Here is a 115,343-nt window from a genome sequence, read left to right as displayed (position 1 = left end):
AAATCCAGCGGACGACTGTCACGCGCATCAAAGAACGGCACCGGGAAATGCGCCAGATCGTTGCTCAGCGGCAGTTTTTGGTATTGCAGACTCAGCGAACTGCCCTTACCGATCTCCAGCCACAGCGTGGTATTGGCCGGGTTTTCACACACATTCTGGTAATGGCCGATAAATTCCAGACGGATGCGGTTGAAGTCTGTGACATAGCGCGGATCAATCGCCATCTGTAAGTGGTTTTTCTTGCCGAGCTGGTCTTTGTTGATCACTTCAACGCCCATCAGCTGGTCATTGAGATACACCTTAAGATGTGACTGTACGGGGATCAGCGACGGTGACGGTGTGAATTCCAGATTCAGCATCGCCTGTGTTACCACTTCATCACTGCGCACACCGAATTCAATCTGACCGTTAGGCTGAATGCCGCGCAGGGTAATCGCACCCGGCGTCGGCGCCACATCCGCAAACGGCAGCGTGACACTGCGCACTGGCGCGCCCGGAATTATCATCGGATCCACCGCCGGTGCGACCACCGGTAACGTCACCTGCGTCGGAGCCGACGACGTCATAATGTTCGCAGAAACTGCGGTAACGGGCTGATTGCCTGCACTGGCTGGTGCTGGCGCACCGAAGGCCGGAGCCACTGAACCCACCGCCAATGATATCAGGGCGGATGCCATCAAAATTGTTAGAGGAAGTCTTTTCATTATTTGGTCATCATCAGGTTGGGTTCATCAGGCTGAACGGACAGCGGCGGATTTCGCGGCGCGAAAGACAGCAGCCAGCCGCCAAACGACCGGGTGCGGGAGGCCAGCGGACGGAAGCGTTGCGGTGCAATATCCAGCATCCGCAGGTAGCCGCGGATACCGAGCCCCAGCACTTCACGCAGGCTTTCCATCGGTTTGTCTTCAGGGAAACTGTCTTCGCGCAATACCCAGCTGTCAGCACGGGCAAAAGTACATTGAATGAAATCGATATGTTGTTGCGTGGTGAGCGGCAGAAGCTGCATTCCCATGCTGGTACCAAACACACGACTGATTTGCATCGGGAAAGTGTATTCCTGCTGACCGCGGTGCAACAGTAACGTGACGTTGTCACCAGCTTTAAACTGGCTGGCACTTTCAGTTTCCAGCCCGACGCCGTTGTCCGAATAATCCTGCACGGTACACACATAAATGTGGCCGTCCGGTTTTATCAGCGAGGCTGGCATTCTGGCTTCGACACGATGCGCCTGACGCACCTGTTTCGATTCAAACGCCACCGCAATCGCCCCGCCGAGAATAATCATGTTGTAAATCACCCACGCCATACTCACCAGCACGGTCAGGATTTCATCGGGGCGACCATAAATAATGCGGTAAATGCCGAAGAATAATCCGGCCAGGTTAAGCAGCATCAGAATCTGATACGGGCGGCTGATTTTCCAGTCAACGTAGGCGTGTTTGTTCAGGCCACCTTTGGCGGTGACGTTAAATTTACCGGCGTGCGGATTAAACAGCGCCACGGTAGTGGGTCGTGCGATATACCACGCCAGCACGGTTTCGTAGATTTCATTCCAGAAAGAATGGCGGTATTTCCCCTGCACGCGGGAGTTAGTCAGGCTGGCGTGGATCATGTGCGGCAGAACATACAGTGCTATCGCAATCGCCGGGGCATAAATGATGTAGGCGTGTAATAACAGAAATGCCAGCGGCGCGGTCAGGAAGATAAGCCGCGGGATCCCCGCCAGGAAGTGCATCATGGCGTTGGCATAACACAGCCGTTGTGCCAGTTTCAGCCCTTTGCCGAACAGCGGATTATCAAGGCGGAAAATCTGCACCATCCCGCGCGCCCAGCGGATACGCTGACTGACGTGGGCGGAAAGGCTTTCAGTCGCCAGCCCCGCCGCCTGCGGAATACGGATATAGGCTGAACTGTAGCCGTGTCGGTGCATACGCAGTGAGGTATGGGCATCTTCGGTGACGGTTTCCACCGCGATACCACCGATTTCATCGAGCACATCACGGCGTAACACCGCGCAGGAACCGCAGAAAAAGCTGGCATCCCACAGGTCGTTGCCGTCCTGCACAAGACCGTAGAACAACTCGCCTTCGTTCGGCGTGCGGCGCATACGTCCCAGATTTCGTTCAAACGGATCCGGCGAGAAAAAATGATGCGGCGTCTGCATCATGCTGAGTTTTTTATCTTTGAAGAACCAGCCGACGGTCAGTTGCAGGAAAGAACGGGTCGGCACGTGGTCGCAGTCAAAAATCGCCACAAGTTCACTTTTTGCCTGTTTCAGCGCGTTATTGATGTTACCGGCTTTGGCATGTTCATGCGTTTCACGCGCAATATACTTGATGCCAATTTCGTGGGCAAAATCGGCGAACTCCTGCCGGTTGCCGTCATCAAGCAGGTAAATAGTCAGTTTTTCACGGGGCCAGTCCAGTCCGAGCGCCGCATACAACGTCGGTTTTACTACGCTGAGGTCTTCGTTATAGGTGGGGATCATCAGATCAACCGTCGGCCAGGTCGAGACATCCTCAGGCATCGGCACCGGTTTACGGTTAAGCGGCCAGATGGTCTGGATATAACCGAGCACCAGCACGGTCCAGGAGTAGGTTTCCGCGCCCAGCAGCAGTAAACCGCAAATCAGGCTCAGCGGATCTTCCCAGTTCAGGGTTGAGGTGTAGCGCCACCATAAATAGCGGCAGGAAATGGTCAGCGACAGAACAATCATCATAAGCGCCGGGAAACGCCCCGGAATGCGACGGATAATCATCGCAATGCTCCACAGCAGCACCACGAAAATAAACTGGGCGAGATAACCAAATGGCTGGGAAATGCAGAACATGGCCAGCGTAAAGGCCACCAGCCCGGCCATCATCATCAGAACGCGCCTGCCGGCGCGGTTCATTTTTCCGATACGACGTGTGATACGGGTTTCCAGCGGGCTTTGTGTCACCCGTTTTGGCAACGATTCCAGCCAGAAATGGATCCTTTCCCGCAGCCGTTGCGGCCACCGGCTATAAACGATGCCGCCACGGGTTTTTCCTGCCGGGATGATGATCAGCAACCACAGGCTCTGAACGAGATAACGCAGCGGATCGGCAATACGCACCCGCGAAGGCGAAATTTGCGGATACCAGCGGGTTCTCTGCGCGCCCACACGCTGCCAGGCAGGTGATTCAAAACGCAGAAACAGCCAGCACAGCGCCACACAAAAAATCATCATGCCGGAAGCAATGCGTGAAGATTTTGCCTGCCGGTAACGGCGGTAACGGTGCTGCAGTTCCTGCATGACGGGCGGCACAAAAAACAGGTTCAACAGGCCGTTCATTTTGCCGGACTCCGCACCGCTTGCGGCTGACGAAGATTGAGCAGGAACCAGTTCGCCAGCGTATTCATTTCACGGGCGATCTTGCTGTTATCTTTCCATTCCCCGACCGGTTGTTTCACCGCCAGCGATTCCGCCATGGCTTCATCACGATGTAAAATCACCGGGATCAATGCTGGCAAGGTTTCTTGCCATAACAGCAAAATATCTTGCTGTAACTGGCTGGAGGGAACGAACTGATTGAGCAGATAGCGCCCGTTTGGCGCTAAGGCGTGCTGGTGTAAACGAAGATGCGACTGGGTATCGGCATGCAGAAGTACCACCGTGCTGTCGGCCAGCGACTGCGCAGGCAGAGGATCAGCCGCCGGAGAATCAATCAGGATCCAGTCATAGACGCCGGTATTTTTAAGCTGCGTGAGTGCTTTTTGCCAGTCGAAATCAGCCTCGCTGACATCTTCACCTGAAACATGACCGTAAGGCAGAAAGTCGAGGCGGGCGTGGTAACGCATCGCTGATTGTTGCCAGGCTTCTCCGGCTTGGTGCGCGGAACACCAGCCACGCGACTGAGCGAAAGGCATACCAAAATGTAACCGCAGCACGTTTTCCGGTGAAAAGTCGATCACCAGCACTTTTTCATTCAGTTGTGCGAGCCCCCAGGCCAACGCTGCGGTCACCGAAGTGGTCCCGGTACCGCCACGAAAACCCTGTAACGCGATGACAGCCATATTATTTTTTCTCCGCGCCGTGTTCAGCGAATTGCGCCAACTCTGCCAATAATGGCCAGCGGGACATTAGTTGCGGAATTTTTTCTTTACGGGCTATATCTACGTAATGTAATTCTGACAAAGAAAAAAAGTGACTCAGCGCATAAAAATCATCATCGCTGGACGGTTCGGATTCTTCTGAGTCTGCAATATTGGCCGCCACCGTTTCTCTCCCTGCTTCAATCCAAATGCTGATACTTCAGCACAGCCAAAAATTGCCCGGCATGATTAGGCATTTTAGTATCAAACATTATTGTGAAGAATTATGATTATTTAATGTAGCAATGATAGAATTTATTATACTCACATTTATCAGTGTGTCCCAGCAGACTTTTAATCAAAACCGGACAGAAGCAGATTAACAATATGGCACTCTCCTTTTCATTGGGTATGAAGCAATTCTGGAATGGTTTAGGCCAGATGCAGGCTCAGGGGCTTTACTGGGTCAACACCGACAGTCAGGAAGCGGCATATCGTTTGAGTGGTCAGGTACTTGAAGCTCAGCGGGGAGAAATCCCTGTCAGCCTGTTTTTTCCACAGCACAATTTAATTTGCTCTGGTGATAAAAATAGACTAGCTGATGACAATATCCTTCTTACCCATTTGCATAAATACCCCAGGCAAACGTTTTATTATCAGCACGCGGAAGGAAAAAAAGCGTTTCTGGGATTGCCCGCCGATATTAATCGCCTGCCTGCTCCCCCTGCTTCTTTAATGATTTTATTACTTCCTGCCGTGCGCTGTCAGGAAGTAAAAGATAAACAACTTTCCCGCTGGCTGGGTGAAATTCAGTCAGGCGCTAATAGTAAAGGGGCGACGCTGCTTATTATCTGCTTCGGCGATGGCATTAATGCGGTTAAATCCCGCTTACATTTATTCCACCACAATATATATGGCCTTGCTGATTTAAAAACCGATGTGAACCCAAACCAGTGGGGCATCTCCTGGTGGCATGACAGTCTGGGTGCCGAAGCGAATACGCTTTATCCTCTCATCCCGCGCACGAACGGTTGGGAGATCCAGAAAGACGGTGCTCCTTCAGCTTCAGCCCAAACCGGTGATGATCAGTGGATGTTGCTGGCAGAGCGTTCGGTGCTGGAAGGTGCGCCTGCACTTTCCGGGCGCTGGTTCCTGTTCGATGGCAACGACGCGCTGACCGAAAGAGCCACGCACGCCCGTTCTGCCACCGTTATTTTTGCGCTGGCGGGTAACGATGAAGTGGAAGTGCTCGCACGGCAGATCCACCTTTTGCGCATTCAGCGCGGCAATGGTTTGAAAATTGTGGTGCGCGAGATGAACTCTTCCCTGCGCTATGTCGACCAGCGTCTGTTGCAGGCCTGCGGTGCCAATCTGGTGGTGCCGCACGCTGCACGCCTTTCCAACTTTCTGACCTTACTGGATGATCTGCAAAATCTGACGTTTACCCGTCACGTCCCGCAGGACATTGACGTGCTGCTGGACAGCCGTTTACCAACGCATCATAAGGGATATCTGCCGCTGCCGGTGTTCTGCGACGTGATGCGCGATATCTGGGATCACGCCGCGCTGGCGACCGAATCACGCGGGATTTTAATTTCACTGCGCCCTGCCGCCGGGATCAGCCCGCAGCAGGCGATGTCGCTTTGTTCGCTGCGCCGCGACGGCGATATTCTGACCGTGACTGAACGTCATCTGTATTTGTTCCTGTCGAACTGTCAGGTCAGTGATGTCGAAAACGTTCTGGCCTTCCTGTTTAATCTGCCGGTGAAAGAAGTCTTTAGCAGTCAGACTTTCTGGAGTCACGAGCTGGATATTCAGACAGAAGTTCGCCGTCTGGCCGCCAAACCGCCGATGGCAAATCCGGTGTCAGAAGCACAGCCTTTTGTGGCGCATAAATCTGAACCTTTGAAACGTGCGCCCGTTCATCAGCCCGTTCCCATCACGCTGGCCGTGAGCGATACACCCGTTATTAACACGCCGGAGTAAGAGAAATGGACATTCAGGACATTATCGAAATTTTCATTCTGGCGGCGGTGATTTTTCTCCCGCTGGGATATGCCCTGCGCAGCCGGTTGCCGCGCTGGAAAAACCGCTTTGCGACGCGATTTCTTTCGCCGCGTTATTTAACCCCCATGACCATCAGCAGCATCAATAAGAACCGCAAACGCTCCGCGACTTTGCCTGAAAATTCTGCGGCTACAGGGAAATCCAAAACTTCATCATGAACGAATCGCACTCTTCTTCTCCGCGCTTGCGGATCTGGCAATCCTGGCGCGGTCTTGGTGCCTGGAACTACTATTTCTTATTGAAATTTGTTCTGCTTTCACAGGGTTATCTGAATTTTGACGCGCTGAGTAATCTGGTTTTTGCGGCGGTATTATTATTCCCGCTTCGCTCCCTGCGCCTCCATCGCTGGCGACAATGGGTTGCCCTGCCGTTCGGTCTTGCGCTGCTTTATCATGATACGTGGCTGCCGGGCTGGCGTTCCATTGTCAATCAGGGAGCTGACGTCGCAGGTTTCAGCGTCAGTTATCTGCTTGAACTGGCTGACCGTTTCATCAACTGGCAGTGGATTGCCGTCGGTTTCGCCCTGCTGGTCGGTTATCTGTTTATTTCACAGTGGTTACGCCTGACGACATTCACGGTGATAGCCCTGTTATGGGTGAATCTCAGCGGTGTGATCACGCCGTTGTTTACGCATACACCGGCACCGGTTGTGGCACAAAATACCGCGGCGGCTCCGGCACAAGTCGCGCCATCCGCTACCGATAATACCGTCACGGGTCCGCCGACCAATGCCAACCTGAATGCGTATCTGGATCAGTTCTATCAAAACGAACGCCGCAAGGCGACGAAGTTTCCTGATGCCCTGCCAGCCGATGCGCAGCCTTTCGATCTGCTGGTGATCAATATCTGTTCGCTGGCCTGGGCTGATCTGGACGCAGTAAATCTTTCGAATTCGCCGCTGTGGTCGCGCTTTGATTTTGTCTTCAGCAATTTCAACTCCGCCACCGCATACAGTGGTCCGGCGTCGATTCGCCTGCTGCGGGCGAGCTGCGGTCAGCCATCCCACCACGATTTGTACCAACCAGCCGGTCAGCAATGTTACCTGTTTGACGAGCTGGCGCGTCTGGGCTTTACCTCGCAACTGGCGATGGATCACACCGGCGTGTTCGGTAATTACATCGGCAATCTGCGTGATGACGCGGATATGAAAGCCCCGCTGATGTCGCAGGCGGGTCTGGGTTATGAACTGACCTCTTTCGACGGTTCACCCATTTTCAACGACGGGCAACTGTTCTCCCGCTGGCTTGAGAATCAGGAAAAAGCCGGCACCGCACGGACAGCAACCTTCTTCAACCTGATCCCGCTGCATGACGGCAACCGTTACGTCGGCAGCAATAAAGGTGCGGACTACCATAACCGCGCACAGACACTGCTGAACCAGCTGAACACTTTTATGGATCAGCTGGATAAATCGGGTCGTAAAGTGATGCTGGTGGTGGTGCCTGAACATGGCGCGGCGCTGGTGGGCGATAAGATGCAGATTTCCGGCCTGCGTGATATCCCGAGTCCGGGTATCACTCACATCCCGGTCGGTGTGAAGTTCTTTGGTATGCAGGCACCACATGCGCCGTCGCCGATGAAAATTGAAGGCCAGAGCAGCTATCAGGCGATTTCAGAAATGGTCGCCCGCGCAGTCGATGGCAAAGTCTTTACCACGCCGACCATGGACTGGAAAACCTTCGCGTCGAACCTGCCGCAAACCCCGCTGGTGTCTGAAAATGAAAACTCGGTGGTAATGGAATATCAGGGGAAAATCTATATTCGCCTGAATGGCGGTGGATGGGTGCCGTATCCGAGCTGATGCTATTTTGTGGGCTTGCCGCCCACCCGGGCAAAACCTTGGGTTGCCACCCAAACTGGCCTCTAGGTCAAGGTCGTGGGCGTCGGCCCACACCGACCAGAGACCCGGTAACGCGCGGGCCTCTGGACTCCGCGCTTTTTTCACTTCGCGCTATCGCTGGACACTATGTTTCAGGTGCCACTGCGACAGGCTGGAAATCTTGCCGCTGCGCGGTGCCTTCTCTCGGTCTTCGAGCCAAAGGTCTCGAAGCCGCTCCGTTCAGCAATATTTCTGAACCGCCCTTGGCTTTTAAAAACAAAACAGAACAAGTAAGGTTGTGAAGTAAAGGCCTGAGGCCGGTTCCAAAATACCGCCGGACGAGAGGTGGAAAACCGCGTGTCTTTTTACGCGGGTTGTAACCCGAAGGGAGGGAACCGCGCAGCGGCGGGATTTTGCGGCTATCACTGTGATACCTGAAACATAGCCAGCGAGCAGAGCGCGCAGTTAAAAAAACGCAGGATTCCAAAGGGTTTCGTTTAAAACCCTTTGGGCCAGTGTGGGCGGCGAGCCCACGGTCTTGACCTTGAGGCCAGTTTGGGTGGCAACCCAAGGTTTTGATTTAAAAGCCGCCTGTGTCCTGCATTGACACTATCACTCCGCAAATAACTGGTCATACACATGCTGTAAATGCCTTGCCATCCGGGCTTTCGCCCCCGCGCCATCTTTCGCCAGAATCGCATCCAGGATCCCCTGATGGTCGGCATTCATTTCACGGGCAAAATCGACTTCGGTGTAATGGCTTTCCAGACGCATAAACCGGCGTGAGCGGCGTTTATCCCACAGGTAGCCCATCATATCGTGCAGCACTTCATTGCCGGTCATCTCACTGATCATCAGATGGAACCGACGGTCGGCTTCAAGAAATGCGTCATTATTGGCATTCAGCTTGTTCAGCTCATCGGCAATTTCTTTTAATTTCACACGCTGCTCGTCGGTACCGTTAATCGCCGCCAGTTCCGCCGTCATCGCTTCATACACCTGTCGCGCTTTCACCAGCGACTGCAGGCTGAATTCTTCTTCATGACTGACCGTTTGCTGTGCGGCTGGCGTTGCCTGTGGCAGCGGGTCGCTGACGTAGACACCATTGCCGGTGCGGATTTCCACCCAGCCGGTGATCTCCAGTGCAATCAGCGCCTCGCGGATGGAAGAACGGCTGACGCCCAGCTGTTTGGACAGGTCACGTTCGGACGGGATCATCGCCCCCGGCGCGAACTGACCGGTGTTGATGCAGTTAATCAGTACGTTTGAAATCTGGCGATACAGCCGTTCCACTTTCAGGGTTGGTAATTCCATTATTGTCTCCGTGTTCTTGCTGAATCGCAGATCTGTTATCCCGGTCACATTAATCATCGGTTTGATACTGAATCATATGTCGGTCTGATGGCCTGACCAGCAGACCACCTGACCAGACCGCGCATTAAGATTGAACTTATCACCGGCCATGCGTCAACTACATTCAGAGAATCAGTTAACAATTTTAAGGAAAACACATGGAACAGACATGGCGTTGGTACGGCCCGAACGATCCGGTTTCGCTTGATGATGTGCGTCAGGCTGGCGCCACTGGCGTGGTCACCGCCCTGCACCATATTCCTAACGGTGAAGTCTGGCCGGTAGAAGAAATTAAAAAGCGTAAGGCGATCATTGAAGCCAAGGGTCTGGTGTGGTCGGTTGTCGAAAGCATTCCGGTACATGAGGAAATCAAAACCCGCAGCGGAGATGTTGAGAAGCACATTGCTAACTATCAGCAATCTATTCGTAATCTGGCGGAATGTGGCATTTATACGGTCTGCTATAACTTCATGCCGGTTCTGGACTGGACGCGTACCGATCTGGGTTATCTGCTGCCGGACGGTTCACGCGCCCTGCGCTTCGACCATATCGCTTTCGCGGCCTTTGAATTGCATTTGCTCAAACGTGAAGGCGCAACGTCTTATTACAGCGCGGAAGAGCAGAAACAGGCGGCAGAATATTTTGCGGCGATGACGCAGGCAGAGAAAGACCAGCTGGTGTCTAACATCATCGCCGGTCTGCCGGGTGCAGAAGAAGGTTATACGCTGGATCAGTTCCGTGCCCGTCTGGCGACGTACGACGGTATCGATAAGGCCAAACTGCGTGAAAACATGGCGCACTTCCTGCGCAGTATTGTGCCAGTGGCGGAGCAATGCGGATTAAGTCTGGCGGTTCATCCGGATGATCCACCGCGCCCTATTCTCGGCCTGCCGCGCATTATCTCCACCATTGAAGATATGCAGTGGCTGAAAGAAACCGTCGACAGTATTCATAACGGTTTCTGCTTCTGCACCGGTTCTTACGGCGTGCGTGAAGATAATGACCTGGTGAAAATGATGACCGATTACGCTGACCGCGTTCACTTCATCCACCTGCGCGCCACGCTGCGCGAAGAAGTTCCGGGCAGCTTCCATGAAGCCGACCATCTGGACGGTGATGTGGATATGGTCGCAGTCATCAAAGCCATTCTGACCGAAGAGCAAACCCGCCGCCGCGCAGGTAATTTGCGCGCTATCCCGATGCGTCCGGATCACGGCCATCAGATGCTGGATGACTTGCACAAGAAAACCAATCCGGGGTATTCGGCGATTGGACGTCTGCGGGGACTGGCGGAACTGCGGGGTGTGGAGCGGGCGTTGAAACAGAGCTTCTTTGCCGAGTAAACTCGCGGGATAAATTAACTTCCGACTGAGATAATTTCGGTTTCTTAATAACGGTTATCACTCGGCCTTTCGCGCTGAAACCGACCAAGAGGGAAAAATGCTTTTTCCCTCTTGGATCTCCCTTCGCTTTTTCAACACGTGCTAACGCTCGCTGGCTATGTTTCAGTTACTGCAGTGACAGGCTGGAAAGCTTGCCGCTCTGCGATCCCCTCACTCGGTCCTGGAGCCTCTGGTCTCCAGCCCGCTCCGTTCAGCAAGCTTTCTGAATCGCCCGCACGATCTTAAATTCAAAAATGGAATGGATTTATCTTTTAGATAAGTTTATTGGCGCGATCAAAAATGGCACCGAATGAACGGTTCGAGACCTATGGCTCGAAACCTGAAATTCGGGAATCGCGCAGCGATGACATTTTGCGCCACGCACGATTGCGTCAGAACATGTCCGTCATACCCGCGATAGCGCGCAGTGAAAAAAGCGCGGAGTCCAGAGGCCCGCGCGTTACCGGGTCTCTGGTCGGTGTGGGCCGACGCCCACGACCTTAACCTTAAGGCCGGTTTGGGTGGCAACCCAAGGTGTTGTTGACCTTAAACGGCCGCCCCTTTTGCAGCGGCCCACTCTGCAAAAACTCAAAAATGATATGCCACCGCGTTTTCCTGCTCCGGCCACGGATGTGACTTGTACGGTTTAGCCGGATAGTTAATCTCAACACTTCTGCGGCGGAAATCACTTGGGCTCACCCCTACCCGTTTGCGGAATACCCGCGAGAAATACAACTGATCGTCATATCCCACCACACGCCCAATCGTCGCAATGGATTCCTGTGTGGTTTGTAGCAGCAGTTTGGCGCGGATCACCCGCTGATCTTCACGCCAGCGCAGGATGTTGATCCCCACCTGCTCGCGGAACAGATGCGCCAGCCGTGATGGCGACAGGCAAACATGACGCGCCACTTCGTCGATACGCAACTCTCCGGCCAGATTTCCGGTGATGAACTGGCAGGCTTCGATAACCCGCGGATCCATGATTTTTTGCGGACTTTGCGGATCTTCTTCCATTGCGCGCAGCAACAGACGCTCCAGCAGATTCATCCCTAACTCTTCGCAGAAACGACGGCCAGATTTTTGAGTTTGCTCGATATTGGCAAACAGGCGGTCGAATTCCAGTAATAAGGTGTTATTCGGTAAGGAGAGACGCCCGACGTCGCGGGTTTTAGTGTGCCACTCCAGCCAGTCGGCCCAGTAGGCACGCGGACGGAAATACACCCAGCGGTGGTACCAGGAATCGGCGTTAGCGGAACGGCTGTAGAGATGACGGGCTTTCGGCGGGAATAACAGCAGATCGCCGGGATTGCAGTAGAACGTATCTTCGCCGTCAAAGACTTTGCCCTGCCCTTTTACGGTCAGGTTGAGAATGTAACCTTTCATGCCACCCGGACGATCAATGGCGAAATCCAGTGGCCCGTCAGCAAGGATCGGTGTCATACCGGCGACCAGATAGGCGTTGAAACTGTACCCCGGTAACAGCGGGTTTTGCTGCTGATCCTGAATCATACGGTGATACATCGAACCTCCCGAAACTTCACGTGGCTATGGACTTTTTATCTATTCTAATCGGCGATGAAAACGCTGCCAATAAATGTTACTTTTTTGTGAACAACCACGCGTTTTTGCGGCATTTAACCGGTCTGAGCGTTAAATGCCGCGAGTAACAAGCTGTGAAAGCGTTATCACAAAACCCCGTTAAACGGTCTTTTTCGCTTTCTGTTTGTAGCGGTCGAAGATAACCGCCGCCAGCAGGATCAGACCACGTACCACATACTGCGAGAACGGAGATATATTCAGCAGGTTCATGGCATTTTCCACGGTACCCAGGATCAGGATCCCCGATACCACGTAGGAAATTTTACCGATGCCGCCTTTCAGCGAAACGCCACCCAGCACGCAGGCGGAGATGACGATCAGCTCAAAGCCCAGCGACGTCATTGGCTGGCCGCTGGTCATACGCGAAGCCAGAATGATCCCCGCCGCCGCCGATACCAGACCGGACAGAACGAAGATAATGATTTTAGTGCGCACCACCGGCACACCGGCCAGACGCGCGGCGTCTTCATTACCCCCAATCGCCAGCGTGTTTCGGCCAAACGTGGTTTTGTTAAGCAGCAGACCAAAGATAATCAGACAACCGACCGTCAGCCAGATTGGTGCGGGCAGTCCCAGCCAGTTGGCGTAGCCGAGTGCGAAGAAACGTTCGTCTTCGATGCCCACCGCTTTACCGTCAGAAATGATGTACGCCAGACCGCGCACAATCTGCATGGTGGCAAGCGTGGTGATCAGCGCGTTAATTTTCAGGCGGGCGATAACAAATCCGTTGAGTAAACCGGTCAGCATCCCAAGCAGTAAACCGGCAGCGACGCCAATCCACAGGCTTTCAGTCATATTAATGACCACCGCGGTTGTCACGCCCGCACAGGCGATAACGGAGGCGACAGACAAGTCAAAGTCACCGGAAGCCAGACAGAACAGCATCCCGCAGGCCACCATGCCAGACATCGAAATGGCCAGCCCCAGCCCTTTCATGTTGATGAAAGAACTGAAGTTCGGCACGAAAATCGAACAGGCGAGAAACAGTACGGCGAACACCACTAACATGCCGTAGCTGTCCCAGATACGCATCAGGCCTTGTCCGCTGCGCGATGCCGCTGAAGGTTGATCCGGTTTGGCTGAATTGGTTGTCATACTCGACATAATATTTTTGCTCCTCAGTCAGGCAGCGTCAGGGGCAGAATCAAGGTCTGGTGTCCGCAACATGGCGAGCCCCAGCGCTTTTTCTTCGGTGGCTTCATCGTGGGACAGTTCGCCGGAGACAGCGCCTTCGCGCATCACCACAATTCTGTCCGCCAGACCCAGCACTTCCGGTAAATCACTGGACGCAAACAGCACCGCAATGCCTTGTTTGGCCAGTGAATAAATCACGTTGTAAATTTCATGCTTGGCGCCGACGTCAATCCCGCGCGTCGGTTCGTCGAGCAAAATGACTTTCATGTCTTCCGACAACCAGCGCCCTAAAATGGCCTTTTGCTGATTACCGCCGGAAAGGTTCATGATGAGCTGCTGATCGCTCGGCGTTTTAATATTCAGCGCCTCGATGTGCTTGCGCGCATTTTTCGCTTCCCAGGCGTTGTTGATCAGGCAACCCGCTTTCACCGTTTTCCGGCGGGCGCTGATGTTGATATTGTCACGTACCGAGTGAACAGGAATGATGCCGTCGGCTTTGCGGTCTTCAGGGCACAGCATGATGCCCTGGCGGATCGCGTCTGCCGGTTTGCGAATGTTCATCACTTTGCCATCGAGGCGCAGTGTGCCGCCGGTGACGCGCGTGCCGCCAAATAATCCCTTCATCAGCTCACTGCGACCGGCGCCGACCAGCCCGAACAGGCCGACGATTTCGCCCTGACGCACGCTCAGGCTGATCGGTGTTTTCACGCCCGGTGCTTTAACCTGATCCAGCTGCAAACGTATTTCGCCGTGCGGACGCGGCGCGTAGCCGTAAATGTCGTCCAGATTACGGCCGACCATCGCCTGCACCAGCTTGCTGTTATCCACCTGTGTCATGTCGTCAAAGGTACGCACATAGCGGCCGTCTTTGAAAACGGTGACAGCGTCACTTAATGCAAAAATTTCTTCCATACGGTGTGACACATACAAAATCACACGCCCTTCTGCCCGCAACTCACGGATAACACGGAACAGTTGTTCGATTTCACGTGCTGAAAGTGAACTGGTCGGCTCATCGAAGGCAATGATTTTGGCGTTACGCGCCAGCGCTTTAGCGATTTCCACCATCTGCCACTGGCCGATGGAGAGATATTTCAGCGGGGTATCGGGATCGATATCCAGCCCGAGGTGTTCGAGCTGAATTTTGGTTTCATAGCGCAGCAATTTGCGGTTCACAAAACCGTGTTTGCTGGGCAACTGTCCGAGATAAATGTTCTCAGCCACCGTCATTTCCGGTACCAGATGCAATTCCTGATAAATTATCGCTACACCGGCATCGAGCGCATCGGTGGTGTTATTGAAAGCGACCTGCTGCCCTCTGATATGAATATTGCCCTGTGAAGGCTGATAGTTGCCGCTGAGGATTTTAAGCAGCGTCGATTTACCCGCGCCGTTTTCGCCCATCAGCGCATGGATCTGCCCGGCATAACAATTGAAAGAAATCCCGTCCAGCGCTTTCACGCCTGGAAAAGTTTTGCCAATGTCATGGAATTCCAGATACGGCGTGGCCGCATCAAACTCCGTCAGTGACGGTGTCAGCAAAGGCGTCTTGTTTGAAGATTGCTGAGTCATAGTGGCTACCTGGAAATTAAGTAAAGTTGAATGCACGCCACTGCACAACAGAAAACAGTTCGTAAAACTTCCTGTCGTCCGCCATGCAGCAGCGTCTCTCCCCTTCATACTTCAAGTCGCAGATGCGTTGGCTACGCTTACTCACCCGAATCACTTACTTATGTAAGCTCATCGGGACTCGCTCACTTGCCGCCTTCCTGCAACTCGAATTATTTAGGGGTATTGCTTGTTTCAACCACATCTGAAGATCACATAAGACCTTTCTTCTTCAGCTCTTCTTTGAAATTGTCGCGGGTGATCAGGACAACATCAGTGACTTCGGTGAATTTCGGTGGTTCAACGCCTTTGGTGACCCATTCGTTCAGCATCTGGATACTTTTATAACCGTGGATATCCGGGCTAGGTAACAGGGAACCGTAGAAGCCGGTTTGCGCGCTTTTTGACAGCTCATTCACGGCGTCCACACCGTTGATACCAATGCCAATCACGTTAGCGGCTTTGAAGCCCTGACCTTCTGTTGCCCGCACGCCACCGAGAACGGTGTTGTCGTTCATACCGATGATCAGCCAGTTCTTCACTTCAGGATGTTGGACTAACAGGGAGTTACCGGCATCCAGTGCGCCAGGGATATCGTTGGATTTGGTCGGAACTTTATAGATTTGTTTTTCCGGGAAACCGGCAGCTTTCAGTGCATCCATAGAACCGGAGGTACGGCGGCGTGCAGTGTCCAGCTCATCAGCGGTAATCGCCATCACGCCGGTATCTGCGACTTTCCAGCCACGTTTTTGCATTTCTTTATACAGTTCCTGTCCCTGACGTTCGCCAATTTTGGTGGCGGCCATCATCACCAATGGCACTTCTTCCATTGGTTTGCCTTTGGCATTCACGAACTGGTCATCCACCTGGATAACTTTCATGTCATAGCTGCGAGCTTTCGCCATGATGGCAGGCCCCAGACGCGGATCCGGCGTACAGATAACAAAACCTTTTGCACCGTTTGCCGCCAGACTGTCGATGGCATTCAGCGTTTTTTCACCGTCCGGTACAGCAATTTTGATGACCTCAAAGTTCAGATCCTTACCGGCTTTATCTGCAAAGCGCCATTCAGTCTGGAACCACGGCTCTTCAGGCTGTTTAACCAGGAAACCCAGCTTTGGATTTTCGGCTGCCATAGCTGAATGTGACATAACGGCTGCTAACCCTACCGCCGCTAATGCCTTAGTGAATTTATGCATGATGTTCTCCGACTTTTATTGTTGTTTTTCACAATCGCAGTCTCAAATCTGTTGGTTTGCCGCAATCATGAAAACGTTATCAGTAGCGTAAGGAAACAAAGTGAAAGTGCGGCGAAGTCCTGTGTTTAGCGGATTTACGTCACACTCTCTTGTAAGACGGGTTAAGTTTTAGCGGTAATTTTGCAGCGGAATGTAGAGCGCTATCACACGGCGGGAAAACAGCAGGTTTGTACATAGATATAGCGATTTTAGCCAAACGCTAACATTTGACCAACCTCACAGAAACATCATTGGGAGCAGATTTGTGCATACTTCCAGCTAACGCCTCCTCACTCACTTTTTTGCATCCTCCTACTGTTAGAGCAATTCGATTCGCCGCCGTAATGACTACGGCAAACCTGAAGGAGTGAGAAAGAATGACGCAAGGTGCGATTGCTCTTGGTCTTGATTTTGGCAGCGATTCTGTCCGGGCACTGGCTGTGGATTGTCAGACCGGTGCGGAGATGGAAACTGACGTGGTTTATTATCCGCGCTGGACTGAAGGCCGTTACTGTGACGCGGCAATAAACCAGTTCCGCCACCATCCGCTCGACTATATAGAAGCGATGGAGCAGGCAATCAAAAACGTCGTGCAACGTCTGGGCAGTGAACGGGCGGCGCGCGTGGTGGGGATCGGTGTGGATTCCACCGGTTCTACACCGGCTCCTGTAGATAATGAAGGCAACATTCTGGCGCTGAAGCCGGAGTTCGCCGAAAACCCGAACGCCATGTTCGTGTTATGGAAAGATCACACCGCCATCGAAGAAGCCGAAGAAATTAACCGCCTGTGCCGCAGCGGTGAATTCCCCGACTATTCCCGCTATATCGGCGGCGTTTATTCCTCAGAATGGTTCTGGGCGAAAATCCTGCATGTTTCCCGTGCGGACGCTGCCGTTAAAACAGCCGCGGCTTCCTGGGTTGAACTGTGCGACTGGGTGCCTGCCCTGCTTTCCGGTACCACGGCGCCGGACAAAGTGGTGCGTGGTCGTTGCAGCGCCGGACACAAAATGCTCTGGCATCCGTCATGGGGCGGTTTGCCACCAAAAGATTTCTTTGCCGCTCTCGATCCTTTGCTGGTCGAAAACCTGCCCTATCCGCTGTTTACTGACACCGTTACCGCCGAAAAGGCTGTTGGCACGCTGACCACTGAATGGGCAGAACGCCTTGGCCTGCCTGCTTCCGTGGTGCTTTCCGGCGGTGCATTCGACTGCCATATGGGCGCAGTCGGCGCGGGCGCACAGCCTTATACGCTGGTGAAAGTGATCGGGACTTCCACCTGCGACATTCTGATCGCCGACAAAGAGCGTGTAAACGACCGCGCGATTGCCGGGATCTGCGGTCAGGTCGAAGGCAGCGTGGTGCCGGACATGATCGGCATGGAAGCCGGACAATCCGCTTTCGGTGATATGTATGCCTGGTTCAGTCGTCTGCTGAGCTGGCCACTGATTCAGGCCGCTAAAGTGCATCCTGAAATGGCACCGCAACTGACCAGCCTGCAAAAAAATCTGCTGTCCGATCTCACCGCAGCGTGGGCGGCCAGTCCGAAACTCGATCATCTGCCGCTGGTGCTCGACTGGTTCAACGGTCGCCGTACACCGTTTGCCAATCAGCGTCTGAAAGGCGTCATCACCGATATCAATCTGGGTACGCAAGCACCGGAACTGTTCGGGGGCTTTATCGCTGCCACCGCCTTTGGCGCACGCGCCATCATGGAATGTTTCGAACAGCAGGATATTCCGGTGGAGAACGTCCTCACGCTCGGCGGTATCGCACGTAAATCACCGGTCATCATGCAGGTTTGCGCCGACGCGATGAACCGTCCGCTGCAAATCGTCGCCTCCGATCAGTGTTGTGCGCTGGGTGCGGCAATTTTCGCTGCCGTCGCCGCCGGGGAATTCAGCGACGTTCCGGCCGCACAGGAAAAAATGGCCTGCAGCATCGAGCGTACGCTGCTGCCAGATCCGCAGCGCGTCGAGCAATATCAGCGCCTGTACGAACGTTATCAGCAATGGTGTGCCACCACTGAACCGCTGTTTGCAGCGAAACCGGCACATTAATGTCTGTCACATAAATTGCTATTTCACACCTACGATATTCAGGAGTAATAAATGGACGCGTTTAAACATCTCGAAGTGTGGTTCGCCATTGGCAGTCAGCATCTGTACGGACCGGAAGCGTTGCGTCAGGTAAAAGAGAACGCCGAGAAGGTGGTCAGTAGCCTGAACAGCGAAGCCGGTTTGCCGGTTAAACTGGTGCTCAAACCACTGGTGACCACGCCGGATGAAATCACGGCGCTGTGCCGCGACGCCAACTACGACAATGCCTGCGTGGGGATCATCACCTGGCTGCACACCTTCTCTCCGGCCAAAATGTGGATCGCGGGCTTAAGCATTCTGCATAAGCCGTTGTTGCAGTTCCATACGCAGTTCAACGCTGAAATTCCGTGGGACACCATGGACATGGACTTCATGAACCTGAACCAGACCGCACACGGCGGTCGCGAATTTGGCTTCATCGGTGCCCGTATGCGTCAGCAACACACTGTGGTCGCGGGACACTGGCAGGATGGCGAATCACATCGCCGCATCGCCCAATGGATGCGCGTCGCTGCGGCGAAAAACGAAAGTCAGCATCTGAAAGTGGCGCGCTTTGGCGACAACATGCGTGAAGTTGCCGTGACAGAAGGTGACAAAGTGGCCGCACAAATCCAGTTCGGCTACAGCATCAATGCTTACGGCATTGGCGATTTGGTCAGCGTCATCAACGAAGTCAGCAAAGGCGATATCGACACGCTGGTGGAAGAATACGAAGCCACTTATCGCCTGACCGATGCGGTTAAACTTAACGGCGAACGTCGTGAAAACCTGCTGGATGCAGCGAAAATCGAACTGGGGATGACGCGTTTCCTGGAGCAAGGTAAATTCGGCGCATTCACCACTAACTTTGAAGATCTGCACGGTATGAAACAGCTGCCGGGGCTGGCGGTACAGCGTCTGATGCAAAAAGGCTACGGCTTTGGCGGCGAAGGCGACTGGAAAACTGCGGCGCTGCTGCGCATCATGAAAGTGATGGCCAGCGGCCTGAAAGGCGGCACGTCGTTCATGGAAGATTACACCTACCACTTCAAGCCGGGTAATGACCTGGTGGTCGGTTCGCACATGCTGGAAGTGTGTCCGTCGATTGCCAAAGAAGAAAAACCGTTACTCGATGCGCAATATCTCGGCATAGGTGGCAAAGCGGATCCGGCGCGTCTGATCTTCTCCACGCCGGCAGGCCCTGCGGTTAACGCCAGCGTCATCGACATGGGCGACCGTTTCCGTCTGCTGGTCAATCTGGTAGATACCGTAGAGCAGCCTCATCCGTTGCCAAAACTGCCCGTCGCCCGCGCTATCTGGAAAGCCCAGCCGTCACTGGCGACAGCGGCAGAAGCCTGGATCCTCGGCGGCGGCGCGCACCATACCGTGTTCTCGCAGGCGCTGGATATTGACGCGTTGCGGTTATATGCGGAGCTGAGCAATATTGAATTGCTGGTGATTGATAACGAGACGACGCTGCCGGACTTTAAGAATCAGATCCGGTGGAATGAGGTGTATTACAAACTTTGCAGTCGCTGATTTGCTTGCAGAAGGCCGCTGCAATGGCGGCTTACACTGCTAAAGCGAGTTAGCGTAAATTTCGGTTTTTCAATAACAGTTATCACTGTAGCTTTCGCGGCGAAACCGACCAAAGAGGGCTAAGACGAGCCCTCTTTGGAATCTCCACGTCTTAAACTCCCCGCTCCGCTCGCTGGCTATGTTTCAGAAACAACAGCGACAGGCTGGAAATCTTGCCGCTGCGCGGTACCTTCATTTCGGGATTGCAGCCTTGGGTCTGCAACCTCTCATTCAGCAAGCTTTCTGAAACGCCCGCATGATCTTAAATTCAAAACCGATGATTTTAGTCTTTTAGATAAGTTTATTGGCGTGCTCAAAATTCAGCTGAACGGAGCGGCTTCAAGACCTATGGCTTGAAGACCGAGAGAAGGCAGTGCGAAGCACCTGGATTTGCGCCACTCACCATTGCGCCGGAACATGTCCGTCATACCCGCGACAGCGCGCAGTAAAAAAAGCGCGGAGTCCAGAGGCCCGCGCGTTACCGGGTCTCTGGTCGGTGTGGGCCGACGCCCACGGTTTTGAAATTGAAGTTGAATTGGCGGCCGCCCGCCAGGGCAATTTCCACACCTTTCCAAAAGGTGTCATCCGTCCGTCACATTCCCCCTTTACGCTCACCCCCACAAATAAATCCCAAAGAGGATAGTACCAACCATGATCATTCCAGCTCATACCGGCGGGAATGCGCCTGCGCGCATGTCTTCTCCCCCTGCCATCGCTATTCATCAGGTGTCCCATTTCTTTGGGAGCAACCCGGTACTCAATCACGTCAATTTATCCGTGCCGGAAGGGACGATCCTCGCCCTGCTTGGCCCTTCGGGCTGCGGGAAAAGCACGCTGCTGAAAATGCTGGCGGGGCTACTCCATCCCGCGTCGGGGCAGATCAGTTTCGATGGCGAAATCGTCGCTAGCGGGAAACTCAGCGTGCCGCCGGAAAAACGCAATCTCGGGATGGCGTTTCAGGATTACGCCCTGTGGCCACACATGAACGTGCGCCAGAACGTCGCGTTTCCGTTGCAAATGCGCGGGATCCGTGGCGCGGCTCAACACCAGAAAGTGATGGCCGCGCTGGAACGCGTCGGGCTGGCGGATTTTGTCTCGCGCCGCCCTTCTGAACTTTCCGGTGGTCAGCAGCAGCGCGTGGCGCTGGCACGGGCGATTGTCGCCGAGCCGCGTATTTTGCTGTTCGATGAACCGCTGTCGAATCTTGACCGCGACCTGCGCGAAAGCCTGTGCGAAGAAATGGCGACATTGTTGCGCCAGCTCAGCACCACGGCGGTGTATGTCACCCACGATCAGCACGAGGCTCATGCACTCGCTCACCGCATTGCGCGCATGGACAAAGGCGCCATCGCCAGCATTGACCAGATTGACCCTTCCGTTGTTTCACCTTTTGTTGCTTAACCTTTGATGGAATGAAAATGATGAACCGCACACACAACACACAGACAAAAACGTTTTCCCGTACCAAAACAGGCGTAATGACAGCAATGACTCTTTCTCTCGCAATGGCAGCCGGCAGTGCTCAGGCACTGACGCTCTACACCGCCGGGCCGGGTTCACTGGCAAAAAAACTGGCAGCTGGCTATGAAAAACAAACCGGCGTAAAAGTCGATGTGTTCCAGGCAACAACCGGCAAAGTCATGGCGCGGCTGGAAGCCGAACAGGCGAATCCGCGCGCGGACGTCTTAATTTCGGCGTCCTGGGATACCGCAACCGACCTCGAGCAACGTGGCTGGTTGCTGGAATATCAAAGCCCGAATGCAGAACTGGTTCCGGCACAATTCAAAACGCCGTATTACGTCGCGCAGGGTATTTCCGCGCTGGGTATCGTGTGGAACACCAAAAGCGGTACTACCGAACCGAAAGACTGGGGCGATTTAGCCAAACCAGAATTCAAAGACAAAGTCACCACGCCGGACCCGTCGCTTTCTGGTGCCTCGTTAGATTTGCTGATCGGGTTACAAAATGCGCATGCACAGCAGGCCTGGAAGCTGTTTGAAGATTTGAAAGCCAACGGCATGATTATCGCTGGTCCGAATGCGCAGGCGCTGACGCCGGTATTGCAGGGGGCGAAAGCCGCGGTATTCGGCGCAGTGGATTATGTGTCTTATGGCAGCGTGCAGGACGGTGAATCCGTTAAAGTGATTTTCCCGAGCAGCGGCACGGTTATCGCGCCGCGTCCGATGATGATCCTCAAATCCAGCCAGCAGCAGAAAGAAGCCAAAGCATTCATCGATTACGCGCTCTCGCCTGAAGGCCAGAAACTGGTCGCCGATGCGTGGCTGATGCCAGCACGCACGGACATTGATGCCAGACGCCCCTTGTTTAAGTCATTGAAATTGCTACCAGAAGCTTCACAGGCTTCTGCATCCCGTAAAGACGTTCTCGAGCGTTTTGCGAAACTGTTCGGCCAGCAATAATCCTTCACGGGCTGTCGCCAAAACAGCCCGCTTCTGAGATTTGATCAATGAATAGAAACGCTTTTTTACCGGGCGTAACGGGCATCGCGCTGCTGTTACTGGTCGCCGTGCCGGTGGCATTTGTGGTCTTGCAGGCGGTTTTTCCGCATCTGGATACCGGCAGTTATTCGGCGCCATTCAGCACATTTACCCGTGTTTTTGGCGAACCTTCGTTGCAGGCACTGTTTGCCACCACGCTGAAAGTCGGACTGGGCGTGGCGTTATGCAGCGCGCTGATCGGCGTGCCTCTGGGCGCGCTGCGCGGATTATTCGCCCTGCCCGGCGCCGTTCTGTGGGATGTGGTTTTTCTGATCCCCTTTTTAATACCGCCTTATATCGCTGCGCTGTCGTGGATGCTGGCGCTGCAAACCAACGGTTACGTACAGCAATTGCTGCCGTGGCTGCATCTCAATGATTTTCTGTTTTCACTGCCGGGTATGGTGGCAGTGATGACGCTCAACGTTTTTCCGGTGGTCTATTTTGCTGTCTCGCGCAGCATGGCCGCCTGCGGCAGCCGTCTGGCGGATGTGGCGCGTATTCATGGCGCAGGACCCTGGCGGGCATTTATCCGCATCACGTTGCCGATGGCCTTACCGGCCATTGCCTCCAGTCTGCTGCTGGCATTTACCCTGTCGATAGAGGAATACGGCGTGCCCGGTGCGTTAGGTTCGCGAAGCGGCATTCTGATGCTGACAACCGGTATCGAACAGCGGCTTGCCGACTGGCCGATTGATATGCCGGGCGCTGCGGTGCTTTCCCTGCTGCTGGTGGCGATCGCACTTTGTGCTTACAGCGTACAACGCGCGGTGCTGGCCGGTAAAAATGTCGAGAGCATGACCGGTAAACCGGCTGATGTGACACAAAAATCGCTGGCAGGCTGGACGCTGCCGGTGATGGCGTTATTTACCGTCGTGGCGTTGATTGCGGTGGCGCTGCCGATTGTCTCCACGCTGGTAACGGCATTTTCCGGCACCCTTTCCGGCGGACTGACGCTTTCCAATTTCACATTACGGCACTTTGGCAATCTGTTTGCTGCGCATAGCGATGCGCTCGGTGCGCTGTCGACCAGTCTCAGTCTGGCGCTGGGCACGGCACTGATCGCCGGTGCGACGGGATTTCTGGCGTCATGGCTGGTGGTGGCACGCAAAATTCGCGGGGCGGCGTTGATTGACGGACTTTCGCTTTTTCCGGCCGCGCTGCCGGGTATCGTGGTTGGTGTCGGGCTGATCCTGGCCTGGAACCGCAGTTTCTGGCCCGTGACGCCGTATAACACCTGGGGGATCCTGCTGTTGTCGTATTGCTGTCTGCTGCTGCCTTATCCGGTGCGGTATGTCAGCGCGGCGCTAAAGCAGATTGGCGGTAATCTCGATGCGGCGGCACGGGTACACGGCGCGACTGCCGCGCAGGCATTGCGGATGATCCTGCTGCCGCTGGTGTTCCCGAGTTTGCTGGCGTCAATGATGATGGTCTTTGCAGTGGCGTCACGTGAACTGGTGACGTCGCTGCTGCTGTCCCCGGCAGGTGTGCAGACGGTTTCTGTGTATGTCTGGCGGCAGTTTGAACAGGGTTCGGTAGGCGACGGGATGGCAATGGCGTCGATTGCCGTACTGCTGAGCCTGACGCTGATGTTAATCGCATTCAGGCTACAGCAGCGTCAGACGTCTTAACTTTCCCGCTGCGCTTCACGGCGCGGGCGGTCGCCAGACGGGATTAGCAAACCTGCGGCGACCGCCAGCACTGAAACCACCGCCGACACCACGAATACCCAGTGCAGCGAAGCGGCCACGCTGTCGGTCAGCATATTCAGCTGTCCTGAGTCCATCGCGCTGCGCGTGGCTTTTTCCATCAGCTGCTGAACCGGGTCGTTCACCTGTGGCAGCCGGTATTCCAGATTAAGATTCAGCGTCGCGCCCAATACCGCCGTGCCGATGGCTGAGCCAAGCATCCGCGTGAACAGCGTCGACGCGGTAGCAATGCCGCGGATCGCCGGTTCTGCGCTGTTCTGCACTGAAACGATAAATGTGGTGTTAGAAAGCCCCATGCCTGCGCCGATAGAAAACGCCGCGATGCGCGCCATCCACAATCCCGACGACGGCGAAAGCAATAACAGCGCCAGACTTCCGCCCACCAGCAACAATCCGCCCGTCACCGCCGTGGTACGATACGACGTTGCCTGCATCATGCGGCTGCTGAACATGCTTGCCAGCGGCCAGCCGATGGACATCAGCGCCAGCGTGGTGCCCGCCTCCAGCGGTGTTCCGCCGAGAACGCCCTGAACGTAAGTCGGCAGGAACGCGCTGATCCCCATCATGGTCGCGCCGATAATCAGACCACCGACATTACCGGCAATAATCACTTTGCTGTCCCACAGCGCCAGCGGGAATAAAGGTTCCGGCGTTTTACGCTCCTGACGAACCAGTAACCCGGCGTTGACAACAGCAAACGCCAGCAACGCCAGCGCCCAGTAGCCCAGCGCTTCAGCCTGTAACAGCGCCAGTAATAAGGAAGCAACGGCGAGCGTGAGATAAGCGGTCCCGGCCAGATCCAGCTGATGCGGTTTACGCTGACCGTCCGGCGGCAGGTATTTGATCAGGATCGCCATCGCCACCAGGCCGATAGGTACGTTCACCCAAAACACTACCGCCCACGGAAAATGGGAAACAATAAACGCCCCCATCAGCGGCCCGACTATCGCCGACACGCCCCATACGCTGGACAAATACCCCTGCGCTTTCGCCCTTTCCTGCGGACCGTAGACATTGGCAATCAGCGTCGTGGCAATGGGCGTAATGGCGCCAGCCCCCAGCCCCTGCAACGCACGAAAACCGATCATCCAGCCCAGCGACGGCGCGAAGCCGCACAGGACTGAACCAATAAGAAATAAGGTGGTGCCGATGAAAAACATTTTCCGGCAGCCGTACAAATCCGCCAGCCGCCCGTAAATGGGCACTGTAATCGCCTGAGTCAGAAGATAGACGGCGAATACCCAGCCAAGCAGTGAAAAACCACCGAGATCACCGATGATGGTCGGCATTGCGGTCGCGACAATGGTCACTTCCACCGCGGCCATAAACATCGACAACATGCAGGCAATGAGGATCAGCGGACGGTGGGAAGATTTAACAGCAGATGTTTGGACTTCAGAATGATTGACGGCCATGTTCTTTGTTTTCTTAAGAATTGTGTTGATGAATGCACTCAGGCAGATTTCAAATTATAGACGTAAAAAAGGCTCCGGGTTTTGCACTCAGAGCCTCCGAACTGGCGAAATTTTGTGACAACGTCACCGTCAGGCGCGGGTCATTGTTTTGAGATTGAAGCTGGACAGGTCAATAAACTTCGCCATATCGCGGCTTTCAGCGCGGGGTAAATACGGAATTTCCCCCAGAAGCGGTGCTGAAATATTGGCGCTTATCGCGTCAATCGTTTCCTGATAGTGAGCCAGGCACGGATTAATGCGGTTCGCCACCCAGCCAATCAACGGTAAACCATCAGCAATAATTGCCTGCGCTGTTAATAATGCATGGCTGACGCAACCTTCCTGAATACCGACCACTAATACCACCGGCATATTTTGCTGGCGTACCCAGTCAGAATAAAAAAGATGCGGAGTAATCAATGTTCTCCAGCCATCACATCCTTCAACAACCACTGAATCTGCTTCTTCACGCATGAAATTAAGACCATTGGTCATTATTTCAAACACATTCCCGGGGATCTGGCTGGCATAAATATCTTCATCCGCCAACGCCAGAGGGGTTATTTTATTAAAAGGATAAGAAATAGAAGATGACTGCTGGAGAGTTACCGCATCTTTATTTCGAACCCCGTCGGCCAACTCCTGGCTGCCAGTTGCAATAGGTTTATAGCCTAAAACGCAGCGGTCCTGCGCGGCTAAGGCCTGAAGCAAGGCACGTGTGACAATGGTTTTACCTACACGAGCGTCCGTACCCGTGACGAAAAAATGCGTTAACATGGAATTCAGGCTCCGGGATCTCTCCGTCTTATTGAAAGATAGTCTCCGGTAAGAAAACATCGCAGGAGACAAAGTATCGACAGAAAGTCTAGGCGATGAGAGATGAGAGCGGTTTGCGTTAGCGCAATGTTTTGTCGACTCGGTGAGCAAAAATGCCGGAAGGCTTATAGCTATTTTATTAAGATAAGCAGCCTAACGTTATATAAAACTTAGCCTTGCAGTAATTTTATTATCAGGGAGCCACTGTATAACGCGTCTTTGACTAATGCCGCACCGGGCATAGTTCCCTGATTATAGAATTGCGTCGATTCGAGTTTGATATTCTCGCTATATGCAGGAAGTGACTGCTGCTGAATACAGGACATTATCGCGGGATGGAGAATATCCTGAGATAAATTAAGCGGCGAGCCGATCAGCACTTTTTCCGGATTAAACAGATTCACCATGATCGCGAGAATTCGCCCTACACTCTGACCGACGCTGATAATCACATCGCGCGCCAGCTGATCGCCACGGTTAGCGGCGTCGCATACGGCCTCAATGGTCAGCGAAACCCCATGCAGTAAGCTGGCTGGAACCGGTACCGTCAGACGCTGACGTACAAGTTCGAGAATACTGTCCGTGCTGGCCACCGTTTCCAGACACCCATGATTGCCGCAATAACAACGCCTGCCGTAAGGATCCACCTGCGTATGACCAATTTCCGCCACACTGCTGCTACCCGCATGCAGAACCCGTCCGCTGGTGATCACGCCCACACCGACATTGTGATCAATCACTACCTGAACGACGTTTTTACAGCCACGGGAGGCGCCATAAAGTGACTCCGCCAGCGTCCACGCACCGATATCGTGCTGCACATAAACCGGCAGACCGGTATGTACGGAAAGCGTGTCGCCAAGCGGCATATCAAACACGTCATGGTAAAACGGCATACGGTGAACAATGCCCCTGCGTGCATCTATCATCCCCGGCAGGGTAATGGCGATGGCGGTAAGGCGTTCGAGTTTGCGCTGATGACGGATAAAGAACTGATCGATTTCAGAGATAATACGTTTGAGCAGCGGTTCCGGAGCCTGAACCGGCAATGGCAGCACTTCTTCCACCACCAGTTTACTGCTCAAATCCCGCAAACCTAAGGTCACGGTTCCGGGACTGATACGGGCAGAAAGGTAGTGCCAGGCCTGCGTATCCAGCGCCAGACCAATGGCCGGACGCCCGCGACTGCCGGGATCCTGAAACTCCGTTTCCAGCACCAGATGAGCCTGTAACAACTCGCGGACAATCTTGGTGATACTGGCCGGAGCCAGCTGTGCTTTTTTCGAAAGCTCGATACGCGAAATGGGACCAAACTGATCTATCAGGCGGTACACAGCACCGACATTGGTTTGTTTAATCTGGTCGATATGTCCTGGTTGCCCGTCGGGGATCACTCAAGGAACTCCTGTTATTTTCGCGCTTCAAAATAAAGATTAGGGGTATGTTGGAGTTTTTGTTATATGTCGTCAACTATTTGATTAGTTATGTGATTTGGTGCACAAATTGCGTGAAAAGACCCTCGGAATTGACTGGAAAAACAGCATGTTCTGTACAAGAAGTCCGTCAGTCATCGTGGAGCAACAATGCCATAAACGCGCGGGTCGCTGCCGTAAGAGGACGTGTCGCATGATTCACCAGCCATAATTGCGTTGTGCCATGCAAATTGCCAAAGCGCAGATAGCGCACGCCCTCCACCTGAATCCGCAAATAAGACGCGGGTAAAATCGATACGCCCAGCCCTGCCGCCACCAGGCCGATAATCGTCAGAGGTTCCCCGACTTCCTGGGTGATAAACGGCGTAATGCCCTGCGCTTTCAACTGCCCGAGAATATCGTCGTACAGCGATGTACCGACATCTTTAGAGAAGAACACAAATGGCTGATCGGCCAGATGCTGAAACGTCAGTTCGCCCTCGGCCAGCGCATTAAGCGGATGGTCTTTATGGACTACCGCAATCAGGGGTTCAGTCAGTACCAGATGATGTTCCAGCTCCGGCGGCAGCTCGCCGTTGCGCATCATCCCCAGATCCAGTTTTCCTTCCAGCAGCGGTTCGATTTGCTGTTTGCTGTTGAGCTGCTCGATGCGGATATTCACGTCAGGATACGTCAGGCGAAACCGATGCAACGTACTTGAAACCCGGCGTAAAAACGGCGCCGAAGACGTCAGCCCGAGTGTCAGATTACCGGATTCCCCGCGGTGAATACGCGCCGCCTGCGCCGAGGCCTCATCCACACGTTGTAAAATCTGGCGCGCTTCTGACAGAAACACCTGACCCGCCTGCGTCAGGCGCACGCTGCGGTTACTGCGGTAAAACAGCGCCGCGCCGACATGCGCTTCCAGCGCCTGAATTTGCTGGCTCAGCGGCGGCTGGGAAATATGCAAACGCTCCGCCGCCCGGCCAAAATGCAGTTCATCCGCAACCGCGATGAAATAACGTAAATGACGCAGCTCAATGTGACTCATAAAGATGTCCGGTTGTTCCTGATTGATACTTTAAACATATCGTTTTCGATTGATTAATATATTAGACAATACAACGACCGCTGTTAAAATTTTCATACATTTTAAAATTTAGTTTTACAGCCCATCGTATTAAGGATTTCCAGTGAAAACCTCCCGGCGGATTTCCGCTGCACCTGCTCAAGATTCTGTTAATGACGACGAATTAAATCCTGACTCGCCTGTCGCCCGCTCTGGTCTGAAAACTCCTTTTATCAAACGTGGTACACCGCAATTTATCCGCGTTACGCTGGCTCTGTTTTCTGCGGGTCTGGCGACATTTGCGTTGCTGTATTGCGTTCAGCCAATTTTGCCGGTGTTGTCTCATGATTTCGGGGTTTCACCGGCCACCAGCAGCCTGTCGCTGTCGTTATCGACCGGTCTGATGGCAATCGGACTGTTGTTTACCGGGCCGGTTTCTGACGCCGTCGGGCGAAAATCAGTGATGGTGGTGGCGTTACTGCTCGCCGCAGGCTGCACGCTGGTTTGTTCCTTTATGCAGAGCTGGGACGGCATTCTCATCATGCGCGCGCTGATCGGTTTATCGCTCAGCGGTGTGGCAGCGGTAGCAATGACTTATCTGAGTGAGGAAATTCACCCGAGCGTGGTCGCCTTCTCGATGGGTTTATACATCAGCGGGAACTCGATCGGCGGCATGAGTGGCCGTTTAGTCAGCGGCGTGCTGACCGATTTTTTTTCCTGGCGTATCGCCGTCGCGGTCGTCGGTTTCTTCGCCCTCGCCGCCGCGATTATGTTCTGGCGCATTCTGCCGCCTTCTAAGCATTTTCGCGCAAGCTCGCTCAAGCCCCGCAAACTGCTGATCAACTTTAAGCTGCACTGGCGTGACAGCGGATTACCGTTACTTTTCGCCGAAGGTTTCCTGCTGATGGGCAGTTTCGTGACCATGTTCAACTACATCGGTTATCGTCTGCTTTCATCGCCTTATAACCTGAGTCAGGCGATTGTCGGGATACTTTCCATCGTCTATCTGATGGGGACTTACAGTTCGCCTAAGGCAGGCGTATTGACCGGTGTCTATGGTCGCGGCCCGGTGCTGATCGGCTCGACAGCCATCATGCTGCTGGGGATTTTGATCACCGCCTTCTCTCCGGTATGGCTGATTTTCATCGGCATGATCCTGGTCACCGGCGGGTTCTTCGCTGCGCACTCTGTGGCCAGCGGCTGGATTGGCCGTCGTGCGCGTCGTGCTAAAGGTCAGGCTTCGTCTTTATATCTGTTCAGCTACTACGCGGGGTCGAGTGTCGCCGGGACGCTGGGCGGATTTTTCTGGCATGCGTACGGATGGTACGGGATTACCGGGTTTATCAGTCTGATGCTGATTGTTGGCGTGGGTGTTGGGTTCCGGTTGATGCGGCTTTCTGAGGCAAAAGCCGCTTAATGCCATTTTTTGTGCAGCGGCCGCTGCAAAGGGGCGGTTTTTAAATTCACTTCGACTTCGACTTCAAAACCAAATTCAACACCTTGGGTTGCCACCCAAACTGGCTTTAAGGTCAACACCTTGGGTTGCCACCCAAACTGGCCCTAAGAGGCGCCTATCGCCGCGCCTCTTAGGAATCTCCGGCTCTTTTACTGCGCGCTCCGCTCGCTGGCTATGTTTCAGGTATCGCAGCGACAGGCTGGAAATCTTGCCGCTGCGCGGTTCCTTCTCTCGGTCTTCGAGCCATAGGTCTCGAAGCCGCTCCGTTCAGCAAGATTTCTGAATCGCCCGCACGATCTTAAATTCAAAAGCGGGATTGTTTTTCATCTTTTAAAAAGGTTGATTGGCGTGATCAAAAATGGCACCGAATGAACGGTTCGAGACCCAAGGCTCGAGCCGAGCGGAGCGAGACAACGTCACGAAGTGACGGCCCGAAGGGCGAGGCCGTAGGCCGAGTACACCTGAAATTCGGGGATCGCGCAGCGATGACATTTTGCGCCACTCACCAATGCGTCAGAACATGTCCGTCATACCCGCGACAGCGCGCAGTGAAAAAAGCGCGGAGTCCAGAGGCCCGCGCGTTACCGGGTCTCTGGTCGGTGTGGGCCGACGCCCACGGTGTTGACCTTGAACTTGAACTTGAACTTGAAGTTGAAGTCGAATTTGAAGTGGAATTTGAAGTGGAATTTGAAGTGGAATTTGAAGTGGATTTTAAAATCCGCCCCTTTGCCACGGCTCTGGCAAAAAAAGCTTTGTTACAACGCTGGGAAGGAAATGTTCCGTGATGTAGCACGGGAGGAATTGACGCACATCGGCGCAAATGATAATTGTTATCATGTAAATTCATACCGTCAGGCAGGTTGTAATGGCACCAAATACAAAGTCCGCAGCAGCAGCGTCCTGCTGCGTCGTCGGCGGCGGTCCCGCAGGATTAATGCTGGGATATCTTCTGGCACGTAAGGGAATTGACGTCACCGTGCTGGAAAAACACAGCGACTTTTTGCGTGATTTTCGTGGCGACACAATCCATCCTTCAACGCTCGACATCATCTGGCGGCTGGGGTTTCTTGATGAATTCCTCGCCCTGCCGCATCAGCGTGCAGAAAAGCTGTACGGCGAAATCAACGGCAAAGAAACCACGCTGGCAGATTTCAGCCATTTACCCACTCAGTGCAAATTCATCGCGTTTATGCCGCAGTGGGATTTCCTTAATTTCATCGCCAGCAAGGCCGCACAACTGCCGAACTTTCATCTGATCCACAACGCGCAGGTGCTGTCGTTGCGGGAAGATAAATGTCAGGTTTCCGGCGTTCTTGCAGAAGTGAACGGCGAAACGCAGCATTTCGACGCTGATTTAGTGGTGGGTTGTGATGGCCGTAATTCCATCGTGCGTGAACAGGCTGGGATGGAAATCCGCCGTTATGGTGCACCGCGTGACGTACTGTGGCTGAAAATCAACAAGCGCCCAGACGATCCGCAGTGGTCGATGGGGCATCGCGGCCCGAAGAAAAACTTCATCATGATCGACCGTGGCGATTACTGGCAGTGCGGTTATTCGATCCCGAAAGACAGCCTGGATGGACTCAAAGCACAAGGCATCGCACCTTTTCTCGACCTGCTGGCGGAAGTGTCACCGTTTGAGCGCCCGCGTTTAGCCGACGATATTCTCAGCTGGGACGACGTGCGCCTGCTGGTGATCCGCATTGACCGCCTGAAAGAGTGGGCAAAACCGGGGCTGCTGTGCATCGGCGACGCAGCCCATGCGATGTCACCGATTGGCGGCGTCGGGGTGAATCTGGCGATTCAGGATGCGGTGGCGACGGCGAATATCATCACCGAACCGCTGAAAGCCGGACGTCTTACGCTGCGGCATTTGAAGCGCATCCAGCGCCGCCGGACGTTCCCGACATGGGCGACGCAGGCGTTACAGATTTTGATCAGTAAAGCAGGACAGAAACAAAGGAAGCGTGCCCCTTCACGGCTGGAAATGTGGTTGCGCGGGCGGAAATTTATACCATTCCTGTTTGGACGCCTCATCGGAGTCGGGTTTTATCGGGAAATCCCGAAGCTTTGATTTTGGGTTAGCCATCCGAACTGGCCTTAAGGTCTAGGTCTAGGTCAACACCTTGGGTTGCCACCCAAACGGGCCCTAAGAGGTGCCTATCGCCGCGCCTCTTAGGAATCTCCGGCTCTTTCACTGCGCGCTCGGCTCGCTGGCTATGTTTCAGGTATCGCAGCGACAGGCTGGAAATCTTGCCGCTGCGCGGTTCCTTCATTTCGGGATTGCAGCCTTGGGTCTGCAACCTCTCATTCAGCAAGCTTTCTGAATCGCCCGCACGATCTTAAATTCAAAAGCGGGATTGTTTTTCATCTTTTAAAAAGGTTGATTGGCGTGCTCAAAAATGGCACCGAATGAACGGTTCGAGACCTTAGGCTCGAAGCCTGAAATTCGGGGATCGCGCAGCGATGACATTTTGCGCCACTCACCAATGCGCCGGAACATGTCCGTCGTATCTGCGACAGCGCGCAGTGAAAAAAGCGCGGAGTCCAGAGGCCCGCGCGTTACCGGGTCTCTGGTCGGTGTGGGCCGACGCCCACGGTGTTGAACTTGAAGTTGAAGTTGAAGTTGAAGTTGAAGATTGTTTTGTACGCCCCCGTGATCCCCATCAATCATCACAAATTTAAATATCCCCCGCCTTTCATCACCCATAATTGATGAGCGTCATTACGCCCTTACCGTTATTTCGGCAAAGTTCCCGCCTTTCACTTGGATCCACATTTAATCTCGGGGAATACAATCATGCTGGAATTACTGATCGGACTGGTGGTCGCCGTGTTTGTCGGGCGCTATATCATCAAAGGCTATTCACCCACCGGCGTCCTGATGGTCGGTGGTTTGTTGCTGCTGATTATCAGCGCAATCATGGGTCACAGTATCCTGCCGGAAGGCACTAAGAGTACCGGCTGGAACGCGACGGATATCGTCGAATACGTCAAAATTCTGCTGATGAGCCGTGGTGGCGATCTCGGCATGATGATCATGATGCTGTGCGGTTTCGCGGCCTATATGACCCATATCGGCGCCAATGATGTGGTCGTCAAACTGGCGTCGCGTCCGTTACAGATGATCAACTCGCCTTACATCCTGATGGTTGCGGCTTATATTCTGGCGTGCCTGATGTCTCTGGCAGTGTCTTCGGCGACCGGTCTGGGCGTGTTGCTGATGGCTACCCTGTTCCCGATTATGGTTAACGTCGGCATCAGTCGCGGTGCGGCGGCGGCGATTTGTGCTTCCCCTGCGGCAATTATTCTTTCTCCGACTTCAGGTGATGTCGTGCTGGCCGCGCAGGCCGCGAATATGCCTCTGGTGGATTTCGCCTTTAAAGTCACCCTGCCGATTTCCATAGCGGCCATTGTGGCAATGGCGATCGCGCACTTCTTCTGGCAACGCTATCTGGATAAACGCGATACCACCGCGCAGGTAGATGCCGTTGATTCCAATGCAGACGATGTGGTCGAAACGAATGCCCCCGCTTTTTACGCCATTCTGCCTTTCACGCCGATTATCGGTGTGCTGATTTTCGACGGTAAATGGGGCCCGAATCTGCATATCATCACTATTCTGGTCATTTGTATGTTGCTGACCGCCATTATAGAAACGCTGCGTAACCGTAACGGCAAAGCCGTCTTCGCCGGTCTGGACGTCGCTTATCGCGGCATGGCGGATGCGTTCGCCAACGTGGTGATGCTGCTGGTCGCAGCCGGCGTATTCGCACAAGGACTGAGCACCGTCGGATTCATCAGCAGCCTGATCGGACTGGCGCAAAACTTTGGTTCAGGCAGCATTGTGATGATGCTGGTTCTGGTGGTGATCACCGTGCTTGCCGCCATGACAACCGGTTCCGGTAATGCCTCGTTCTATGCCTTCGTCGAACTCATCCCGAAACTGGCGGCAAAAATGGGCATCAACCCGGAATACCTGGTCATCCCGATGTTGCAGGCGTCTAACCTCGGCCGCACTATTTCACCGGTTTCCGGCGTCGTGGTAGCCGTGGCCGGCATGGCAAAAATCTCGCCTTTCGAAGTGGTTAAACGTACCTCTGTTCCCGTACTGGTCGGTCTGATCGTGGTGATCGTCGCCACCGAAATTCTGGTGCCGGTGCATTAAACCTCCCCGATTTTAATACCTGAAACATTCAGGCTGTATCAAGGCGGCGACTGAGTAAGTCCCCGGGAGCATACAAAAGTATGTGACCGGGGCGAGTGAAGACAGCCAACGCAGAGACGGCGTGAAGGATTAAGGTATTGATCACATAAATACGATATGGGCTGACGCGAACTCAGGTTAAGCTACTGCGCCTTGAAGGTCGGGGAACTCTCCCTGTGCTGATTTGATGGCGAAACCAGCGTGAGAAAAGCTTTTATGTCGAATAATCCGGGCTATAAACGTATTGGCGGGTGGTTACTGGCCCCGATGGCGTATCTGATTGTGACGCTGCTGAGCGTCGTATTAATGCTGTTTCTGTTTTCAATGGCATTATTTGTGCCGGAATCGCGTGAATACTTATTCACCAACTCGCAGGCATTTACCCTGCAATGGTATTTCTCCGTGGTGACCACGCTGGCGATGGGGGCATTTACCGTCGCGGTATTGTGGCAATTCTGTAAGCGCGCAAGAGCCTTACCGAAAATGTATATTATCTGGTTATTATGTACGGTGCTTCTGGCGGTAAAAGCCTTTGCATTCTCGCCAGTTACTGATGATTTGGCCGTGCGTAACTTATTGTTACCTTTATTGGCTGCCGCCGTCTTTGTGCCTTATTTTAAGCGCTCATTGCGGGTAAAAGAAACCTTCACGGAATAACCCTGAGGTTTTTAATGTTTATTATGTCCGGGCAATTGTCATGACCTCTTATTTATTACTTTTTGTCGGCACTGTGCTGGTAAATAACTTCGTACTGGTTAAGTTTCTTGGCCTGTGCCCGTTTATGGGCGTTTCCAAGAAACTGGAATCCGCTATTGGTATGGGGCTGGCGACCACGTTCGTCATCACCCTGTCGAATATCTGCTCGTGGATCGTCAACACTTTCATACTGATGCCGCTGGGACTGGTGTATCTGCGCACCATGGCCTTTATTCTGGTGATCGCAGTTGTGGTGCAGTTCACCGAAATGGTAGTGCGTAAAACCAGTCCGTCACTGTATCGTCTGCTGGGTATCTTCCTGCCGCTGATTACCACCAACTGCGCCGTGCTCGGCGTGGCGCTGCTGAACATCAACCAGCAGTTCAACTTTATGCAGTCCGCGCTGTATGGATTTGCCGCATCGCTCGGTTTCTCGCTGGTGATGGTGCTGTTCGCCGCCATTCGTGAACGTCTGGTAGTGGCTGACGTCCCTGCTCCGTTCAAAGGTTCTTCGATTGCGCTGGTCACGGCTGGCCTGATGTCATTAGCCTTTATGGGCTTCACAGGTCTGGTGAAATTCTGATGTTTGAATTATGGGAAGCGATTGGCGCGCTGACCGCTCTGGCGCTGGTTTTTGGCCTGCTGCTGGGCTACGCCTCACGTCGTTTTGCGGTCGAAGGCAATCCGGTTGTCGATCAGATCGACGATATTCTGCCGCAAAGCCAGTGCGCGCAATGCGGCTATCCCGGCTGTAAGCCTTACGCTGAAGCGGTTGCCAATGGCGATAACATCAACAAATGCGTGCCTGGCGGCGAAGCGGTAATGCTCAAACTGGCGACCCTGCTTAACGTCGAACCCCAGCCAATGGGCGAAGATGCCGCTGCGGCGGTACCAGTACGCAAAGTCGCCTACATCGACGAGAGCAACTGTATCGGCTGCACCAAGTGCATTCAGGCTTGTCCGGTTGATGCCATAGTCGGTGCCACCCGCGCCGTGCATACCGTGATTACCGATTTATGCACCGGCTGTGACCTGTGCGTCGCACCGTGCCCGACGGACTGCATCGAAATGCTGCCAATAAAAACCACCACCGCAAACTGGAAATGGGATTTACAGTCCATTCCGGTTCAGGTCATCCATGCGGAGTAACATGTTTAATCTGTTTGCCGCGCTCAAAAAAGACAAAGTCTGGGACTTCGATGGCGGTATTCATCCGCCGGAAATGAAGACTCAGTCGAGCCACGTTCCGCTGCGCAACGTGCCGCTGCCTGAGCGCTTTATCATTCCTCTTCAGCAACACCTTGGCCCTGAAGGCGAGCTGTGCGTGAAAGCTGGCGACCGCGTATTAAAAGGTCAGCCGCTGACCACAGGTCGTGGCCGCACCGTGCCGGTTCATGCGCCGACATCCGGCGTGATCACCGCCATCGAGCCGCATATCACCGCACACCCTTCCGGCCTGAAAGAACTGTGTGTGCTGATTGAAGCCGACGGCCAGGACACCTGGTGCGAGCGTGAATTCATTGCCGATTATCGCCGGCTTTCTGCTGACGAACTGAATCAGCGCATCAGTCAGGCCGGTATCGCCGGACTGGGCGGCGCAGGTTTCCCGACCGCCAGCAAACTGGCAGGCGGCCTGACGTCTACCCGCACGCTGATTCTCAATGCTGCCGAATGTGAGCCGTACATCACCGCCGATGACCGGCTGATGCAGGAGCACGCAGCGGAAATCCTCGAAGGGACGCGTATTCTGTGCCACATGCTGCAACCGGAACGCGTGCTGATCGGTATCGAAGACAACAAACCGGAAGCCATTACCGCCTTTAAACTCGCCATTAAAGCCGAACAGGCCGAAGGTGTGCGCATTGAACTGCGGGTAATCCCGACCAAATACCCTTCCGGTGGTGCCAAACAGCTGACCAAAATCCTGACCGGCCTTGAAGTGCCGAAAGGCCATCACTCGTCGTCCATAGGCGTGCTGATGCAAAACGTCGGCACCGTATTTGCTATCAAACGCGCGATTATCGACGGCGAACCACTGATCGAACGTGTGGTGACGCTGACCGGCGAAGCGATGGCAAAACCGGGCAACGTCTGGGCGCGCCTGGGCACACCGATTGAACATCTGATGCGTGAAGGCGCATTGCAGCCGCAGGGCGACAAAAAGATGGTGATTATGGGCGGCCCGCTGATGGGTTTCACCCTGCCATCGCTCAATGTCCCCGTGGTCAAAATTTCCAACTGCCTGCTGGCACCGTCTCAGTCCGAACTGGGTGAGCCTGAGCCGGAAGAAGCCTGTATCCGTTGCAGCCTTTGCGCCGAATCCTGTCCGGCTGGTTTACTGCCGCAACAGCTTTACTGGTTCAGCAAAGGCGAAGAACACGAGAAAGCGCGTAAGCATAATCTCTTCGACTGTATCGAATGCGGTGCCTGTGCGTACGTCTGCCCGAGCAATATTCCGCTGGTGCAGTATTACCGTCAGGAAAAGGCCGAAATCCGCGCCATCGATGCAGAGACAGCCCGCGCCACCGAAGCCAAGGCACGCTTTGAAGCCAAACAGGCGCGCATGGAACGCGAGAAGTTAGCGCGTGAAGAGAAACACCAGAAAGCGGCAGTGAAACTGGACGAAGCACCGGCAACAGAAGCGCCATCGGCTGAAACAGCGGCAGAGCAGCCTGCCGAAGCCGATCCGCGTAAAGCGGCGCTTGCTGCGGCTATTGCTCGTGCGAAAGCGAAAAAAGCCGCCGCTGAGCAGGAAATCCCGGTGGCTTCTGAGCCGGTGCCTGAGACTCCGCCTTCTGCGGAAGACGATCGCAAAGCCGCCGTGGCTGCGGCTATCGCCCGTGTTAAAGCGAAGAAAGCCGGAAACAGCGGCGTTGTGGTCGAAGCGAAAGAAAGCGAACTGGCCGTTGCCCCGCAGGCTCCGGCCGAGGATGACCGCAAAGCCGCTGTCGCCGCGGCCATTGCCCGTGTGAAAGCCAAAAAGGCCGCTGCGGCACAACCTGCAAATGCCGAAGAAAACGTGACAGCGTCACCTGCCGAGCCGTCCGCAGACGATAAACGCAAGGCCGCTGTCGCCGCGGCTATTGCCCGTGTTAAAGCCAAAAAAGCTGCTGCACTGAGTGAAGCGCAGGACGCTGAACCGGAAGAAAAAGAAATATCACAACAAGAAAGCGATCCACGCAAAGCCGCTGTGGCTGCTGCGATCGCACGAGTTAAGGCCCGTAAAGCCGCTCAGACAATGTCGAACGAGGAATAAATGGCCTTCAGGATCGCAAGTTCACCTTTTACGCATAACCGCCAGAACACCAGCACCATCATGATGATGGTAATTCTGGCGTGTATTCCCGGCCTGATCGCTCAGGTCTGGTTTTTTGGCTACGGCACGCTGGTTCAGCTGACGCTGGCTATCGTGATTGCCCTGCTGGCGGAAGGCGCTGTATTGCAGCTGCGCAAACAGCCGGTGAAAAAACGACTGGGCGATAACAGCGCCCTGCTGACTGCGGTTTTGCTGGGCGTCAGCCTGCCGCCGCTGGGTCCGTGGTGGATGGTGGTTCTCGGCACGATTTTCGCCATCATCATTGCCAAACAGCTTTATGGCGGTCTGGGTCAGAATCCGTTTAACCCGGCAATGGTAGGTTACGTTGTTTTGCTGATTTCGTTCCCGGTGCAGATGACCACCTGGCTGCCGCCGGATGTTTTACAGCATCACCACGTCGGATTCACCGACACGCTGCTGACCATTTTCACCGGCCATAACAGTCAGGATCTGACCGCGTATCAGCTGAATATGAACGTTGATGGCGTGACGCAGGCGACACCGCTGGATGCGTTTAAAACCGGTCTGCGTTCCGGCCATACCGCCGATCAGATCCTCGGAACCCCCCTGTTCAGCGGCACACTGGCCGGTCTGGGCTGGCAGTGGATTAACCTCGGTTTTCTGGCCGGTGGCCTGTTCCTGATGTGGCGCAAAATCATCAGCTGGCATATTCCGGTTGCCATGCTGGGTATGCTGGCCTTCTGCGCGGGTATCGCGTGGGGTCTGGCGCCGGAAAGTTATTCCTCGCCGCTGGTCGGGCTGTTCTCCGGTGCGACCATGCTGGGCGCGTTCTTTATCGCGACCGACCCGGTTACGGCATCTACCACGCCGAAAGGCCGCCTGATTTTTGGTGCGCTGATTGGTTTGCTGGTATGGCTGATCCGCAGTTACGGCGGTTATCCGGATGGCATCGCCTTTGCAGTTTTACTGGCGAATATCACCGTGCCATTGATCGATCACTACACACAACCACGTGTTTACGGGCATCGCTGAGGAAGAATTATGTTAGCTACAATGCGACGCCACGGCCTGATCCTGGCTTTCTTTGGCGCACTGATGACCGGCATGACGGCGCTGGTCAATCTGATGACCAAGCCGACGATTGAACATCAGGCGCTGTTACAGCAAAAATCCCTGTTTGACCAGGTGATCCCGGCCAGTGTGTACGATAACGACATGCAGAATGAATGTTACAACGTCACCGATGAATCTCTCGGCACTGCCACCCCGCACCGCATGTATCTGGCGCGTAAAAACGGTCAGCCGGTGGCGGCTGTGGTAGAAACCACCGCGCCTGACGGCTATTCCGGTGCGATTCAGTTACTGGTTGCTGCTGATTTTCATGGCAAAGTCTACGGTTCCCGCGTGCTGGAACAGCATGAAACGCCGGGACTGGGTGACAAAATCGAAGTGCGCATTTCCGACTGGATCAAACATTTTGCCAATCAGACCATTAACGGTCCCACCGACGAACGCTGGGCGGTGAAGAAAGATGGCGGTATGTTTGATCAGTTCACGGGTGCGACGATCACGCCGCGCGCCGTTGTGCGTTCTGTAAAACGCACTGCATTATTTATCGGGACGGTACCGTCTCAGCTTTCCCACCTCACCCCTTGTGGAGCCCGTGATGAGTGAAGCCAAAAAGATAATCGTTCAGGGTCTGTGGACCAATAACTCCTCGCTGGTTCAGCTGCTGGGACTTTGTCCGCTGCTGGCCGTGACGTCCACCGCCACTAACGCCCTGGGCTTAGGTCTGGCGACCACGCTGGTGCTTACCTGTACCAACGCCATGATTTCCGCGTTTCGCAAGTGGATCCCGGATGAAATCCGCATCCCGATTTACGTGCTGATTATTGCCTCGGTGGTGAGTACCGTGCAGATGCTGATCAATGCGTATGCGTTCGGTCTGTATCAGGCGCTGGGGATCTTTATTCCGCTTATCGTCACCAACTGTATCGTGGTCGGACGCGCCGAAGCCTGCGCGGCCAGCAGCCCTGTCCATCTGGCTGCCCTCGACGGTGCCATGACGGGTCTGGGCGCGACCTGTGCGATGTTTGTGCTCGGTTCGATGCGTGAAATTCTCGGCAGCGGTGTGCTGTTCAACGGCGCAGATCTGCTGCTCGGCAGCTGGGCGAAAGTGCTGCGCGTGGAAGTGCTGCATCTGGACAACCCGTTCCTGTTGGCGATGTTACCGCCGGGCGCATTTATCGGCCTCGGCCTGCTGCTGGCCGCCAAATACCTGATTGATCAGCGCATGAAAGCGCGCAAAGCCGTGCAGCATGTCGCGGCTGAAGAAAGTCTGCCAAAGGGAAGTGTTCATGAATAAGGAAAAGCGCATCGAAATTCTCAGCCGTTTGCGGGATAACAATCCCCATCCGACGACCGAGCTGGTGTACACCACCCCGTTCGAGCTGCTGATTTCGGTTCTGCTTTCCGCGCAAGCCACGGATGTCAGCGTGAACAAGGCGACGGCAAAGTTATATCCGGTCGCCAACACCCCTGCATCCGTTCTGGCGCTTGGCGTGGACGGCGTAAAGGAATACATCAAGACCGTCGGCCTGTTTAATGCTAAAGCCGAAAACGTGATCAAAACCTGTCGTATCCTGCTGGAAAAGCACAACGGCGAAGTGCCGGAAGATCGCGCTGCTCTGGAAGCCCTGCCGGGCGTAGGCCGTAAAACCGCCAACGTGGTACTGAACACCGCTTTTGGCTGGCCGACCATCGCCGTCGATACGCACATTTTCCGCGTCTGCAACCGGACGAAGTTCGCGCCGGGGAAAACTGTCGATGACGTCGAAGATAAATTACTGAAAGTGGTGCCCGCCGAGTTCAAGCTCGACTGCCATCACTGGCTGATCCTGCATGGTCGCTACACCTGTATTGCGCGCAAGCCGCGGTGCGGGAGTTGTCTGATTGAAGATTTGTGTGAGAGTAAAGAGAAGGTTTATGCGGAGTGAAAGGGGTTCCCTTTGGATCCCTTTAAATGGCTTTAGAAGCTTTAAAAGCTTTAAAAGCTTTAAATAGAATTGAGTAAATTTCGGTTTCTCAATAACGGTTATCACACGGCCTTTCGTGCCGAAACCGACCAGAGGGGAAAGGCTTTTCCCCTCTGAACTCCCCTCGCTTTTTCAAACATGTGATCCGCGCGCTGGCTATGTTTCAGCAACCGCAGCAACAGGCTGGAAATCTTGCCGCTGCGCGGTTCCTTCGTTTCGGGATTGCAGCCTATGGTCTGCAACCTCTCATTCAGCAAGCTTTCTGAATCGCCCGCAGGATCTTAAATTCAAAAAACAAAATTTCTCTGTTTTAGAGAGTTCAATGGCGTGCTCAAAATCCAGCTGAACGGAGCGGCTTCGAGACCCGTGGCTCGAAGACCGAGAGAAGGTAGTGCGCAGCACCTGGATTTGCGCCACTCATCAATGCCGCAGAACATGTCCCTTGCGCCAGCGGAGCGCGCAGTGAAAAAGCGCGGAGTCCAGAGGCCCGCGCGTTACCGGGTCTCTGGTCGGTGTGGGCCGACGCCCACGACCTTGAAGTTGAAGTTGAAGTTGAAGTTGAAGTTGAAATTTAAGTTAAAAGCCGCCATTGCAGCGGCCTCTGCAATCAAATAAATGATTTCGCCTGCTTCAGTACCACATCACACGCTTTAGTTTTTACTTTCTCTTTCACCTGCGTCAGGCCGCTGCCGAGATTATTCAGATCCACACTCTGATCTTTACCGGTTTTCAGTAAACCGCCCAGCCCTTGCTGGTAATCCTGACTTTCAGCACCCGCTGCTGTCTCAATGCCAAGTTTATTAAGAAGCTGGTCTTTCACGTTTTCAGTGCTGGCTTTGGAAAGCACATTGTTCTTCACACAATACTGCAATACACCAGCGACGTTGTTCGCGCTGGTCGAGGTCAGTGCGCTGTCGCCGCCGCTGAGCAGGGAGGTCAGCGAAGAGGTGGTACCCGTTGAACCGGTTTTGCTGGTGCCATTCAGTCCGTCGCTGGCAGCCTGCTGCAGTTGTCCGAGAAGATTATTTGAGGCCTGTGCGCCTGCCGAAAGCAAAATACCCGCAGAGGCCATCGCCAGAACAACCGCTTTCAAAGTTTTCATGTCTTACTCCATCCATTTCACATAAGTATTGCGGCAAATCTTGGGCTTAAAGTTTGATGACATCAATAGGAATACCGGAGAGAACGTCTTTATTGCGCCATATTTGATGACTTGTTAAGCGCCTGCTGCGCCAGCCAGACACCCGCTGCCGTGAAGAAGTGCTGAGCCAGCGGCGTTGCCCTTCCCCCTTCGGCGACCACCAGCGCGGCGTGACGGCTCATCGGCGTGATATCCAGCGGACAACGCTTCAGCGCAGGATGCATTTCATCAATCAGATGCCCGCGCGGTACCAGCGCACAACCGATGCCAACAAACACGCCCTGCATCAGCTGGAAAATCGAGGTGCTTTCCAGCGTCGGATGCAATTCCAGCCCGGACTGGCGGAAGAAATTATCCAGATAACGACGGAAATAACGGCTCGGTTCAGACAGGCATAACGGCAATGCAACCGCCTGTTCAGCAGTCATCAGTTCAATGTCCTGCAACTGCGGGAAATGGTCCGGGTGATACACCACGTCAACACCGCCATCGTCGAGCGGCACCAGCTGGAAACGCAGCTCATTTAGCGTCGAGAACTCAAAGAAACCGATCCCCACATCTACCGAATGACTGCTCAGCGCTTCGATCAGCTGATCGGCGCTGACTTCCGAAACCCGGTAATCCAGCCCCGGATGCGCTTCGCTGACGGCTTTGATCAGTTGCGCCAGTGACACGCTGCATTGCGGCATGACGCCGATACGCAAGGTACCGCTCATACCCTGTTTCAGCGATTCGACTTCCAGTTTCAGCCCTTCATAGACGGCGACGATTTCGCGTGCCCAGCTGAGGACGCGCAGCCCTTCAGCGGTAAAACCTTCAAAGTTATTACCGCGATTGATCAGATTAAGGTCGAGTTCTTTTTCGAGGTTCTTGAGACGCATCGACAGCGTCGGCTGGCTGACAAAGCTGGCTTCCGCCGCCCTGCCAAAATGCCGTTCGCGCTCGAGGTTACAGAGATAGATAAGTTGTTTGATATCCAATTTAGTGTCTGATTCAGCCGGTAGTTTTGCCTGATTGAGTGTTGCCTATTATAAGCCAAAGTCATGGGTATGACGCAGCGGATTAAACCCGGCTAAAGCATCCTGACGCTGTTTGCGGGCACGGCGGGCCAGAGCATACGCCGGGTCGCCGTTGAAACCGTGGAATCCGCCCGGATAAATGCTGAATTCTGCCGGCACGCCAGCGCGGATTAACCGGCGGGCATACTCAATATTCTCATCCAGGAATAAATCAATCGAACCGACGCCAATCCAGGCCGCAGGCAATCCGCTGAGATCTTCCGCGCGGGCAGCGGCTGCATAATATGAAACATGCGGCAAACCCGCTTCATGCCCGAGATACGCGTGCCAGCCAAAACGGTTATCCTGACGCGTCCACGAAAACTCGCCGGTGACCGGATTGGGGTTGGGAGCGGTGACGGTACGGTCGTCGAGCATCGGGTACATCAGATTCTGAAACGCCAGCTTTGGGCCACCACGGTCGCGGGTCAGCAATGCCAGCGACGCTGCCAGACCGGCACCCGCGCTGTCGCCCATGACACCGATATGCGCAGAGTCGATGCCAAGTTCATCTGCCTGTGCGGTCATCCAGACCAGCGCGGCATAGCAGTCTTCCAGCGGGCCGGGGAAAGGTGTTTCCGGCGCAAGACGATAATCTACCGAGACAATCACGCAATCCTGCTGCGCCGCCGTCGGACGCGTCAGCGGCGTCGACTGTTCCGGACTGCCAAGTACATATCCCCCGCCGTGAATATGCAGGATGCCCATCCGCCCTTTGCGCTCATGTTGCGGCGAAATCACCAGCACACGCACCGCCGGTGCATCTTCGTCGCCTGAAATGTGATGTTGAGTCACCGTCACCGGCAGACCGTCATCCTGTGACAGACTTTCCAGAGCCGCGGCCTGACGCTGCTCACGCATGGCGGGCAAAGCGGAGGCTTCGAGCTCGCGCTCCGGCATATCCGCCAGCAACGGGCGCAGCTCGGGGTCTACAAGGTGGGCAGTATTCATCGCGGATCCTTATCAGAAATGATTTATCCCGTTATTTATAACGCCCTGCGCCGTTTTTAAAAAGTCTGAATCGTTATGGCTTATACCTGATTAGGTTCAGTATTTACAGTTGTCCAGAATATAAAAAAGGGGCCGAAGCCCCTTCCGTCATTTAGCAAAGTGCGATTACTTATTGCTTTGTTTGGTCGCAAAACCTTTGTTCAGTTTGCGCCAGTACACCAGCCAGGTGATCAGCGCACAGACCACGTAAAACACCAGGAAGACTTTCATCGCGCCAGCCGGTGAACCGGTCATTGCCAGTGAAGTACCGAACGCTTTAGGAATAAAGAACCCGCCAATCGCGCCGATTGAAGAGATAAAACCGAGCGCCGCAGCAGTATCCGTCACCGCTTCACGCAATGCTTCATCATCACTGGCACCGCGTGCTTTAGCCTGATCGGTAGTCAGTTTACGGAAGATCACCGCAATCATCTGGTAGGTGGAACCACTGCCCAGACCGGCCGTCAGGAACAGCACCATGAATACGGCGAAGAACGCCGGGAAGTTACCGCCCACGCCGCCAACCGGCAGGGTCAGGAACAGCAGGCCCGCGAAAATCGCCATCACAATGTAGTTCACCAGCGTCACGCGGATACCACCGAGACGGTCAGACAACATCCCACCCGCAGAACGCGCCAGCGCACCGAAGAACGGGCCGAAGAAAGCGAATTGCAGAATGTTAATGTCAGGGAACTGAGTTTTGGTCAGCATCGCAAAACCGGCGGAGAAGCCGATAAAAGAGCCGAACGTTGCCAGATACAACACACTCATGATCCACAGGTGGCCGCGTTTGAGTACCGGTAACTGCTGGCGGATTGACGCTTTGGATGACGCCAGATCATTCATGCCGAACCAGGCTGCAATCGTACCGATCAGCAGGAAAGGCACCCAGATCCACGCCGCATTTTGCAGCCACATGTCTGAACCGTTCGCCAGCGTTTGTTTGTCACTGAACGCCGCGAAAACGCCAAGGGAAATCACCAGCGGAGCAACCAGTTGCATCACGCTCACGCCCAGATTGCCCAGACCGCCGTTGATGCCCAGTGCGCCGCCCTGCTTCGCTTTCGGGAAGAAGAAGCTGATGTTGGACATGCTCGAGGCGAAGTTTGCGCCACCGAAGCCGCACAACAGCGCGATGATCAGGAAGACGTTGTAAGAGGTGCTGGTATCCTGCACCGCAAAGCCCAGCCATGCACATGGCAGGATCAGGAAAACGGTGCTGATTGCTGTCCAGCGACGACCGCCAAACAGCGGGATCATAAAGGAGTAAGGTACGCGCAGCAGTGCGCCGGAAACTGACGGGATCGCAGTCAGCATAAACAGCTGATCGGTGGTGAAGTTAAAACCGACTTTGTTCAGATTGACAGAAACCAGGCTGAACAGCATCCAGACACAGAAACCCAGCAGCAAACAGGGAACAGAAATCCACAAATTTCGGCTGGCCACTTTATGCCCGGTCTTTTCCCAAAATTCCGGATCTTCCGGACGCCAGTCCTGCAAAAGGCGGGACGGTTTTTCCGCCGGTGAAGCTGATGTATGTGACATGTTTACCTCGGGTGGCAACGCATTGTTGTTGTAATGATTAAGTTATGTCGCACACACTAGGTAGAGCCCCGCCTCCCGATGTTGATACAAATCAACGCAACAGCAGGTGGATCATGGCCTAAAATTGACCACAAATCCTTTATGAGTATTCGGCGAGCTTCCAATAAACTGCTATTATTCATAAAGTTGATAAAGAGTTCCCTGCCCTATTTTTACCGGCACGCCCCGCATGGAAATAAGGGAGTAATCATAAAGAGGTATAGGGAAACTCCCTGTGATCATAAAAAATGCCCACTCCGTACAGGACTGTGGCGATCCACACTTTTCACTATCCCGATAAATTCCAGGAATTCTATTCATGCTTAAACGTGTTCTGCCTTCTCTTTCGCTGGTCAGCCAGACAACATTACTGATGTTGCTGCTCGGCCTGCTGGGTATTGGCGGAATGAGTATGGCAGCGTGGATGGCGGGTAGTATCGAAGGCAATGCCCACGCGATTAATAAAGCCGGTTCGCTGCGCATGCAAAGCTACCGGTTGTTGTCCGAAGTGCCGCTCGACGGGAAAAACACCGCGTATATTCGCCAGATTGAAGCCGATCAGAACAGTGTCGATTTGCTGCAGGCGGTAGAGCGCGAAAACCTGCAACCGCAGTTCCAGGCGCTGCGCAATTACTGGCAAACAACGCTGCGGGATCAGATTCTGACCGCGAAGCATCCGCAAGACGTCTCGGCCAATATCGCGGTCTTTGTGGGTCAGCTTGATGTGCTGGTCGCCGAACTGGAACATAAAACTGAATACCACTTACAGCAGATTTCGCTTATCCAGCGCGGTCTGGTCACCGTAACGCTTCTGCTGCTGGCGCTGACCATCTGGTTTCTGCGCCGTCATTTGCTGGCCCCGTGGAGAAGTCTGCTCTCGCAGGCCAGTGCCATCACCGCCGGTGATTTCAGCCATCGTTATCAGCGTAAACGGGTTGCCAATGGGGATGCACATAATGAAATGGATATTCTCGGCGACTCGCTGAACAGCATGTCCCTGGCGCTGGCGGAGTTGGTCGATAATCTGGCGCAGCGCGTAGCGGAGAAAACCGCCGATTTACAGCAGAAAAATCAGATGCTGGATTATCTTTATCGCGTGAGCCGTCAGCTTCACACCAGCGAGCCGCTCGAAGCGCGGATGGAGCCGGTGCTGAAAGAATTGCAGTCGCTGACCCCGCTGAGTGGCGTACAACTGCGGCAATACGAAAATAACAGCGCCGAAGTGTTCAACGAATTCAGCAATGCTTCACCACGTCAGCCTGTCAGTCCGAAAGTCGGGGAACATGCAAATGACGGTGGCGAGTCTTTAAGCTGGAGTCTGCGTGATGAACGTGAAAATTACGGCGTGTTACTGGCGCAACTGCCGCCGGGCAAGAATCTGAATGATGCACATCAGCAACTGATAAGTACCCTGCTTGAGCAACTGACCAGCACGCTGATGCTGGCGCGTCAGGCCGAACATCAGCAACAGCTGATGCTGATGGAAGAGCGTTCGGCAATTGCCCGCGAGCTGCATGATTCTCTGGCGCAGTCGCTTTCCTGCCTGAAAATTCAGGTCGCCTGTCTGCAAATGCACGCCGCTGCTTTCAGCGAAGAAGATCAGAATGTGCTGCAACAAATGCGCGATGAACTGAGTACGGCTTATCGTCAGTTGCGTGAATTGCTGACCACGTTCCGCCTGACGCTCAATACTCCCGGCCTGCGGGCTGCGCTGCAACATACGGTCGATGAATTCTCACGCCGCATGGGACTGACGATAGATTTTGATTACCAGATCCCGCCGCGTTCCGTGCCGGCCAATCAGGGCATTCACCTGCTGCATATCGCCCGTGAAGCACTGAACAATGCCTATAAGCACGCTAACGCCACGCAGGTTTCGCTTTCACTGCATTGCATCGACGGTGAAATCACGCTGCGCATTTGCGATAACGGCGAAGGTATTTCACCGAATGTTGAACGACAAAATCATTATGGTCTGATCATCATGCAGGATCGCGCCAGCACCTTACACGGTAAATGTCGGGTTGCCCGACGCCCGGACGGCGGCACAGAAGTAACAGTCCGTTTTCGTCCGGAAGCCCTGCCCATTAATCCCCAGGAGCAAGTATGAACGACATGACCCCTTCCACTATTTTGCTGATTGACGATCATCCGATGCTGCGCAACGGCGTCAAACAGCTGATTGCGCTGGATACTAGCCTGAAGGTGATTGGCGAAGCCAGCAACGGCGAACAGGGAGTGGAACTGGCGAAACAGCTCGATCCCGACCTGATCTTGCTTGATCTGAACATGCCGGGCATGAACGGCCTTGATACGCTCGACAGTATGCGCCAGACCTCGCTTTCCGGCCGCATCGTGGTGTTCAGCGTGTCGAATCATGAAGATGACGTGGTGACGGCACTTAAACGCGGCGCAGACGGCTATTTACTCAAAGATATGGAACCGGAAGATTTGCTGACGGCGTTGCACAACGCCGCCGCCGGAAAAATGGTACTGAGTGAAGCCCTGACGCCAGTGCTGGCCGCCAGCCTGCGGGAAAGCCGTCCGAGCGGCGACCGCGATATCCAGTCTCTGACGCCGCGCGAGCGCGACATCATCAAACTGATCGCAGAAGGTTTGCCGAATAAGATGATCGCCCGCCGTCTGAATATCACCGAAAGCACGGTGAAAGTTCACGTCAAACATCTGCTGAAAAAAATGAAGCTAAAATCCCGCGTCGAAGCCGCAGTGTGGGTATTGCAGAGTAATGTGCTTTGACAGTCGTTAGCCTTTAAAACCCCCTCGCAACCTCCCCCTTCGCGCAGGGGGAGGAGCAAAAGCAATTCGCCTTTCTGCCTTAGCTAGAAATTCAGCCCCGCATCGTCGCCGTACTGCGGTTGTGCGGTCAGCGGCGGGGAGACATTGAGCGTAATCCAGTTCGATGTCACTTTCTGCGATTTACTGTCTTCAACCGTGACGGAAAGCCGGTAACTGTTGGTCGCGCCCGGCGAGTTATCCCACGGCGGCACAATCACACTCCAGCCATCAGGGTTACGGTTATTCGCCGGTGGTGTCAGGCTCAGTGCCTGCGTGTCACCCTGCCAGCTCAGCGCCACGATGGTATTCATCGCACGTAATTGCAGTTTGAGCGGCACTGTTTCGCCCGGCTGCAATGACCACGGCGGCGTGGCTAAAAACACCGATAACGTTTTGCGCTGCTTAAATTCCATCACCGGCATGTTATTGCGATCGACCATATCCATCCGGCTGCCGCGCAGCGATCGCGCTGCCGCCACATTCTGCGATGACAACTGCTGAGCCAGCGGCACGCCCAGCCGGTAGTTCAGCGTCAGTTTAACCAGATCCTGGTTATCGCCGTCCTGCCCCGCCTGATGCTCCGCCATCACCGTCACCAGCGGAACTGGCGTGTAATTGAGTCCGAACGACACCGCCGACGGATTGCTCTGGCGCGTTCCGTTACCAAATAAATCGACCCGATCACCAAAATACTGTTCGTAACTGAGCGACGCACCCAGCTGGCGATAAAACGGCAAATACCCTTTGGTGGAGATGTCATAACCGCGAGCCTGACGGCGCAACTGCGTCGACGTACTGCTGTCGGCTTTCCAGGAGGACAACGGCTGATAATAGTTGGTCGAGAATCGCAGATAGTCTGTCCAGGCTTCCGCACCCAGACTGCCCCGCGTCAGCTGACGGTCAAAATCATTATCGATAAACGCGTTGTAGCCCAGCATCCACGGGCCGGTATTGATGCGCTGTCCCAAACCGAAGTTACCGACCGTGGCGTCAGCCGCGCTTTGCAGACCGATCTGACTGTAGACCAGATTGTTTTCAGAATTGTATAACGGGCTGAAGAGCTGACCGGAGCTGCCATCAAGATTATGCCCGGTCACATCCAGCGTGGTACTGACCGTGCCCAGCGGCGAAAGCAAGCTGCTGGTTTCTTTCTGCACCAGTTTGGCGGCCTGAGTCAGCGCCAGCGTTTCGGCCTGTATGCGCAGCGGATCGTCGCTGTCAGTGGTGGTGGTTCCCAGTTCTTTCAGGGTGGTTGCCAGCTGTTTTTCAGTGGCACTCGGGCCGGTATCATTCTTAATGTACTGGCTGCCCAGATTCGGCAGAACATTAGTCTGCGGCGCAGTGCCGGTATTAAACGTTGAATGATTATCGCTGGCCGGCAGGAAACCGGTAAGTTTATAGCTGAGGCCGCCGTATTCGGCAGGGTCTGCCGTCAGCGCACTGGCGCTTACAGCATAAAGAGCAGTTCCCCCTGCGAGAATGGCAGGGACTGCGTAACGCTTCAATAAATCAGAAAAAAAATCTGTGACGTTTGTCATGCCTTACACATTTTGCAGGTAATATTTGATCTTACCTCACGAGCAGCATAATTCAACCTTCATGCCACAAAAGGTCACACACCCCTTCTCCTTAAGTGAAATCATTTGAATTCATTTCCTTGATGAATATATGGATGATTTGTCATCAGATCACAAAATCTCATCTAAAATTACATCGAAATAATCAATTCACACACATTTAATAACATTTTTAACACACTAACCATTTATCTTTACAGTCTGTTTTCATTTATCCTTAGCAGGTTAACGATTTCTGATGCCACCCGACTGCTTTAGCAGAGCGTATCTCAAATCAGAACGGCGTTTCTCCGTGGAAGTTTATCCGCCGGTAACAGGCAGGATCAGCGCCATTTATAGCCAGTTGTTGCAACACATAGCCCTTCTAAAAAACAGGGAACATAAATGAGCAAAAAAACATTGCCCGGTGTGACACGCCGGCAGATTCTCTCGTTCACGGCAGCCTCAGCGGTATTGGGCGCAGCCAAAGCCGCAAACGCAGTCACGCTCAAAGGTACGCCCGTGTGGAGCCCCTTCGATGCGAGTCCGCCACCGCAAATTGACATCGATGGCTGGGCGTTCTTCACCGACGCTGAAGCCGCCGCAATGGAAGCCATCGTTGACCGGCTGGTGCCTGCCGATAATCTGAGTGTGGGCGGCAAAGACGCCGGTTGCGCGGTGTTTATCGACCGCCAGCTGGCTGGTTTCTACGGCACCTACGCCCGCCTTTATATGGAAGGGCCTTTCCAGGAAGGCACGCCGGAGCAAGGCGATCAGTCTCCGCTGGTTCCCCAGCAACGCTACCGTCTTGGCCTGGCCGCACTGGATAAATATACCCAGTCTCAGCACCAGAAATTGTTCAAAGACCTGCCCGGTGACCAGCAGGACCAAATTCTGTCCGGTCTGGAAAACGGAAAAATAGCCCTCAATGGGATCGATTCCAAACTGTTCTTCGCCATTGCGCTGAAAAACACCATGGAAGGATTCTTTGCCGATCCGATTTATGGCGGTAACCGCAATATGGTGTCGTGGAAAATGCTGGGCTTCCCTGGCGCACGCTACGACTACCGCGAATATGTCGGCAAACATAACCAGAAACTCGATCTGGAACCGCTGAGTATTTCGGGCGGCGACGCATGGAAAATGAAAAGTTAAGGGCAGAACAACATTATGGCAAAGAAATTACCTAAAACTGATGTGGTGGTGATCGGGCTCGGCTGGGCCGGTTCAATCATCGCCAATGAATTATGCGATGAAGGCCTCAACGTAGTGGCGATTGAGCGTGGCCCGTGGCGCGATACCGCCCGTGATTTCAACGTGGCCACCGTCACCGATGAATTGCGCTACAACAGCCGTCAGGAACTGATGCTGCGCACCCGCCAGAACACCATCACTATCCGCAACAATCCGGCGCAAACTGCCCTGCCAATGCGCGAATGGGGTTCTTTCCACCCAGGTAACGGCACCGGCGGCGCAGGCAACCACTGGGCGGGGATCACCTTCCGTTTCCAGCCGGATGAATTCCGTCTTAAAAGCCATCTGACCGAACGTTACGGCGCTAACGCTATCCCGGAAGAACTGGTGTTGCAGGACTGGGGCACCGACTGGGATGAAATGGAACCGCATTACGCGTCTTTCGAACGCCTTGCCGGGGTTTCCGGGAAAGCCAGCAATGTGAAAGGCGAACATCATGATGGCGGTAACCCGTATGAAGGGATGCGCTCGATTGAGTATCCGACCCGTCCGATGGATCAGCCTTATGGCCCGACGCTGTTTGCTGAAGCCGCGCGCAACATGGGCTACAAAGCATTCCCCGTGCCCTCTTCGCTGATTTCCGAGCCTTATACCAACCCGCTCGGCGTGAAAATGGGGCCATGTACTTACTGCGGTTTCTGCACTAACTACGGCTGCGCAAACTACTCGAAAGCCAGCGCCATCACCACCGTGTTACCGGCGCTTATCCGCAAAGAGAATTTCGAAGCCCGCACCAACTGCGAAGTGATGCAGGTACTGACCGATTCCACCGGCAAACGCGCCACCGGCGTGGTTTACATCGATTCTTCCGGCGACGAGTGGGAACAGCCGGCAGATCTGGTGATTGTCAGCGCATTCACCTTTGAAAACGTGCGTCTGATGCTGCTTTCCGGTATCGGCAAACCGTACGATCCGGTGACGTTAAGCGGCACCACGGGTCGAAATTATGCTTATCAGACCGCCAACGGCGTGCAGCTGTTCTTTGATGACAAAAACTTCAACCCGTTCATCGGCGCAGGCGCGGTCGGTATGGGCATTGATGATTTTAACAATGACAACTTTGACCACAGCGGTCTGGGCTTCTTCGGCGGCGGCAGTATCCGCGTGACGCCAATCGGTGGCGCGCCAATCGGTTACCGCCCTGTTCCGCCGGGAACGCCGAAATGGGGCAGCGAGTGGAAAAAAGCCACGGTCGCTAACTACCTCAGTTCTATGTCGATCGGTTGTGAGGCCAGCAGTTACACCACTAAAACCAACTATCTGTCGCTCGATCCAAACTATAAGGATCGTTTAGGTCGTCCGCTGCTGCGTGTGACCTTCGACTTCCCGGAAAATGACCTGAAGATGGCCGCGTATTGCACCGGTAAAGTCGCTGAAATCGCCAAGGCAATGAACCCGCGCCAGCTGGTTGCTAACCCGATGAAAGGCCACTGGAACGGTACACCGTATCAGTCTTCACACGTGGTCGGCGGTTTTGTGATGGGCGCGGATCCTTCCACCAGTTCCGTCAACAAACACCTGCAAGTCTGGGATGTACCTAACCTGTTTGTGGTCGGCGCTTCCGCCTTCCCGCAAAACCCGGGTTACAACCCGACCGGCACCGTTGGCGCGCTGGCATTTAAAGCTGCCCATGCCATCCGTAACTTCTATCTGAAAAAACCGGGAGAGATGATCGCATGAAAAAGTTAACGTCATTCTCACTCGGATTACTGGCATTGAGCGTTTCCGGTCTGGCACATGCCGCGGGTGACGGCTCTTTCGATCAGGTAGAACGCGGGCGTTATCTGGCCACCGTGGGCGACTGCGCGGCCTGTCATACGGCCTCAACGCCGGATGCCAAACCTTTCGCCGGTGGCGTGCCGATTGAAACGCCGTTTGGCCGTCTGGTCGGCGCAAACATCACGCCGGATCCGGAAACAGGTATCGGTAAATGGAGCTTCGACGACTTCCAGCGCGCGATGTCCGAAGGCATCGGTCACGGCGGAAAACGTCTGTATGGTGCCATGCCGTTCACGGCGTACACCAAAGTCACCCGTGACGATAACGCCGCCATCTGGGCTTATCTGCAAACCCTGCAACCAGTGCATCACGAAGTCGAAACCAACCAGCTGCCGTTCCCGTTCAACGTCCGTACCAGTCTGATGGGCTGGAACTGGCTGAACTTCAACAAAGGCGAATTCAAACCGCAGATGGATAAGTCTGCTGAGTGGAATCGCGGCGCCTATATTGTTGAAGGCCTGGGACACTGCGGAACCTGCCACACGCCGAAAAATATGATTGGCGGCGATAAAGACAGCGAGTTCCTGCAGGGCGCCGTGGTGGAAAACTGGGTTGCTCCGGACATCACCACCAATAAACACACCGGTATCGGCAACTGGACGCAGGAAGATCTGATGCAGTATCTGAAGACCGGTTCTAACCGCTTCGATATGGCATCAGGCCCGATGGCTGAAGAAGTGACGAATTCTTCACAGCACTGGACGGATGCGGATCTCAAAGCCGTGGCGGTTTATCTGAAAGACAGCGGACACGACAGCGGGAATAAAGCCCCTGCGCCGGTGAAAGCGGAAGATAACGCCATGATGGCCGGGAAGCACATCTATGCTGACCGTTGTTCTGCGTGCCATACACCGGACGGCAAAGGTCAGGATGGACTGTTCCCGCGTCTGGCTGATTCCGCGCTGATCAATCAGACCAATGCCACATCGCTTATCCGCGTAGTGCTGACGGGCAGCCGTCCGGTCGCAACGGACAGCAAACCAACGGCGCCGTCTATGCCTTCGTTTGATGCCAACATGAGTGACGCCGATGTGGCGAACGTGCTGACGTATATCCGTAACAGCTGGGGAAATGCCGCTGCGCCGGTGTCAGCCTCAGACGTGAAAGACCTGCGTGCAGAACTGAAGAAATAAGCAGGAAACTGCGCATTCAGCGTGATCTGAAAATGAGAAAGGCCGCGCAAGCGGCCTTTCTTTTTACAAGCATCACGGATAAATCAGTGCCTGGAAGGCATCTGCATAATCTGTACTAACAGATGATCGTTATTTTGACTTAATTGCACCAGATGTTTGCATTCCACTTTAATCGCAGTGAGCTGTTCTTCGGTCAGTGAGTACGGCAGGTTAATATCAATGCTGTACATATTTTGCTGCTCTGCCAGTTCAATCAGCCGGACGATATTGGTTTCATCGCTGACCTGCGTGGACACCACCTGTAAAGCCAGTGCGCGTAAGGCTTCCTGCCGGGAATTTTCTTTTTTAGAGCGGGATTTCAGTACCATGCCGAAGAACGGCATCACACCGTAAATCGCGTCAACAAAGCTCCATTTCTTTTTGCAGGATGCGGACAAATACTCCATATAGTCAAAGGTCGCTTTTTGACTGCGCGCATCAGGTACCAGGCGGTTTTCATTCATCCCCTATTCCTCTTCCTGGTCAGGGTCAATCAATTAGGTAAATCAATCTGTAACGATGAAGATATTCACCTATATAATGGCATAATTCACCGATACTTTGCCAGTCGGTTCGGGTGCTTAAGTTTGAGCAATTATTGCCTGATCAGACAAAATTTATCATTTCAGAATTTATCGAAAGTATTTCGCGTATATGGAATTTACGCCGCAAAACTGACATGTTCTATTACGCTCGCAGGATGGCGTCGCCAGCCGGGTCACGCTATCCTACTCACCGGATTTCTTAAAGCAGCAAGCCAATGAATAAAATCGTTTTTGTAGAAGATGATGTAGAAGTCGGCAACCTGATCGCCGCCTATCTGGGTAAACACGATATCGATGTTCTGGTTGAGCCGCGTGGCGATACAGCGCAGGCACGCATTGAGAAAGAAAAACCCGATCTTGTCCTGCTGGACATCATGCTTCCCGGCAAAGACGGCATGACGTTGTGCCGCGATTTACGGCCGATATTTCCGGGGCCCATCGTATTGCTGACCTCGCTCGACAGCGACATGAACCACATCTTATCGCTGGAAATGGGCGCGAACGATTACATCCTGAAAACGACGCCACCGGCAGTGCTTCTGGCGCGTTTGCGCCTGCATTTACGCCAGAGTCCGGCGCAGACCCTGCAGAGTGAACAGCCGGTTCAGGCGCTGACAAGCGGCAATGCCCTGCACTTTGGCCAGTTATGTATCGATCCGGTGAACCGTGAAGTCACGCTGGTGGATGAAACTATTGTGCTTTCCACTTCCGACTTTGATTTGCTTTGGGAACTGGCGACCCACGCAGGCCGCATTATGGATCGCGAAGCTTTGCTGAAAAACCTGCGTGGCGTCAGCTATGACGGGCTGGATCGCAGTATCGATGTGGCGATTTCCCGCCTGCGTCGCAAGTTATATGACAACACCCTTGAGCCCTTCCGCATTAAAACCGTGCGTAACAAAGGCTATCTGTTTGCCCCTAACGCCTGGGAGTCGCTGCAGGAATGAAAAAGCTTTTCATCCAGTTCTTTTTGTTACTGCTGGTCTGCTTTATGGTCATGGCGATGCTGGTCGGGCTGGTCTATAAAGTGACCGCGGAGAAAACCGGCCGGCAGTCCATGAACGACCTGATGAAAAGTTCGCTCTATTTAATGCGCAGTGAGCTGAGGGAAATCCCGATCAAAGACTGGAATAAGACCATCAATACGCTGGATCTGAATCTGTCTTTCAAACTGCACATTGAACCTCTTGGTAAACGCAAACTCAGCCCGCTGCTCGATCAGCGCCTGAAAGACGGCGAAATTGTCGCGCTCGATGATGAATATACGTTTATCCAGCGGGTGCCGCGCAGCCATTACGTGCTGGTAGTCGGTCCGATCCCTTATCTGTTTTACATGCACGAAATGCGCGTGCTTGATTTCGTTCTGCTGATGTTCATCGGCCTGTCGCTCGCTTTACCCGTTTTCCTGTGGATGCGCCCTCACTGGCAGGATTTGCTGCGTCTGGAAAACTCGGCGCTGCGCCTGGGTAACGGGCATCTTGACGAACGCATTGATTTTGATTCGACCTCCAGCCTGAACCGTCTGGGTGTGGCATTTAATCAGATGGCGGACAATATCAGCACGCTGGTGGCCAGTAAAAAGCTGCTGATCGACGGCATTGCGCATGAGCTTCGTACACCGCTGGTTCGCCTGCGTTACCGGCTGGCGATCAGCGAAAATTTACCCGAGGCGGAGCAAAACGCCATCAACCGGGATATCGGGCAGCTTGAAGCGCTGATCGATGAACTGCTGACGTATGCGCGCCTTGACCGGCCGCAGGTGACGCTGAATCTTGAAAAAGTGAATCTGGCAGAATGGCTGGAAGACAAAGTCGATGATTTCCGCATGATCACCGAGCGCACGATCCTTTATGACGCGCCGCAAAACAGCGATTTCGGCGGCGTGGATTTACGCCTGATGGAGCGCGTGCTGGATAATCTGGTCAATAACGGGCTGCGTTATTCACAGGAAACCCTGCGCGTCAGCCTGTGGCTGGACGGTGAACTGGCCAGCCTGCAAGTCGAAGACGACGGGCCAGGCATTCCACAGGAAGAACGTCAGCGGATCTTCGAACCTTTCGTGCGTCTGGACCCAAGCCGCGATCGCGCTACCGGCGGCTGCGGGCTGGGGCTGGCTATCGTACATTCCATCGCCGTGGCCTATCAGGGACGCATCGCCGTTGACAGCAGCCCGCTGGGCGGTGCCAGTCTGCGTTTCAGCTGGCCGGTAAAACCGACATTTAATCTGGCTGTTGAGCAGCCTAATAACGAAAATCAGGAAGGGAGCCACAATGACCATCGCTTATAAAAAACTACACGACACCTTCGCCCGCCTCTCCCGCTTTGGCCACTTATCGGCAATTGCAGGCTGGGACGCCGCCGCCATGATGCCACCGGAAGGCGGACAAGCCCGTTCGGAAGCACTGGCCGAACTGAGCGTGCTGACGCATCAGATCCTCACCGCGAAACAGGTAGGTGAATGGCTGGAGCAGGCGGGCGGCGAACAGCTCAACGACGTGGAGCAGGCAAACCTGCGTGAGATGCGTCGTCATTATCAGCAAGCAGCCCTGCTGCCGGAAAGCCTGGTGCAGGCAAAATCACTGGCAGGTGCGCGTTGCGAGCAGGCATGGCGCATTCAGCGCAAAAGCAATGACTGGGAAGGTTTCGCTGATAACCTGAAAGAAGTGGTGAAACTGAGCCGTCAGGAAGCGCAGCTGCGTTCAGAAGCCGCGGGCATCAGCCGCTACGATGCCCTGCTCGATTTGTACGAACCGGGTATGACCTCGCAGAAACTCGACGTGCTGTTTGGCGATTTGAAAACCTGGTTGCCGGATTTGTTGCAGACCGTGGTCGAAAAGCAAAAATCTGAAACCCGCATCGCGCCGCAGGGTCCTTTTGACATCGAAAAACAGCGCCAGCTTGGGCTGAAAGTGATGGAACGTCTGGGCTTTAACTTTGGCTCCGGTCGTCTGGATGTCAGCGCGCACCCGTTCTGTGGCGGCGTGCCGCAGGATGTGCGTATCACCACGCGCTATAACGAAGATGAATTCCTCAGCGCCATGATGGGTGTGATCCATGAAACGGGTCATGCGCGTTATGAGCAGAATCTGCCGAAAGAATGGCTGGGGCAGCCGGTTTCTAACGCACGCTCAATGGGCGTGCATGAATCTCAAAGCCTGCTGTTTGAGATGCAATTAGGTTGCAGCGAGCCGTTCCTGAAGTCAGTTTACCCGCTGGTAATCGAGCAATTCGGCCATCGCGATGGGCTGGATGAAAGCAATTTTATGAAACTGAACCAGCGCGTTCAGCCTGGTTTCATCCGCGTTGATGCTGATGAACTGAGCTATCCGGCGCACGTGATTTTGCGTTATGAAATCGAAAAAGCACTGATGGAAGGTGACGTTGAAGTTGACGATATTCCGGCCTTGTGGAACAGCAAGATGAAGGAATATCTGGGCATCAATACCGTCGGGAATTACCGCGACGGTTGTATGCAGGATATTCACTGGACCGACGGCGGATTTGGTTATTTCCCGACGTATACGCTGGGTGCGATGTATGCCGCGCAATTGTTCCAGACGGCCAACAAAGCGATCCCAACGTTGCAGGACGATATCGTACGCGGCGACCTGACGGCGTTGTTCCAGTGGTTGCAGCAAAATATCTGGCAACACGGCAGCCGTTTCTCGACGGATCAGCTGATCAAAAATGCCACGGGCGAGACGCTGAATCCGGCGTTCTTCCGCACACATCTCGAAAATCGCTATCTGTAATTCAGCTGTAATCCAGCTGTAAAAAAACACCTCCTTTTCGCAAAGGAGGTGTTCTTCAACGACCTGCTACCTGACCCCTTTATCCCGCGACGTGATATTTCAGCCGGTATTCGCCAGAGCCAACCTCGGCGGTAAACCCTTCAGCATTACGGATAAATTTCACACCATCGGCTTCCAGTAAAGTTTCTGCGCCCGTCAGCACCAGAGTAGCGGAAGTATTTGCCGGAACATTCACGCAAAGACTGACGTCCTGACCACTGACATCCCAGCGGACGCCTATTGCGCCGTAAACCGACTGATAGCGCGTTTCCAGCCAGTTCAGGCCACCGCCGGTCAGCGGTTTGATGATGAAATGCTTGAATCCGGGCTGTTCCTCGTCCGCTTCAATCCCCGCCGCCACACGGTAAAGCCATTCGCCCACTGCGCCGTAAGCATAGTGATTGAAGGAATTCATGTCAGCGCTCCACATACTGCCGTCCGGTTTAATGCCATCCCAGTGTTCCCAGATGGTGGTGGCACCGGCTTTCACCTGATACAACCATGACGGAAAATCGTCTTTCAGCAGTAAATTCCACGCTTCTTTGACGCGGCCATTCTGGCTGAGTGCATGGCAGAAATACGGCGTGCCGACAAAACCGGTGACCAGATGACCGTCGTGTTCTTCGAGTAATTCAACCAGCGTATCAGTCGTTTTCTGGCGAAACGCCTCGGGTACCAGATTGAAATACAGCGCCAGAATGTGAGCGGTTTGCGTTCTTGCCGTCAGGCCCCCGGACGGTGTGAAGAATTCCTCCTGAAAACGCGCGACAATCGCCTGATGCAGGGCATGGTAATGTTCATAGTCTGCGTTGCGTTTCAGCACTTTGGCGGTTTTAGCGAACAATTGCGTGGAGTAAGCGTAATACGCCGTGCAGGTCAGGTCGTTTGGCGTGGCACCGAAATAACTGCCCTCTTTTGCATCCAGCGCCACCCAGTCGCCGAACTGCAATTTGTAGCGCCAGATATGATTTTCGGCATGGTCAGTCATGAAATCAATCCAGCCTTTCATGCTGGCGTACTGGTTTTCCAGCACGTTGGTATCGCCATACATCAGGTACATCGTCCACGGATTGATCACCGCAGCATCCGCCCACGCCGATGCGGAATGGGTTCCGCCTTCCGACAGCAAACGGTCTTTGCCACAATAGCCGGTAAGGATATCCGGGATAACGTGCGGCACGCCGCCTTCCGGCGTCTGGTCATAACGAAGATCGGTCAGCCATTTGGCGAAGAAATTGCGGGTTTGCATCAGATAGCTCGCCGTGCGGCAAAAAATCTGTGCATCGCCCGTCCAGCCCAGCCTTTCGTCACGCTGCGGGCAGTCCGTCGGCACATCAACAAAGTTACCTTTCAGGCCCCACAAAATGTTGTGATGCAACTGATTCAATTCAGGATTTGAGCAGGCGAAATAGCCGGTCTGTTCCATTGCGGAATGCAAAACAATCGCAGTGAAATTATTCAGATCCAGCGGTGCCGGATACTCCTCTACTTTCACAAAACGGAATCCCTGCCAGGTGAAATGCGGATGCCAGGTTTCTTCGCCCTCACCTTTGAGAACATACTCAGTGCGCTGCGTGGCTGAACGCAGGTTATCAAGATACACATTGCCCTGCGCATCCAGCACTTCAAAGTGGCGGAGCACCACTTTATCGCCCGCGTTGCCCCGGACCGTAAACTCTACCCAACCGCTGAGATTCTGACCAAAATCCATGACGGTATCGCCCTGCGGCGTGGTGATAAGCCGTACCGGTTTGAGTTCTTCCATTTTTCTGACCGTGTTACTTCCCTGTGCGACCAGCGTGGATTTTTCATGCGTCACACGACTGACCGGGCGCCAGGCATTGTCAGAGAAACCTTTCGCGCACCAGCCGGGGATTTCCCGGCGCGCATCATAAATTTCGCCGTCATAGATTTCTGAAAAAAGAATGGCGGAGTCGTGGCATTTCCAGCTTTCATCACTGACCACAACCTCCTGAGAACCGTCTTTGTAATTGATGACCAGTTGCGAAATAAACGCAGTTTGCTCGCCGTAATAGTTACGATGACGGCTGAACCCCATATCGCCTTTGTACCAGCCTGCACCTGCAATGGCGCCAATGACGTTTTCACCCTTTTCCAGATGGCTGGTCAGATTATAGGTCTGATAAAGTAAGTGATTGTGATAACTCGTCCAGCCCGGCGTCAGGGCATCTTCTCCGACTTTCTGGCCATTAAGATGTAATTCATAAAGCCCCAGCGCGCTGACATGAATAAAGGCTGACTGAATATCTTCAGTACAGTTGAGGACAAACGATTTTCTCAGTAATGTGCCCGCGGACTGATCTTTATCAGCCGGTGTTTCAGCAGAAATAAAATCAGCCTGCCATTCGTGTGTATAAAGTACCCCGGATATCATCTCTGCGGGAGAACTCCAGTTACTGGTCTCGCCATAATTATCACGCACCTGCACACGAATAAAATAATGCTGGGACGAGGTAAGCATTAATTCCATTAACGGAACATTATTTGAACAATCACTTTCCTGCCATTCGCCGCGAAGCAGAACATTATCAAAACTCTGTTGATGGCTAATCTGGATCCGATACGCCGTTTGCCGGACGTTTCTGTTGTGGCTTTCAATCTCCCAACCCAATACAGGAAGTTCCTGCACGCCTGATAATGCGGATTCCTGATTCAGTGTAAGTCTGGTTACTGCGAGCATAATTCGTGACTCCTTTCGTAATTTCGGTGAAGATAGATAACTAAATTTGTTTAACAGCGGATGCCGGATATTCAGGCGTTGTTTCTTTTATGAGCACTCCGGCCTCACTGTTGAATTCGTTTCGTTGTTTTCCGCGGAAACAGATCCAGCCGATCAATAATCCGGAAGCCACTGTCGCGGATAACAGGGTATAAAGCACCTGCGGTTCGGCTTCCAGTAACAGCGGCGTAATAAAAGCCAGTACACCGCATAACAACCGGGAGATAGCGACGATAATACCTTGCGCCGTCGATCTCAGCATGGTTGGGAACGATTCCTGTGACCAGACTTTCATGATCCCTTCGAAAGCCAGTCCGCTGCCTATAGCAGTAAAGAATAGACAACAGAACCAGGAGGCAGGTGAGAAATTAAATAATACCGGCAGGAAGAATCCGCCCGCGAAACAAATAGCCCCCAGAATAAATGCGGGAATACGTTTCGGCGTATCAACAAAGCGCATAAACATGATCCCGGCCAACACTCCGACCGGCATGGTCAGCAGATTCCACAGCGAATTTTGTTCAACAGAAATACCCACCACGTTTACCGCGATATAGGTGCCAAACTGACCACCGGTATTCGCGGCAAGATTGGTGAAAGCGTAAAACAGACACAGCGCAATAAACGGCCACAAGTATTTCCCGTGGATGAGATCTTTAAATGAGGCTTTCTGAGCCCGCACCGTCACAATGCCTGCACGCCTTTCGTTTCTGGCGATCAGCCATAATGGGGATTCCGGGATGGTACAGCGCAACGCCAGCAAAACGACGGCCACGGCGCAGACATGCAGATACATAATCTGCGCACCGGGCCGCCCCCACCCGCCTACGACGGCAGAAATTGCCATCGTGCTGCCAATCCCTAAGAACCACAGTAGATTCGACAAGCCGATAATCTTGCCGCGGTTTTTGTCTGTTGCCGCTTCGGCAATTGTCGCCAGAGAAACGGGTAAATCTGCACCAGTGGCCAGCCCGACCAGCAATGTTCCCGCCAGCAGCAGCGCAAAAGTGTCGCCGAATGCCAGAAACAACGTGCCGATAATGATCATTATCATGGTGGCAATAAAGACTTTGCGTCTGCCGTAACAATCGCCCAGCCTTCCGCCCGTCAGTGCCCCCAGCGCAATGCTCAGCGTGAGTATTCCTGAAAGTATTCCTATCTGAACTACCGTGGTGCCGATCGTTTTCTGATAAATAACCAGAGCCGTTCCGTTTGAAACAATAGCAGCAGAATCAATATATGACGCCATGCCGGAAACCACCCCGACGTACCAGGGATTAGGTTGTTTAGTGGTTGACATAATAATGTCCTTCAGAGGTGTACGTGAATTAAATGATCCTTGAGAGGTCCTTTCTGTTTACTGTTATTATGGTTTGATATTATTACTTTGAACTATTGCTTTAAATTATTGCTTTAAATTAACAGAACAGGTTATTAACGCGTGGTTGAAATAACACTGTTACTGACTCTCATCCTTTCCTGAGAGGGTGTTCTTTGAAACTGTTTTTTGTACGCTTCCGTCAGGCGTGATGTGGTGGAAAATCCACACAGCGTGGCTATTTTCCCTATGCTTAAATCCGAGGTTCGCAATAACTCCTGCGTTTTTAATAAACGATAGCGCTGCTGGAACCTTTCCGGTGTAAAGCCGGTGATCTCCTTTATAAATCTGAACATGGTTCTTTTAGCGACACCACTTTCTTCGCACAAATAATCCCAGTTAATCGTGCAGGTATAATTTTCGCGCAGATGATTCAGCAGATGGCGCTTCCCTGATTCTGTCTCACTGGCACGACATTCTTTACGCATGGCACACTGGTAAAGCATCACTATCATCGATAATAAATAAGACTCTGCGGTCGCAAAGTAGGCGTTATCATATCGGGCATCACATTGCCGGGTGATTTTATCCGTCAGTTCAATCACTCTGGCCAATTCTTCATCCGTTAATCCTGTACGACGTCTCTTCATCGACCCGGTATATTCTTTGATCCCTGCCGTCAATTCAGCGATGTTATTGATAAAATGAAAAGGTCGTTCTTTATGTAGCAGAATATTGATTATTGACAACTTATTAGTAGATTCATAACAGTGAACATCGTGCGCGCTGACGATAAAAAAGTCGCCTTTATGAATAAACTCCACCTGATCGTTGATGATATGAAAGCCGCTGCCATTGCGGACAATAACCAGTTCATCAAATTCATGCACGTGTACATCTTCCATCGACTGTCGGTTCATATCGAATAAACTGAAAGCATGATGTTCTGAAAGAAAGAAATCACTGACCTTGAGTATTTTCATGCATTCACCGAGTTAATGATTAATATAATTCACTGTAACTTTACCGGGTCATTTAAATATTTCGTGTCGATAAAAAGATTAGACCGTAATAATTATGACAAGTCTATACGATGCACTGGCACTGTGGCGTAAGCGCCCGTGACATTTGTTTCATTTTTGTATCAGAAATCTCATTTCAGGATCAGCACGCATAAAAAAGCGCAGAAATATCTGCGCTTGATAAACGTGGTGCAACGGTTCTCTGTCCGTTATGTCTGATGCAACCGGTGCTTATGCCCTTTCATCAGGCTCAGCGACGCAGAAAAAGCGGCACCTTCATCCCCGGCCATAATGGCTTCGTAAATCCTCTTATGCTCATTCAGACACATGCCCCCTTCTTTTGAGGAATATTCAAAAAACCATTTGAATATAGTGGTCAGCACGTTGCCAAACGGCACATAAAAACAGTTACCGGAGGCAATAAAGATCATCCGGTGAAATTTGGTATCGATATCCACCCACTGCTCAGCATCAAAATTTTCAGCGACATGACACATCTGTCGGTAGATCCGCGAAAGTTCGATGCGCTGTTCTTTGCTGGCATTCACGGCGGCCAGCGCGGTAGCGTGCGGTTCAATGGCTTTGCGAAATTCCAGAAACTGGTGATAGATTTCTTCTGTCGCTTCCATGCCCTGCATCCATTCCAGCAACTGCGGATCCAGCATGTTCCACTGCGCGCGTTCTTTGACGCGGGTGCCGATTTTAGGCCGCGACTCCAGCAGCCCTTTGGAGGTCAGCAGTTTCAACGCCTCGCGCAGTGCGGTACGACTGACGCCAAACTGTTCGCCCAGCTCGATTTCACTTGGCAAAATGGCTCCCGACGCCAGTTCGCCCGACAGGATTTTACGTGCAATATCACGTGCGATATGGGTATTCAGGCCACGGGTCATGCCTGCGGCGGTTTCAAACTGCAACGTCATGCTCTTCCCTTTTTACTGTGCAGATTGCCGACATCATAGTTCAGGCGACGGCACGCTGCATGGGGCCGTTGCACTGAAACACCCAAACTGTGCGCTACGGCGCCATCTGACCGCCATTAACGTCTAATATCTGGCCGGTAATGTAACCGCTGCAGGCGTGCGAGGCGAAAAACAGGTAAGACGGTGCCAGTTCTTCCGCCGAACCGAAACGTCCCATCGCAATAGACCCGGCGATTTTCTCACGCACTTCTGCACTTTTATCCGCGTGAAACACAGTGTCGATAGTGCCCGGCGCGATAACATTGAAACGGATATTGTCTTTGGTGAATTCCTTCACCCAGTTACGGTGAACGTTGTGCAGCCAGGCTTTTGAGGCCGCGTACAGACTCGCTCCCGGCCCGCCGCCTTCACGTCCGGCAATGGAACCGGTGCTGATCACCGACGTGGTTTTACCGTTTTGCTTCGCCGCATGACGTAAATGCGGAATGGCGAATTTTGTGACCATCAGCGCCGAACGGGCATTCAAATCCATCACATGGTTATAAAAATCGTCGTCGATGTTTTCCAGCCCCTGACGCCCGCCAAGACCGCCGGCGTTATTAATCAGTACATCTATTCCGCCAAAACGTTCGACAAAGTTCGCCACCAGTGCTTCGCATTCGGCAGATTTCGTGACATCTGCGCCAAAGTACGCCACTTCGCCACCATTTTTAGCGATATCAGCCGCCAGTTTATCGAGGCTGGCATCATGACGATGGCCGTTAATCCCGACCTTTGCGCCCGCCGCCGCAAATGCCTGCGCCGCCGCCAGACCAATGCCTTTAGTTGAACCGGTAATCAAAACACGCTGACCTTTCAAATCGTTAAACATAATGACTCCTTTATGATTCAGGGATGTTCAGAGGTGAGACGGATTGCCACGCCACGCTGAACGCGTCTTCCGCTGCCGGTGCGGCACGGTTACTGATGCGAACGTTCAATGTGCGATTATTGGCAAAGTAAATATTCAGTTCAGTTTGCTCATCGTCATGGCTCACCACGATGATGCGTTCGGCCTTACTGCGCGCATTAACAGACGTTTCGGTGGCTTCGTCGAAAAAACCGTGGGTTTCAAATACGCTGGCAAAAATGGCATTCGTGCCGTGAGTACGCAGCAGTAATGCCGGTTCGCAGCGCAGGTTGAAATGTGGGTCGTTCGCACCGGTACGGGCGACAATCAGTTGGCCGCCTTCAGGGAAAGCGCTGACCAGCGTGCGGTAGCTGTCGCCGTCAAGCCAGCTGAACAGTGCCGAATCCCCCGCGGCGATTTCAGCGCGCCCGCCATCCCATAAGTGCTGATAACCGTGATCTTTGCCCAGGGGTTTCAGCTCGCCGGGCACCTCCAGGGTGACGTCTGTGCGGACAAACTGGCCGAGATGATGCAGACAATAATCGTAACCATGTGGCTGTGCGCTGGTCAGGCGGAAAACGTCCACCATCAGCGGTGATGAAAGTTCCGGCAGGCTGAGCATCAGCACCGTGCGTTGCTGGTCGACGCCCGGCGTGTAGTTTTTCAGCCGGGCGCTCATACCCTGTTTTTCCGGATTATCCGTCACGAAGAAATGCGGTTCGCCCCAGCGTTTTTCAGCCTCAAGGCTGTCACCGTGATTCTGGCTTTGCCCGTCCACCACCACGGTGTTGTGCGCGACAGTTTGCTTGCAGTAACTGTTATTTTCAGGGATGTATCGTCCGCCGAATTTCGGCTCGACGTTTACCCAGCGGCCAAAACCGTAATCACGCAGGAACTCACGTCCGCGGCTGAACAGGCTAAGATGCAGGCCGTCAAAGTGTCCGTGATTGAGTGCCGAATGCAGGCGCGGAATACTGCCGTGCTGGCCGTACCACATCAGCGCCATATCCTGATTTTCTGTGTTGCTCCGCAAAATACCGATGCCGCCCTGCGTCCCTTCGGGGCCATCACGTAGCTGGACGCTGCCCCACTTCACAGGCCGCGCGGGCGATTGCTGCAACGCATCGGATAATTCCAGCGCGGCGGCGCTGACCCAAACGGTGTGCTGTTGTTGGGCGACGGCAATCCACTGCGGATTGTGGCCGTAACGGGAGTAACAAACGCTGGCGGCGATTACCGCGCCATCATCACGGATGTTGATGGTTTTCGAGGAATCATTCAGCGCAGGCCAGGTTCCGTCGGGGAAAGCGGTCTGCATCAGGGCTTCACAGGTTTTCCTGATGATCTGCTCGCGGAACGTATAAATCTCCAGTTCCGGCTGGCGACGTTCGATGGCCTCACTCAGCAACAGCAGCGGGCGCAGCGCAAAACGGTGATAATACGGGCCTTCGATGTAATATCCGTCCGGGGAGAAAAGCTGTCTCAGCTGGGCAAAAAAACCGCCACTTTCACTGTTGCCTTGCAGTCCGTATAGCGCCTTTTCCACCAGCACTGAATCGCCCAGCACGTAACCGCTGATTGCCGCCGCCGCCACTGACCAGATGCCGTGGTTATGCACGATATCGAAATCTTTGGTATGCCGGTTCAGCGCGTCATCCGCCATCACCTGAAACAAGTTTGTTTCAATATTTTCCCTTTGAGTCTCGCTGAGCGCCGGGATCAGGCAGTGATAGCCTTCGACGGCGTACAGCCAGAACATGTTTTCATTCAGCGTCTGATGGAATAAACGGCCTGGCGAATTACTGTCTTTGCTGATGGCACTGCCCAGCGACGGATAAATCGCGGCATAACCGTTCAGCAGCGCCAGCGCATAATCCAGGTAACGCGGCTCACCGGTGATCAGATATAAACGCCCGGCCAGATTGATCCCCAGGTAGTTTTGTTTGTGCTGCGTATGCTCCGGCCCGCCCGCTTCGCCGTGACCGGGAATATTCAGCGGTTGCGCGAGCATTTGTTCCAGCGTGACGATGTGCGCCCGCAGCGCCGCGCCCAAAGGGGAATCCGCGTTAATCTGTTCACGCAGTTTCTCCGCTTCACTGACGCTTATCAGCAACGGCTGCCAGTCATTCATTTTTTATCCTCCGCCACCTGTGGAGCGACGTATCCCTTCGCAAAGGAAGGCAGTGAAAGCAACCACGTTTCTCTTTCAGCTTCCATGACTGCGCCGCGGGTAACGTCTTCGTGATAGCCGCCGGAAGCCGGTTTCACCGCTCGCGGCAGAGTGAATGTTGCGCTGCGAATTTGCTGCTCGTAGCGTTTCTCACCGGTGGCATTATCCGCCCAGGAAAGTAACGGCACCGGACGCACGCGGATCTGATCAAGTGATTTGTACGGCCACGGCAGCGCCGGATCGGTAAAGCGCGCCATGAAATCCAGCGATTTGAGCACACTGCCCCCCTGCAACGTGCGGTAATGCCACAGGTCGATACCATTTTTCTGCGCCAGCACCGCCATCATGCTGATCGCCTGCAAATTGAAATAGCTGTAATGAAACGATCGCGTCCGCGCCAGTTCAGCGGGCTGCGTGCCATCGGGTTTCAGCTGCACATCCAGCTTACTTTTCATCAGCTTCACCATATCGCCAATCACCGCTTTATCGCCCAGATACCACGCAATACCGGAAACCTGCGTCACATACCAGTTGCCGTGATTGTTCTCCGTGCGTCCTTCCTTTTTGGCGATTTTGCTGCCCTGCAACCACGTCAGATAATCCTGCATCCACGCGCGCATTTGCTGTTCGTCGTTGTCGGTCCACGCCGGATTACCCCGTAACAGAACCAGAGAATCCACAATCCGGGTCGAGAAATAGCGTCCATCCAGCACTCCGGCGTTGCGCCCGGGCGAGATACCCGGCACGCCCTGCGCGTAATTCAGATTCGGGTTCATTCGCGTTTGTGGGGTGATAAACCAGGTGCGCAGCAGGCTGGCAGCTTTATCCGCGTATTTCTGTTCGCCGGAGAAATACCAGGCCAGCGTCAGGTTCTGCACCCGTGCGGTGAAATCAGCCAGCCGCACGCCATCACTCTGATCATTTTTGCTTGCGGGATTCACATGACCGTCTTTACGGATCCACGGCAGGCCATCGGGTTTGCTGTCATCCGGCCACCAGTACGCGCTCAGGCTGAGATAATCATGTTTCGAACCGCCCGGCGGCGTCATACCTTTATCGGTCACACTCAGTTCAGGCTTTTTCAGCGCGGAATCCGCCGCCGCCAGCAGATGCTGATACGCGTCAGTGGTTTGTGGCGCGGCATTGTGGTCACGCAGTTGCTGGCGGACAACGGCCATCTGCGCCGGATTCAGAAATGCCGGTTCAGCGGCCAGTACGCCCGCAGAACCCGTTATCAGCGCCAGCAGCAGCGTTGCGCCGGTGGTCATGCTGTTCACCGTTCTTTTCACCTTTTTGCCCTGCATTAACTTCATGTTTTCTCCCGGCTCCGCGCCATTGTCCCGATGAGATCTCACGCTTTAGTCATACTAATAAAGCAATGAACTTTCAGTTTCGCCAGTCAGAATTGACTTAAAAACCCACATTAAGCCCGACAAGTGACCGAAATCACAATTTGATAACAAACTAAGCATTTCTTATTTGTCCGACTTTTAATTTCATTTCTCTCTTCTACGCTTGCTCAATACATAACCAAAAACACATAACCAAAAACATCTCACCCTACAAACGAGAGAGTCACGACAATGGATATCAACGTTCTGGTCATGATCGGTTACTTCGTCTTAATGATTGCCATCAGTTATGCGTTCAAAAAGATGGCCTCCGGCTCCTCCAGCCACTACTTTCGCGGCGGCGGGCGAATGCTCTGGTGGATGGTCGGCGCGACCGCCTTTATGATCCAGTTCAGCGCCTGGACATTCACCGGCGCGGCCGGACAGGCTTACCGCTACGGGTTCAACGTCGTCAGCGTGTTCGCCGGTAACGTGTTCGGCTATCTGGTCGCCTGGTGGTGGTTCGCCGCCCGCTTCCGTCAGTTACGGGTTGATACTGCCACAGAGGCGATTAACCATCGCTTCGGCAAAGGTAACGAACAATTTTTCACCTGGATGATTATCCCGCTGAGTATCCTCAGTGCGGGCGTGTGGCTGAACAGTCTGGCCGTGTTTGCCAGTGCAGTATTCCAGCATGACATTACGCTGACGTTATGGGTGACGGGCATCGTGGTGCTGGTGATTTCGCTGCTGAGCGGCGCGTGGGGCGTGGTGGCAAGTGACTTTGTGCAGACGCTGGTGGTGGCAATTATTTCCATCGCCTGCGCGGTGGTGGCGCTGTTTAAAGTCGGCGGCCCGGTGAAGCTGGTGACAGAATTCCCATCCGGGTTCTTTACCGGTCCGGATGTCGGCCCGCATTATATTTCACTGCTGGTAGCCTGCTTCCTGTTCTTCTTTATCAAGAACGTACAGAGCATCAATAACCTGCAAGATTCCTACCGTTTCCTGAATGCCAAAGACAGTTTTAATGCCAAAAAAGCGGCGCTGTTTGCGCTGGTACTGATGCTGGTGGGCACGATTATCTGGTTCATCCCGCCGTGGGCGGTGGCGATCCTTTATCCTGACGCGGCTACGGCACATCCGGAACTGGGCAAAAACGCCACCGATGCGGTGTATCTGATTTTCGCTGAACGCGCGATGCCAATGGGCACCGTCGGTCTGCTGATGGCTGGCTTGTTCGCCGCGACAATGTCATCGATGGACTGCGCGCTGAACCGCAACTCGGGGATTTTCGTGCGCAGCTTCTGGACGCCGATCATTAATCGTAACAGCGAGCGCAGCGATAAATACCAGCTGCGCGTGGGCCAGATTGCGTGCGTGGTGAATGGCGTGCTGGTCATTTTGGTGGCGCAATACATGCACACCATGCAGACCGTCAGCCTGTTCGACCTGATGATGAAAGTCGGCACACTGATGCAGGCACCGATTGTCGTGCCCCTGTTCCTCGGCGTGTTTATCCGTAAAACGCCTGACTGGGCGGCGTGGGTCACCGTGTTGTTTGGTTTATGCGTGTCTTACGTGGTCGCGAACTTGTTCACCGCGCCGGATGTCGCCCGTCTGCTGGGTATCACACTGACCAAACGCGAACTGCTGGACGTCGCCATCATGTGGAACATTTTTGCCCATCTGGTGTTTACCGGCGGCTTCTTCTGCCTGACGACGCTGTTTTATCGTGAGAACGCCTCGGCGAGAAATACCCAGCGTCAGCAGTTCTTTACCGATATGGAAACGCCGGTCTATGCCGACCATGAACAAGATGAGTTTGACCGGTTACAGCGCGATAAAATCGGCCGCATTTCGATGTACATGGGTGCGGGTCTACTGCTGATGGTGCTGGTGCCGAATCCGCTGTGGGGACGTATTTTATTCCTGTTGTGCGCCCTGTCCATTCTGCTTTTCGGCTGGATTTTACATCGCAGCGCAGAGAAAGGAATGAAAGCGGCACAGGCTGAAAAAGCATTGAAGAGGAATGTGGCGACGTCTCAGAGATAGCGCAAGTTACCCGCGATACCGGTCATAAAAAACCCGCTTTATCAGCGGGTTTTAATGTCAGACAAAAAAGAGAGCACCGGATTTACTTCGGAAGTTCTGTTACCTGTTTCACTTCAGTTTTGCTGATCTGCTGTTTCACACCGTTGGCATCGGTGTATTCCAGCAAGCCGGAATCGGCTTCTTTTGGTTTGCCGTCACTGATGATGGTTCGCGCATCATTCGTCTGGATGGCATAACTTGTGCGTGTACAGCCCGACAGCGCAGCGACACATAACACAGCTGCTAAGGGTAAAAGTAATGTCCTATTCATGATCTTCATGATCTTCTCCTTTCGTTATACGTTTCCGGATAAATCAGTTATCCAGTTCGCTCATGTTTTTAACCTGATCGCGATTAATCTGCTCGGTCTTGCCGGTTTCCGCATTGGTATAGGAGACCAGACCTGTATCGTCATCTACCTGAGGTTTCCCGTCCGTCACGATGGTTTTTCCGTCCGTCGTTTTAATAGCCTGATTCGATGCACAGCCTGCCACAAACAAAATTGAAACGGCGGCCAGCGATGCGGCGATTAGGTTATTCCTCTTCATACATTTCCTCCTGAAAGGGTTCTGACTTAACAATTAGCTTAGTAAGTATAGTCACTCTTTCGGGAGGCCTTGAAAAATAGGACAAACGGAAGTTTTTTGACTGTTTTATCAGCGACCTTTAAGGCGCTCGATGGCAAGTTGCAGCGCATCATTAGGCTCGCCAATGGCATCAACCGCCTCTTCCTGAGCGCGGCCCAGCCACAATGCCAGCCGCTCACGACTGATTTCCTGGCCGTTTTGCGCAAACATCAGACAGCACTCACCCACCATACGGCAGGCTTCCTCAAAGGCCATTTTTGAATTTTCCACCGCCACTCCCTTCAGCACCCAAAAAAAGACATACATTGTTTAACGGCAGAGTCAGGAAGAAGTTGCCCTTTTTTACCCAACCTTTACCATAATGCTTTCTGAGTTGTTGTTTACGGATGAGTACCAAACTCACTTCAGGCGACTGAGAACTGCCCCGATTCAGCTAAAAACCGCTTAAGAATATTCTGCATTAGTATCCATTATTCCTAAAAATACCTGTACAACTTTGTGCATCTTGTATAACTTTATAGTCACACAAGTAATCATTAACTACGCACACTTTAACAAGAGGATATGTCATGCGTCAGACCAAGCACGATGGATTGTCTCCGGAGGCCTCCCCTTCGTTATACGGTCAGGGCTTTTCTAAAGAGGAAACAATGGGACGCGTTGTGGTTGAAATTCTGGAAGCAGGCAAGAACCTTAATCGCAAGGCGTTGTGTTCAAAACTGTTGAATCGTGTTGAATCCGCTGGCAGCGAAGAAGAGGAAAAGCACTATATGAAGCTAATCCGTCTGGTTCTTGAGCGTGACTCATGATTTGTTGAGATTTAAGTAAAGATTGGCTTCATAGAATTTCGGTTTGACATATTATGCGGGCTTGATTAATTCATAGCCTACCAATACTTTATTCCCGATGTTGTAGTTCCTGGTGGTTTGAAGTAATAACTCTGAACCTGAAGCTAATCTGTCCAAGACCTTTGGTCAGCGTATATTCAGAGGCTGATAATATGTATAGAAGTAATGAAGAAAAGTTAACGGACAAGCTGATTGGTGAGGCAGTAATATCCTTACTTAAATCTAAAAGTCCAATTTCAATCGACAGACTCATTAAGCAGTTACAGTTTATGGCTGTAAATGCTGAGAACTTAACTCGAAAAAGCGCCCTGGAGCAGATCATAAATGAGATGCGCCACGATCAGGCTGATAAGCGTGCGCGTGTCAGTTATGAAGTACGGGACGTCGACAATGTACGACACTTTTTCAATACTGAAGGGCCGTCCGATGACCAGAAAAAACATTGATACATCAAACGAGTGTGCCGTGAGCCACAACGACTCGATGGTATCAAACTCATCTCAGTCGATGACAGACGCAGTCAATCAAACAGGGATTTTTCAACAATTTTCTAAAGTGAGCGAACTCTACTCCAGTGAAGCCGAAGTTCTGGGTGCCGCAATTCGTCTGATTCTGGCAAAGAAAGGTACGGTAACCCATAAAGCCATCATCATGCATCTGATCAATCAGCTTGAAACCACATCAGATGTTGTGCAACTGGATATTCTGCGCGGCGCACTGGAAATGGTCGTGGGCATGACGCCCGATGATGCCGGGTTCTGATCCCTGAACAAGGGTCTGCTCTATTATTCGCTTCGCGCTTAGTCTTAGTAGTCACAGACGGGCGCGGAATCTTTCAAATAACCGGTTCTGAAGAACAAAAGCGGGGAGTATCAAAATGCAAGATGTGTCTTATACTCATGTAACATTGGCTGATTATATTCTGGCAGAAGACCCTGAACTTCTGGTTGAAAACGAAACGGTCATCCGTCTTTATCAAAACTTAAAAAAACAAAAAGAAGTAGTTACTCATAAAGATATTATTCTTTGTCTGATTCAGAAGATTGAACAGGAAAGTGATGCAGGTAAGCAGGATGTCTACCTGGAAGCACTTGAATATGTTGTCTACCGCACACCTGATGATGATATTTTATAAATTAACAGCAACGTATTATGAAATGAGCCCGGCAAATATCATTTGCCGGGCTCATTCATTTATCACTTATGCGCTGATGACAAGTTCTCAGAGAGCCTGATTGCCCGACTGGTATTCATAGGTGACTTCCGGCCAGGTAATTACCGGCGTGCCCTTCAGTCTTGGCTCAGCAAATAATTCGCCCTGGAAATTACACACTCCTGCCGCATCCAGCCACATCCACTCTTCTGGTTTTTCAACACCTGTTGCGATGACTGAGACTTCTAACGAAGAGCAGAATCTGATAATTGCCTGAACGACGGCCTGTTTAGGTCCGCTGGTATGAATGTCACAAATCATATTGCGATCAATCATAATTTTGTCTGGCTGGCATTGAGTCAGCAGCAACAATCCGGCGGAACCTGCCCCGAAATCGTCAATTGCCAGACGCATTCCTGAAGCTTTCAGCTGTTTCATCGCGGTAGAAAACTTGTCTTCACGGGTAATGACGCCGTTCTCGGTGATGGCCACCACAATCTGTTCAGGAACCAGGCCACTTGCTGTGATGTCATTAACCAGAGACTCCACAGCATCTGGCACCATCACCAGTGTCATAGGCAAAAGTTTGATAGAAAGCGTTTTGTCGCTGATCCCCATTTTCTGCGCCATGGCAAAAGCCAGCTTTTTGGATTTGAGATCTGCCTCGTAGATTGTTGTTCCGGACAGCCGGGAGTAATACTCCATCGCTGAACCGCCTTCCGGCCCGCGTATTGTCGCCTCATAAGAGATTATCTCGCGGCTGAGCGGATCGACTATCGGCTGGAATGCAAAATTGTAGTCCTGCATTTCAGGAAAGATAAATTCTACTTCTGGTTTCAGGGACTCATCAGCGATGAAAGACCAGGAATCCGCAGGAAGGATTTCGAGATAATTTTCCTTCTCACGTGCCTGCACAAAAGTACATAAAAATTGCAGCGCCCTGTCTTCATAAGTGAGCTGATATTTAGACGTTCCTTTATCAAGCACCGCCTGAAGCACCTCATCTTCGTGATGATGTCTGAGGTCAAAAAGCTCCATACCGACATTGCCGAAACGGCGTGACTGCGCATAGTCGCGCATCAGAACCACCACGTTGTGATGCCGCTGATCTTTACAAATCTCACTGTAAAGGGCATCCACTGCCTCTTCCGCCCCTTCCAGCAGCTGGAAGAAGTGCATCCCGTCAAAAAGCAGGATCCCGGTAATGCCTAAAAGTTCATTGTTTACTTTGGCTTGAGACACCATTTCGACCAGTGAATCAGACTGTACATGTTCACTAATGTGGCTGCGGTAAACGAGGGTTAAAAGCATCGGGCTGTTCCAAAAGGATCTGGTTAAGACCATCAGGGTAGCAGAAATTTTCTGTATGGAAATATCCGAACCGATCATTTTAGCTTATGTTTCAGGGTAAAATTGGCGGCAATGCCCTTTAAAGCTAGCAATGTTAAGGATGGGGAAGATTTGTAAATCTCACTTTATTTGACCGGCAAATATTTGGCCTTTCTTTTGCTGCTCCTTTTCGCAATCAGCTTAGACGAGGGACAGCTATAAAACGCGCTGACATTCGGCGGCGTAATCCGTATCATACGCGCCACAACGCCGTCCGGGCGGAAGACATGAGCAGCGGCAGACAGAAATGTAAAATGCTGAACTCGCGCTATGTCGGCCAGCCCCTTCTGGTGCCCCCTTTTTGAGTCAGAGTTATTATTAATGTCAGAAATTCAATCAGTTGATAAAAAAGCTCAGTACAATCTGAACAAATTACAGAAACGCCTGCGTCGTGACGTGGGGAAAGCGATCGCCGATTTCGGCATGATCGAAGAAGGCGATCGCATTATGGTGTGTCTTTCCGGCGGGAAGGACAGCTACACCATGCTGGAAATTTTGCGCAATCTGCAACAAAGCGCACCGGTGAACTTCTCACTTATCGCGGTTAATCTGGATCAGAAGCAGCCAGGCTTCCCGGCGCACATCCTGCCGGAGTATCTGGAAACTCTGGGCGTGGAATACAAAATTGTCACCGAAGACACCTATTCCATCGTTAAAGATAAAATTCCGGAAGGCAAAACCACCTGTTCTCTGTGCTCACGTCTGCGTCGCGGGATTTTGTACCGCACCGCCACCGAACTGGGCTGTACCAAAATTGCACTCGGCCATCACCGTGATGACATTCTGCAAACTCTGTTCCTCAATATGTTCTATGGCGGCAAGCTGAAAGGCATGCCACCAAAACTGATGAGTGATGACGGCAAGCACATCGTGATCCGCCCGCTGGCGTACTGCCGCGAGAAAGATATCGAGCGTTTCGCGATTGCGCGCGAGTACCCGATCATCCCATGTAACCTGTGCGGTTCGCAGCCAAACCTGCAACGTCAGGTTATCGGCGACATGCTCAAAGACTGGGATAAAAAATATCCGGGACGCATCGAAACCATGTTCAGCGCGATGCAAAACGTGGTGCCTTCCCATCTCAATGACATGAATCTTTTTGATTTCAAAGGAATTAAACACGGTGGTGAAGTGATTGACGGCGGGGATCTGGCCTTTGATCGCGAAGATATTCCGATGCAGCCTGTCGGCTGGCAGCCGGAGGACGATGAAACCGTTGCGCCGGTTGAGCGTCTGAATGTGTTAGAAATTAAATAATTTCCACGTCTGCGCTTTGCATCTCGTAAGCCCGCTTTTAAGCGGGCTTTTCTATTTTCAGGTTTTAAGACCAGAGCTTCAGGTTTTCAGGCCAGCGTGAAAGTGTCAGTCCAGTTGTAGTTGGTCATGACCAGTTTCACCGGCAAACTGAGTGAACCGAAGTTTTTATTCTGGTTTTGCAGGAAGAACTCCCGTAAAGACGACGGCAAATATTGCGCACCGTATCGCATCAGCGTGCTGTGCCAGAAGATTTGGGGGATCTCAGTATTCGGGAACCGCTCACGTATTTTACCCGCCCATTGCGTGCTGAGAAGGTGTTCCACCAGTGCCTGACGGACTCGCAAACTTTCCTCATCCGGAAATCCCGCCAGCAGCAACTGATCCGGCAATGCAATCAGTCGCAAGTCGCTGATACGCATAATATGTCCACGACAATACTGATTGAAAATCTCAGTCAGTTCGCCAGCATTTTCCGCATCTTCAGGGCGGTCGTACAGCGCCTGCGTTACAGCAAAGAAAGTAAAATGCATACCGTCCGGCGGTGCGACATCCGCTAACACATCGCCCTGCGCCGCCGCTGTGATATCCGCCAGTAATCCGCTCATCGACGGGCCTGCGCGGTTGCCGCTGGTGATAGCCAGACGGTGCGGATGATAAAAAGGTTCCGTTCTCACCGCGCCCGTTTCCGGATGCTCATTCCATATAGTCAGCGTTTTACTGTTGGTATTTTGATATGCCTTTTGGATCATTTCCCGGGTATGCAAAGCAAACTCCTGTTTTGTCCCAAAGTGAGCGCAATCCGGCGAAAGTGCCTGATGATGCCCTTCACAGAGGAGAAACCTCAAAAAGATTGAGCGAAATCAACATTAGAATCGCGGAATCGGTGCAATATCTATTTCGCAGGTGAATGCAACGTCAAGCGATGGGCGTTGTGCTCCATATTGTCTTATTTCCAAATTTTTAGAATTAATGCATAGCAAAATTTAATTCGAACGACGCCGGTCTTATGACCGGCTTTTTTTTGCTTTTTTGCAGCCAGTGAGCGCGTTATAACCAGCGACTTTTCTTCATCCACAACGCTACGCCACCGCCCAATGCCACCAGACAGGCGCAGAAAATCCCGAAACCAAAGGGTGACGTGTTCCCCGGAATGCCGCCTAAGTTAACGCCAAACAGGCCGGTCAGGAATGTCGCGGGCAGGAAAACCATCGCCAGCAAAGACATGGTGTAGGTGCGGCGGTTCAGGGAGTCAGCCATCAGTGAGCTGATTTCATCCGATAACACCGCCGTGCGCGCAATGCTGGCATCAAGATCATCCAGCCCGCGCCCCAGACGGTCGGAGATTTCCTGCATCAGACGTCGGTCATCGTCATTCATCCACGGCAGACGTTCACTGGCCAGACGTGAAAACACATCGCGTTGCGGCGCCATATAGCGTCGCAAAACGATCAGTTGTTTACGCAGCAGCGCCATCTGACCGCGCTCCGGCACCTGCTGTTCCATCAGGTCATCTTCGATATCGATGATTTTATCGTGCAAATCTTCGATAAAATTACTGGTCTGATCGGTCAGCGCATCGCAAATCTCAACCAGCCAGCGTCCGGTATTCTTAGGCCCGCTGCCGGATTTCATATCACCAAGCATTTCCTCCATCGAAAACACCTTACGGTGACGGGTGGAGACGATCATTTTATCGGTGAGATAAACGCGAATAGTGACCAGCTGATCGGGGCGCGAATCCGCATTGAGATTGATGCTGCGCAAGGTGATTAACGTGCCTTCGCCCACGCGCACTACTTTTGGACGAACGCTGTCACCGGCCAGCGCCTGACGGACGGTATCGGGCAGCACCGGCGTGTTGTTAATCCACTGCTCACTGGCGGGCAGCGTGTAATCCAGATGCAGCCAGCAGGGTTTTTCTTCGCTGGCGACGCACTGCGGACTGATATTACTCACCCCGCCCTGACCGTCCATCTGCAAGGCGTAGACCGCATCTGAAACCTGTAATTCTTTTCCCTTAATAACTTCCACGACATTCCTCGCTTTTTCTGCGTTATCTTTTTAAGTCTAGCGTTAAGTGACTGAAATTCAAAAAGTCAGTTCAGGTGAAATTCACTCTCCTGAAACATTGCAAGATCATGCCACCGGATTTGGAAAAAAGTGTTAAGGCCAATAGGTTTAGTGTTTCGTGATATAGCAGAATATTTCTATCCGCCCGGTGCCTGCATTTCTGCCAGTTCCGGCATCACACTGCGCATCATTTCAAGAAATTTACGTAACCGGGCCGGATAATAGCTGGAATACGGATACACCAGATACACCGGCAATGGTAATGCGTTCCAGCCGGGCAAAACGCGCTGCAAACGCCCTGCTTCAAGGTCTTCTTTCACCACCCATGCGGAAACAATACCCGCCCCCAGTCCGGATAGCGCGGCCTTACGCACGGCATATAAACTGTCCGTCGCCAGACGCGGCACGATGGGACAACTTTCCATGTGCCCGTCGTTATCACGACGCAACGTCACGTCATTACGATAAAAAGTACTCAGGGAAATCCAGGGTAAGTCTTTTAGCTCACTGAACTGTCTGACCGGATGTTCCTGTAATAATTCCGGCGTCGCAACCACAATGCGCGGAACTTCCGCCAGCAGGATGGCCACCATAGAAGGATCCGGCACATTCCCGACCTGGATCGCACAATCAATATCTTCGGCGATAAAATCCGGCGTGCGGTCGTTGAGCATCCAGTCCACCGAAAGATTCGGATAACGCTGCAAATAACGGGTTAACGGTGCGATAAGCTGATCCTGGCCGAACGCGTGCGGCGCACGTACCCGCAAAATGCCGACCGGTTCATCCCCTGCACCGCTCAGTTGATCTTCCAGCGCCGCCCAGCGCTCCAGCACCAGTTTTGCCTGTTCATAACAGCGCTCACCGTCGTCGGTAAGTTTCATGGCGTGCGTAGTGCGCAGAATCAGCTTCGCGCCCAGCAGGCGTTCGAGCGATTGCAAACGGCGGCTGACCGTCGGCTGGCTGGTGCTCAGTTGTACGGCGGCGGCGGAAAGGCTGCCGCTTTCGACAATGCGCACGAAAGTTTGCATCAGATCGATACGATCAATGCCGCTGGTGACGGTCGCTGGGATAGTTATGCTCATACGCCTCACGTATAACTGTTTTACCTTTGTGCAGGCTACCACTTATAACCAGTTCCGTGAAGAATGCTTTCAGCGCGCACCACCTTACGAACTCATTCATCAGGAAATTACGTTATGTCAGAACTCACCAGTACATCAGACGTTAGCGGCTCAGCACTTTCCGGCAAGATCATATTTACACTGGCCGCCGGTGCCGGACTGAGCGTCGCATCGATTTATTACAGTCAGCCGATGCTCGGGATCATGGGTAGTAATCTGAACGCCAGTACCACATCGGTCGGTTTGATCCCTACGCTGACACAAGCCGGTTATGCACTGGGCATTTTGTTTCTCATTCCGCTGGGCGACCGTCATGACCGCCGCACGATTATCCTGCTGAAAAGTATTTTGCTGGCTGTCGCCCTGCTGCTTTGCGGGTTTGTACCGGGTATTCACGGGCTGCTGGTAGCGAGTCTGATCACCGGCGTTGGCGCAACCATGGCGCAGGATATCGTCCCGGCGTCAGCACACCTTGCGCCACCCGCGCAGCGCGGTAAAACCGTCGGTACGGTGATGACCGGCCTGCTGGTCGGGATCCTGCTCTCGCGGGTGTTGAGCGGTTTTGTCGCCGAGTATTTTGGCTGGCGGGTGATGTATCAGCTGGCGGCACTCAGCGTGGCACTGACTGGCGTGGCGCTGTGGCGGGTTCTGCCGCGTTTCACACCGGATACGCGCATCAGTTATGCCGGTTTGTTGCATTCGATGTTTGGCCTGTGGAAGAACTACAAAACGCTGCGCCATGCGGCACTGGCTCAGGGTTTGCTGTCGGTGGCGTTCAGTGCCTTCTGGTCCACACTGGCGATTATGCTGAATGAACAGTTCCATCTGGGCAGCGCAGTAGCCGGTGCGTTCGGACTGGCGGGCGCTGCCGGTGCTTTAGCGGCGCCGCTGGCCGGTGCGTTAGCCGATAAGAAAGGCCCGGCACGGGTGACTCAGATGGGTTCCGCGCTGGTGATGGTGTCTTTCGCAGCGATGTTCCTGCTGCCTCTGTTGTCGCCACACGCCCAGCTGGCGCTGATTGTGCTGAGCGCTGTCGGTTTTGACTTAGGTATTCAGGCCACGCTGGTTGCGCATCAGACTCTGGTCTACGGCCTTGAACCGGCGGCACGCGGCAGACTGAACGCCTTGCTGTTCACCGTGGTGTTTATCGGTATGTCAGCGGGCGCAGCACTTGGCAGTAAAGCACTGGAAGCCGGTGGCTGGTCAGGCGTGGTGCTGCTGGCGACCGTCGCCGCGGGTGCCGCGTTACTGGTTCGTCTGTTCAGCCGTAAAAGCTGAGTAATGAGATAAAATAAAAGCGCCCGCTGTTATGTGCAGCGGGCGCTTTTCTATAACGGGAATCTACCCTGACTTTTACCCCAAATATCAGCTACTCCGGATATCTGTCAGTGCTTCAGGATGTACATTTCCTGACTGTAAGCGACGTCTTCCGGATTGGTGATCGGGTATCCTTTCACCCACGGTTTGATCAAGCGCCCGTTGGTGTACTGATAAATCGGCGCAATCGGCGCTTCTGTGGCGATGATCTGCTCGGCCTTATTGTAATCATCATTGCGCCGTGCTTCGCTGGTTTCACGGCTGGCATCGGCAATGACTTTGTCGTAATCCGCACTGCTGAATTTGCTGATATTTCCGTTGTGCGTGGAGGTCAGCAGCGACAGAAACGTCGAGGCTTCGTTGTAATCTCCGACCCATGAAGCGCGGATGACATCAAAATTGCCGGTATTACGGCTGTCGATATACGTTTTCCATTCCTGATTCACCAGCTTCACGTCCGCACCCAGCGTCTTTTTCCACATTGATGCGACGGCGATGGCAATCTTCTGATGGCTTTCAGACGTGTTGTACAGCAGCGTCAGATGCAACGGTTTTGACGGGCCATAACCTGCCGCCGCCAGCAGGCTTTTTGCCTGTGCATTCAGCTCTTCCTGTGAATACTGTTGCAGCTCGCTTTCCGCGGGTTTGAAACCACTGGTGACGTCGGGGGTAAAACGCCACGCCGGTTTTTCGCCGGTGCCCAGTACTTTTTCCGCGATGATTTTACGGTCAATACTCAGGGAAAGCGCCTTGCGAACGCGCGCGTCGTCTGTCGGTGCGCGCTTCGTGTTGAAAGCGTAATAGTAAGTGCCGAGCTGATATGGCGTGTAAACCTGGCCCGGTAAATCATGCATCAGCTTTTTGTACTGGTCTTTTGGGAAGGATTCGGTGATATCAATATCGTTGGCCAGATAACGCTTAGTGGCGTTGGACTCTTTGTTGATCGGCACGAAAGTGACTTTGGTCAGCACGGTGTGCGCGTGATCCCAGTAATGCGGATTGGGCTCAAGCACCAGTTTTTCGTTCACCACGCGGTCTTTCAGCACATACGCGCCGTTACCGACCAGATTGCCCGGTTTAGTCCAGTCATCGCCAAACTTTTCTACCGTAGCTTTATGCACAGGGAACAGGCTGAAGTTCGCCAGCAGGCTGACAAAATACGGTACGGGTTTATCCAGCGTGACACGTAAAAGCGTCGGGCTGACGGCGGTCACGCCCAGTTTATCCACCGGCATTTTTCCGGCGATGATGGCATCGGCGTTAGAAATTCCGGCCAGCGCAGCGAACCAGGCACCGGTCGCGGAACCTTTAGGATCGACCAGACGCTGCCAGCTGTAGACGAAATCCTGCGCCGTGACCGGATCACCGTTCGACCATTTGGCATCTTTGCGCAGGGTGAAAAGGAAGACCTGGTTGTTCTGGTTTTGCCAGCTTTCGGCGACGCCCGGAATACTTTTACCGGTCGCGTCCTGATTCACCAGCCCTTCGAACAAATCGCGGGCGACCTGTGCCTCAGGTAAACCCACCACTTTCGCAGGATCAAGCGACGCGGGTTCGTCTTTAATGTGACGGACAATTTCCTGTTTTGCGGCGAGTTGGGTACCGGCGGGAACCTGAGCGGCGTTAGCCTGACCGAAAGTCAGCGCCACCAGCGCAGCGCATACGGAATAAGATAAAAGCGGAAATGATTTTCCCTGCGGCATAAATTCTCCTGAACGGACAAAGGGCTGCGCCCTGAAACATTCAGGAGTTTTATCATTACCTGCCGTAATCCCCTATAAGAAATCATTACAGATTTGCCTTCGCGCACAAAACCGCATTATCTGGGGATAAAATTCAGGCAGAACCGGCAATATCAATGCCGCCGCAATGAAACTTCAGCGCGGGTTCGACATCCTGCGCCAGCCAGGTCGGGCCATCGAGATCGACAAATTTTGCGCCGGCGGTCAGCGGAAGTGCCGCGCGAATCGCGCGCGAAGTGCACAACATGCAGCCAAGCATGATATCGAATCCCGTTTCACGCGCCGCCTGCGCCAGCTGAAGTGCGCCAGTCAGACCGCCCGTTTTGTCCAGCTTAATGTTGATCATGTCATAACGATTTTTCAGGGCAGGCAAACCCTCCACGGTATGGCAGCTTTCGTCTGCACAAATCGGCAGAGGATGGATGAAGTTTTCCAGCGCGGAATCTTCACCTGCCGGAAGTGGCTGTTCGAGCATCAGAATGCCCAGATCGGCCAGCAGCTGACAACGCGCCGCCAGTCCGTCGCTTTGCCAGGCTTCGTTGGCATCGACAATCAGCGAAGCATTCGGAACGGCGGCGCGAACAGCCACCAGCCGTTCGGCGATCAGACGATCGTCGAGTTTTATTTTCAGCAATGTGGCGCCCTGCTTTTGCAGCGCCAGCGCGGCTTGTGCCATCGTTTCCGGCGTGCCAATGCTCACAGTCTGCGCCATGCTGATTGAAGCCAGGGGTTCGGTAGCAGTCAGTTGCCATAAATTCAGGCCGCGGGTCTGAGATTCCAGATTCCACAGCGCGCAGTCGAGCGCGTTTCTCGCAGCGCCCGCTGGCAACAGATGTTGCAGCTGTTCGCGACTGGCACCCCGCTCAATGGCTGTTATCACGCTGGCGATTTGTGCCATCACGGAGCTTTCGCTTTCGTCATATCGCGGATATGGCGTGCACTCGCCAATCCCGCGAATGCCATTTTCTTCGATTTCAACTGCCACAACGCGGGCTTCGGTGCGGGTTCCGCGGGAGATCACAAACGGCGTATGTAACGGCCAGGCTTCCGGATAAAAGCGAACACTTCTCATAGCGTCTCCAATAGTGAAATGCGCCTTGTGGGATACAATCAATAGATACAAGTAATTAACAAATATTCTATATCCAACATAGCATTGTTACCCTAAACTGAAAGCCGTTTGACTCCAATGGACATAGGAAATAATCATGACCCAGACAGTACACTTTCAGAGCAACCCGGTAACCGTTGCGGGCAAAGTCCCACAAAAAGGCGACGTCGCCAAGCCTTTCAGCCTGGTCGCAAAAGACCTTTCTGATGTCAGCCTGAGCAGCTTCGCAGGCAAACGTAAAGTCCTGAACATTTTCCCAAGCATTGATACCGGCGTCTGCGCCACCTCCGTGCGTAAATTCAACCAGCTGGCGGGTGAAATTGAGAACACAGTCGTGCTGTGCATCTCTTCTGATCTGCCATTCGCGCAGTCACGTTTCTGCGGTGCAGAAGGTCTGTCTAACGTTGTTACGCTGTCTACCCTGCGTGGTGGTGATTTCAAATCTGACTACGGCGTGGGCATCACCGATGGCGCATTGTCTGGTCTGACTGCCCGTGCGGTTGTGGTTCTGGATGGTCAGGACAACGTGCTGTACAGCGAACTGGTGAACGAAATCACCACTGAACCTGATTATGAATCTGCGCTGGCTGTGCTGAAGTAATTTCTGCTTTCACAGGCAACAGATGAAAAAAAAGCAACGGCGCTATCCGTTGCTTTTTTATTGGGCGCAGTTTCTGAGAAGAAAATTACTCTTCGCTTTCGCCCGTTTCACCGCGACGGCTGCTGAGCCCGTATTCCCGCAGTTTATTAGCGATGGCCGTATGCGATACGCCCAGACGCTTCGCCAGTTTACGCGTACTCGGATAAGTGCGGTAAAGGCGGGTCAGCACGGAACGTTCGAAACGTTTGCTGATATCGTCAAGTGAACCGTTCAGGGCTTCTTCACCAATCGTCACTTCTGCGTCAAAGTCCGGCAGAACGATATCCTGCGGTCGCAGTTCGCCGCCTTCCAGCTGTGTCAGTGCGCGGTAAATCGCATTTTTGAGCTGACGGACGTTGCCCGGCCAGCCGTAATGCGTCAGGTAATTCGCCAGCTGTGACGACAGTTTTGGCCGCGGCATTCCCTGTTCATCGGAGAAACGCGCCACAAACAGTTCGGTCAGCGGCATCACATCGGCTGGACGCTCGCGTAACGGCGGCAGCGTCAGGCTCAGCACGTTCAGGCGGTAATACAAATCCTCCCTGAATTCGCCACGCTGCACCAGTTCCACCAGGTTTTTCTGGGTGGCGCACATCACGCGAACATCTACTTTCACTTCATGCTCTTCGCCCACACGACGAAACGTGCCGTCATTGAGGAAACGCAGCAGTTTAATCTGCATTCTCGGTGACATTTCACCAATTTCATCCAGCAGCACCGAACCGCCATTGGCCTGCTCGAAGAAGCCTTTTTTACCTTCCAGCGCATTCGGATAGGCACCGGCGGCATAGCCAAACAGTTCGCTTTCCACCACGTCATCTGGCAGCGACGCACAGTTAAGGCCAAGGAATGGCTTTTTGCCGCGTGCGCTGCGCACATGGCAGGCATGAGCCAGTAAATCTTTGCCGGTGCCGGTATCGCCGACAATCAGCAGCGGCGCGTCCAGCATCGCGAGTTTGCGCGCCTGATCCAGTACGTGACGCATTTTGGTGCTGACGGCGACGATGTGGTCGAATTCGCTGTCGTCGTTAACCGTTAAGTCCTGCAACTGACGGCCCATGCGGGCAGCCGATTTGAGCATCACCACGGCACCGGCAATGCCACCTTTACCGTCTTCATCGTCTACGTGGATAGGCGTCAGATCCATGAGGAAATCCTGGCTGCGGATCACAATACGCTCTGAGTGCGGCTGTGCATTTTCGCTTTCCAGCCAGCGCGTGACGTTGTAACCGGTGATCAGGCTAGCCGCCGTCACGTTGCGGATTTTATCTTCATCGAGTTCAAATAAGGCCATCGCAGCCGGGTTGGCCTGCTCGATTTTGCCTTTCATATCAATGGAAAAAACCGGTTCCGGCATGGAAACCAGTAAAGCGCGTAATGCCCGATGCTCGCGTTCAGAAGGCATGAACGTGACGGTGCGGACATCCGTCACGCCTTCGATACGGCGGATTTCAGCCATCAGGGCGCGAAAAGTGTCAAAATCCAGTTGGGAAAAATTCAGGTAAATGCGGCCAATCGAGGCAATCTCGATACCACGTAAATCAATACTGCGTAAAACCAGTAAATCGAGGAGTTCACGGGTGAGACCCAGGCGGTCTTCGCAAAAAACTTCCAGACGCATCAGTGTTGACCTTTTTCTGCCGGTGCGGAAATCGCTACAGGCATAATACTCTTTCATGTACACGGGAAGAAGAGACTGTCACGAAAAGTTGACAAAATAATTCTCCGAATGAAATCCATTTGCCATAAATTTCAGGCAGACGTTGTGCTTTTACAGACGTTTATTCTGGCTGTTGAAACCTGATTGTCATTCATCGCGATTTCGCCATTACGCCCTTTTTCTGCTACTATCGCGCTTCTGATTTCATCGCCAAATGGTTCCCGACTATGAAGTTCGTCTCCTTCAATATCAATGGATTGCGCGCCCGCCCGCATCAGCTTGCGGCAATTATCGAACAACACCAGCCTGACGTGATCGGTTTGCAGGAAACCAAAGTCCATGACGACATGTTCCCGCTGGAAGATGTCAGTCAGTACGGTTATCACGTGTTTTATCACGGCCAGAAAGGCCATTACGGCGTTGCCATGCTGACGAAGCAGGAACCGGTGGCTGTACGCCGTGGTTTCCCGGGTGATGACGAAGAGTCTCAGCGCCGTATCATCATGACCGACATCGAAACGCCACAGGGCATTCTGACCGTGATCAACGGTTACTTCCCGCAGGGCGAAAGCCGCGACCATCCGACCAAGTTCCCGGCCAAAGAGAAGTTTTATCGCGATTTGCAGGATTACCTGACCACCAGTTTGTCCGTGAATAATCCGGTAGTGGTGATGGGTGACGTGAATATCAGCCCGACCGATCTGGATATCGGTATCGGTGAAGACAGCCGTAAACGCTGGCTGCGCACCGGCAAATGTTCTTTCCTGCCGGAAGAACGTGAATGGATGGATCGCCTGAAAGGCTGGGGTCTGATTGACACTTTCCGCGCCGCGAACCCTGAAACTGCCGATAAATTCTCATGGTTTGATTACCGTTCACGCGGCTTCGATGAGAACCGTGGTCTGCGTATTGACCTTATTATGGCAAGTACGCCGCTGGCGGCACGTTGCACTGCGACTGGCATCGATTACGACATTCGCGGCATGGAAAAGCCGTCTGACCATGCGCCAATCTGGGCGACGTTTGACCTGAAATAATGACCATGACGATGATTGACGTGGTCGCCGCCCTGATTGAGTACGAGGGCAAATTGCTGCTCGCCCGTCGGGATGCGTCCAGCGATCAGGCTGGTTTATGGGAATTCCCCGGCGGGAAAGTGGAAGCCGGAGAAAGTCAGCCCTCTGCTCTAGTGCGCGAGTTGCAGGAAGAATTGGGTATCAAGGCCACGGTGGAAGAATTCATCGCCACCAGCGAATTACAGCAACCCGCCAGGCTGATTCGATTGCACGGCTGGCGGGTCAGCGGATTTACGGGGACGATTACGTTACAGTGTCACTCTGAAATCTGCTGGGTTGCGCCCGACGACGTGCTGTCGTTTGATCTGGCACCTGCGGATATTCCGTTGATCGAGGCGTATCTGGCGAAATTCGCCGTGTAACTGTATCAACCCTTCAAACAAAAAGGCGCGAAACTGGAAACAGTCCGCGCCTTTTCTTTATCAGAAGTATCGAGAAATCAGAAGCCTTGAGAAAATCAGAGGTCTTGAGAAAATCAAGAGCTTTAAGAAAGTCTTATTTCCTCAACACTTCCCATTTGAGTGCATTGGTACCAACCACATTCGGGTCGCGTGAACATTGCAACACTACGCTGTCCGCCGTCACTACCGCGCCTTCGCTGTAACTCTGGTTATTGTAGATGCAGCAGTTATGGCAGGTCGGGGCACTGTTATTGTTGTTGCTGCCGCTGTTTTCCCAGATTTGCGGCGGCAGCGGCACCACGACATCTGCGCCGTTACCGATATTACTGCGGTTTGCCATCGCCGGTGCAGACAGCAGCGCGGAACCGGCCAGTAACACCATCAGCACATTTCTCACCAATACATTATTCATCACTGTTTGCTTCCTTCCCTTTAGTGCTCGCTTTACGGCGTTTGGGGGCGCTTTTGCCTTTCGCCGCAGCGGCCGCCGGTTTGGAAGGCAGACTGCGGAATGCCGAAGACACCCGGTTTGTTTTGGCCTGCATGATGAGATTCTGCAACGTCGCGACCAGCGGTTGCATGAAATCCTGATAACGGCAGCTCTTTTCACTGATACGCGTCAGTGTTGATTCCCAGTCAGCGGTCATATCTGGCCGCCCTGCAATATCCGGCAGCGAGTGGATCAGTGCGCGCCCGGTATCGCTGGAATGAATATAGCGCCCTTTCTTGTATAAAAATTCACGACGGAACAGCAGCTCGATAATCCCGGCACGCGTGGCTTCTGTGCCCAAACCGTCCGTCGCACGCAGGATTTTTTTCAGTTCTTTATCCTGCACAAAACGCGCGATCCCGGTCATGGCAGAAAGCAGTGTGGCATCGGTAAACGGTCGTGGTGGCTGAGTTTGTCTTTCAACCACTTCCCCGCGCTCGCATAACAATTCGTCACCTTTGGCGACCACTGGCAGCGGCGTGCCTTCGTTTTCTTCGTCGCGTTCTTTACTGCCCAGCAAAGTACGCCAGCCCGCTTCCGCCAGGAAACGCGCCTTGGCGATAAACTTTCCGCCCGCGATATCCAGATCGATAACGCATTTGCGATACACCGCATCCGGGCAAAACTGCATCAGATACTGACGTGCCACCAGACCGTAAATTTTGCGTTCGTCTTCGGTCAGATTCACGTTACTGCTGCGCGCAGTCGGGATAATCGCATGGTGAGCATCAACCTTTTTGTCGTCCCAGCACCGGTTGCGTATATCGGTATCCACCACGGGTTGCGGCATCAGATCCGGCCGGTGAACGCCGATGGCGTTGATGACAGAATGACGACCGGCAAAATGCTCCTCTGGTAGATATCGGCTATCCGAACGAGGATACGTAATCAATTTGTGCGTTTCATACAATTTCTGACAGATATCAAGAATTTGCTGAGCACTCAGACCAAAGGCTTTCGAACCTTCAATCTGCAATGTAGAAAGCGAAAACGGCAGCGGAGCAATATCATTCTCACGTTTATCATTATAGCCGGTGACCATCGCCGGTTGTCCGGCAATACGCGCCACCACGTGGTCGGCCAGCGGACGATGCAACAAACGCCCTTCTTCATCCTGATACGGCTCACAGGAATCGCTCGGCTGCCACAGCGCTATAAAACGCTCGTTGGCAGGCGTGACGATATGCGCTTTCACTTCAAAGAAATCTTTCGGCACGAAGTTTTCGATGTCTTCGTCGCGGCGCACCACCAGCCCGAGAACCGGCGTTTGCACACGCCCGACGGACAGCACGCCGTTATAGCCAGCGTTGCGGCCAAGAATGGTATAAGCGCGGGTCATGTTGATGCCGTAAAGCCAGTCCGCGCGGGCACGGGCCAGCGCAGAAACACATAGCGGAATAAAATCGCGGTTGTCACGCAGGCGGTCAATGGCACGTTCGACGGCCTGCGGGTTGAGATCGTTTATCAGACAGCGCTGGGTCGCGTGACGTTTTTCCGGCGTCAGTTCCAGATAATCCAGCACTTCATCCACCAGCAACTGCCCTTCGCGATCCGGGTCACCGGCGTGGACGACCTGCGTCGCCTCGAGCAACAGGCGTTTAATGACATTAAGTTGTTTGGCGACGGAAGAACGCGGCTGAAGCTGCCACTTTTCAGGAATAATAGGTAAATCTGCCAGCGACCAGCGCGCAAAACGGCTGTCGTAAGCGTCGGGCTGAGCCTGTTCGAGTAAGTGGCCGACGCACCAGGTAACAACCTGATCGTTACCGCAGGCAATATACCCGTCGCCGCGGCGATGAGGTTTTGGCAGGACATCCGCAATGGCGCGGGCAAGGCTGGGTTTTTCCGCAATGAACAAACGCATCAGGCCGTACCTGCCTGCAGGGTGATCGCTGTAAAGATTTCCATTATCCCATCCTTCATTTCACTACGTCCTCATCATGCAGAGGTGGCTATGTTAGCCGCTGGCGGCGCAATTAGTAAGACGGATAGAAGGATCCGCAGCGATGGTCGCTCAAATAGGCAGCAAAAACCGGTTTTATCGGAAAAGGCCGATATAAACCGGTTAATTTACGAACGGATGAATTTTTAAAAATGGCTCACAAAAGGGGTGCTGTCAGCCGGGATCACCTGCAAATTCGCTTTCAGTTGCGGTGTGCCGAGATACAGGAAACCGACAATTTTATCGTTTTCACCACACTTGAAAGCCTTGCGCACATCCGCATGTTCAGTCCATGCGCCGGTACGCCAGATGCCGTTGAAACCCTGCGCCAGCGCCGCCATCTGCATGGCGTGAACCGCGCAACCGGCGGAAAGCAACTGTTCCCACTGCGGCACTTTCGGGCTTTCTTTACAGGCCGCGATAACGGTAATGATTTGCGGCGCACGTAATGGCGCCTGCGTGGCTTTCTCGATGGCTTTTTCATCCGCCCCGTCTTTAATGGCGGCAGCACGCAATACTTCACTAAAACGGGTCAGCCCGTCGTTCTCTGCAATCACAAAACGCCATGGTTGCAAGGCACCGTGGTCTGGCGCGCGCATACCGGCGTTGATGATGTTTTGCAGCGCATCGCCAGCCGGCGCAGGAGCAGCCAGACGGGAAGCGGAACGGCGGTTAAGTAACAAGTCCAAAGCGTCCATTTTAATCTCCTGAGAATAATTGCTATTTACCTTACGTTAACATAGCCGCTACGCCTTTTTCCAACGCATCAGGCGCTTTCAGATAATGCGTCGTTGCCAAATCCTGACATGATTTAAAGCTGACTTTTTTCCGGCGTGTCATTAGGATAGCGATACTTAACTGTCTTGTTGGAGAGACCATGCGCACATTGTGGCGAATTATCGCCGGTTTTTTTAAGTGGACCTGGCGTCTTCTTAATTTCGTCAGAGAATTCATTCTCAACGTTTTCCTTATTCTGATCATTCTGGCTGGCGTGGGCATCTGGTACGCCGTGCAGGACAAACCCGTCGACACCACCAAAGGCGCGCTGCTGGTTGACCTGAGTGGTTCCGTGGTGGATAAGCCTTCGGTGAATAATAAAGTCCGTCAGTGGGGCCGCGAATTACTGGGCACGTCGAGCAGCCGTTTGCAGGAGAATTCCCTGTTTGATCTGGTCGATACCCTTCGCGCCGCGAAAGATGACAAAAACGTCACCGGCATTGTTTTGCAGCTGACCGATTTCACCGGCACTGACCAGGCCTCTATGCAATATATTGGCAAGGCGCTGCGTGAGTTCCGTGACGCGGGTAAACCGGTTTATGCCATCGGCGACAGCTATAACCAGTCGCAATATTATCTGGCGAGCTACGCCAACAAAATCTACATGTCACCACAAGGCGCGGTGGACTTGCACGGTTTTGCGACCAACAATCTGTATTACAAATCCCTGCTTGAGAAGCTGAAAGTCACGACCAACATTTTCCGCGTCGGAACCTATAAATCCGCCGTTGAACCGCTGATCCGTGACGATATGTCTCCTGCAGCACGCGAAGCAGACAGTCGCTGGATTGGTGGATTGTGGACCAATTACCTCAACACCGTGTCGGCAAACCGTCAGATTACGCCTGAACAATTGTTCCCTGGCGCGGCGGGTGTATTAGCGGGTATGCAGGCTACGGGCGGCGATATGGCGCAATACGCGCTGAAAGCAAAACTGGTGGATGCGCTGGCTTCACGTACCGAAGCGGATAACGAGATGGTGAAAGCCTTTGGCTGGAATAAAGACACCAAAGACTTTAACTACACCAGCATCTACGATTATTCGCCGAAACCAAAACCGGACAATAACGATCCGCAAATCGCGGTGATCTTCGCGACCGGAGCGATCAATGACGGTGAAGAACAACCGGGTGCAGTCGGTGGCGACACAACCGCGCAGCAGATTCGTGATGCCCGTCTGGATCCGAAAGTGAAAGCGATTGTCTTACGCGTTAACAGCCCGGGCGGCAGCGTCAGTGCCTCTGAAGTGATCCGCTCTGAACTGGCTGCTGCGAAAGCCGCAGGCAAACCAGTGGTGGTTTCCATGGGCGGTATGGCGGCATCCGGCGGTTACTGGATTTCAACGCCAGCGAACTACATCATCGCCAGCCCGAGCACCCTCACCGGCTCCATCGGTATCTTTGGCGTGATCAACACGTATCAGAACACACTGGATTACGCAGGCGTTCACACTGACGGCGTGGCAACATCGCCGCTGGCGGATATTGCCTCCACCAAAGCGCTGCCTCCTGAGTTCTCGCAGATGATGCAGCTGAACATCGAGAATGGTTATAAAACCTTCCTCGGTCTGGTTGCCGACTCACGCCACAAAACGCCTGAAGAAATCGACCAGATTGCGCAAGGCCACGTGTGGATTGGTTCTGATGCCAAGGCCAATGCCCTGGTGGATGAGCTGGGTGATTTCGATGACGCCGTGAAAAAAGCCGCTGATCTGGCGAAGCTGCCGAAATGGCAGCTGAACTGGTATGTCAGCGAGCCAAGCCTGAGCGACCTGGTGTTCTCACAAGTGAGTGCATCCGTTCATGCCATGCTGCCAGCGGCGATCCAGGCTTATCTGCCTGCGCCGGTGAGCAAAATGGCGATGGAGTTGAAATCCCAGGCTGACCTGTTCAGCAACATGAATGACCCGCAAAACCGTTACGCACTTTGCCTGACCTGTGGTGATGTGAAGTAACGTTCCGTTTTTGGGATTAAGCGGAATAAAGTCGGATAAAGATTCGCCCTAATTCACTGCCCGGAGTGCTCACTGAGAGCTCCGGGCTTTTTTATGGTGGGACACCCGTCGCGAAGCCTTTATACTTAGCGCAGTTGCTTTCACCTTTCTAAAAAAAGAACATCGTCGATGACTAAAAAATCTATTTACGTTGCCTACACGGGCGGCACAATCGGTATGCAGCGTTCTGAACAGGGTTACATTCCGGTTTCGGGACATTTACAGCGTCAGCTGGCACTAATGCCTGAATTCCATCGTCCTGAAATGCCTGAATTCACCATTAAGGAATATGCGCCACTGATGGATTCTTCCGACATGACGCCGGAAGACTGGCAGCATATCGCCGACGATATTCAGGCACATTACGACGAGTACGACGGTTTCGTCATCCTGCATGGCACGGATACCATGGCGTTCACCGCTTCTGCGCTGTCGTTCATGCTGGAAAATCTCAGCAAGCCGGTAATTGTGACAGGGTCACAAATACCGCTAGAAGCGTTGCGTTCTGACGGACAGATCAACCTGCTTAACTCGCTGTACATCGCGGCGAACCATCCGGTCAACGAAGTCACCCTGTTCTTCAACAATCGTCTGTATCGCGGGAACCGCAGCACCAAAGCACACGCAGATGGTTTTGATGCCTTTGCCTCGCCGAACCTTTCGCCGCTGCTGGAAGCCGGGATCCACATCCGCCGCCTTTCTACGCCGTCGCTGCCTGTTGTTCCTGCCGCAAAGCTGAAAGTACATCACATCACCCCGCAGCCTATCGGCGTGGTAACGATTTATCCGGGAATTTCCGCGGAAGTCGTGCAGAACTTCCTGATGCAACCGGTGAAAGCCCTGATCCTGCGCTCTTACGGTGTCGGTAACGCGCCTCAAAAAGGCGATTTGCTGAAAGTGCTGAAAGACGCGTCCGAACGCGGCATCGTGGTGGTTAATCTGACCCAATGCATCTCAGGGCGCGTCAATATGGGCGGCTATGCGACCGGTAACGCGCTGGCGCACTCGGGCGTGATCAGCGGGTTTGATATGACCGTCGAAGCGGCGCTGACCAAATTGCATTATCTGCTCAGCCAGACACATACTCCGGAAGAAATCCGCGAACTGATGCAGCAGAACCTGCGTGGCGAACTGACCGAATAAATAAGGGACGATATGAAATCTGCTTTGTTGCTGGTCGATCTGCAAAATGATTTTTGTCGCGGCGGCGCGCTGGCGGTCACTGACGGCGATGATACGGTTGCGGTTGCTAATCAGATGATGGCGTGGTGTAAAAACCAGGGCATCCCGGTGCTGGCATCACAAGACTGGCATCCTGCCGGTCATCGCAGCTTTGCCACTAACTCGCACGCAGAGGCCTGGACATCGGGCGAACTGAACGGGTTGCCGCAAGTCTGGTGGCCGGTTCACTGTGTTCAGCAGGAACCCGGGGCTGAGTTTCATCCTGCCCTGAACCTGCCGCTGGTAGACTTCGTCGTACAGAAAGGCACAAATCCGGACATCGACAGTTACAGCGCCTTTTACGATAACGGGCACCGCGCAGCAACAGTGCTGAACGACTGGCTGAAAGCGGCGCAGGTAACGCATCTGTACGTGATGGGACTTGCCACCGATTACTGCGTAAAATTCACTGTGCTCGACGCACTGGAACTGGGTTATCAGGTGACGTTGCTGACCGATGGTTGTCGTGGCGTGAACTTACAGCCGGAAGACAGCGCACAAGCGGTTGAAGCGATGCGGGCTGCAGGGGTAAAGGTCAGTACGTCCGGGGCAGTGACGGCGTGAATTTTATCGTCCTGCTAAAGGAATAGCAGGACGATAAATAACAGCGAAATCTTTAACCCGCCCACCACTTCAATGCAGAAAACTACTCAGCGCAAAAACAACCAGTAATCCCCCACCTGCTATATTCACGACCTTTTTCAGGGTAACGGTGTTTATCTTATTCGCAGAGAAAATAAGAGCTCTGCTGACAGCGATAAGCCAGACGAACATCACCGCAATATGCACGGTCGCCAGAATCATATAATGACTGATTTCACCCTGGCTGCCGGCAAATTGCGACACCACAGTGAGATAAAACATGATGGCTTTTGGGTTGAGTACATTAGCGAGCCAGGCATCTTTTAATGTCACCGCTGACCCACTGCTATCGAACACCATTTCACGAGCATTGAGGCCACTGCGGATAAGCTGGATCCCCAGCCAGAGCAGATAGGCTGTGCCTGCGATTTTCAGAATTGTGAATAGCGTCGGGGATGCCACCAGCAAAGAGGTTATGCCAAGCCCGATAAAAATTGCATGGGTATAAATGCCGAGAGCGGTTCCGGTGAGCGTCTTAAAAAGCCCTTTCCGTCCGCCTGACAGCGCACTGTTCATGGCAAGCGTAAAACTTGCACCGGGAGACAGTGCAACGGGAAGTAGTGCGGGTATAAAACCAGCTAAATTGATGTCCATATTGGGATAAAATTGAGCGTTTATTCCTTTATTATCTGAAGGTAACATCAATTTCAAAAGGCGCTTTGTAGCGCCCTTTTTTATTCTGCTGAAGCAGTCGTTACTCAGGTTTCAGCTTTATCAGCGTTTCCTGCGCAAACTGCTGTTTCAGTTCCTGCTTACTTTTGGTGACGATCTGCCCGTCAGTGCCGATGCTCATGTGCTGAGCGTCCACGTTGTGACGTGACTGATACAACATCACGGCCTGCAGGCTGTGGTCTTTCTGTTCCGGCGTCAGCGCCACGCCATCTGGCCACTTGCCGAGTTCAACGGCCTGCACCAGGCGTGCATAGATTTCCGGTGTCATTACATCAATGAGTTGATTAATTTCCATCTGACTGAGCCCTCAGCTCCACGCTATTATTCAAACGGTTTGGAATAATAGCTGAATCGATTTTGTCGGGTAAATTACATCGTACTTTTAAGGCACTCTACCCGGCGGTTATGTCACCACTCTGACCATCAGTAAATCGCATTGAGGCCGAATTCACACAGTAACGTTCGCCTGTCGGCTTAGGACCATCCGGGAAAACGTGGCCCAGATGCGCTTCACACCCTGAGCAGTGTATCTCAATGCGTTGCATATTATGTGCTTTATCAGTGAGATATTTAATGGCATCGGGTTGTACTGGCTGATAAAAACTTGGCCAGCCGCAGCCGGAATCATATTTAGTATCGGAATAGAACAACGCAGTTCCACAGACTACGCAATGATAAATGCCTTCACGGCGGTTGTGCAGTAACTTTCCGGAGAAAGGAGGTTCTGTTCCGTGATCTTGCGTGACATAACGTTGAATTTCAGTGAGTTGCTCGGGTGCAGGGGAAGATTTGGTTATGATGCTCATGTTTATCGTTCTCTGACGAATATAAAAATCAACTAAAATAACAGTTTATAATAACAAAAAATTAACAACAGGTCTGCCCCTTTTGGCCTAAACTGTATGGCATCAGCGTTACCTGACTCGCAACTTGTGATGGCGATCACACTCCTGATGTTCCGGTACTTTATATTCAGTTTTTCGCCCCCATGTGGTTGTAAGCCGATTAAGAAAACGGAACGTGCAATAAGCGAGCAATAGTAGGTCGTCGCTTTGACTTACAGCAATAATTGACACGATTCCGCTTGACGCTCAGCAAGGTTTTTGTAATTTTACAACCAACCTTTTATTCACTAAAAAAATAGCTGGTGGAATATATGACTATCAAAGTAGGTATCAACGGTTTTGGCCGTATCGGTCGCATTGTTTTCCGTGCTGCTCAAGAACGTTCTGACATCGAGATCGTAGCAATCAACGATCTGTTAGACGCGGACTACATGGCATACATGCTGAAGTACGACTCAACTCATGGTCGTTTCAACGGTACTGTTGAAGTTAAAGACGGTCACTTGGTTGTTAACGGCAAAACCATCCGTGTTACCGCTGAGCGTGACCCAGCTAACCTGAAATGGAACGAAGTTAACGTTGACGTTGTAGCTGAAGCTACTGGTCTGTTCCTGGATGATGCGACTGCTCGTAAGCACATCACTGCAGGCGCTAAGAAAGTTGTTCTGACTGGTCCTTCTAAAGACAACACCCCAATGTTCGTTATGGGCGTTAACCATAAAGAATATGCAGGTCAGGAAATCGTTTCTAACGCATCTTGCACCACTAACTGCCTGGCACCACTGGCTAAAGTTATCAACGACAACTTCGGTATCGTTGAAGCGCTGATGACCACTGTGCACGCAACTACCGCAACTCAGAAAACTGTTGATGGCCCGTCTCACAAAGACTGGCGCGGCGGCCGCGGCGCATCCCAGAACATCATCCCTTCTTCTACCGGTGCTGCTAAAGCAGTAGGTAAAGTAATCCCAGCTCTGAACGGTAAACTGACTGGTATGGCGTTCCGCGTTCCTACCCCTAACGTTTCTGTTGTTGACCTGACTGCACGTCTGGAAAAACCAGCGTCTTACAAAGAAATCTGCGCAGTAATCAAAGCAGCTTCTGAATCAGGCGACCTGAAAGGCGTTCTGGGTTACACCGAAGACGACGTAGTATCTACCGACTTCAACGGCGAAAAACTGACTTCCGTATTCGATGCGAAAGCAGGTATCGCTCTGAACGACAACTTTGTGAAACTGGTTTCCTGGTACGACAACGAAACTGGCTACTCCAACAAAGTATTGGATCTGATCGCTCACGTTTCCAAATAATTGGCAATGTGAATGAACTGATTGAAGGGCGACGCAAGTCGCCCTTTTGCTTTCTGTCGGATGCACTTTTTTATCAGCACATGAGTGCGATCAAACAGAGGGATTGGGTTCATGTGTAGTCTTGGTTCAAAATCTTAGAAGTTTTAACCCTGACAGGACTTTAGATAATGACAGAACAACTCTTTTCTCTTCCAGTCGTAAACCAGATCACTACCTCCGTCAGCCAGCGTCTTATCGACGAACTGCCGGTGCTCGTTGTTACCCATCCGAAAGTTCGTGCTGCGATTGCCCTGCAAGGCGCGCATCTGCTGTCATGGCAGCCTGAAGGTGAAGAACCTGTTCTTTGGATGAGCAGCGCCAGTGCGTTTAAAGAAGGCGTTGCTATTCGTGGCGGTATTCCAATTTGCTGGCCGTGGTTTGGTCCGGCAGGTAAACCCTCACACGGTTTCGCCCGTAACATGGCATGGGAACTCACGGATCACCAGGAAACTGACGAAGGCGTTGTTCTGACCTTAACGCTGAAAAGCTCTCCTGAAACACTGGCTCTGTGGCCGCACGAATTTACGCTGACCGCACGCTTCACGCTCGGCGCAACCTGCCATATCGAACTGGAATCTACCGGTGATTTCGACGCAAACAGCGCCCTTCACACTTATTTCAATATCGGTGATATTGCCAGTGTGAGCGTCAAAGGTCTTGGCAACCACTTTATCGATAAAGTCGATGGCGCAAAAGCCAAACAAACCGAAGGCGACCTCACTTTCACTGGCCAGACTGACCGTATCTATACCCAGCCGCAGGCTAACAGTGAAATCGTCGATCCGGTGCTGAAACGCACGCTGGTTATCGCACACGAAAACAATTCAGACGTTGTTGCCTGGAACCCAGGTTCTGAATTGTCTGTCAGCATGGCGGATATGCCAGACGACGGCTACAAAACCATGGTCTGCGTCGAAACCGCGCAGGTTTCAGACAAACACATTTCTACGCATGCCGCACCGGCGCGCCTGGCGGTGACGTTCTCCATACGCAGATAATCGCTTTGAGATTTCAGCCTGGATGACAAAGGGGCCAAAAGGCCCCTTTTTGCTGTCTGATGCATGATGAAAGGAATGGAAGATTTCAGACCATATCCAGCGGCGTTTTATGTTTTGGTGCCGGAAAAGCGGCGTCAATTTGCGCTATTTCCTCCTGAGACAAATCGAGCGTCATCGCTGCGGCATTATCTTTTACATGCTGCGGTTGCACGGCTTTTGGGATCGCAATCACGTTCCCCGAGCGGATCACCCAGGCCAGCGCAATCTGTGAACTGCTGACGCCCCGCTCTTTCGCGATATTCTGCATCACCGGTGACGTCAGCACGTCGTGGCGTAACTTTCCTGCCTGAGCCAAAGGACAATAAGCCATCACCGGCACGCCGTGTTCTTCGCACCACGGCAGCAAATCGAATTCAATGCCACGCGCAGCCGCGTGATACAGCACCTGATTCGTCATACATTGTTCGCCACCGGGAATTTTCCACAGCGCCTGCATGTCGTCAGTATCAAGATTGGAGACGCCCCAGCGACGGATTTTGCCTGATTGTTGTAATTTCTCCATCGCGGCAACCGTGTCATGTAGCGGGATCGAACCACGCCAGTGCAACAGGTAAAGGTCTATATAATCGGTTTGTAATCTTTTGAGGCTTTGCTCACAAGCTGTTATGGCTTTCGCGCCACCGGCGTTGTGCGGATAGACTTTGGATACCAGAAACACATCATCCCGCCGCCCTGCTATCGCTTCGCCGACCACTCGTTCCGCGCCACCGTCTGCATACATTTCTGCTGTGTCGATCAGCGTCATACCGGCATCCAGCCCTTGTCTTAACGCATTCACTTCAGCGCGAATATCACTGTTTCGCTCCCCCATATACCAGGTGCCTTGTCCGATTGCGGGTACAGTTTTCCCGTCTGGGAATTGCACGGTTTTCGCTTTCATCTGTTTCCTCCGGTCGGGTCGTGAGTCTCTTTGTCGATAAAGTTGATGAGCCATAAATGTGCAAATGGGGCGAAACGCCCCATTGATGTGCAATATCAGCACCGTAACGGTGCGCTGCATCAGAAGGTGTAAGTGACACCTGTCCAGACAATCGCCGAATATGACTTATCGACCATCGGGCTGTCTTTAACTTCATCCGCTAAACGAATATAGCGACCAGTGAAGAATGCCTGCCAGTCACGGGTGAAATTATAACGAGCAGAAAGCTCAGCGTATGGGCTAAAACTATCATCAGCCGAATAGCTGCTCAGACCGCTGCGACGTGATTCACCTTTAGTCACACCATAGTAATAGTCATTCTGATTGCTGCTGTTGAACATCACACCGAACCCAGGCACCAGCGCCCAGTTATCCTGATGGATTGGATACAGATAAGCAGCGTCCGCGACCAGACCATTACTGTTGTTCAGTACATCACCATTGAAGGTCGCGCGCAGCGTACCCCAGTCTTCAATATGTGAATACGCCAGACCAGCGTATAACGTGCCGCGACGTTTGTTCAGATGTTTCATCTGATGATCATCGCTGTCATCCGGGTCAAACCCAAATGGAACGTATGTCGTCGTAACGCTGAACTTATTCCTGTCGTCTTTCCACAGGTAGTAACCCGCAGTCAGTGATTTGAAATAGAAATCATCACCCTCATAAGACACCAGCGGTACCGGATAAACTTTGTTGTCATATCCACGATACGGGTTGACGTCACCCAATGCTGATGCGCCAAGTGACCAGGTGCCAGCCACGGCTGCATGGCTGCAAAGCACTGCCGCGCCCACGATGGACAGTGTTTTAAGGTTTGAAATTTTCATTGTCTTAATTCCATTAAGTAAAAAATCGTCGCTAGTGTAAATGAACGTTAAACATTGCGCTTAGCATTTACAGTTTTTCAGAATGTCCTGAACCGGTTTCATTACGTAAAACAGAGGCGATCGCATAATTTATCTGCAAAATATGAAATAAAAATGACTAAAGAAACAACATCCGCGCTGCAAAGCACGCCCTGTAAGGCTTTCCAGAGCATTTCCGACAACTGAGTCATTGATATGGCTTAAAAAACGCCCAACCCATAGAGGAAATTTTCTTAATGCCAAACTACGCTTATAAATAGATGAAAGACTTAGCCTGAACGGTTGCCCGTCCCACCGGGTCTGACAGTAAACAAATCATTGTGACTGTCGGCTTTGAAGGGTTCTGCAAGTTGGCATAAGGGTTGCTGTCATTCAGGTGGGAGATCTTTCTTCCGGGAGCGCTGAGAAAGCTCTCATTAACCTGTGCTATATCCAACTCGTTGGAATTGCGGTCAAACAGCGGTTCCAAGGACGAAGGGTAAAATAACGAAGGACGGGCATCGTATGAACATATTTGACCACTATCGCCAGCGCTATGAGGCTGCCAAGGACGAAGAGTTCACACTGCAGGAATTTCTTACCATTGCACGGCAAGATCGCAGTGCTTATGTCAATGCGGCGGAACGTCTGTTGATGGCAATCGGTGAACCAGTGATGGTAGATACCGCGCTTGAACCACGCCTGTCGCGTTTATTCTCGAACCGTGTTGTTGCACGATACCCTGCATTTGAAGAGTTTTACGGCATGGAAGAGGCTATCGAACAGATTGTCTCCTACCTGAAACACGCCGCGCAGGGCCTGGAAGAAAAGAAACAAATCCTCTATTTACTGGGCCCGGTGGGTGGCGGTAAATCGTCACTGGCCGAACGGCTGAAATCCCTGATGCAACGTGTACCGATTTATGTGCTGAGCGCTAATGGCGAACGCAGCCCGGTAAACGATCATCCTTTGTGTTTGTTTAACCCGCAGGAAGATGCGCATATTCTCGAAAAAGAATACAACATTCCTCCGCGCTATCTCGGCACCATCATGTCGCCATGGGCGGCAAAACGCCTGCATGAATTTGGCGGTGACATCACCAAGTTTAAAGTGGTGAAAGTCTGGCCGTCTATTCTTGAACAAATTGCCATCGCCAAAACGGAACCGGGCGATGAAAACAATCAGGACATCTCTGCGCTGGTCGGGAAAGTGGATATCCGTAAACTGGAAAACCACGCCCAAAACGATCCTGACGCTTATGGTTATTCCGGTGCGCTGTGTCGTGCAAACCAGGGTGTGATGGAATTCGTCGAGATGTTCAAAGCCCCGATTAAAGTGCTGCACCCGTTACTGACTGCGACGCAGGAAGGTAACTATAACGGTACCGAAGGGATCTCCGCCCTGCCGTTCAACGGCATTATTCTGGCGCACTCCAACGAATCTGAGTGGGTGACGTTCCGTAACAATAAGAATAATGAAGCATTCCTTGACCGTGTGTACATCGTGAAAGTGCCTTACTGCCTGCGCGTGTCTGAAGAGATGAAAATCTACGACAAACTGCTCAGCAACAGTGAACTTTCCCATGCTCCGTGCGCGCCGGGAACTCTGGAAACGCTCGCGCGCTTCTCGATTTTGTCGCGGCTGAAAACACCTGAAAACTCCAGCAGCTATTCCAAAATGCGGGTTTACGACGGTGAAAGCCTGAAAGATACCGATCCGAAAGCCAAGTCCTATCAGGAATACCGCGACTATGCGGGTGTAGACGAAGGTATGAACGGGCTGTCGACGCGTTTCGCGTTTAAAATCCTGTCCCGCGTTTTCAACTTTGACCATGCTGAAGTGGCCGCCAACCCGGTTCATCTGTTCTATGTTCTGGAACAGCAAATCGAGCGCGAACAGTTCCCGCAGGACATCGCTGAAAAATACCTGGAGCACCTGAAAGGCTATCTGATCCCGAAATACGCTGAGTTCATCGGCAAAGAGATCCAGACGGCTTATCTGGAATCCTATTCAGAATACGGGCAAAACATTTTCGACCGTTATGTGACGTACGCTGATTTCTGGATACAGGATCAGGAATATCGCGACCCGGATACCGGACAACTGTTCGACCGTGAATCGCTGAATGCTGAGCTGGAGAAAATTGAAAAACCGGCCGGTATCAGCAATCCAAAAGATTTCCGCAACGAAATTGTCAACTTCGTGCTGCGTGCCCGCGCTAACAATAGCGGCCGCAATCCAAACTGGACCAGTTACGAAAAACTGCGCACGGTCATTGAGAAAAAAATGTTCTCAAATACCGAGGAATTACTGCCAGTTATCTCGTTTAACGCCAAGACGTCGACCGATGAACAGAAGAAACATGATGATTTTGTCGACAGAATGATGGAGAAAGGATATACACGCAAACAAGTTCGCTTGCTGTGTGAATGGTACCTGCGCGTAAGAAAATCCTCGTAACAGAGGATCGTTGGCAACGTCGTTTGGGGGAAATATGACGTATTTCATTGACCGTCGACTGAATGGCAAAAACAAAAGCGCGGTGAACCGCCAGCGCTTTTTGCGCCGCTATAAGTCGCAAATCAAACAGTCGATTGCCGAGGCCATCAACAAGCGTTCGGTTACCGACGTGGACAGCGGGGAGTCGGTTTCGATCCCCAATGCTGATATCAACGAACCCATGTTTCATCAGGGTCGCGGTGGCTTACGCCACCGTGTTCACCCTGGTAATGACCACTTTGTGCAGAATGACCGTATCGAACGACCGCAAGGGGGCGGTGGCGGCGGCAGTGGTCAGGGAGAAGCCAGTCAGGACGGTGAAGGCGAAGATGAGTTTTCGTTCCAGATCTCCAAAGACGAGTATCTCGATCTGCTGTTTGAGGATCTTGCACTGCCAAACCTGCGTAAAAACCAGCATAAACAGCTTAACGAATTCAAAACCCACCGCTCCGGCTATACGTCTAATGGCGTACCGGCCAATATCAGTGTGGTGCGCTCTTTGCAAAACTCGCTGGCCCGCCGCACGGCGATGACCGCGGGTAAAAAACGGGAGCTGCGTGAGCTGGAATCGACGCTGACCGAGGTCGAGCACAGCGAACCGGCACAGTTACTCGAAGAAGAACGGCTGCGTAAAGAAATCGCCGAGTTGCGGGCGAAGATCGCGAAAACACCGTTCATTGATACCTTCGATTTACGCTATCGCAACTATGAGCGTCGCCCTGAGCCGTCAAGCCAGGCGGTGATGTTCTGTCTGATGGATGTCTCCGGTTCGATGGATCAGGCGACCAAAGACATGGCCAAACGTTTCTATATCCTGCTTTATTTGTTCCTGAGCAGAACCTATAAAAACGTCGATGTGGTCTATATCCGTCACCATACACAAGCCAAAGAAGTGGATGAACAGGAGTTCTTCTACTCACAGGAAACCGGCGGGACCATCGTTTCAAGCGCACTGAAACTGATGGATGACGTCATCAGGGAACGCTACGATCCGGCGCAGTGGAACATTTATGCCGCGCAAGCTTCCGATGGCGATAACTGGGCTGACGACTCCCCTCTGTGCCACCAGCTTCTGGCACAGAAGATTTTGCCGCTGGTGCGTTATTACAGCTACATCGAAATCACCCGCCGCGCCCACCAGACGCTGTGGCGTGAATACGAAGTGTTGCAGGAGAAATTCGATAATTTTGCCATGCAGCATATCCGCGAACAGGAAGATATTTATCCGGTGTTCAGGGAGCTATTCCATAAGCAGGTTCAGGACCACTAATCTTTAGCCTTTCAAAACAGCGGATTATTTATTAATGACCCGCTGTTTTTTTATCTCTTACAAAATCTCATCAGACTTGGGGTATTTTTTGAAATACCGTCTAAACTTCAAAAGAGCAAAGCAATTACTTACCTCTACAAAAGGACGCTGTATATGAAAAAAATTACTTTAGCTACTACCCTGCTGATCTCTGCATTTTCTTTCAGTACTTTCAGTGCATTAGCTGCCGATCAGGTATCCAAAGAAGAAGTCGCCCACTTTAAACTGGTCAAAATCGGCAACATCCAGGTGGCTGAATCCGGCGGGAAAGTCGGTTCACCAAGTGAGTTGCACGATGAGCTCTCAAAGTTAGCGGATGAAAAAGGCGGTAAATATTACCATATCATTGCTGCCGGCCAGAAAGGCCCGAACTTTGAAGCAATAGCCACAGTATATAAAGACGCAGAGAAATAATATCTGCTCAGAAATAACGAAACCACGCCTGAGTGCGTGGTTTTTTTTTAGCGCAAAAACCTGCACGTCACACAGAAAATAATCCATAAAAAAAGCCAGAGGAATAATCCCTCTGGCTTTCTTGCATCATTTCCCGAAGGGGAAATTACATGCCGTACACCAGGTTTACAGACGTCACGGTATCGGTTTTATCCGGCGCGCTGGCTGGTGGTTTGGTGTTATAGGTTACGTCATACGCCACTTTCAGGGAGAAGTGGGAGTTGATCGCAACGGTCAGCGCAGTTTCAGAGTTCAGCGTGGTTTCATCGTTCGCTAAAACTGAAACGCCCTGCGTGAAGCGAGCAGTGTCGCTGATCTGGTAACCGTAAGTGCCGGAAGCATAAGCCAGGGCACGGGTGGTATTACCGCCCTGCTGGAATTCATCATGACGAACACCCGGACCCGCTTCCAGGTTCAGCGTGTGAACCGGACCGCTCCAGATCTGACGACCATAACCCAATGTACCGACAGTACGTGAACGGTAACCGTTGTAACGGTCGCTCAGCCAGCTACCCTGACCGAAAACATAGTTCGCGTTATCAAGATTATAACGGGTACGACCACCGGCCTGGTACTTCTCGGATGAACGCACACCGGAAGAAGAAGTATTACGTGCAGAACCCCACAGGCTGTAAGCCGTGTTGGTATCAAACCAGGTCATGGTGGTATCAGCATTCAACGTGGAGTTGCTGGTGTTACCAGTTTGCGCACTGTAACCCGCCTGAACGTTGCCCTCGAAAGGCTTTTTCGCCTGAGCAGGGTCATCTAACGCAGTGAAGATGGTGGTGTCTGCAAGGCTTGAGATACTGAACAGCGCTGCACCACAGACGATGGCACAAGCTGGTAGACGACGTACAACCCGAAAAAACATTTTGTTTCCCCAATAAGACTTAAGGCAAATAACGACATTAAAACCACACGATGTATGCCATTAATTAGGATCCGTTAATCAAGCCTGGCAACTCCATTTCGATGGCACATACATACAAATATTTCTACCGCAACAAATATAACGCACTCAGCCCAGGATATCTTAATAAAGCGGCTTTTTTAGATAGTTCCGAATGACATATATTTCCTGCAATAGAAATATACGGAATCATTACATTTCCCTTCATTGATTTCTTATTTTCAACATCAGTCAGTAATTACTCATCGCGTGCCACACTTTACTTCTTTCCTGCCGCTTTGGTTCGAAATGTTGCAAGCCGGCAGCGTACAGATTTCCGCCGAACTCTTCGCTGAATCTTGTCCTTTTGAGCGATGCGGGGTAGTTTTATCCTGATAACGTCTTATTTTTGCCTCGGGTTCCTCGAAGGCAGCCTTCAGTAGGAGTGGTCATGGCTTTACAAAAAGAGATTATTCAGGCTCTGCACGTTAAACCGCATATCGATGCCGCACAGGAAGTTCGTGTCAGCGTCGATTTTCTCAAAAGTTATCTGCTGGCCCATCCGTTCATCAGGACACTGGTGTTGGGTATCAGCGGCGGGCAGGATTCTACTCTCACCGGCAAACTTTGCCAAATGGCAATTAGCGAATTACGCGCAGAAACTCACGAAGCCGATTATCAGTTCATCGCTGTCCGTTTGCCGTATGGCGTGCAGGCTGATGAATCCGACTGTCAGGATGCCATCGCGTTCATCCAGCCTGATCAGGTTCTGACCGTCAATATTAAGAATGCCGTACTGGCAAGCGAAGCGACATTGCGCGAAATTGGTATTGAGCTGAGTGATTTCATTAAAGGTAATGAAAAAGCCCGCGAACGCATGAAAGCGCAGTACAGCATTGCCGGAATGAAAAAAGGTGTGGTGGTCGGAACTGACCATGCGGCAGAAGCCGTGACCGGATTCTTCACCAAATACGGCGATGGCGGTACTGACATTAACCCGATTTTCCGTCTGAACAAACGTCAGGGTAAAGCGTTGCTTAAAGAGCTCGGTTGCCCGGAACATTTGTATACCAAAGCCCCGACGGCGGATCTGGAAGAGAACCGCCCTGCTTTGCCGGATGAAGTTGCTCTTGGCGTGACCTACGAGCTGATCGACGATTATCTCGAAGGCAAAAAAGTCGACGATAAATATGCCACGATTATCGAAGGCTGGTATCTGCGTACAGAACACAAACGCCAGCCACCGGTCACGGTGTTTGATGATTTCTGGAAGAAAAAATAATCTTTCCGGTATCTCTGCGTTAACGGACACTGACAGGTGTCCGTTTTTTTTCACAAGTCCTTCCCGCACGATTATCACAAGCTACTTTCCATTCTTTAACTAAATCATTACCCTTAGCCTCCCTTCGGATGACTGACAGTGATGTTTTCAATGCAAAAATTCCTTTTCCTGCTGCTGAGCCTGGTACTGCTTGGCCCTCTGGGTATCGACCTTTACCTTCCGGCGATCCCGGCGATTGCTCTGGGTCTGAACAGCACCGAGGCGGTCATTCAGTCCTCAATTTCACTTTTCATTCTGGTGATGGGCCTCGGCCAGCTGGTTGCCGGGCCGCTGGTTGATAAATTCGGACGCCGTCCCATCGCCATCATCGGCGTGGTGATTTATCTGGCAGGCGCGATCGTCGCCGCTACAGCCATCGCACCGTGGATGTTTCTGCTCTCGCGCGTCATTCAGGGGCTGGCAGTCTGTTGTACATCGGTGGTGATTTTCAGCGGGGTTCGTGACCGGATGAGCGGCAACGATGCCGCCCGCGCGTACGGTTTTCTCAACGGCACGCTCAACATTATCCCAGCTCTGGCGCCGCTGATTGGCGGACTGATTGCCCAATATTATGGCTGGCGTGCGCCGTTCTGGGCGCTGGCGGGTTATACGCTGGCAGTTTTGCTGCTGGTCATTTTCAAATTGCCGGAAACCCGTCCCGAAGGAACGCAAAACAATACCGGACTGCCGTTCCGTCAGTACGCACGTATCTTGTTTGATGCCCGCTTTATCACTTTCGCACTGGTTAATGCCGGCGCAATGGGTATGGCACTGACGTACGTTTCGCTGGCACCGACGGTGCTGATGAATATTGCCGGACTCACCCCACTGGAATTTTCCCTGGTGTTCGGCGCAAACGGATTCTGGATCATGGGGATGAGTTTTATCGCTAACCGCATTATCCGCAAGGTAGGACGTCCGGTATGCCTGAAAACGGGCGGGATTCTGATGTTTATCGGCTGCCTCGGGCTGATTGCCGGGATAACGCTGGTTCCGCCTGCTGAACAGACCGCAACCTGGTTGTATATGTTGCCAGTGGCCAGCGCCTGCGCCGGTCTGGCGTTCCTGATGGGGCCGGCAACCAGCTATGCGCTGGAACCGTTCTCTGCCGAAGCAGGTGTCGCTTCCGCATTGGTCGGTTCGGTGCAGATGGCCGGTGGCGCGTTGCTGGGCTTTATTGCGATGGCGTTGCCGTTGCAGCCAAAGCTGAGTCTGGCGCTGGTGATGCTGGCGGGAGGGTGTCTGGCGATGCTGGCACGTCGCGCCAGTAAGAAATCGACGGGCCGTCTGACCCGTCTGGAACAATAACCGCTCTCTTTAATCGATTGTCGTCACCGGTACGCGGGGTGCCAGCGCACTCAGCAGCTCATAGCCCAGCGTACCGCATGCCGTCGCCACATCATCTACCGGCAAATGATTACCCCATAACTCGACCGGTGAACCGATTTTCGCCTGCGGACACGGCGTAAGATCAACAGCCAGCATATCCATGGATACCGTCCCCACCGTGGTTGTGCACACGCCATCCACCCACACAGGTGTTCCGGACGGCGCATGGCGCGGATAACCATCAGCATAGCCACAGGCGACCACCCCTACGCGCTGCGAGCCGCTCACGTGATAACGGCCGCCATAGCCAACGCGGTCACCCGCTTTAAGCTCCTGCACGGCAATCAGCTCGCTTTTTAACGTCATCACCGGTTGCAGACCAGTATCAGCGATATCTTTCCACTCACCGCTTGGCGATGCACCATAAATAATAATGCCAGGGCGCACCCAGTCATAATGGGTTTGAGGATGCCACAAGGTCGCCGCCGAGTTCGCCAGGCACCGTGGCCCGCGGATATTTTGTCCGGCCAGATTAATCGCCGCCATCTGGGCATCGACCCCTTCCACACTGTCGGCGGTAGCAAAATGGCTCATCAGGGTGAGTTCGCCAACTTGTTTCAGTTCACTCAGCTGTTGCCACACAGCGCCCGCCCGCTCGGGGGGAAACCCCAGACGGTTCATGCCGCTGTTCACTTTCAGGTAGATCTCAACCGGCTGACTCAATTGCGCTTCAGCCAGTGCTTTAATTTGCCAGTCACTGTGAACGGCAGTCGTCAGACGATATTTATCAACGATCATTAAATCCTGAGGAGTGAAAAATCCCTCAAGCAGCAGAATCGGCCCCTGCCAGCCCGCTTCACGCAGCAAAATAGCTTCGTTGAAATCAAGTAATGCAAAGCCATCGGTGGAGGACAAACTGCGCCAGATGCGCGAAATCCCGTGCCCGTAGCCATTGGCTTTGACAACAGTCCAGACCTTGCTGTCAGGGGCAAAGGCACGAATGATGTTCAGATTTTGGGTTAATGCGGAAAGAGATAATGTGGCAGAAATCGGGCGAGGCATACCGGCTCCGGTAATAAGCAAAGTAATTCCCATGCAGCGTCAGGCACTGCATGGGAAATAATGTCAGCGGACTCAGCCTACCGGATGCATTTTATGCGGCCCCGCTGGACGCGCGATAAAATCCGGGCTGTAACGCTCAACCGATAAATCATCAGACGGAATGGCCGGCGTCACGCCCGACATAATATCTGACAGCAATTGCCCTGAGCCACAGGCCATTGTCCAGCCTAACGTTCCGTGACCGGTATTCAGATACAGATTTTTAATGCGCGTGCGTCCGACAATCGGCGTACCGTCCGGCGTCATCGGGCGAAGACCGGTCCAGAACGTCGCCTGCCCGACATTTCCTCCATTCGGATAGAGATCTCTTACAACCATTTCCAGCGTTTCACGTCGCGCCTGTGCCAGTTTCAGATTGAAGCCGACAATTTCCGCCATGCCACCGACACGAATACGGTTATCAAAACGGGTGATAGCAATTTTGTAGGTTTCATCGAGTACAGTTGAAACCGGCGCGGAAGCAGGATCGGTAATCGGGATGGTCAGGGAATATCCCTTCAGCGGATAGACCGGGATAGACACAAGGTCGCGCAACAACGCAGTGGAATAGGATCCAAATGCCACCACATAAGCATCGGCTTTCACCACCTCATCGCCGCACTGCACGCCGGTGATTTCGCCGTTTTCTACATGCAGCTTATCCACCGTGCGGTTAAATTCGAAGACAACGCCCGCCTGACGCGCCATGTCCGCCAGCTTGCGGGTAAACATCTGGCAGTCGCCGGTTTCATCATTCGGCAAACGCAGACCGCCGGTCAGCTTGTGCGCGACCTGCGCCAGCGCAGGTTCTGCGGTGGCCAGCTGACTGGACTCCAGCAGCTGATACGGCACACCCGCATCGTCAAGAACAGCAATATCTTTGGATGCACTTTCAAACTGCTGCGCGGTACGGAAAAGTTGTAACGTTCCGCCCTGACGACCTTCATACTGAATGCCGGTATCGTCACGCAATGCCTTCATGCAGTCACGACTGTATTCCGCCAGACGCACCATACGACTTTTGTTGGTCTGATAATGGTTCATGTCGCAGTTGCGCAGCATCTGCCACATCCATTTGAGCTGGAACTGCGTGCCGTCCAGACGGATTGCCAGCGGTGCATGTTTCTGGAACATCCATTTTACCGCTTTCACCGGAACGCCCGGAGCCGCCCACGGTGCGGCATAACCCGGAGAGATCTGGCCTGCATTACCCGCGCTGGTTTCCTCCGCCGGACCGGACTGACGATCAATGACCGTGACCTGATGACCCGCCTTTGCCAGATACCATGCACTGGCGACACCGACCACACCACTGCCTAAAATGACCACACGCATATCGACTCCACTCCACACCCAAACAAAGCATAATATTCTGATGACAGGAAATTAACCTGACTGAGAAAAATCACCAACACAGTCACTCATAACCGTGAGGTCTTTCACAATTATTTATCGTTCATGACGGCATTTATTTCAATAGGGTGAAATAAATAACGATATCTCGCAACATTTCATCCATCGGGAAAGAAAATTATGGTCTTATGATAGCAATGACTGCACTGATGTCACGAATCAGGGGGCGCATCAAAGCTGGTTTATGAAAAGGTTTTTATTCTTCAATAAAGCCATAAAACCAGAATAAAAAACCACAAACACTCACGGTAGTGATATTACCTCACGGATTGAGAATTTTTGCGATTCAGGACAGGTGGGTTTTTATAAAGGGGTGAAAAACGAGGCATGGGACTGATAACACGAATACCACTCTCATCAGCGGCATTTTATGACACAAACCTGGCGGATAAGGGAAATTGACAGCCATCAGCCATGAGGATATAGAGTTAATCAGGAAGGGATCCATGGTGTTTATCTAACAGCACACTCAGATTGAGCTACGATTATCAATGGACGTGCGAAATCTTAAGAAAAGGTTGTGAATCAAACACTCTGTAGCGTCCATAACTGAATGAGGGTGCGGCTTATGACAACAGTGACCCAGAAGCAAAAAACTGAGGACAAACGTCTCAGCGACGGACCGGACTGGACGTTTGAGTTATTGCAGACCTATCTTGCGGAGATCGACCGGGTGGCCAAGTCTTACCGGCTTGAAACCTATCCCCATCAGATCGAAATCATCACCTCCGAACAAATGATGGATGCCTACTCCAGCATCGGCATGCCGATTAATTACACTCACTGGTCGTTCGGTAAGAAATTTATTGAAACCGAGCAACTGTATAAACACGGACAACAGGGTCTGGCGTATGAAATCGTCATCAACTCTAATCCCTGTATCGCCTATCTGATGGAAGAAAACACCATCACGATGCAGGCGCTGGTCATGGCTCATGCCTGTTACGGCCACAACTCTTTCTTTAAAAATAACTACCTGTTTAAAAGCTGGACTGACGCCAGTTCAATCGTCGATTACCTGCTGTTCGCCAAACGTTATATCAGCGAATGTGAAGAACGCTACGGGGTCGATGAGGTTGAACGGTTGCTCGATTCCTGTCATGCGTTGATGAATTACGGCGTCGATCGCTATAAACGTCCGCAAAAAATCTCCTTGCAGGAGGAACTGGCGCGGCAGAAAAGCCGTGAGGAATATCTGCAAAGCCAGGTGAACACGCTGTGGAAAACGTTGCCGCGCAAGGACAGCGTTGATGCACCTGAACAGGCGCGACGCTTCCCTTCAGAGCCGCAGGAAAACCTGCTGTATTTCATGGAAAAAAATGCGCCTCTGCTGGAATCCTGGCAGCGGGAGATTTTGCGTATCGTGCGTAAAATCAGCCAGTACTTTTATCCGCAGAAACAGACTCAGGTGATGAATGAAGGCTGGGCGACGTTCTGGCATTACACCATTCTTAATCATCTTTATGATGAAGGAAAAGTCACCGACCGTTTCATTCTGGAGTTTCTGCACAGCCATACCAATGTGGTGTATCAGCCGCCTTATAACAGCCCGTATTACAGCGGCATCAACCCGTATGCGCTGGGCTTTGCGATGATGCAAGATATCAAACGTATCTGTCAGGAACCAACGGAGGAAGATCGTTACTGGTTCCCGGATATCGCGGGTTCAGACTGGCTTGAAACGCTGCATTTTGCGATGCGGGATTTCAAAGATGAAAGCTTTATCAGCCAGTTCCTGTCGCCGAAAGTGATGCGTGATTTCCGGTTATTTACCGTGCTGGATGACGACCATAATAACTATCTGGAAATCGCGGCGATTCATAATGAGGAAGGTTATCGCGCCATTCGTCAGGAGTTATCGGCGCAGTATAACCTGAGTAATCACGAGCCCAACATTCAGGTCTGGAATGTCGATTTGCGCGGTGACCGCTCGCTCACGCTGCGTTATATCCCGCAAGATCGCGCACCGCTCGATAAGAGCCGCCGTGAAGTGATGAAACATGTTCATCGTCTGTGGGGCTTCGATGTCTTTATCGAGCAACTCAACGAAGACGGCAGCGTTGAATTACTCGAACGCTGCCCGCCGCGTCCGACGCCGCTATAAACCTCCCATATTCAGACATAAAAAAGGGCGCTAAGCGCCCTGTATTTATTGTTGCTTCCCGAAATCAATCGAATTGTATCAAGGCGGCAACGAAGAGACAGTTAGAAAGATGAAGGGAATTAGCGTTTTTTTTGTTCGGTCAGATCACCCGGCATCGCGCTCTGCATGCTGTGCCAGATTTCACCACTCTGACGGCCATAATTACGCACGCAATCGACAATCTGCTCATAGCTTTTCTCGTGGCAGATATCAGACAGCTTTTTATAGAAAGTGATCGCCAGTTTACGCGCTTCAGGATTGGAGAAGTAATAACGTCCGACGCGGGTATAAAGACCTCGCAGTCCGTTGATAATCAGACCGTAAATCGGGTTGCCGGAGGCAAATGCCAGACCACGGAAAATGCCGTAATCGAGCGCCGTAAAGGCTTCGGCATGATCTTCAACTTCCGCCGCTTTAGCCAGTACCTGCTGGGTTTCTTCAGGATTGGTTCGCATCGCTTTACGGATAAAGATTGTTGCGATGTTAGTACGCACGGACAGCAAATTATCAATGAGCTGTGGAACACTGTCATGATCGAGACGCGCCAGCGTTTCCAGAATATTCAGACCCGACGTTTCCCAGAAATTGTTCACTTTGGTCGGTTTTCCATGCTGAATTGTCAACCAGCCATCCCGGGCAAGCCGCTGTAACACCTCACGCAATGTGGTTCGGGTCACGCCAATGAGTTCGGAAAGTTCTCTCTCTGCAGGCAAAATTGAGCCCGGAGGGAAGCGGCTGTTCCAGATACTTTCGATGATATACTCTTCGGCAAAACCGGCAGGACTTTGTGCCTTAATAACCATGTGTTTGTCGTTCCGTGTGGGGCTTTTATCAGGGATATAGTTCAGCTCATCATACCAGATGAAAAACGCCTGTTATAGCCGTCAGTCAGAACAAATGTTGAAACTGTGCAGGGGTTTGCAGAATTTCACATTTCTTAATGGCTTATGGGATAGTCCGTTCCGGTGAAAAATTTCTGTCAGACAATTACACTGACCTATGCTTTTGATACCACTATAAATTACAGATAAAGGAGAACTGGGGAATATGGAAACAAGCTACAGTCGCGCATTTATAAAAAACTTTTTGGGGCAGTCTCCTGACTGGTACAAAATTACCATTCTGGCCTTTCTGGTTATTAACCCGTTGATTTTCTTTCTGGTCAGTCCGTTTTTAGCCGGATGGTTGCTGGTCATCGAGTTCATTTTTACCCTGGGTATGGCGCTTAAATGTTATCCACTTCAGCCTGGCGGTTTGCTGGCTATTGAAGCGGTCATGATTGGCATGACCAGCGCAGAGCGTATCCGTGAAGAGATTTCGGCCAATCTGGAAGTGCTCCTGCTGCTGATTTTTATGGTGGCGGGCATCTACTTTATGAAGCAACTGCTGCTGACCGTATTTACCAAGCTGCTGCTGAATCTCAGAAATAAAATTGCGCTGTCACTGGCCTTTTGTTTTGCTGCCGCTTTCCTTTCCGCCTTCCTCGATGCGCTGACCGTTATTGCTGTGGTGATCAGCGTTTCAGTCGGTTTTTATTCGATTTACCACAACGTCGCCTCTAATCAGAGTGAAAACACGGATGTGACCGACGACAGCTCGTTTACAGGCAATCAGCAACATCAGGCCGTTCTGGAGCAGTTTCGGTCCTTCTTACGCAGCCTGATGATGCATGCCGGCGTGGGTACCGCGCTCGGCGGTGTGATGACCATGGTGGGCGAACCGCAGAACCTGATCATCGCTAAAAGCGCAGACTGGCAGTTTGTCGACTTTCTGATCCGTATGTCTCCGGTCACCGTCCCGGTGTTCATCTGCGGTTTCATTGTCTGCGCGCTGGTGGAGCGTTTCCGCGTGTTTGGTTATGGCGCAAAACTGCCGCATCCGGTTTATGAAGTGCTTAAAAAGTACGATCAGAAAAACAGTGAGAACATCACGAAACAAGACCGCATTAAGCTGGCGGTGCAGATCGTCATTGGGGTTTGGTTGATTATCGCCCTGGCTTTCCATCTGGCTGAAGTCGGACTGATCGGTCTTTCGGTGATTATCTTTGCCACCGCATTTTGTGGCGTCACT

At 52.8% G+C, this 115,343-nt stretch carries 99 protein-coding genes and 1 other RNA gene (2 of these 100 cut by a window edge); 52 read left to right on the top strand and 48 right to left on the bottom strand.

The window, feature by feature from the left end; genetic code table 11:
• The 4 genes in view from bcsB to bcsR are tightly spaced (at most 1 nt apart) and all read right to left on the bottom strand, a layout consistent with a single transcriptional unit that may run on beyond the window.
• Positions 1-704 carry the beginning of a cellulose biosynthesis cyclic di-GMP-binding regulatory protein BcsB gene (gene bcsB / locus ACM615_RS18045; protein ID WP_431012269.1) on the bottom strand. The gene continues 1,666 nt to the left of window position 1, outside the view, so the window shows 704 of its 2,370 coding nt (coding positions 1-704); it begins with the start codon at positions 702-704; the stop codon falls past the left edge of the window.
• Positions 704-3,316 carry a UDP-forming cellulose synthase catalytic subunit gene (bcsA, locus tag ACM615_RS18040; protein WP_431012268.1) on the bottom strand — a complete coding sequence of 871 codons (2,613 nt, stop codon included), beginning with the start codon at positions 3,314-3,316 and terminating at the stop codon, positions 704-706. Before bcsA ends, bcsB begins: the two co-directional genes overlap by 1 nt.
• On the bottom strand, positions 3,313-4,038 hold the full coding sequence (gene bcsQ / locus ACM615_RS18035; protein ID WP_129638206.1) for a cellulose biosynthesis protein BcsQ: 726 nt from the start codon (positions 4,036-4,038) through the stop codon (positions 3,313-3,315). The genes bcsA and bcsQ overlap by 4 nt, the downstream gene beginning before the upstream one ends.
• A 1-nt stretch (position 4,039) precedes the next feature.
• Positions 4,040-4,240, bottom strand: a complete 201-nt coding sequence (bcsR, locus tag ACM615_RS18030) for a cellulose biosynthesis protein BcsR (RefSeq protein WP_431012267.1) — start codon at positions 4,238-4,240, stop codon at positions 4,040-4,042.
• A 203-nt stretch (positions 4,241-4,443) separates the two neighbouring features.
• Here bcsR and bcsE point away from each other — a divergent pair, with 203 nt between their 5' ends.
• Genes bcsE through bcsG form a run of 3 tightly spaced genes read left to right on the top strand, consistent with a single transcriptional unit; the run spans position 4,444 to position 7,924 of the window.
• Entirely contained in the window at positions 4,444-6,042 is a 1,599-nt protein-coding gene (gene bcsE / locus ACM615_RS18025) for a cellulose biosynthesis protein BcsE (protein ID WP_431012266.1), read from the top strand.
• 5 nt (positions 6,043-6,047) lie between these two features.
• The gene (bcsF, locus tag ACM615_RS18020; protein WP_112290781.1) at positions 6,048-6,281 is read left to right on the top strand and encodes a cellulose biosynthesis protein BcsF; all 234 of its coding nucleotides are present in this window, start codon (positions 6,048-6,050) and stop codon (positions 6,279-6,281) included.
• Positions 6,278-7,924 carry a cellulose biosynthesis protein BcsG gene (gene bcsG / locus ACM615_RS18015; RefSeq protein WP_431012265.1) on the top strand — a complete coding sequence of 549 codons (1,647 nt, stop codon included), beginning with the start codon at positions 6,278-6,280 and terminating at the stop codon, positions 7,922-7,924. The genes bcsF and bcsG overlap by 4 nt, the downstream gene beginning before the upstream one ends.
• A 630-nt stretch (positions 7,925-8,554) precedes the next feature.
• Here bcsG and ACM615_RS18010 read toward each other — a convergent pair.
• A complete protein-coding gene (locus tag ACM615_RS18010; RefSeq protein WP_112291999.1) occupies positions 8,555-9,256 on the bottom strand; it encodes a FadR/GntR family transcriptional regulator in 702 nt (233 codons plus the stop codon).
• A gap of 197 nt (positions 9,257-9,453) precedes the next feature.
• On the opposite strand from ACM615_RS18010, the gene uxuA reads away from it, so the two are divergent.
• Positions 9,454-10,638: a mannonate dehydratase gene (gene uxuA / locus ACM615_RS18005; protein WP_112292001.1), complete on the top strand. Its 1,185-nt coding sequence runs from the start codon at positions 9,454-9,456 to the stop codon at positions 10,636-10,638.
• Between the two features lie 627 nt (positions 10,639-11,265).
• Here the strand turns inward: uxuA and araC are convergent.
• The 4 genes from araC to ACM615_RS17985 form a co-directional block, all read right to left on the bottom strand.
• Entirely contained in the window at positions 11,266-12,201 is a 936-nt protein-coding gene (gene araC, locus ACM615_RS18000) for an arabinose operon transcriptional regulator AraC (RefSeq protein ID WP_095922099.1), read from the bottom strand.
• A gap of 177 nt (positions 12,202-12,378) precedes the next feature.
• Complete coding sequence (gene araH / locus ACM615_RS17995) at positions 12,379-13,383, bottom strand: L-arabinose ABC transporter permease AraH (protein WP_120164009.1); 1,005 nt, start codon at positions 13,381-13,383, stop codon at positions 12,379-12,381.
• Between the two features lie 18 nt (positions 13,384-13,401).
• Positions 13,402-14,985 (bottom strand): L-arabinose ABC transporter ATP-binding protein AraG, encoded by a 1,584-nt coding sequence (gene araG / locus ACM615_RS17990; protein ID WP_112288540.1) that lies wholly within the window; start codon positions 14,983-14,985, stop codon positions 13,402-13,404.
• Positions 14,986-15,233: 248 nt separating this feature from the next.
• Entirely contained in the window at positions 15,234-16,220 is a 987-nt protein-coding gene (locus ACM615_RS17985; RefSeq protein ID WP_112288541.1) for an arabinose ABC transporter substrate-binding protein, read from the bottom strand.
• Between the two features lie 416 nt (positions 16,221-16,636).
• Between ACM615_RS17985 and ACM615_RS17980 the strand changes: the two genes are divergently transcribed.
• The 5 genes from ACM615_RS17980 (at position 16,637) to ACM615_RS17960 (ending at position 24,038) form a co-directional block, all read left to right on the top strand.
• The gene (locus tag ACM615_RS17980; RefSeq protein WP_431012264.1) at positions 16,637-18,316 is read left to right on the top strand and encodes a ribulokinase; all 1,680 of its coding nucleotides are present in this window, start codon (positions 16,637-16,639) and stop codon (positions 18,314-18,316) included.
• A gap of 51 nt (positions 18,317-18,367) precedes the next feature.
• The gene (gene araA / locus ACM615_RS17975; RefSeq protein WP_132964023.1) at positions 18,368-19,873 is read left to right on the top strand and encodes an L-arabinose isomerase; all 1,506 of its coding nucleotides are present in this window, start codon (positions 18,368-18,370) and stop codon (positions 19,871-19,873) included.
• A gap of 690 nt (positions 19,874-20,563) precedes the next feature.
• The gene (locus ACM615_RS17970; protein WP_431012263.1) at positions 20,564-21,313 is read left to right on the top strand and encodes an ABC transporter ATP-binding protein; all 750 of its coding nucleotides are present in this window, start codon (positions 20,564-20,566) and stop codon (positions 21,311-21,313) included.
• A gap of 77 nt (positions 21,314-21,390) precedes the next feature.
• On the top strand, positions 21,391-22,332 hold the full coding sequence (locus ACM615_RS17965; RefSeq protein ID WP_431012334.1) for an ABC transporter substrate-binding protein: 942 nt from the start codon (positions 21,391-21,393) through the stop codon (positions 22,330-22,332).
• 47 nt (positions 22,333-22,379) lie between these two features.
• Complete coding sequence (locus ACM615_RS17960; protein WP_431012262.1) at positions 22,380-24,038, top strand: ABC transporter permease; 1,659 nt, start codon at positions 22,380-22,382, stop codon at positions 24,036-24,038.
• Here ACM615_RS17960 and ACM615_RS17955 read toward each other — a convergent pair.
• From ACM615_RS17955 to ACM615_RS17940, 4 genes are all read right to left on the bottom strand, one after another.
• Positions 24,035-25,531: an MDR family MFS transporter gene (locus tag ACM615_RS17955; RefSeq protein ID WP_431012261.1), complete on the bottom strand. Its 1,497-nt coding sequence runs from the start codon at positions 25,529-25,531 to the stop codon at positions 24,035-24,037. The genes ACM615_RS17960 and ACM615_RS17955 overlap by 4 nt on opposite strands.
• Before the next feature lie 129 nt (positions 25,532-25,660).
• Complete coding sequence (bioD, locus tag ACM615_RS17950; protein WP_112290477.1) at positions 25,661-26,347, bottom strand: dethiobiotin synthase; 687 nt, start codon at positions 26,345-26,347, stop codon at positions 25,661-25,663.
• 209 nt (positions 26,348-26,556) lie between these two features.
• Positions 26,557-27,780, bottom strand: a complete 1,224-nt coding sequence (mlc, locus tag ACM615_RS17945) for a sugar metabolism global transcriptional regulator Mlc (RefSeq protein WP_112290476.1) — start codon at positions 27,778-27,780, stop codon at positions 26,557-26,559.
• A 169-nt stretch (positions 27,781-27,949) separates the two neighbouring features.
• Positions 27,950-28,849, bottom strand: coding sequence for a LysR family transcriptional regulator (locus tag ACM615_RS17940; protein ID WP_112290474.1), 900 nt, complete (start codon positions 28,847-28,849; stop codon positions 27,950-27,952).
• A 142-nt stretch (positions 28,850-28,991) separates the two neighbouring features.
• Here ACM615_RS17940 and ACM615_RS17935 point away from each other — a divergent pair, with 142 nt between their 5' ends.
• The 13 genes from ACM615_RS17935 (at position 28,992) to nth (ending at position 41,499) form a co-directional block, all read left to right on the top strand.
• Positions 28,992-30,284 (top strand): MFS transporter, encoded by a 1,293-nt coding sequence (locus ACM615_RS17935; RefSeq protein ID WP_120163999.1) that lies wholly within the window; start codon positions 28,992-28,994, stop codon positions 30,282-30,284.
• A gap of 415 nt (positions 30,285-30,699) precedes the next feature.
• Positions 30,700-30,781, top strand: a non-coding RNA gene (locus ACM615_RS17930) — RtT sRNA.
• A gap of 90 nt (positions 30,782-30,871) precedes the next feature.
• On the top strand, positions 30,872-31,108 hold the full coding sequence (locus ACM615_RS17925; protein WP_431012260.1) for a hypothetical protein: 237 nt from the start codon (positions 30,872-30,874) through the stop codon (positions 31,106-31,108).
• 80 nt (positions 31,109-31,188) lie between these two features.
• Positions 31,189-32,397 carry an FAD-dependent oxidoreductase gene (locus ACM615_RS17920; protein WP_431012259.1) on the top strand — a complete coding sequence of 403 codons (1,209 nt, stop codon included), beginning with the start codon at positions 31,189-31,191 and terminating at the stop codon, positions 32,395-32,397.
• A 726-nt stretch (positions 32,398-33,123) separates the two neighbouring features.
• Entirely contained in the window at positions 33,124-34,491 is a 1,368-nt protein-coding gene (dcuC, locus tag ACM615_RS17915) for an anaerobic C4-dicarboxylate transporter DcuC (RefSeq protein ID WP_112291512.1), read from the top strand.
• A 255-nt stretch (positions 34,492-34,746) separates the two neighbouring features.
• Positions 34,747-35,187 carry a DUF2569 domain-containing protein gene (locus tag ACM615_RS17910; RefSeq protein ID WP_112291513.1) on the top strand — a complete coding sequence of 147 codons (441 nt, stop codon included), beginning with the start codon at positions 34,747-34,749 and terminating at the stop codon, positions 35,185-35,187.
• A gap of 40 nt (positions 35,188-35,227) precedes the next feature.
• On the top strand, positions 35,228-35,809 hold the full coding sequence (gene rsxA / locus ACM615_RS17905) for an electron transport complex subunit RsxA (protein ID WP_095922116.1): 582 nt from the start codon (positions 35,228-35,230) through the stop codon (positions 35,807-35,809).
• Positions 35,809-36,375, top strand: coding sequence for an electron transport complex subunit RsxB (gene rsxB, locus ACM615_RS17900; protein ID WP_112291515.1), 567 nt, complete (start codon positions 35,809-35,811; stop codon positions 36,373-36,375). Before rsxA ends, rsxB begins: the two co-directional genes overlap by 1 nt.
• A 1-nt stretch (position 36,376) precedes the next feature.
• Positions 36,377-38,482 (top strand): electron transport complex subunit RsxC, encoded by a 2,106-nt coding sequence (gene rsxC, locus ACM615_RS17895; RefSeq protein ID WP_431012258.1) that lies wholly within the window; start codon positions 36,377-36,379, stop codon positions 38,480-38,482.
• A complete protein-coding gene (gene rsxD / locus ACM615_RS17890; protein WP_112291518.1) occupies positions 38,483-39,535 on the top strand; it encodes an electron transport complex subunit RsxD in 1,053 nt (350 codons plus the stop codon).
• A gap of 9 nt (positions 39,536-39,544) precedes the next feature.
• Positions 39,545-40,177: an electron transport complex subunit RsxG gene (rsxG, locus tag ACM615_RS17885; protein WP_120163993.1), complete on the top strand. Its 633-nt coding sequence runs from the start codon at positions 39,545-39,547 to the stop codon at positions 40,175-40,177.
• Complete coding sequence (locus ACM615_RS17880; protein ID WP_112291522.1) at positions 40,170-40,868, top strand: electron transport complex subunit E; 699 nt, start codon at positions 40,170-40,172, stop codon at positions 40,866-40,868. Before rsxG ends, ACM615_RS17880 begins: the two co-directional genes overlap by 8 nt.
• On the top strand, positions 40,861-41,499 hold the full coding sequence (gene nth, locus ACM615_RS17875) for an endonuclease III (RefSeq protein WP_431012257.1): 639 nt from the start codon (positions 40,861-40,863) through the stop codon (positions 41,497-41,499). Before ACM615_RS17880 ends, nth begins: the two co-directional genes overlap by 8 nt.
• Before the next feature lie 646 nt (positions 41,500-42,145).
• Here the strand turns inward: nth and ACM615_RS17870 are convergent.
• From ACM615_RS17870 to ACM615_RS17855, 4 genes are all read right to left on the bottom strand, one after another.
• Positions 42,146-42,640 carry a DUF2501 domain-containing protein gene (locus ACM615_RS17870; RefSeq protein ID WP_129638192.1) on the bottom strand — a complete coding sequence of 165 codons (495 nt, stop codon included), beginning with the start codon at positions 42,638-42,640 and terminating at the stop codon, positions 42,146-42,148.
• A gap of 89 nt (positions 42,641-42,729) precedes the next feature.
• Positions 42,730-43,659 carry a LysR family transcriptional regulator gene (locus tag ACM615_RS17865; RefSeq protein WP_112290148.1) on the bottom strand — a complete coding sequence of 310 codons (930 nt, stop codon included), beginning with the start codon at positions 43,657-43,659 and terminating at the stop codon, positions 42,730-42,732.
• Positions 43,660-43,707: 48 nt separating this feature from the next.
• A complete protein-coding gene (locus ACM615_RS17860) occupies positions 43,708-44,688 on the bottom strand; it encodes an alpha/beta hydrolase (protein WP_132964014.1) in 981 nt (326 codons plus the stop codon).
• Between the two features lie 165 nt (positions 44,689-44,853).
• Entirely contained in the window at positions 44,854-46,272 is a 1,419-nt protein-coding gene (locus tag ACM615_RS17855; RefSeq protein WP_112290145.1) for a NarK family nitrate/nitrite MFS transporter, read from the bottom strand.
• A gap of 358 nt (positions 46,273-46,630) precedes the next feature.
• On the opposite strand from ACM615_RS17855, the gene narX reads away from it, so the two are divergent.
• Complete coding sequence (narX, locus tag ACM615_RS17850; protein WP_129638190.1) at positions 46,631-48,421, top strand: nitrate/nitrite two-component system sensor histidine kinase NarX; 1,791 nt, start codon at positions 46,631-46,633, stop codon at positions 48,419-48,421.
• Entirely contained in the window at positions 48,418-49,068 is a 651-nt protein-coding gene (gene narL, locus ACM615_RS17845) for a two-component system response regulator NarL (protein ID WP_112290142.1), read from the top strand. The genes narX and narL overlap by 4 nt, the downstream gene beginning before the upstream one ends.
• Before the next feature lie 83 nt (positions 49,069-49,151).
• On the opposite strand, the gene ACM615_RS17840 is transcribed toward narL, so the two are convergent.
• Entirely contained in the window at positions 49,152-50,645 is a 1,494-nt protein-coding gene (locus tag ACM615_RS17840; RefSeq protein WP_431012256.1) for a YchO/YchP family invasin, read from the bottom strand.
• 423 nt (positions 50,646-51,068) lie between these two features.
• Between ACM615_RS17840 and ACM615_RS17835 the strand changes: the two genes are divergently transcribed.
• Genes ACM615_RS17835 through ACM615_RS17825 form a run of 3 tightly spaced genes read left to right on the top strand, consistent with a single transcriptional unit; the run spans position 51,069 to position 54,829 of the window.
• Positions 51,069-51,818, top strand: coding sequence for a gluconate 2-dehydrogenase subunit 3 family protein (locus tag ACM615_RS17835; RefSeq protein WP_431012255.1), 750 nt, complete (start codon positions 51,069-51,071; stop codon positions 51,816-51,818).
• A gap of 15 nt (positions 51,819-51,833) precedes the next feature.
• Positions 51,834-53,597 (top strand): GMC family oxidoreductase, encoded by a 1,764-nt coding sequence (locus ACM615_RS17830; protein WP_112290136.1) that lies wholly within the window; start codon positions 51,834-51,836, stop codon positions 53,595-53,597.
• On the top strand, positions 53,594-54,829 hold the full coding sequence (locus ACM615_RS17825; protein WP_129638188.1) for a c-type cytochrome: 1,236 nt from the start codon (positions 53,594-53,596) through the stop codon (positions 54,827-54,829). Before ACM615_RS17830 ends, ACM615_RS17825 begins: the two co-directional genes overlap by 4 nt.
• An 83-nt stretch (positions 54,830-54,912) precedes the next feature.
• Here the strand turns inward: ACM615_RS17825 and ACM615_RS17820 are convergent, their stop codons facing one another.
• Complete coding sequence (locus ACM615_RS17820) at positions 54,913-55,332, bottom strand: hypothetical protein (RefSeq protein WP_112290134.1); 420 nt, start codon at positions 55,330-55,332, stop codon at positions 54,913-54,915.
• Between the two features lie 296 nt (positions 55,333-55,628).
• On the opposite strand from ACM615_RS17820, the gene rstA reads away from it, so the two are divergent.
• From rstA to ACM615_RS17805, 3 genes are read left to right on the top strand one after another with little or no spacing between them, the layout of a single operon-like run.
• Entirely contained in the window at positions 55,629-56,360 is a 732-nt protein-coding gene (rstA, locus tag ACM615_RS17815) for a two-component system response regulator RstA (protein ID WP_129638187.1), read from the top strand.
• Positions 56,357-57,700: a two-component system sensor histidine kinase RstB gene (gene rstB / locus ACM615_RS17810; RefSeq protein ID WP_132964010.1), complete on the top strand. Its 1,344-nt coding sequence runs from the start codon at positions 56,357-56,359 to the stop codon at positions 57,698-57,700. The genes rstA and rstB overlap by 4 nt, the downstream gene beginning before the upstream one ends.
• Positions 57,684-59,165, top strand: coding sequence for a carboxypeptidase M32 (locus ACM615_RS17805; RefSeq protein ID WP_431012254.1), 1,482 nt, complete (start codon positions 57,684-57,686; stop codon positions 59,163-59,165). The genes rstB and ACM615_RS17805 overlap by 17 nt, the downstream gene beginning before the upstream one ends.
• A 79-nt stretch (positions 59,166-59,244) precedes the next feature.
• On the opposite strand, the gene ACM615_RS17800 is transcribed toward ACM615_RS17805, so the two are convergent.
• The 7 genes from ACM615_RS17800 to ACM615_RS17770 all read right to left on the bottom strand — a co-directional run bounded on the left by ACM615_RS17800 (position 59,245) and on the right by ACM615_RS17770 (position 69,576).
• Positions 59,245-61,686, bottom strand: coding sequence for a family 78 glycoside hydrolase catalytic domain (locus tag ACM615_RS17800; protein WP_431012253.1), 2,442 nt, complete (start codon positions 61,684-61,686; stop codon positions 59,245-59,247).
• Positions 61,687-61,945: 259 nt separating this feature from the next.
• The gene (locus tag ACM615_RS17795) at positions 61,946-63,244 is read right to left on the bottom strand and encodes an MFS transporter (protein ID WP_431012252.1); all 1,299 of its coding nucleotides are present in this window, start codon (positions 63,242-63,244) and stop codon (positions 61,946-61,948) included.
• Positions 63,245-63,378: 134 nt separating this feature from the next.
• A complete protein-coding gene (locus tag ACM615_RS17790; RefSeq protein ID WP_159282490.1) occupies positions 63,379-64,245 on the bottom strand; it encodes a helix-turn-helix domain-containing protein in 867 nt (288 codons plus the stop codon).
• Between the two features lie 248 nt (positions 64,246-64,493).
• Positions 64,494-65,204 (bottom strand): FadR/GntR family transcriptional regulator, encoded by a 711-nt coding sequence (locus ACM615_RS17785; RefSeq protein WP_120162875.1) that lies wholly within the window; start codon positions 65,202-65,204, stop codon positions 64,494-64,496.
• 94 nt (positions 65,205-65,298) lie between these two features.
• Positions 65,299-66,075: an SDR family NAD(P)-dependent oxidoreductase gene (locus ACM615_RS17780; RefSeq protein ID WP_431012251.1), complete on the bottom strand. Its 777-nt coding sequence runs from the start codon at positions 66,073-66,075 to the stop codon at positions 65,299-65,301.
• Positions 66,076-66,085: 10 nt separating this feature from the next.
• Positions 66,086-68,224, bottom strand: coding sequence for a heparinase II/III domain-containing protein (locus tag ACM615_RS17775; protein ID WP_431012250.1), 2,139 nt, complete (start codon positions 68,222-68,224; stop codon positions 66,086-66,088).
• Entirely contained in the window at positions 68,221-69,576 is a 1,356-nt protein-coding gene (locus ACM615_RS17770) for an alginate lyase family protein (protein WP_431012249.1), read from the bottom strand. Before ACM615_RS17770 ends, ACM615_RS17775 begins: the two co-directional genes overlap by 4 nt.
• Positions 69,577-69,846: 270 nt before the next feature.
• Here ACM615_RS17770 and ACM615_RS17765 point away from each other — a divergent pair, with 270 nt between their 5' ends.
• Positions 69,847-71,646, top strand: a complete 1,800-nt coding sequence (locus tag ACM615_RS17765; RefSeq protein WP_132964004.1) for a sodium:solute symporter family transporter — start codon at positions 69,847-69,849, stop codon at positions 71,644-71,646.
• Positions 71,647-71,728: 82 nt separating this feature from the next.
• On the opposite strand, the gene ACM615_RS17760 is transcribed toward ACM615_RS17765, so the two are convergent.
• The 3 genes from ACM615_RS17760 to ACM615_RS17750 form a co-directional block, all read right to left on the bottom strand.
• On the bottom strand, positions 71,729-71,956 hold the full coding sequence (locus ACM615_RS17760) for a YgdI/YgdR family lipoprotein (protein ID WP_112290154.1): 228 nt from the start codon (positions 71,954-71,956) through the stop codon (positions 71,729-71,731).
• 43 nt (positions 71,957-71,999) lie between these two features.
• Positions 72,000-72,233, bottom strand: a complete 234-nt coding sequence (locus ACM615_RS17755) for a YgdI/YgdR family lipoprotein (RefSeq protein WP_120162870.1) — start codon at positions 72,231-72,233, stop codon at positions 72,000-72,002.
• 108 nt (positions 72,234-72,341) lie between these two features.
• Entirely contained in the window at positions 72,342-72,542 is a 201-nt protein-coding gene (locus ACM615_RS17750; RefSeq protein ID WP_232829945.1) for a hypothetical protein, read from the bottom strand.
• A gap of 299 nt (positions 72,543-72,841) precedes the next feature.
• Between ACM615_RS17750 and ycgZ the strand changes: the two genes are divergently transcribed.
• From ycgZ to ACM615_RS17730, 4 genes are all read left to right on the top strand, one after another.
• Entirely contained in the window at positions 72,842-73,081 is a 240-nt protein-coding gene (ycgZ, locus tag ACM615_RS17745; protein WP_129638179.1) for a regulatory protein YcgZ, read from the top strand.
• A gap of 191 nt (positions 73,082-73,272) precedes the next feature.
• Positions 73,273-73,566 (top strand): hypothetical protein, encoded by a 294-nt coding sequence (locus tag ACM615_RS17740; RefSeq protein WP_112290113.1) that lies wholly within the window; start codon positions 73,273-73,275, stop codon positions 73,564-73,566.
• Positions 73,567-73,585: 19 nt separating this feature from the next.
• Complete coding sequence (locus ACM615_RS17735) at positions 73,586-73,882, top strand: biofilm/acid-resistance regulator YmgB/AriR (protein ID WP_259275053.1); 297 nt, start codon at positions 73,586-73,588, stop codon at positions 73,880-73,882.
• 115 nt (positions 73,883-73,997) lie between these two features.
• Positions 73,998-74,255: a biofilm development regulator YmgB/AriR family protein gene (locus ACM615_RS17730; RefSeq protein WP_112290109.1), complete on the top strand. Its 258-nt coding sequence runs from the start codon at positions 73,998-74,000 to the stop codon at positions 74,253-74,255.
• A gap of 87 nt (positions 74,256-74,342) precedes the next feature.
• Here the strand turns inward: ACM615_RS17730 and ACM615_RS17725 are convergent, their stop codons facing one another.
• Complete coding sequence (locus ACM615_RS17725) at positions 74,343-75,584, bottom strand: diguanylate phosphodiesterase (RefSeq protein ID WP_132964001.1); 1,242 nt, start codon at positions 75,582-75,584, stop codon at positions 74,343-74,345.
• Positions 75,585-75,983: 399 nt separating this feature from the next.
• Here ACM615_RS17725 and ttcA point away from each other — a divergent pair, with 399 nt between their 5' ends.
• Positions 75,984-76,919, top strand: coding sequence for a tRNA 2-thiocytidine(32) synthetase TtcA (gene ttcA, locus ACM615_RS17720; RefSeq protein ID WP_120162891.1), 936 nt, complete (start codon positions 75,984-75,986; stop codon positions 76,917-76,919).
• A gap of 86 nt (positions 76,920-77,005) precedes the next feature.
• On the opposite strand, the gene ACM615_RS17715 is transcribed toward ttcA, so the two are convergent.
• The 3 genes from ACM615_RS17715 to ACM615_RS17705 form a co-directional block, all read right to left on the bottom strand.
• Positions 77,006-77,668, bottom strand: a complete 663-nt coding sequence (locus ACM615_RS17715) for a hypothetical protein (RefSeq protein ID WP_431012248.1) — start codon at positions 77,666-77,668, stop codon at positions 77,006-77,008.
• Between the two features lie 298 nt (positions 77,669-77,966).
• Entirely contained in the window at positions 77,967-78,950 is a 984-nt protein-coding gene (gene zntB / locus ACM615_RS17710; protein WP_129638173.1) for a zinc transporter ZntB, read from the bottom strand.
• Positions 78,951-79,126: 176 nt separating this feature from the next.
• Positions 79,127-80,074: a LysR family transcriptional regulator gene (locus ACM615_RS17705; RefSeq protein ID WP_181955581.1), complete on the bottom strand. Its 948-nt coding sequence runs from the start codon at positions 80,072-80,074 to the stop codon at positions 79,127-79,129.
• 114 nt (positions 80,075-80,188) lie between these two features.
• Here ACM615_RS17705 and ACM615_RS17700 point away from each other — a divergent pair, with 114 nt between their 5' ends.
• Complete coding sequence (locus tag ACM615_RS17700; RefSeq protein ID WP_159282484.1) at positions 80,189-81,391, top strand: MFS transporter; 1,203 nt, start codon at positions 80,189-80,191, stop codon at positions 81,389-81,391.
• A 107-nt stretch (positions 81,392-81,498) separates the two neighbouring features.
• Here ACM615_RS17700 and ACM615_RS17695 read toward each other — a convergent pair whose 3' ends face one another.
• Positions 81,499-83,133 (bottom strand): ABC transporter substrate-binding protein, encoded by a 1,635-nt coding sequence (locus ACM615_RS17695; RefSeq protein ID WP_129638171.1) that lies wholly within the window; start codon positions 83,131-83,133, stop codon positions 81,499-81,501.
• Between the two features lie 133 nt (positions 83,134-83,266).
• A complete protein-coding gene (gene ycjG / locus ACM615_RS17690; protein WP_431012247.1) occupies positions 83,267-84,244 on the bottom strand; it encodes an L-Ala-D/L-Glu epimerase in 978 nt (325 codons plus the stop codon).
• A gap of 136 nt (positions 84,245-84,380) precedes the next feature.
• On the opposite strand from ycjG, the gene tpx reads away from it, so the two are divergent.
• Positions 84,381-84,884 carry a thiol peroxidase gene (gene tpx, locus ACM615_RS17685; protein ID WP_112288479.1) on the top strand — a complete coding sequence of 168 codons (504 nt, stop codon included), beginning with the start codon at positions 84,381-84,383 and terminating at the stop codon, positions 84,882-84,884.
• An 85-nt stretch (positions 84,885-84,969) separates the two neighbouring features.
• Here tpx and tyrR read toward each other — a convergent pair whose 3' ends face one another.
• Positions 84,970-86,544, bottom strand: coding sequence for a transcriptional regulator TyrR (gene tyrR / locus ACM615_RS17680; protein WP_129638169.1), 1,575 nt, complete (start codon positions 86,542-86,544; stop codon positions 84,970-84,972).
• Positions 86,545-86,810: 266 nt separating this feature from the next.
• On the opposite strand from tyrR, the gene xthA reads away from it, so the two are divergent.
• The gene (gene xthA, locus ACM615_RS17675; protein WP_112288477.1) at positions 86,811-87,620 is read left to right on the top strand and encodes an exodeoxyribonuclease III; all 810 of its coding nucleotides are present in this window, start codon (positions 86,811-86,813) and stop codon (positions 87,618-87,620) included.
• Between the two features lie 11 nt (positions 87,621-87,631).
• Entirely contained in the window at positions 87,632-88,021 is a 390-nt protein-coding gene (locus ACM615_RS17670; RefSeq protein WP_369964303.1) for a pyrimidine (deoxy)nucleoside triphosphate diphosphatase, read from the top strand.
• Between the two features lie 133 nt (positions 88,022-88,154).
• Here ACM615_RS17670 and ACM615_RS17665 read toward each other — a convergent pair whose 3' ends face one another.
• From ACM615_RS17665 to ACM615_RS17655, 3 genes are all read right to left on the bottom strand, one after another.
• The gene (locus ACM615_RS17665) at positions 88,155-88,472 is read right to left on the bottom strand and encodes a DUF1496 domain-containing protein (protein WP_112288475.1); all 318 of its coding nucleotides are present in this window, start codon (positions 88,470-88,472) and stop codon (positions 88,155-88,157) included.
• Positions 88,465-90,414, bottom strand: coding sequence for a DNA topoisomerase III (locus tag ACM615_RS17660; protein ID WP_279918508.1), 1,950 nt, complete (start codon positions 90,412-90,414; stop codon positions 88,465-88,467). The genes ACM615_RS17665 and ACM615_RS17660 overlap by 8 nt, the downstream gene beginning before the upstream one ends.
• A 224-nt stretch (positions 90,415-90,638) precedes the next feature.
• A complete protein-coding gene (locus ACM615_RS17655; RefSeq protein WP_132963994.1) occupies positions 90,639-91,190 on the bottom strand; it encodes an NAD(P)H nitroreductase in 552 nt (183 codons plus the stop codon).
• 179 nt (positions 91,191-91,369) lie between these two features.
• On the opposite strand from ACM615_RS17655, the gene sppA reads away from it, so the two are divergent.
• From sppA to pncA, 3 genes are all read left to right on the top strand, one after another.
• Positions 91,370-93,223 (top strand): signal peptide peptidase SppA, encoded by a 1,854-nt coding sequence (gene sppA / locus ACM615_RS17650; RefSeq protein WP_431012246.1) that lies wholly within the window; start codon positions 91,370-91,372, stop codon positions 93,221-93,223.
• A gap of 168 nt (positions 93,224-93,391) precedes the next feature.
• Entirely contained in the window at positions 93,392-94,405 is a 1,014-nt protein-coding gene (gene ansA, locus ACM615_RS17645) for an asparaginase (RefSeq protein WP_112288471.1), read from the top strand.
• A gap of 12 nt (positions 94,406-94,417) precedes the next feature.
• Positions 94,418-95,047 (top strand): bifunctional nicotinamidase/pyrazinamidase, encoded by a 630-nt coding sequence (pncA, locus tag ACM615_RS17640; RefSeq protein WP_129638164.1) that lies wholly within the window; start codon positions 94,418-94,420, stop codon positions 95,045-95,047.
• A 69-nt stretch (positions 95,048-95,116) separates the two neighbouring features.
• On the opposite strand, the gene ACM615_RS17635 is transcribed toward pncA, so the two are convergent.
• The 3 genes from ACM615_RS17635 to msrB all read right to left on the bottom strand — a co-directional run bounded on the left by ACM615_RS17635 (position 95,117) and on the right by msrB (position 96,603).
• The gene (locus ACM615_RS17635) at positions 95,117-95,719 is read right to left on the bottom strand and encodes a LysE family translocator (protein WP_129639404.1); all 603 of its coding nucleotides are present in this window, start codon (positions 95,717-95,719) and stop codon (positions 95,117-95,119) included.
• Positions 95,720-95,819: 100 nt separating this feature from the next.
• Entirely contained in the window at positions 95,820-96,092 is a 273-nt protein-coding gene (locus ACM615_RS17630; protein WP_112288468.1) for a YeaC family protein, read from the bottom strand.
• Between the two features lie 97 nt (positions 96,093-96,189).
• A complete protein-coding gene (msrB, locus tag ACM615_RS17625) occupies positions 96,190-96,603 on the bottom strand; it encodes a peptide-methionine (R)-S-oxide reductase MsrB (RefSeq protein ID WP_431012245.1) in 414 nt (137 codons plus the stop codon).
• Between the two features lie 350 nt (positions 96,604-96,953).
• On the opposite strand from msrB, the gene gapA reads away from it, so the two are divergent.
• Both gapA and ACM615_RS17615 read left to right on the top strand, forming a co-directional pair.
• Positions 96,954-97,952 carry a glyceraldehyde-3-phosphate dehydrogenase gene (gene gapA, locus ACM615_RS17620; protein WP_165353128.1) on the top strand — a complete coding sequence of 333 codons (999 nt, stop codon included), beginning with the start codon at positions 96,954-96,956 and terminating at the stop codon, positions 97,950-97,952.
• Between the two features lie 167 nt (positions 97,953-98,119).
• Positions 98,120-98,989, top strand: coding sequence for a D-hexose-6-phosphate mutarotase (locus ACM615_RS17615; RefSeq protein WP_431012244.1), 870 nt, complete (start codon positions 98,120-98,122; stop codon positions 98,987-98,989).
• Between the two features lie 85 nt (positions 98,990-99,074).
• Here ACM615_RS17615 and ACM615_RS17610 read toward each other — a convergent pair whose 3' ends face one another.
• The gene (locus ACM615_RS17610; protein WP_431012243.1) at positions 99,075-99,929 is read right to left on the bottom strand and encodes an aldo/keto reductase; all 855 of its coding nucleotides are present in this window, start codon (positions 99,927-99,929) and stop codon (positions 99,075-99,077) included.
• A gap of 119 nt (positions 99,930-100,048) precedes the next feature.
• Positions 100,049-100,798, bottom strand: coding sequence for a MipA/OmpV family protein (locus tag ACM615_RS17605; RefSeq protein ID WP_112288463.1), 750 nt, complete (start codon positions 100,796-100,798; stop codon positions 100,049-100,051).
• Between the two features lie 543 nt (positions 100,799-101,341).
• Here ACM615_RS17605 and yeaG point away from each other — a divergent pair.
• From yeaG to ACM615_RS17590, 3 genes are all read left to right on the top strand, one after another.
• Complete coding sequence (gene yeaG / locus ACM615_RS17600) at positions 101,342-103,276, top strand: protein kinase YeaG (RefSeq protein ID WP_015697208.1); 1,935 nt, start codon at positions 101,342-101,344, stop codon at positions 103,274-103,276.
• A gap of 34 nt (positions 103,277-103,310) precedes the next feature.
• Positions 103,311-104,585 (top strand): YeaH/YhbH family protein, encoded by a 1,275-nt coding sequence (locus tag ACM615_RS17595; protein ID WP_112288462.1) that lies wholly within the window; start codon positions 103,311-103,313, stop codon positions 104,583-104,585.
• A 153-nt stretch (positions 104,586-104,738) separates the two neighbouring features.
• Complete coding sequence (locus ACM615_RS17590) at positions 104,739-105,038, top strand: DUF1471 domain-containing protein (RefSeq protein ID WP_112288461.1); 300 nt, start codon at positions 104,739-104,741, stop codon at positions 105,036-105,038.
• Between the two features lie 145 nt (positions 105,039-105,183).
• On the opposite strand, the gene ACM615_RS17585 is transcribed toward ACM615_RS17590, so the two are convergent.
• Entirely contained in the window at positions 105,184-105,948 is a 765-nt protein-coding gene (locus ACM615_RS17585) for a DUF481 domain-containing protein (RefSeq protein ID WP_112288460.1), read from the bottom strand.
• Between the two features lie 469 nt (positions 105,949-106,417).
• On the opposite strand from ACM615_RS17585, the gene nadE reads away from it, so the two are divergent.
• Together nadE and ACM615_RS17575 are read left to right on the top strand one after the other, a co-directional pair.
• On the top strand, positions 106,418-107,248 hold the full coding sequence (nadE, locus tag ACM615_RS17580; protein ID WP_129638160.1) for an ammonia-dependent NAD(+) synthetase: 831 nt from the start codon (positions 106,418-106,420) through the stop codon (positions 107,246-107,248).
• A gap of 150 nt (positions 107,249-107,398) precedes the next feature.
• Complete coding sequence (locus ACM615_RS17575) at positions 107,399-108,595, top strand: multidrug effflux MFS transporter (protein WP_431012242.1); 1,197 nt, start codon at positions 107,399-107,401, stop codon at positions 108,593-108,595.
• 9 nt (positions 108,596-108,604) lie between these two features.
• Here the strand turns inward: ACM615_RS17575 and dadX are convergent, their stop codons facing one another.
• Together dadX and ACM615_RS17565 are read right to left on the bottom strand one after the other, a co-directional pair.
• A complete protein-coding gene (gene dadX, locus ACM615_RS17570; RefSeq protein WP_129638158.1) occupies positions 108,605-109,678 on the bottom strand; it encodes a catabolic alanine racemase DadX in 1,074 nt (357 codons plus the stop codon).
• A gap of 72 nt (positions 109,679-109,750) precedes the next feature.
• Positions 109,751-111,052, bottom strand: coding sequence for a D-amino acid dehydrogenase (locus tag ACM615_RS17565; RefSeq protein ID WP_112288457.1), 1,302 nt, complete (start codon positions 111,050-111,052; stop codon positions 109,751-109,753).
• Between the two features lie 646 nt (positions 111,053-111,698).
• Here ACM615_RS17565 and ACM615_RS17560 point away from each other — a divergent pair.
• Positions 111,699-113,234 carry a SpoVR family protein gene (locus ACM615_RS17560; RefSeq protein ID WP_112288456.1) on the top strand — a complete coding sequence of 512 codons (1,536 nt, stop codon included), beginning with the start codon at positions 111,699-111,701 and terminating at the stop codon, positions 113,232-113,234.
• A gap of 119 nt (positions 113,235-113,353) precedes the next feature.
• Here the strand turns inward: ACM615_RS17560 and fadR are convergent, their stop codons facing one another.
• Positions 113,354-114,076 carry a fatty acid metabolism transcriptional regulator FadR gene (fadR, locus tag ACM615_RS17555; RefSeq protein ID WP_112288455.1) on the bottom strand — a complete coding sequence of 241 codons (723 nt, stop codon included), beginning with the start codon at positions 114,074-114,076 and terminating at the stop codon, positions 113,354-113,356.
• A 244-nt stretch (positions 114,077-114,320) separates the two neighbouring features.
• Between fadR and nhaB the strand changes: the two genes are divergently transcribed.
• A protein-coding gene (gene nhaB / locus ACM615_RS17550; protein ID WP_112288454.1) for a sodium/proton antiporter NhaB crosses the window boundary here: on the top strand, positions 114,321-115,343 show its 5' portion. It continues 555 nt past the right edge of the window; only the first 1,023 of its 1,578 coding nucleotides appear in the window; the start codon lies at positions 114,321-114,323; the stop codon falls past the right edge of the window.

The sequence above is a fragment of the Rahnella sp. PAMC25617 genome (assembly GCF_050606005.1).
Classification (GTDB): Bacteria; Pseudomonadota; Gammaproteobacteria; order Enterobacterales; family Enterobacteriaceae; genus Rahnella; species Rahnella variigena.
The sequence above is the reverse complement of the archived record's forward strand: the minus strand, read 5'-3'. Positions and strand labels throughout refer to the sequence as shown.

Bases quoted from the DNA above. Each gene is read 5' to 3' on its own strand.
- bcsA (WP_431012268.1), bottom strand. From the start codon at position 3,316: ATGAACGGCCTGTTGAACCTGTTTTTTGTGCCGCCCGTCATGCAGGAA.
- bcsQ (WP_129638206.1), bottom strand. From the start codon at position 4,038: ATGGCTGTCATCGCGTTACAGGGTTTTCGTGGCGGTACCGGGACCACT.
- bcsE (WP_431012266.1), top strand. From the start codon at position 4,444: ATGGCACTCTCCTTTTCATTGGGTATGAAGCAATTCTGGAATGGTTTA.
- bcsF (WP_112290781.1), top strand. From the start codon at position 6,048: ATGGACATTCAGGACATTATCGAAATTTTCATTCTGGCGGCGGTGATT.
- bcsG (WP_431012265.1), top strand. From the start codon at position 6,278: ATGAACGAATCGCACTCTTCTTCTCCGCGCTTGCGGATCTGGCAATCC.
- ACM615_RS18010 (WP_112291999.1), bottom strand. From the start codon at position 9,256: ATGGAATTACCAACCCTGAAAGTGGAACGGCTGTATCGCCAGATTTCA.
- uxuA (WP_112292001.1), top strand. From the start codon at position 9,454: ATGGAACAGACATGGCGTTGGTACGGCCCGAACGATCCGGTTTCGCTT.
- araC (WP_095922099.1), bottom strand. From the start codon at position 12,201: ATGTATCACCGTATGATTCAGGATCAGCAGCAAAACCCGCTGTTACCG.
- araH (WP_120164009.1), bottom strand. From the start codon at position 13,383: ATGTCGAGTATGACAACCAATTCAGCCAAACCGGATCAACCTTCAGCG.
- araG (WP_112288540.1), bottom strand. From the start codon at position 14,985: ATGACTCAGCAATCTTCAAACAAGACGCCTTTGCTGACACCGTCACTG.
- ACM615_RS17985 (WP_112288541.1), bottom strand. From the start codon at position 16,220: ATGCATAAATTCACTAAGGCATTAGCGGCGGTAGGGTTAGCAGCCGTT.
- ACM615_RS17980 (WP_431012264.1), top strand. From the start codon at position 16,637: ATGACGCAAGGTGCGATTGCTCTTGGTCTTGATTTTGGCAGCGATTCT.
- araA (WP_132964023.1), top strand. From the start codon at position 18,368: ATGGACGCGTTTAAACATCTCGAAGTGTGGTTCGCCATTGGCAGTCAG.
- ACM615_RS17970 (WP_431012263.1), top strand. From the start codon at position 20,564: ATGATCATTCCAGCTCATACCGGCGGGAATGCGCCTGCGCGCATGTCT.
- ACM615_RS17965 (WP_431012334.1), top strand. From the start codon at position 21,391: ATGACAGCAATGACTCTTTCTCTCGCAATGGCAGCCGGCAGTGCTCAG.
- ACM615_RS17960 (WP_431012262.1), top strand. From the start codon at position 22,380: ATGAATAGAAACGCTTTTTTACCGGGCGTAACGGGCATCGCGCTGCTG.
- ACM615_RS17955 (WP_431012261.1), bottom strand. From the start codon at position 25,531: ATGGCCGTCAATCATTCTGAAGTCCAAACATCTGCTGTTAAATCTTCC.
- bioD (WP_112290477.1), bottom strand. From the start codon at position 26,347: ATGTTAACGCATTTTTTCGTCACGGGTACGGACGCTCGTGTAGGTAAA.
- ACM615_RS17940 (WP_112290474.1), bottom strand. From the start codon at position 28,849: ATGAGTCACATTGAGCTGCGTCATTTACGTTATTTCATCGCGGTTGCG.
- ACM615_RS17920 (WP_431012259.1), top strand. From the start codon at position 31,189: ATGGCACCAAATACAAAGTCCGCAGCAGCAGCGTCCTGCTGCGTCGTC.
- dcuC (WP_112291512.1), top strand. From the start codon at position 33,124: ATGCTGGAATTACTGATCGGACTGGTGGTCGCCGTGTTTGTCGGGCGC.
- ACM615_RS17910 (WP_112291513.1), top strand. From the start codon at position 34,747: ATGTCGAATAATCCGGGCTATAAACGTATTGGCGGGTGGTTACTGGCC.
- rsxA (WP_095922116.1), top strand. From the start codon at position 35,228: ATGACCTCTTATTTATTACTTTTTGTCGGCACTGTGCTGGTAAATAAC.
- rsxB (WP_112291515.1), top strand. From the start codon at position 35,809: ATGTTTGAATTATGGGAAGCGATTGGCGCGCTGACCGCTCTGGCGCTG.
- rsxC (WP_431012258.1), top strand. From the start codon at position 36,377: ATGTTTAATCTGTTTGCCGCGCTCAAAAAAGACAAAGTCTGGGACTTC.
- rsxD (WP_112291518.1), top strand. From the start codon at position 38,483: ATGGCCTTCAGGATCGCAAGTTCACCTTTTACGCATAACCGCCAGAAC.
- rsxG (WP_120163993.1), top strand. From the start codon at position 39,545: ATGTTAGCTACAATGCGACGCCACGGCCTGATCCTGGCTTTCTTTGGC.
- ACM615_RS17880 (WP_112291522.1), top strand. From the start codon at position 40,170: ATGAGTGAAGCCAAAAAGATAATCGTTCAGGGTCTGTGGACCAATAAC.
- nth (WP_431012257.1), top strand. From the start codon at position 40,861: ATGAATAAGGAAAAGCGCATCGAAATTCTCAGCCGTTTGCGGGATAAC.
- ACM615_RS17870 (WP_129638192.1), bottom strand. From the start codon at position 42,640: ATGAAAACTTTGAAAGCGGTTGTTCTGGCGATGGCCTCTGCGGGTATT.
- ACM615_RS17860 (WP_132964014.1), bottom strand. From the start codon at position 44,688: ATGAATACTGCCCACCTTGTAGACCCCGAGCTGCGCCCGTTGCTGGCG.
- ACM615_RS17855 (WP_112290145.1), bottom strand. From the start codon at position 46,272: ATGTCACATACATCAGCTTCACCGGCGGAAAAACCGTCCCGCCTTTTG.
- narX (WP_129638190.1), top strand. From the start codon at position 46,631: ATGCTTAAACGTGTTCTGCCTTCTCTTTCGCTGGTCAGCCAGACAACA.
- narL (WP_112290142.1), top strand. From the start codon at position 48,418: ATGAACGACATGACCCCTTCCACTATTTTGCTGATTGACGATCATCCG.
- ACM615_RS17840 (WP_431012256.1), bottom strand. From the start codon at position 50,645: ATGACAAACGTCACAGATTTTTTTTCTGATTTATTGAAGCGTTACGCA.
- ACM615_RS17835 (WP_431012255.1), top strand. From the start codon at position 51,069: ATGAGCAAAAAAACATTGCCCGGTGTGACACGCCGGCAGATTCTCTCG.
- ACM615_RS17830 (WP_112290136.1), top strand. From the start codon at position 51,834: ATGGCAAAGAAATTACCTAAAACTGATGTGGTGGTGATCGGGCTCGGC.
- ACM615_RS17825 (WP_129638188.1), top strand. From the start codon at position 53,594: ATGAAAAAGTTAACGTCATTCTCACTCGGATTACTGGCATTGAGCGTT.
- ACM615_RS17820 (WP_112290134.1), bottom strand. From the start codon at position 55,332: ATGAATGAAAACCGCCTGGTACCTGATGCGCGCAGTCAAAAAGCGACC.
- rstA (WP_129638187.1), top strand. From the start codon at position 55,629: ATGAATAAAATCGTTTTTGTAGAAGATGATGTAGAAGTCGGCAACCTG.
- rstB (WP_132964010.1), top strand. From the start codon at position 56,357: ATGAAAAAGCTTTTCATCCAGTTCTTTTTGTTACTGCTGGTCTGCTTT.
- ACM615_RS17805 (WP_431012254.1), top strand. From the start codon at position 57,684: ATGACCATCGCTTATAAAAAACTACACGACACCTTCGCCCGCCTCTCC.
- ACM615_RS17800 (WP_431012253.1), bottom strand. From the start codon at position 61,686: ATGCTTACCTCGTCCCAGCATTATTTTATTCGTGTGCAGGTGCGTGAT.
- ACM615_RS17795 (WP_431012252.1), bottom strand. From the start codon at position 63,244: ATGTCAACCACTAAACAACCTAATCCCTGGTACGTCGGGGTGGTTTCC.
- ACM615_RS17790 (WP_159282490.1), bottom strand. From the start codon at position 64,245: ATGAAAATACTCAAGGTCAGTGATTTCTTTCTTTCAGAACATCATGCT.
- ACM615_RS17785 (WP_120162875.1), bottom strand. From the start codon at position 65,204: ATGACGTTGCAGTTTGAAACCGCCGCAGGCATGACCCGTGGCCTGAAT.
- ACM615_RS17780 (WP_431012251.1), bottom strand. From the start codon at position 66,075: ATGTTTAACGATTTGAAAGGTCAGCGTGTTTTGATTACCGGTTCAACT.
- ACM615_RS17775 (WP_431012250.1), bottom strand. From the start codon at position 68,224: ATGAATGACTGGCAGCCGTTGCTGATAAGCGTCAGTGAAGCGGAGAAA.
- ACM615_RS17770 (WP_431012249.1), bottom strand. From the start codon at position 69,576: ATGAAGTTAATGCAGGGCAAAAAGGTGAAAAGAACGGTGAACAGCATG.
- ACM615_RS17765 (WP_132964004.1), top strand. From the start codon at position 69,847: ATGGATATCAACGTTCTGGTCATGATCGGTTACTTCGTCTTAATGATT.
- ACM615_RS17760 (WP_112290154.1), bottom strand. From the start codon at position 71,956: ATGAATAGGACATTACTTTTACCCTTAGCAGCTGTGTTATGTGTCGCT.
- ACM615_RS17755 (WP_120162870.1), bottom strand. From the start codon at position 72,233: ATGAAGAGGAATAACCTAATCGCCGCATCGCTGGCCGCCGTTTCAATT.
- ycgZ (WP_129638179.1), top strand. From the start codon at position 72,842: ATGCGTCAGACCAAGCACGATGGATTGTCTCCGGAGGCCTCCCCTTCG.
- ACM615_RS17740 (WP_112290113.1), top strand. From the start codon at position 73,273: ATGTATAGAAGTAATGAAGAAAAGTTAACGGACAAGCTGATTGGTGAG.
- ACM615_RS17730 (WP_112290109.1), top strand. From the start codon at position 73,998: ATGCAAGATGTGTCTTATACTCATGTAACATTGGCTGATTATATTCTG.
- ACM615_RS17725 (WP_132964001.1), bottom strand. From the start codon at position 75,584: ATGCTTTTAACCCTCGTTTACCGCAGCCACATTAGTGAACATGTACAG.
- ttcA (WP_120162891.1), top strand. From the start codon at position 75,984: ATGTCAGAAATTCAATCAGTTGATAAAAAAGCTCAGTACAATCTGAAC.
- ACM615_RS17715 (WP_431012248.1), bottom strand. From the start codon at position 77,668: ATGATCCAAAAGGCATATCAAAATACCAACAGTAAAACGCTGACTATA.
- ACM615_RS17705 (WP_181955581.1), bottom strand. From the start codon at position 80,074: ATGAGCATAACTATCCCAGCGACCGTCACCAGCGGCATTGATCGTATC.
- ACM615_RS17700 (WP_159282484.1), top strand. From the start codon at position 80,189: ATGTCAGAACTCACCAGTACATCAGACGTTAGCGGCTCAGCACTTTCC.
- ACM615_RS17695 (WP_129638171.1), bottom strand. From the start codon at position 83,133: ATGCCGCAGGGAAAATCATTTCCGCTTTTATCTTATTCCGTATGCGCT.
- ycjG (WP_431012247.1), bottom strand. From the start codon at position 84,244: ATGAGAAGTGTTCGCTTTTATCCGGAAGCCTGGCCGTTACATACGCCG.
- tpx (WP_112288479.1), top strand. From the start codon at position 84,381: ATGACCCAGACAGTACACTTTCAGAGCAACCCGGTAACCGTTGCGGGC.
- tyrR (WP_129638169.1), bottom strand. From the start codon at position 86,544: ATGCGTCTGGAAGTTTTTTGCGAAGACCGCCTGGGTCTCACCCGTGAA.
- xthA (WP_112288477.1), top strand. From the start codon at position 86,811: ATGAAGTTCGTCTCCTTCAATATCAATGGATTGCGCGCCCGCCCGCAT.
- ACM615_RS17670 (WP_369964303.1), top strand. From the start codon at position 87,632: ATGATTGACGTGGTCGCCGCCCTGATTGAGTACGAGGGCAAATTGCTG.
- ACM615_RS17665 (WP_112288475.1), bottom strand. From the start codon at position 88,472: ATGAATAATGTATTGGTGAGAAATGTGCTGATGGTGTTACTGGCCGGT.
- ACM615_RS17660 (WP_279918508.1), bottom strand. From the start codon at position 90,414: ATGCGTTTGTTCATTGCGGAAAAACCCAGCCTTGCCCGCGCCATTGCG.
- ACM615_RS17655 (WP_132963994.1), bottom strand. From the start codon at position 91,190: ATGGACGCTTTGGACTTGTTACTTAACCGCCGTTCCGCTTCCCGTCTG.
- sppA (WP_431012246.1), top strand. From the start codon at position 91,370: ATGCGCACATTGTGGCGAATTATCGCCGGTTTTTTTAAGTGGACCTGG.
- ansA (WP_112288471.1), top strand. From the start codon at position 93,392: ATGACTAAAAAATCTATTTACGTTGCCTACACGGGCGGCACAATCGGT.
- pncA (WP_129638164.1), top strand. From the start codon at position 94,418: ATGAAATCTGCTTTGTTGCTGGTCGATCTGCAAAATGATTTTTGTCGC.
- ACM615_RS17635 (WP_129639404.1), bottom strand. From the start codon at position 95,719: ATGGACATCAATTTAGCTGGTTTTATACCCGCACTACTTCCCGTTGCA.
- ACM615_RS17630 (WP_112288468.1), bottom strand. From the start codon at position 96,092: ATGGAAATTAATCAACTCATTGATGTAATGACACCGGAAATCTATGCA.
- msrB (WP_431012245.1), bottom strand. From the start codon at position 96,603: ATGAGCATCATAACCAAATCTTCCCCTGCACCCGAGCAACTCACTGAA.
- gapA (WP_165353128.1), top strand. From the start codon at position 96,954: ATGACTATCAAAGTAGGTATCAACGGTTTTGGCCGTATCGGTCGCATT.
- ACM615_RS17615 (WP_431012244.1), top strand. From the start codon at position 98,120: ATGACAGAACAACTCTTTTCTCTTCCAGTCGTAAACCAGATCACTACC.
- ACM615_RS17610 (WP_431012243.1), bottom strand. From the start codon at position 99,929: ATGAAAGCGAAAACCGTGCAATTCCCAGACGGGAAAACTGTACCCGCA.
- ACM615_RS17605 (WP_112288463.1), bottom strand. From the start codon at position 100,798: ATGAAAATTTCAAACCTTAAAACACTGTCCATCGTGGGCGCGGCAGTG.
- yeaG (WP_015697208.1), top strand. From the start codon at position 101,342: ATGAACATATTTGACCACTATCGCCAGCGCTATGAGGCTGCCAAGGAC.
- ACM615_RS17595 (WP_112288462.1), top strand. From the start codon at position 103,311: ATGACGTATTTCATTGACCGTCGACTGAATGGCAAAAACAAAAGCGCG.
- ACM615_RS17590 (WP_112288461.1), top strand. From the start codon at position 104,739: ATGAAAAAAATTACTTTAGCTACTACCCTGCTGATCTCTGCATTTTCT.
- ACM615_RS17585 (WP_112288460.1), bottom strand. From the start codon at position 105,948: ATGTTTTTTCGGGTTGTACGTCGTCTACCAGCTTGTGCCATCGTCTGT.
- nadE (WP_129638160.1), top strand. From the start codon at position 106,418: ATGGCTTTACAAAAAGAGATTATTCAGGCTCTGCACGTTAAACCGCAT.
- ACM615_RS17575 (WP_431012242.1), top strand. From the start codon at position 107,399: ATGCAAAAATTCCTTTTCCTGCTGCTGAGCCTGGTACTGCTTGGCCCT.
- dadX (WP_129638158.1), bottom strand. From the start codon at position 109,678: ATGCCTCGCCCGATTTCTGCCACATTATCTCTTTCCGCATTAACCCAA.
- ACM615_RS17565 (WP_112288457.1), bottom strand. From the start codon at position 111,052: ATGCGTGTGGTCATTTTAGGCAGTGGTGTGGTCGGTGTCGCCAGTGCA.
- ACM615_RS17560 (WP_112288456.1), top strand. From the start codon at position 111,699: ATGACAACAGTGACCCAGAAGCAAAAAACTGAGGACAAACGTCTCAGC.
- fadR (WP_112288455.1), bottom strand. From the start codon at position 114,076: ATGGTTATTAAGGCACAAAGTCCTGCCGGTTTTGCCGAAGAGTATATC.